General features: G+C 62.8%; 95 protein-coding genes, 1 tRNA gene and 3 pseudogenes. 55 read left to right on the top strand and 44 right to left on the bottom strand.

From position 1 onward, the window contains the following. Nucleotides 1-119: 119 nt before the first annotated feature. Nucleotides 120-767, top strand: a pseudogene (locus G3N59_RS28910) (PHB depolymerase family esterase); the annotation flags it as partial. Nucleotides 768-916: 149 nt separating this feature from the next. After that, nucleotides 917-1,096 (top strand): DUF3563 family protein, encoded by a 180-nt coding sequence (locus tag G3N59_RS28915; RefSeq protein ID WP_205986252.1) that lies wholly within the window; start codon nt 917-919, stop codon nt 1,094-1,096. A 77-nt stretch (nt 1,097-1,173) separates the two neighbouring features. Here the strand turns inward: G3N59_RS28915 and G3N59_RS28920 are convergent, their stop codons facing one another. The 3 genes from G3N59_RS28920 to G3N59_RS28930 form a co-directional block, all read right to left on the bottom strand. Then, nucleotides 1,174-1,977, bottom strand: coding sequence for a BPSS1780 family membrane protein (locus tag G3N59_RS28920; RefSeq protein WP_205986253.1), 804 nt, complete (start codon nt 1,975-1,977; stop codon nt 1,174-1,176). Then, a complete protein-coding gene (locus tag G3N59_RS28925) occupies nt 1,968-2,978 on the bottom strand; it encodes a homoserine kinase (RefSeq protein ID WP_205986254.1) in 1,011 nt (336 codons plus the stop codon). Before G3N59_RS28925 ends, G3N59_RS28920 begins: the two co-directional genes overlap by 10 nt. Before the next feature lie 124 nt (nt 2,979-3,102). Then, nucleotides 3,103-3,507: a hypothetical protein gene (locus G3N59_RS28930; RefSeq protein ID WP_205986255.1), complete on the bottom strand. Its 405-nt coding sequence runs from the start codon at nt 3,505-3,507 to the stop codon at nt 3,103-3,105. Between the two features lie 210 nt (nt 3,508-3,717). Between G3N59_RS28930 and G3N59_RS28935 the strand changes: the two genes are divergently transcribed. Continuing rightward, nucleotides 3,718-5,244, top strand: a complete 1,527-nt coding sequence (locus G3N59_RS28935) for an AMP nucleosidase (RefSeq protein WP_205986256.1) — start codon at nt 3,718-3,720, stop codon at nt 5,242-5,244. A 52-nt stretch (nt 5,245-5,296) separates the two neighbouring features. Here G3N59_RS28935 and G3N59_RS28940 read toward each other — a convergent pair whose 3' ends face one another. The 4 genes from G3N59_RS28940 to G3N59_RS28955 all read right to left on the bottom strand — a co-directional run bounded on the left by G3N59_RS28940 (nt 5,297) and on the right by G3N59_RS28955 (nt 7,524). Further along, nucleotides 5,297-5,611: a hypothetical protein gene (locus tag G3N59_RS28940; RefSeq protein WP_205986257.1), complete on the bottom strand. Its 315-nt coding sequence runs from the start codon at nt 5,609-5,611 to the stop codon at nt 5,297-5,299. After that, nucleotides 5,608-6,186, bottom strand: a complete 579-nt coding sequence (locus tag G3N59_RS28945) for a hypothetical protein (RefSeq protein ID WP_205986258.1) — start codon at nt 6,184-6,186, stop codon at nt 5,608-5,610. Before G3N59_RS28945 ends, G3N59_RS28940 begins: the two co-directional genes overlap by 4 nt. Nucleotides 6,187-6,385: 199 nt before the next feature. Beyond that, nucleotides 6,386-6,913, bottom strand: coding sequence for a chromate transporter (locus G3N59_RS28950; protein ID WP_205986259.1), 528 nt, complete (start codon nt 6,911-6,913; stop codon nt 6,386-6,388). Further along, complete coding sequence (locus G3N59_RS28955; RefSeq protein WP_205986260.1) at nt 6,910-7,524, bottom strand: chromate transporter; 615 nt, start codon at nt 7,522-7,524, stop codon at nt 6,910-6,912. Before G3N59_RS28955 ends, G3N59_RS28950 begins: the two co-directional genes overlap by 4 nt. Before the next feature lie 95 nt (nt 7,525-7,619). Between G3N59_RS28955 and G3N59_RS28960 the strand changes: the two genes are divergently transcribed. Further along, nucleotides 7,620-8,525: a transcriptional regulator GcvA gene (locus G3N59_RS28960; RefSeq protein WP_205986261.1), complete on the top strand. Its 906-nt coding sequence runs from the start codon at nt 7,620-7,622 to the stop codon at nt 8,523-8,525. A gap of 140 nt (nt 8,526-8,665) precedes the next feature. Here the strand turns inward: G3N59_RS28960 and G3N59_RS28965 are convergent, their stop codons facing one another. Continuing rightward, nucleotides 8,666-9,421, bottom strand: coding sequence for a TIGR00730 family Rossman fold protein (locus tag G3N59_RS28965; RefSeq protein ID WP_205986262.1), 756 nt, complete (start codon nt 9,419-9,421; stop codon nt 8,666-8,668). Between the two features lies 1 nt (nt 9,422). On the opposite strand from G3N59_RS28965, the gene polA reads away from it, so the two are divergent. The 3 genes from polA (at nt 9,423) to G3N59_RS28980 (ending at nt 14,771) form a co-directional block, all read left to right on the top strand. After that, on the top strand, nt 9,423-12,224 hold the full coding sequence (gene polA, locus G3N59_RS28970) for a DNA polymerase I (protein ID WP_205986338.1): 2,802 nt from the start codon (nt 9,423-9,425) through the stop codon (nt 12,222-12,224). A gap of 251 nt (nt 12,225-12,475) precedes the next feature. Continuing rightward, on the top strand, nt 12,476-13,819 hold the full coding sequence (locus tag G3N59_RS28975; protein WP_205986263.1) for an NAD(P)/FAD-dependent oxidoreductase: 1,344 nt from the start codon (nt 12,476-12,478) through the stop codon (nt 13,817-13,819). 79 nt (nt 13,820-13,898) lie between these two features. Then, nucleotides 13,899-14,771, top strand: coding sequence for a dienelactone hydrolase family protein (locus tag G3N59_RS28980; protein ID WP_205986264.1), 873 nt, complete (start codon nt 13,899-13,901; stop codon nt 14,769-14,771). 25 nt (nt 14,772-14,796) lie between these two features. Here the strand turns inward: G3N59_RS28980 and G3N59_RS28985 are convergent, their stop codons facing one another. Further along, nucleotides 14,797-15,666 carry a sulfurtransferase gene (locus tag G3N59_RS28985; RefSeq protein ID WP_205986265.1) on the bottom strand — a complete coding sequence of 290 codons (870 nt, stop codon included), beginning with the start codon at nt 15,664-15,666 and terminating at the stop codon, nt 14,797-14,799. A 156-nt stretch (nt 15,667-15,822) separates the two neighbouring features. Then, entirely contained in the window at nt 15,823-16,929 is a 1,107-nt protein-coding gene (locus G3N59_RS28990; RefSeq protein WP_205986266.1) for an aromatic ring-hydroxylating dioxygenase subunit alpha, read from the bottom strand. A gap of 352 nt (nt 16,930-17,281) precedes the next feature. Here G3N59_RS28990 and G3N59_RS28995 point away from each other — a divergent pair, with 352 nt between their 5' ends. The 5 genes from G3N59_RS28995 to G3N59_RS29015 all read left to right on the top strand — a co-directional run bounded on the left by G3N59_RS28995 (nt 17,282) and on the right by G3N59_RS29015 (nt 22,641). Then, nucleotides 17,282-17,593: an exodeoxyribonuclease VII small subunit gene (locus tag G3N59_RS28995; RefSeq protein ID WP_205986267.1), complete on the top strand. Its 312-nt coding sequence runs from the start codon at nt 17,282-17,284 to the stop codon at nt 17,591-17,593. Beyond that, nucleotides 17,590-18,471: a farnesyl diphosphate synthase gene (locus G3N59_RS29000; protein ID WP_205986268.1), complete on the top strand. Its 882-nt coding sequence runs from the start codon at nt 17,590-17,592 to the stop codon at nt 18,469-18,471. Before G3N59_RS28995 ends, G3N59_RS29000 begins: the two co-directional genes overlap by 4 nt. A gap of 85 nt (nt 18,472-18,556) precedes the next feature. Beyond that, on the top strand, nt 18,557-20,464 hold the full coding sequence (dxs, locus tag G3N59_RS29005; protein ID WP_205986269.1) for a 1-deoxy-D-xylulose-5-phosphate synthase: 1,908 nt from the start codon (nt 18,557-18,559) through the stop codon (nt 20,462-20,464). A 135-nt stretch (nt 20,465-20,599) separates the two neighbouring features. Continuing rightward, nucleotides 20,600-21,406, top strand: coding sequence for a GTP cyclohydrolase FolE2 (gene folE2, locus G3N59_RS29010; protein ID WP_205986270.1), 807 nt, complete (start codon nt 20,600-20,602; stop codon nt 21,404-21,406). A gap of 167 nt (nt 21,407-21,573) precedes the next feature. Next, nucleotides 21,574-22,641 carry a hypothetical protein gene (locus tag G3N59_RS29015; RefSeq protein ID WP_205986271.1) on the top strand — a complete coding sequence of 356 codons (1,068 nt, stop codon included), beginning with the start codon at nt 21,574-21,576 and terminating at the stop codon, nt 22,639-22,641. 24 nt (nt 22,642-22,665) lie between these two features. Here the strand turns inward: G3N59_RS29015 and tsaD are convergent, their stop codons facing one another. Continuing rightward, complete coding sequence (gene tsaD, locus G3N59_RS29020; protein ID WP_205986272.1) at nt 22,666-23,694, bottom strand: tRNA (adenosine(37)-N6)-threonylcarbamoyltransferase complex transferase subunit TsaD; 1,029 nt, start codon at nt 23,692-23,694, stop codon at nt 22,666-22,668. A gap of 231 nt (nt 23,695-23,925) precedes the next feature. On the opposite strand from tsaD, the gene G3N59_RS29025 reads away from it, so the two are divergent. The 13 genes from G3N59_RS29025 to G3N59_RS29085 all read left to right on the top strand — a co-directional run bounded on the left by G3N59_RS29025 (nt 23,926) and on the right by G3N59_RS29085 (nt 38,066). After that, nucleotides 23,926-25,149: an NAD(P)/FAD-dependent oxidoreductase gene (locus tag G3N59_RS29025; RefSeq protein WP_205986273.1), complete on the top strand. Its 1,224-nt coding sequence runs from the start codon at nt 23,926-23,928 to the stop codon at nt 25,147-25,149. Nucleotides 25,150-25,330: 181 nt separating this feature from the next. Then, a complete protein-coding gene (rpsU, locus tag G3N59_RS29030; protein WP_027819095.1) occupies nt 25,331-25,543 on the top strand; it encodes a 30S ribosomal protein S21 in 213 nt (70 codons plus the stop codon). Nucleotides 25,544-25,792: 249 nt separating this feature from the next. Next, entirely contained in the window at nt 25,793-26,239 is a 447-nt protein-coding gene (locus G3N59_RS29035) for a GatB/YqeY domain-containing protein (RefSeq protein ID WP_205986274.1), read from the top strand. A 144-nt stretch (nt 26,240-26,383) separates the two neighbouring features. Next, nucleotides 26,384-28,285, top strand: a complete 1,902-nt coding sequence (dnaG, locus tag G3N59_RS29040; RefSeq protein WP_205986275.1) for a DNA primase — start codon at nt 26,384-26,386, stop codon at nt 28,283-28,285. A gap of 163 nt (nt 28,286-28,448) precedes the next feature. After that, the gene (gene rpoD, locus G3N59_RS29045) at nt 28,449-30,860 is read left to right on the top strand and encodes an RNA polymerase sigma factor RpoD (protein ID WP_205986276.1); all 2,412 of its coding nucleotides are present in this window, start codon (nt 28,449-28,451) and stop codon (nt 30,858-30,860) included. 169 nt (nt 30,861-31,029) lie between these two features. Further along, nucleotides 31,030-31,117 (top strand) — tRNA-Ile (locus G3N59_RS29050). Nucleotides 31,118-31,425: 308 nt separating this feature from the next. Then, complete coding sequence (locus G3N59_RS29055) at nt 31,426-31,725, top strand: YXWGXW repeat-containing protein (RefSeq protein WP_205986277.1); 300 nt, start codon at nt 31,426-31,428, stop codon at nt 31,723-31,725. 258 nt (nt 31,726-31,983) lie between these two features. Further along, nucleotides 31,984-32,937, top strand: a complete 954-nt coding sequence (locus G3N59_RS29060) for a nucleoside-specific channel-forming protein Tsx (RefSeq protein WP_346777955.1) — start codon at nt 31,984-31,986, stop codon at nt 32,935-32,937. A gap of 38 nt (nt 32,938-32,975) precedes the next feature. Further along, nucleotides 32,976-34,250: a NupC/NupG family nucleoside CNT transporter gene (locus G3N59_RS29065; RefSeq protein WP_205986278.1), complete on the top strand. Its 1,275-nt coding sequence runs from the start codon at nt 32,976-32,978 to the stop codon at nt 34,248-34,250. A gap of 10 nt (nt 34,251-34,260) precedes the next feature. Continuing rightward, nucleotides 34,261-35,046, top strand: a complete 786-nt coding sequence (gene deoC, locus G3N59_RS29070) for a deoxyribose-phosphate aldolase (protein WP_205986279.1) — start codon at nt 34,261-34,263, stop codon at nt 35,044-35,046. Between the two features lie 32 nt (nt 35,047-35,078). Next, nucleotides 35,079-36,398, top strand: a complete 1,320-nt coding sequence (gene deoA / locus G3N59_RS29075; protein ID WP_205986280.1) for a thymidine phosphorylase — start codon at nt 35,079-35,081, stop codon at nt 36,396-36,398. A gap of 15 nt (nt 36,399-36,413) precedes the next feature. After that, a complete protein-coding gene (locus G3N59_RS29080) occupies nt 36,414-37,649 on the top strand; it encodes a phosphopentomutase (protein ID WP_205986281.1) in 1,236 nt (411 codons plus the stop codon). A 15-nt stretch (nt 37,650-37,664) separates the two neighbouring features. Beyond that, nucleotides 37,665-38,066, top strand: a complete 402-nt coding sequence (locus G3N59_RS29085; RefSeq protein ID WP_205986282.1) for a cytidine deaminase — start codon at nt 37,665-37,667, stop codon at nt 38,064-38,066. Between the two features lie 33 nt (nt 38,067-38,099). On the opposite strand, the gene G3N59_RS29090 is transcribed toward G3N59_RS29085, so the two are convergent. From G3N59_RS29090 to G3N59_RS29105, 4 genes are all read right to left on the bottom strand, one after another. Next, on the bottom strand, nt 38,100-38,828 hold the full coding sequence (locus G3N59_RS29090; protein WP_205986283.1) for a DeoR/GlpR family DNA-binding transcription regulator: 729 nt from the start codon (nt 38,826-38,828) through the stop codon (nt 38,100-38,102). 161 nt (nt 38,829-38,989) lie between these two features. Further along, the gene (locus G3N59_RS29095; protein WP_205986284.1) at nt 38,990-40,240 is read right to left on the bottom strand and encodes a Zn-dependent hydrolase; all 1,251 of its coding nucleotides are present in this window, start codon (nt 40,238-40,240) and stop codon (nt 38,990-38,992) included. Nucleotides 40,241-40,273: 33 nt separating this feature from the next. Further along, complete coding sequence (locus G3N59_RS29100) at nt 40,274-41,437, bottom strand: M20 aminoacylase family protein (RefSeq protein WP_205986285.1); 1,164 nt, start codon at nt 41,435-41,437, stop codon at nt 40,274-40,276. Between the two features lie 31 nt (nt 41,438-41,468). Continuing rightward, entirely contained in the window at nt 41,469-42,686 is a 1,218-nt protein-coding gene (locus tag G3N59_RS29105; RefSeq protein ID WP_205986286.1) for a diaminopropionate ammonia-lyase, read from the bottom strand. A 152-nt stretch (nt 42,687-42,838) separates the two neighbouring features. Between G3N59_RS29105 and G3N59_RS29110 the strand changes: the two genes are divergently transcribed. After that, nucleotides 42,839-43,318 carry an Lrp/AsnC family transcriptional regulator gene (locus tag G3N59_RS29110; RefSeq protein ID WP_205986287.1) on the top strand — a complete coding sequence of 160 codons (480 nt, stop codon included), beginning with the start codon at nt 42,839-42,841 and terminating at the stop codon, nt 43,316-43,318. Between the two features lie 17 nt (nt 43,319-43,335). Here G3N59_RS29110 and G3N59_RS29115 read toward each other — a convergent pair whose 3' ends face one another. The 5 genes from G3N59_RS29115 to G3N59_RS29135 all read right to left on the bottom strand — a co-directional run bounded on the left by G3N59_RS29115 (nt 43,336) and on the right by G3N59_RS29135 (nt 49,089). Further along, nucleotides 43,336-44,337, bottom strand: a complete 1,002-nt coding sequence (locus G3N59_RS29115; RefSeq protein ID WP_205986288.1) for a zinc-dependent alcohol dehydrogenase family protein — start codon at nt 44,335-44,337, stop codon at nt 43,336-43,338. Nucleotides 44,338-44,378: 41 nt separating this feature from the next. Then, nucleotides 44,379-45,281, bottom strand: a complete 903-nt coding sequence (locus G3N59_RS29120; RefSeq protein WP_205986289.1) for a LysR family transcriptional regulator — start codon at nt 45,279-45,281, stop codon at nt 44,379-44,381. 88 nt (nt 45,282-45,369) lie between these two features. After that, nucleotides 45,370-47,478, bottom strand: coding sequence for a pyridoxamine 5'-phosphate oxidase family protein (locus tag G3N59_RS29125; protein WP_205986290.1), 2,109 nt, complete (start codon nt 47,476-47,478; stop codon nt 45,370-45,372). A gap of 69 nt (nt 47,479-47,547) precedes the next feature. Further along, nucleotides 47,548-48,159, bottom strand: coding sequence for a glutathione S-transferase (locus tag G3N59_RS29130; protein WP_205986291.1), 612 nt, complete (start codon nt 48,157-48,159; stop codon nt 47,548-47,550). A 171-nt stretch (nt 48,160-48,330) separates the two neighbouring features. Next, nucleotides 48,331-49,089 carry a TetR/AcrR family transcriptional regulator gene (locus tag G3N59_RS29135; protein ID WP_205986292.1) on the bottom strand — a complete coding sequence of 253 codons (759 nt, stop codon included), beginning with the start codon at nt 49,087-49,089 and terminating at the stop codon, nt 48,331-48,333. 98 nt (nt 49,090-49,187) lie between these two features. On the opposite strand from G3N59_RS29135, the gene G3N59_RS29140 reads away from it, so the two are divergent. The 7 genes from G3N59_RS29140 to G3N59_RS29170 all read left to right on the top strand — a co-directional run bounded on the left by G3N59_RS29140 (nt 49,188) and on the right by G3N59_RS29170 (nt 55,784). Further along, nucleotides 49,188-50,765: a bifunctional 3-(3-hydroxy-phenyl)propionate/3-hydroxycinnamic acid hydroxylase gene (locus G3N59_RS29140; protein ID WP_205986293.1), complete on the top strand. Its 1,578-nt coding sequence runs from the start codon at nt 49,188-49,190 to the stop codon at nt 50,763-50,765. Between the two features lie 19 nt (nt 50,766-50,784). Next, nucleotides 50,785-51,726 carry a VOC family protein gene (locus G3N59_RS29145; protein WP_205986294.1) on the top strand — a complete coding sequence of 314 codons (942 nt, stop codon included), beginning with the start codon at nt 50,785-50,787 and terminating at the stop codon, nt 51,724-51,726. A gap of 67 nt (nt 51,727-51,793) precedes the next feature. Next, nucleotides 51,794-52,663, top strand: coding sequence for a fumarylacetoacetate hydrolase family protein (locus G3N59_RS29150; protein ID WP_205986295.1), 870 nt, complete (start codon nt 51,794-51,796; stop codon nt 52,661-52,663). Between the two features lie 19 nt (nt 52,664-52,682). After that, complete coding sequence (locus G3N59_RS29155; RefSeq protein WP_205986340.1) at nt 52,683-53,618, top strand: 3-keto-5-aminohexanoate cleavage protein; 936 nt, start codon at nt 52,683-52,685, stop codon at nt 53,616-53,618. A 59-nt stretch (nt 53,619-53,677) separates the two neighbouring features. Continuing rightward, nucleotides 53,678-54,052, top strand: coding sequence for a nuclear transport factor 2 family protein (locus G3N59_RS29160; protein WP_205986296.1), 375 nt, complete (start codon nt 53,678-53,680; stop codon nt 54,050-54,052). A gap of 132 nt (nt 54,053-54,184) precedes the next feature. Next, complete coding sequence (locus G3N59_RS29165; RefSeq protein WP_241024376.1) at nt 54,185-55,318, top strand: porin; 1,134 nt, start codon at nt 54,185-54,187, stop codon at nt 55,316-55,318. 109 nt (nt 55,319-55,427) lie between these two features. Then, nucleotides 55,428-55,784: a Rap1a/Tai family immunity protein gene (locus G3N59_RS29170; protein ID WP_205986297.1), complete on the top strand. Its 357-nt coding sequence runs from the start codon at nt 55,428-55,430 to the stop codon at nt 55,782-55,784. A gap of 14 nt (nt 55,785-55,798) precedes the next feature. On the opposite strand, the gene G3N59_RS29175 is transcribed toward G3N59_RS29170, so the two are convergent. Next, entirely contained in the window at nt 55,799-56,215 is a 417-nt protein-coding gene (locus G3N59_RS29175) for a hypothetical protein (protein WP_205986298.1), read from the bottom strand. Nucleotides 56,216-56,372: 157 nt separating this feature from the next. Next, the gene (locus G3N59_RS29180) at nt 56,373-56,768 is read right to left on the bottom strand and encodes a hypothetical protein (protein ID WP_205986299.1); all 396 of its coding nucleotides are present in this window, start codon (nt 56,766-56,768) and stop codon (nt 56,373-56,375) included. 349 nt (nt 56,769-57,117) lie between these two features. On the opposite strand from G3N59_RS29180, the gene G3N59_RS29185 reads away from it, so the two are divergent. Next, entirely contained in the window at nt 57,118-57,288 is a 171-nt protein-coding gene (locus G3N59_RS29185; protein ID WP_205986300.1) for a hypothetical protein, read from the top strand. Nucleotides 57,289-57,421: 133 nt separating this feature from the next. Here the strand turns inward: G3N59_RS29185 and G3N59_RS29190 are convergent, their stop codons facing one another. The 8 genes from G3N59_RS29190 to G3N59_RS29225 all read right to left on the bottom strand — a co-directional run bounded on the left by G3N59_RS29190 (nt 57,422) and on the right by G3N59_RS29225 (nt 63,658). Continuing rightward, nucleotides 57,422-57,622 (bottom strand): YXWGXW repeat-containing protein, encoded by a 201-nt coding sequence (locus tag G3N59_RS29190; protein ID WP_205986301.1) that lies wholly within the window; start codon nt 57,620-57,622, stop codon nt 57,422-57,424. Between the two features lie 49 nt (nt 57,623-57,671). Next, nucleotides 57,672-58,829 (bottom strand): DUF1501 domain-containing protein, encoded by a 1,158-nt coding sequence (locus G3N59_RS29195; protein WP_346777958.1) that lies wholly within the window; start codon nt 58,827-58,829, stop codon nt 57,672-57,674. Then, nucleotides 58,826-60,268, bottom strand: coding sequence for a DUF1800 domain-containing protein (locus tag G3N59_RS29200; RefSeq protein WP_205986303.1), 1,443 nt, complete (start codon nt 60,266-60,268; stop codon nt 58,826-58,828). The genes G3N59_RS29195 and G3N59_RS29200 overlap by 4 nt, the downstream gene beginning before the upstream one ends. 138 nt (nt 60,269-60,406) lie before the next feature. After that, nucleotides 60,407-60,940: a periplasmic heavy metal sensor gene (locus G3N59_RS29205; protein ID WP_205986304.1), complete on the bottom strand. Its 534-nt coding sequence runs from the start codon at nt 60,938-60,940 to the stop codon at nt 60,407-60,409. Then, on the bottom strand, nt 60,937-61,395 hold the full coding sequence (locus tag G3N59_RS29210; RefSeq protein WP_205986305.1) for a hypothetical protein: 459 nt from the start codon (nt 61,393-61,395) through the stop codon (nt 60,937-60,939). Before G3N59_RS29210 ends, G3N59_RS29205 begins: the two co-directional genes overlap by 4 nt. After that, nucleotides 61,392-62,054, bottom strand: a complete 663-nt coding sequence (locus tag G3N59_RS29215) for an RNA polymerase sigma factor (RefSeq protein WP_205986342.1) — start codon at nt 62,052-62,054, stop codon at nt 61,392-61,394. Before G3N59_RS29215 ends, G3N59_RS29210 begins: the two co-directional genes overlap by 4 nt. A 219-nt stretch (nt 62,055-62,273) precedes the next feature. Next, nucleotides 62,274-62,582, bottom strand: a complete 309-nt coding sequence (locus G3N59_RS29220) for a YXWGXW repeat-containing protein (RefSeq protein ID WP_205986306.1) — start codon at nt 62,580-62,582, stop codon at nt 62,274-62,276. 143 nt (nt 62,583-62,725) lie between these two features. Beyond that, nucleotides 62,726-63,658 carry a LysR substrate-binding domain-containing protein gene (locus tag G3N59_RS29225; protein WP_205986307.1) on the bottom strand — a complete coding sequence of 311 codons (933 nt, stop codon included), beginning with the start codon at nt 63,656-63,658 and terminating at the stop codon, nt 62,726-62,728. Nucleotides 63,659-63,762: 104 nt separating this feature from the next. Between G3N59_RS29225 and G3N59_RS29230 the strand changes: the two genes are divergently transcribed. From G3N59_RS29230 to G3N59_RS29240, 3 genes are all read left to right on the top strand, one after another. Next, nucleotides 63,763-64,689, top strand: coding sequence for a carbon-nitrogen hydrolase family protein (locus tag G3N59_RS29230; protein ID WP_205986308.1), 927 nt, complete (start codon nt 63,763-63,765; stop codon nt 64,687-64,689). Between the two features lie 184 nt (nt 64,690-64,873). Continuing rightward, entirely contained in the window at nt 64,874-66,427 is a 1,554-nt protein-coding gene (locus tag G3N59_RS29235) for a DHA2 family efflux MFS transporter permease subunit (RefSeq protein WP_205986309.1), read from the top strand. 572 nt (nt 66,428-66,999) lie between these two features. Next, a complete protein-coding gene (locus G3N59_RS29240; protein ID WP_205986310.1) occupies nt 67,000-68,163 on the top strand; it encodes a porin in 1,164 nt (387 codons plus the stop codon). A 174-nt stretch (nt 68,164-68,337) separates the two neighbouring features. Here G3N59_RS29240 and G3N59_RS29245 read toward each other — a convergent pair whose 3' ends face one another. Beyond that, a complete protein-coding gene (locus tag G3N59_RS29245; RefSeq protein WP_346777956.1) occupies nt 68,338-69,168 on the bottom strand; it encodes a polysaccharide pyruvyl transferase family protein in 831 nt (276 codons plus the stop codon). An 87-nt stretch (nt 69,169-69,255) separates the two neighbouring features. On the opposite strand from G3N59_RS29245, the gene G3N59_RS37475 reads away from it, so the two are divergent. Beyond that, the gene (locus G3N59_RS37475; protein ID WP_346777957.1) at nt 69,256-69,453 is read left to right on the top strand and encodes a hypothetical protein; all 198 of its coding nucleotides are present in this window, start codon (nt 69,256-69,258) and stop codon (nt 69,451-69,453) included. A gap of 186 nt (nt 69,454-69,639) precedes the next feature. Further along, nucleotides 69,640-70,044 carry a PPC domain-containing DNA-binding protein gene (locus G3N59_RS29250; protein WP_205986343.1) on the top strand — a complete coding sequence of 135 codons (405 nt, stop codon included), beginning with the start codon at nt 69,640-69,642 and terminating at the stop codon, nt 70,042-70,044. 84 nt (nt 70,045-70,128) lie between these two features. On the opposite strand, the gene G3N59_RS29255 is transcribed toward G3N59_RS29250, so the two are convergent. From G3N59_RS29255 to G3N59_RS29300, 10 genes are all read right to left on the bottom strand, one after another. Continuing rightward, complete coding sequence (locus G3N59_RS29255; RefSeq protein ID WP_205986312.1) at nt 70,129-71,301, bottom strand: porin; 1,173 nt, start codon at nt 71,299-71,301, stop codon at nt 70,129-70,131. Between the two features lie 314 nt (nt 71,302-71,615). After that, nucleotides 71,616-71,792 (bottom strand): DUF1328 domain-containing protein, encoded by a 177-nt coding sequence (locus G3N59_RS29260; RefSeq protein ID WP_205986313.1) that lies wholly within the window; start codon nt 71,790-71,792, stop codon nt 71,616-71,618. 129 nt (nt 71,793-71,921) lie between these two features. Next, on the bottom strand, nt 71,922-73,940 hold the full coding sequence (locus G3N59_RS29265; protein ID WP_205986314.1) for a glycosyl hydrolase family 28 protein: 2,019 nt from the start codon (nt 73,938-73,940) through the stop codon (nt 71,922-71,924). Between the two features lie 541 nt (nt 73,941-74,481). After that, the gene (locus tag G3N59_RS29270) at nt 74,482-74,778 is read right to left on the bottom strand and encodes a YciI family protein (protein WP_205986315.1); all 297 of its coding nucleotides are present in this window, start codon (nt 74,776-74,778) and stop codon (nt 74,482-74,484) included. Between the two features lie 23 nt (nt 74,779-74,801). Continuing rightward, nucleotides 74,802-75,086 carry a muconolactone Delta-isomerase gene (gene catC / locus G3N59_RS29275; RefSeq protein WP_027819040.1) on the bottom strand — a complete coding sequence of 95 codons (285 nt, stop codon included), beginning with the start codon at nt 75,084-75,086 and terminating at the stop codon, nt 74,802-74,804. 34 nt (nt 75,087-75,120) lie between these two features. Then, the gene (locus G3N59_RS29280; protein ID WP_205986316.1) at nt 75,121-76,446 is read right to left on the bottom strand and encodes a TIGR00366 family protein; all 1,326 of its coding nucleotides are present in this window, start codon (nt 76,444-76,446) and stop codon (nt 75,121-75,123) included. Nucleotides 76,447-76,533: 87 nt separating this feature from the next. Next, nucleotides 76,534-77,493, bottom strand: a complete 960-nt coding sequence (locus tag G3N59_RS29285) for a 3-hydroxyacyl-CoA dehydrogenase (protein WP_205986317.1) — start codon at nt 77,491-77,493, stop codon at nt 76,534-76,536. Nucleotides 77,494-77,495: 2 nt separating this feature from the next. Further along, nucleotides 77,496-78,197, bottom strand: coding sequence for an SDR family oxidoreductase (locus G3N59_RS29290; RefSeq protein WP_205986318.1), 702 nt, complete (start codon nt 78,195-78,197; stop codon nt 77,496-77,498). Between the two features lie 114 nt (nt 78,198-78,311). Next, on the bottom strand, nt 78,312-79,364 hold the full coding sequence (locus G3N59_RS29295; protein WP_205986319.1) for a cyclase family protein: 1,053 nt from the start codon (nt 79,362-79,364) through the stop codon (nt 78,312-78,314). Nucleotides 79,365-79,419: 55 nt separating this feature from the next. Further along, complete coding sequence (locus G3N59_RS29300) at nt 79,420-80,163, bottom strand: helix-turn-helix domain-containing protein (protein WP_205986320.1); 744 nt, start codon at nt 80,161-80,163, stop codon at nt 79,420-79,422. 324 nt (nt 80,164-80,487) lie between these two features. On the opposite strand from G3N59_RS29300, the gene G3N59_RS29305 reads away from it, so the two are divergent. Together G3N59_RS29305 and G3N59_RS29310 are read left to right on the top strand one after the other, a co-directional pair. Further along, on the top strand, nt 80,488-81,810 hold the full coding sequence (locus tag G3N59_RS29305; RefSeq protein ID WP_205986321.1) for an MFS transporter: 1,323 nt from the start codon (nt 80,488-80,490) through the stop codon (nt 81,808-81,810). Between the two features lie 134 nt (nt 81,811-81,944). Then, the gene (locus G3N59_RS29310; RefSeq protein WP_205986322.1) at nt 81,945-82,739 is read left to right on the top strand and encodes a DinB family protein; all 795 of its coding nucleotides are present in this window, start codon (nt 81,945-81,947) and stop codon (nt 82,737-82,739) included. Nucleotides 82,740-82,767: 28 nt separating this feature from the next. On the opposite strand, the gene G3N59_RS29315 is transcribed toward G3N59_RS29310, so the two are convergent. Then, entirely contained in the window at nt 82,768-83,733 is a 966-nt protein-coding gene (locus tag G3N59_RS29315; RefSeq protein WP_205986323.1) for a LysR substrate-binding domain-containing protein, read from the bottom strand. Between the two features lie 218 nt (nt 83,734-83,951). On the opposite strand from G3N59_RS29315, the gene G3N59_RS29320 reads away from it, so the two are divergent. From G3N59_RS29320 to G3N59_RS29345, 6 genes are all read left to right on the top strand, one after another. Further along, nucleotides 83,952-86,237 (top strand): NADP-dependent malic enzyme, encoded by a 2,286-nt coding sequence (locus G3N59_RS29320; protein ID WP_205986324.1) that lies wholly within the window; start codon nt 83,952-83,954, stop codon nt 86,235-86,237. Nucleotides 86,238-86,443: 206 nt separating this feature from the next. Continuing rightward, nucleotides 86,444-87,301: a fumarylacetoacetate hydrolase family protein gene (locus G3N59_RS29325; RefSeq protein WP_205986325.1), complete on the top strand. Its 858-nt coding sequence runs from the start codon at nt 86,444-86,446 to the stop codon at nt 87,299-87,301. A gap of 13 nt (nt 87,302-87,314) precedes the next feature. Continuing rightward, on the top strand, nt 87,315-88,067 hold the full coding sequence (locus tag G3N59_RS29330; RefSeq protein WP_205986326.1) for an SDR family NAD(P)-dependent oxidoreductase: 753 nt from the start codon (nt 87,315-87,317) through the stop codon (nt 88,065-88,067). A gap of 99 nt (nt 88,068-88,166) precedes the next feature. Further along, entirely contained in the window at nt 88,167-89,513 is a 1,347-nt protein-coding gene (locus G3N59_RS29335) for an MFS transporter (RefSeq protein ID WP_205986327.1), read from the top strand. Nucleotides 89,514-89,571: 58 nt separating this feature from the next. Next, entirely contained in the window at nt 89,572-90,750 is a 1,179-nt protein-coding gene (rhmD, locus tag G3N59_RS29340) for an L-rhamnonate dehydratase (protein WP_205986328.1), read from the top strand. Between the two features lie 26 nt (nt 90,751-90,776). Further along, nucleotides 90,777-91,559 carry an SDR family NAD(P)-dependent oxidoreductase gene (locus G3N59_RS29345; protein ID WP_205986329.1) on the top strand — a complete coding sequence of 261 codons (783 nt, stop codon included), beginning with the start codon at nt 90,777-90,779 and terminating at the stop codon, nt 91,557-91,559. Nucleotides 91,560-91,571: 12 nt separating this feature from the next. Here G3N59_RS29345 and G3N59_RS29350 read toward each other — a convergent pair whose 3' ends face one another. After that, a complete protein-coding gene (locus G3N59_RS29350; RefSeq protein ID WP_205986330.1) occupies nt 91,572-92,555 on the bottom strand; it encodes a LysR family transcriptional regulator in 984 nt (327 codons plus the stop codon). Between the two features lie 179 nt (nt 92,556-92,734). Here G3N59_RS29350 and rhaM point away from each other — a divergent pair, with 179 nt between their 5' ends. The 7 genes from rhaM to G3N59_RS29385 all read left to right on the top strand — a co-directional run bounded on the left by rhaM (nt 92,735) and on the right by G3N59_RS29385 (nt 100,588). Beyond that, complete coding sequence (rhaM, locus tag G3N59_RS29355; protein ID WP_205986331.1) at nt 92,735-93,049, top strand: L-rhamnose mutarotase; 315 nt, start codon at nt 92,735-92,737, stop codon at nt 93,047-93,049. Between the two features lie 20 nt (nt 93,050-93,069). Then, on the top strand, nt 93,070-93,957 hold the full coding sequence (locus tag G3N59_RS29360; protein WP_205986332.1) for an amidohydrolase family protein: 888 nt from the start codon (nt 93,070-93,072) through the stop codon (nt 93,955-93,957). 69 nt (nt 93,958-94,026) lie between these two features. Then, entirely contained in the window at nt 94,027-95,547 is a 1,521-nt protein-coding gene (locus G3N59_RS29365; protein WP_205986344.1) for a sugar ABC transporter ATP-binding protein, read from the top strand. After that, the gene (locus G3N59_RS29370) at nt 95,544-96,599 is read left to right on the top strand and encodes an ABC transporter permease (RefSeq protein WP_205986333.1); all 1,056 of its coding nucleotides are present in this window, start codon (nt 95,544-95,546) and stop codon (nt 96,597-96,599) included. Before G3N59_RS29365 ends, G3N59_RS29370 begins: the two co-directional genes overlap by 4 nt. Continuing rightward, a complete protein-coding gene (locus G3N59_RS29375) occupies nt 96,592-97,602 on the top strand; it encodes an ABC transporter permease (protein ID WP_205986334.1) in 1,011 nt (336 codons plus the stop codon). Before G3N59_RS29370 ends, G3N59_RS29375 begins: the two co-directional genes overlap by 8 nt. Nucleotides 97,603-97,726: 124 nt before the next feature. Continuing rightward, nucleotides 97,727-98,734: a rhamnose ABC transporter substrate-binding protein gene (gene rhaS, locus G3N59_RS29380; RefSeq protein WP_205986335.1), complete on the top strand. Its 1,008-nt coding sequence runs from the start codon at nt 97,727-97,729 to the stop codon at nt 98,732-98,734. Between the two features lie 321 nt (nt 98,735-99,055). Continuing rightward, nucleotides 99,056-100,588, top strand: coding sequence for a methyl-accepting chemotaxis protein (locus G3N59_RS29385; protein ID WP_205986336.1), 1,533 nt, complete (start codon nt 99,056-99,058; stop codon nt 100,586-100,588). 107 nt (nt 100,589-100,695) lie between these two features. On the opposite strand, the pseudogene G3N59_RS29390 reads toward G3N59_RS29385, so the two are convergent. Next, a pseudogene (locus tag G3N59_RS29390) lies at nt 100,696-100,905 on the bottom strand (hypothetical protein); the annotation flags it as partial. Between G3N59_RS29390 and G3N59_RS29395 the strand changes: the two are divergent. After that, nucleotides 100,882-101,030 (top strand): annotated as a pseudogene (locus G3N59_RS29395) (DUF2968 domain-containing protein); the annotation flags it as partial. The pseudogenes G3N59_RS29390 and G3N59_RS29395 sit on opposite strands and share 24 nt — an antisense overlap.

The following is a 101,030-nucleotide window of genomic DNA, read 5'->3' on the forward strand; positions in this document are numbered from 1 at the left end:
TTTTGGCCGCAAGCGTTTCGTGCTGGCGGCCGTGATCGTGTTCACGGTGGCGTCCGTGCTGTGCGGTCTGGCGACCGATATGCGTTTTCTGGCGGCGGCGCGCGCCTTGCAGGGCGTGGGCGGCGGCGATCGTTTCGCTTGTCGATACGCTCGCGCACGAGCATGGTTTCGACCGCTCGCGTGTTTATCTGGCTGGTTTGTCGGCTGGCGCGGGGCTCGCCTCGCTGCTGGCGATGCGCGCGCCGGGCCGCTTCGCGGCCGTTGCGCTCCATTCGGGGCCGGCTTTCGGCGAGGCGCGCTCGGGCGTGGCCGCGCTCGACGTCATGCGACGCGGTCTGCATCATGATCCGGTCTCGCTGGTCGAGCGCGAACTGGCGGGGCGCAAGCATCCCGGCATGCCGGCGCTGATCGTGCAGGGCGGCGGCGATGCCGTCGTCGCGCCCGTGAACGCCGGGCAGTTGACCACGCAGTTCCTCCACCTCAACGATCTCGCCGATGGTGAGGGCGTGCGCCAGGGCGTCGTTTCGCACGAGCACGACGGCGACGGTTTCACGATCCGCGATTACCTGCGCGATGGCGCCAGCATCGTGCGGCTGTGCGAGGTGGACGCGCTCGAGCACGCCTGGAGCGGCGGCGACGATGCCGTGCCGTTTCACTCGTCCGCAGGCCCCGACGCCAGCGCAATGATCTGGGACTTTTTCGAAGCGCAACGCCGCAGCCATGTGGACGACGCCTTCGACGACGAACTCGCGCACGGCGCGCGCTAAGCTGCGCGCCCGCTGTGGCGCGGGTTTGCGCCGATTTTCACGGCACTGCGACAATCCGTATCAATTCAAGGGTTTACCCTAATCAGGGTTTTCCCTATAATGGCTCTATTCCTTCCGAGGGCATGTGCCCGAAATTACGGAGCCAGACCATGTACCTGCTTAGCCGCCTTTTCCTGTTCCTCACGAAATCGACCGAAACCGCTCGCAAAGAGCGCGAAGACGCCTACCTGGCTGAATCGGCTGATATCTATGACCTGGAATTCCGCATGCGCAAGCTCGACCGCGAGAAGACCGGCCGTCATCCCTCGTGGATGAACCACTACGGCTAAGCCGTAGCAATAAAAACGGGGCGCACGCTGGCGCCCCGCAGAGGTGTGATTTGCAGCGCGATGCTGCAAACCCGGGCTCAACGCCCGGAATCGGGCAGATCCTCGGCCGGTTTTTCCTGCACGCCGTAGCAGCCGCGATAGGTCGCATAGAACGAGCAGTAGATCATCGTCGTGACGAGGATCAGCGCCGGCATCACGATCGCGAGCGCATACTCGCCCGCGCCAAGCGCGCGCAGCAGATTCGACAGCCCGATCGCCACGCCCGTCGACAGCGCAAACCACAGCGCGCCGTACACCACGAACGCGCCCTTGTTGCGCCAGCAGCTCACGATGCTGAAGAACATCGCCTTGATGGGCGGCACGTCATGCCAGGCCGTCAGCACCGGCGCAAACCAGAACAGCATCGATACCGGCAGGTAGACCGCCAGCGAAGCCAGCACGGCGAGCGGCACGTTACTGTTTTCGATCGCCTCGGTGTCCAGCGTCCCACCCAGCGTCATCAGACGCAGCAGCTCGCCGCCGTCGACCAGCGCGGATGCCGCGAGCACCAGTGTCATCGCCACCACATAAATCCCGCCCAACGCGAACAGATGCTTCGTGACGTTCGGTCCATACGAACGGAAACCGTCCACGAGGATCGTCGGAAACACCGGCTTGCCCGCGATCGTGTCGCGGCACGCGGCCATGAAACCCACCGCCACGCCCGGCACGAAGATGAGCGGCAGCACGCCGCCGATCAGCGGCACCGCCGAAATCAGCGTCATGGCGAGCAGATACGCGAAAAACAGCGTGAGAAACGCGAGCGGATTGCGACGGAACAGCCAGATACCCTGGCGGAACCAGACATAACCCTGCTTCGCGGGGACTTCGATCAGTTGCATGAGCGGGGCAGGCCAGAAAGTGCCTGGATGTCGCCAGGCGTGACAGCGCGGCGCTCGCGCAGGATGCGCTCGAAATGGCCGGGGTCGTGCGGCTTGAGCAGTTCCGCCGAGCGCGGCAGATAAAAATCATACAGGCGCGAGACCCAGAAGCGGTACGCACCGGCGCGCAGCATGTCGGTCCAGTGGGCGATTTCCGCGGGCGTGAACGGGCGCACCGTCTGGTACGCGCGCAGCAGCGCTTCGGCGCGCGCGCCGTCGAGCTTGCCGGTCGCGAGATCGACGCACCAGTCGTTGACCGTCACCGCCACATCGAACACCCATTTATCGCAGCCGGCGAAATAGAAGTCGAAGAAGCCGCCCAGGCGCACCGTATGGCCGGTTTCGGGCTGGGCGTGTGCGAACAGCGCGTTGTCGCGGAACAGATCGCAGTGGCACGGGCCGCCGGGCAGCGAGGCGTAATCGTCGCTGGCGAAGAAGGCCTGTTGATGGGCGAGTTCGCTCGTGAGCAGATCGCTTTGCGCCGCGTCGAGGAAAGGCAGCACCGTCGGCACGGTCTCTTCCCACCACGGCAGGCTGCGCAGATTCGGCTGGTCGCCCGCGTAATCGCGGCCGGCCAGGTGCATGCGCGCAAGCATCTGGCCGACTTCGGCGCAATGCTCGACCTGCGGCGCGAGTTCGGGCGCGCCGTCGAGCTTCGTGACGATGGCGGCGGGCTTGCCGTGCAGCATGCCGAACAGCGAACCGTCGGCGCGCGGCATCGGATCGGGCACCGGTACGCGATGCGCCGCGAGGTGGCGCATCAGGTCCAGATAGAACGGCAACTGCTGCGCCGTCAGCTTCTCGAAGATCGTCAGGACGTATTCGCCGCGCGTCGTCGTCAGGAAGAAGTTGCTGTTTTCAATGCCGGACTGGATGCCGCGAAAATCGACGACATCGCCAAGATCGTAGTCGCGCATCCATTGGGCGAGCTGGGTTTCGGTGACAGCGGTGAAGACGGCCATGCGGGAGGTCGTGTGGTTTTCGTAATGGAGCCCGGCTCGTGCACGAGTCCGGGAGCGGGCTTGCGGATGCCCGGGCGGGAGGCGGCGCGGACAGCGCACGCCGCCCGCGCACGAGGGCGACGTATCAGTAATGCAGGTTGATCGACGGCAGACGCGTGCTGGCCTGGCCGTTCGGACGGACTTGCGGCGACGTGTCGGGGTTCGCGCTCATCGTGTAGCGCGTGCCGAAATTCGAATGAACGTTAATTTCGACGGGCTTGCCCTTGTCGCGGTATTCGGTGATTTCCGTGCCGGTCGGGCTGACTTCGTGAAAGCTCGGCGTGCGCGGCACGTCGTTGATGTCGACCTTCGAGCTGACGCGCGCAGCAGGACGGTTGATCGCCGCGAGATCGGGCAGACCGGCCCGCTCGTTTTCGGACTGCGCGGACTGGGCCTCGACGGCCGTTTTGGCGTCGTCGGCCGGCGCGGCCATGGCGAGCCCGCTGAATGCGAGCGTCGCGGCGACGGCAGCAAGAAGATGCGACTTCATGGTGATTCTCCGATGGGATCTTCTAATTCTAGCAAATCCGCGCCGTGTCTCCCGTCTGCGCCTGCTGTTGCAGCACCGGCTGGCGCGCCCGCCACGCGGGGCATCGCGGGCGCTCGACCTGAGGCGCGGATTTCCGCGCTGCACGAAGGGCGTTGTCAGATTGTCCTGCTTCCGTGCTAATGTCGTTCAAACGAACAGAGGTGAACGACAATGAACAACGACACCAACCGGCGAACCTTCATGACGCCCCCGCACGACTTCCCGCTCGAAGCATTCGAAGATGCCGCCGATGCCGTCGCGCGGCTCTCCGCGATCTACGAAGCCAACACCTCGTTCCTGCGCGATGCTTTCGCGCGTTATCGCCGCGGCGAATCGTTCGAGCGCCGCGTGCGCGCCTGCTATCCGTTCGTGCGCATCCGTACCGATGTCAACACGCATATCGACTCGCGGCGCTCGTATGGGTTCGTGGCGGGTCCGGGCGTGTTCGAAACCACCATCACGCGTCCTGATCTGTTCGGCAATTACTATCGCGAGCAACTGCGCCTGCTCGCGAAGAACCATCACGTGCAGATCGAAGTGGGTGTGTCGGAGCAGCCGGTTCCGGTGCATTTCGCGTTTGCCGAAGGCATTCACCTCGAAGGCGACCTCGATCGCGAACGCCTCTTCGCGATGCGCGACGTGTTCGACGTGCCCGATCTCGCCGAACTCGACGACCGCATCGTCAACGGCACGTTCGAGCCGGCGCCCGGCGAGCCGTTTCCGCTGGCGCTGTTCACGGCGCCGCGCGTGGACTTTTCGCTGCATCGGCTCAAGCACTACACGGCGACTTCGCCCACGCACGTGCAGAATTACGTGCTGTACACGAACTACCAGTTCTATATCGACGAATTCGTGAAGCTTGGCCGCGCCATGATGGCGCGCACCGACGATGCCGATCTGCGCAACTATCGCAGCGAGTACACGTCGTTCGTGGAGCCGGGCGATGTGGTGACGTATAACGCGAATCTCGGCGAACAGGACGACGAGGGCTCGCCGCCCGCGCGTCTGCCGCAGATGCCCGCGTATCACCTCAAGCGCGCGGACGGCAGCGGCATCACGATGGTCAATATCGGCGTGGGGCCGTCGAACGCGAAGACGATCACCGATCACATCGCCGTGCTGCGTCCGCATGCGTGGATCATGCTGGGTCACTGCGCGGGGCTGCGCAATACGCAGCGTCTGGGCGACTATGTGCTCGCGCACGGCTATGTGCGCGAAGATCACGTGCTGGACGCCGATCTGCCGCTGTGGGTGCCGATTCCGGCGCTGGCGGAAGTGCAGCTTGCGCTCGAGCGCGCAGTGGCGGACGTGACGCGTCTCGAGGGCGTGGAGCTCAAGCGCGTGATGCGCACGGGCACGGTGGCGAGCGTGGACAACCGCAACTGGGAACTGCGCGATCATCGCGAGCCGGTGCAACGCTTGTCGCAGAGCCGCGCGATTGCGCTCGATATGGAAAGCGCGACGATCGCCGCGAACGGCTTCCGTTTCCGCGTGCCGTACGGCACCTTGCTGTGCGTTTCCGATAAGCCGCTGCACGGCGAACTGAAGCTGCCGGGCATGGCCGATTCGTTCTATCGCGCGCAGGTGGATCAGCACTTGCAGATCGGCGTGAAGGCGATGGAGATTCTGCGCACTAACGGCTTGCACAAGTTGCATAGCCGGAAATTGCGGAGTTTCGCTGAGGTGGCGTTCCAGTAAGGGCAACGGCGATGTGACGCGCTGCGCTACGCGATGTAGCGCAGCGTTGTTCCTAGCTCGCCGAGGCGTGCATGGCCGCATAGGCAGACGTGTATGGCGAGCATGCATACTGCCCGCCGTCGAGCCGGATCGATAGATTCGGTGCGTTCACCGTTGTGGCAATGCGCGTGAAGGCATCGACCGGAACAGCGGTGGGTTGAGCGTACACAACGCCGGTTTTTTTGCGCGCTTTCGCTTCCATTGCGTCGCGTGCATCGTCGAGCGCGATTGCGCGCCTCAGGCGGTAGATGAAATAAGACAGAATGTGGCCGACGATAATGCCGGCGACAGGGATGCCGAATAGCACGGAAGGAGGCCAGTCCGTCATTTTTGGTACCGTTCGAGTGAGGTTTGCGCAAGCGTGAGCGTGGTCGCGAGGGCGTAGGCAATGCAGCTTTCCTCTTGTGGCTTCCCCCACGTCACGCCGATGCTAGCACTGCCTTCCGGGTGTAGACGCAACAGCCAGATCGTAAAGATGCCGCAGGACAAGAAAAACGCAAAGATCGCGACGGTCGCGCTCGCATACCACAGGTAACGTTTCCGACGATTGTGATGGATTGCTAAGCGATTTGCGCGTAGCCATTGGCGGCGCGCGGCGCGCTTGAAAATCGATGGCGGATCCGGCAGCACTTTCAGTACAGGTAGTGAGCCCGGCATACTCAGGCACGGAAGCGCCATTGTGAGCGCGGCTGCCATCATGGTCGGTGCGAAGAAGTCGAGCGGATGGCAACTTTCCACAAGATGCAGCGCACAGAGTTCGTCGCGGAGTTTGTACTCGACAAGTATGAGCACGAGTGGCGCAATGGCCACGATGGCAATGACGAGCCAGTTCCATCCCTGTGTCCATGCGGGGGCTGGCAAGGTCTGGTGATCGATTGCAGTTTCGAGTGGCGTCTCGCTCAATTTGTCGACTCGTCGCGTATGCGCGCCTTGACCGGCGCCAGGTCGTTCGAGTCTAAGACGGGCGTGACACTGGAGATACATGTAGTGAGCGAATTGGGCCGCCCGGATCGAATGCCTCTGCGCTTGCGTAAATTTCCTCGAAATGCATGTGCAAATCGGATTCGAATAGCCGTTCAGCGTATTGCCTGAACGCGTGCCGCTACTGCCCGAACCCCGTCAACCCAATCAAACTCCCTGCCGCCAGCAGCCAGAGCGGATGAATCTTCGTGCGGAACGCCAGCACCGCGCAAACGCCCGTGATGCCCCACGCGATCCACGAAGGATCAGAAGCCTTCGCGATCAGCACCGCGCTCGCCGCCACAAGTCCAGCGGTCACTGGCACGAGCCCCCGTTGCGCGATGCTGCGCCACGGCCGGTCCTTGAAGCGATCCCACGCGTGCAGCGCCGCGATCGTCACGAGCGACGACGGCCCGAACTTCGCAATCGACGTGACGAGCATGCCTGCCCATCCGGCCACGTGCCAGCCCACCAGCGTCACGATCATCATGTTCGGTCCCGGCGCTGCCTGAGCCAGCGCGAAAAGCGCGCTGAATTCGCTGGCGGGCATCCAGTGATGGACCTCTACGACCTGGCGCTGCATCTCCGGCAGGATGGTGTTGCCGCCGCCGAACGCGAGCAGCGAAAGCTGGCTGAAAATCGTCGCGAGTGCGATCAGCGTGTCGTTCATCGCACACCTCCCGCACGACGGGCCGCACGCGCCGCAACGGCCACGCCGATCGGCGTGAGCACGAGCATGGTCGGCAGCAGCGGCGTGCGCAGCAGGGCAATGGCGATAAAGCCGAGCGCGGCGATCACGGCCGCGGCGGGATCGCGCCGTAGCGGCAGCAGGATCTTCACGGCCATCGAAATCAGCAGTCCGGCCGCCGCCGCAGCGAGACCGACGAACAGGTGACGCACATGCGGATCGTTCTGCGTGCGCTCGTAAAGCACGCCAAGGCCGATCACGACCAGCGACGGCCCCGCAATCAGCCCAAGCAGGCCCGCGAGCGCGCCGCGCCAGCCCTGAAAACGCATGCCGAGTGCAACCGAAAGGTTGATCACGTTGCCGCCAGGCAGGAATTGGCACAAGCCGAGCAGATCGGTGAATTCGGCGCCGGTGAGCCAGCGGCGTTGCTCGACGACCGTGCGCCGCGCGAGCGGCAGCGCTCCGCCGAAAGAAGTAAAACCGAGGCCGAGAAAGCCAAGGAACAGATCCTTGACGCTGGGCGTCACGAGCGCTTCGTGCGACGTGAAATCGGCGGGAATATCGGCCGGGGCTGGGGCGGAATTGTTTTTCATGCGGGGACCTCTGGAGCAAGCTGCGAGCGTAGCGCCGAATCGTCTCGCCGCAAAACGATTTTTAGGCCGGTCTCTTGTGATCTAGAATCACAAGCATGGCACGTTCTCTCCCTCCTTTTCCGGCGCTGCGCGCGTTCGAAGCCGCCGCTCGGCACAATAGTTTCACCGCCGCAGCGGCGGAACTCCATGTGACTCACGGTGCAATCAGTCGTCAGGTGGCCGCGCTGGAGGCGTGGGTGGGCGTGCAGGTGTTTCATCGGCATGGCAAGCGGGTTGCGCTGACCGATGATGGCCGGCGCTATCTGGGCGCCGTGCAGGCGGCATTCGACGACATCGCGCGCGCGACGGAACAGTTGCGCGATACGGGCGTCGTCCACGTGCTGCGTGTGAACGCCTTGCCGACTTTCGCCATGAAATGGCTGCTGCCGCGGCTCTCGCAGTTCCAGCGGCTCAATCCGAATGTGGAGCTACGCCTCGCGACCTCGAATGCGCCGGTGGAAACGCTTGATGCTTTCGACGTGGCCGTGCGGCGCGGCCCCGCGCATTGGCCCGATTGCGCGAGCGGTCACTTCCTCGACGAAATGGAGCTGCCCGTCTGCAGCCCGGCGCTGCTCAAGCGTACGCCGATTCACAACGCCAACGACCTCGCGCGTCACGTCCTGCTGCATTCCGATACGCGCCCCGATGCGTGGCGCACGTGGCTGGCGACGGCGGGCGTCACGGCAAAGTGCCGCAAGAAGCAGTCGTTCGATCATTTTTATCTGGCCTTGCAGGCGGCCGTCGATGGGCTGGGCGTGGCGCTCGGACCGTTGCCGCTGCTGGACGACGAACTGGCTTCCGGGCGGCTGGTCACGCCGCTCGATGGTCCGCATATCGATGCGCGCGGTTATTGGTGGGTGGCGCGGCGCGAAGTGGCGGATGTGCCTGTTGTCGCGCAGTTTTGCCGCTGGCTCGAAGAGCAGGCGAGCGCGGTGCAGGAAGATGCGGGAACGGCAGGTTGAGCGGAAGTGAGCGCGAGCAAATGCTGCGCCTGAAAGCGTGAGGTAAGACGCGCGGCGCGCGAGTGACGCGCGCCGGCCAGGCATGCCGATACGAACATGCCGATGCAAACGCGCGGGCGGGGCGCCCGCGCGCTCATGCATCAGAGATAGAACATGCGGTCTTCGTCCGAATCCGGGCGGACGGGATGTTCTTCCGCTGTCTCTTCGCCGCTGTCCTCGTAGAACTTCAGGACGGCTTCGAGCACCTGGTCGGGATCGTCGATCACCTGCATCAGATCCATGTCTTCCGCGTTGATCAGACCCATCGGCACAAGCGCCGTGCGGAACCATTCGAGCAGGCCCTTCCAGAACTCCGCGCCCACGAGAATGATGGGCACGTGACGCGACTTCTTCGTCTGGATCAGCGTGAGCACTTCGGCCAGTTCGTCGAGCGTGCCGAAGCCGCCCGGCATGACGATCACGGCGTCCGAGTTCTTCACGAAAGTCACTTTACGCGTGAAGAAATGGCGGAATCGCAGCGAGATGTCCTGCCACTGATTGCCCGACTGCTCGTGCGGCAATTCGATGTTCAGGCCCACGGACGGCGACTTGCCCGCGTGCGCGCCCTGATTCGCGGCTTCCATGATGCCAGGACCGCCGCCGGAGATCACGGCGAAGCCTGCATCCGAGACTTTTCGCGCGATGGTGGAGGCGAGCTGGTAGTACTTTGAGTCCGGTTTCAGGCGTGCAGAGCCATAGATGCTGACCGCTGGCCGGATCTCGGACAGGTATTCGGTCGCCTCGATAAACTCTGCCATAATCGTGAACATCTGCCACGATGCGCGCGCCTTTTTGGCCGTTGCGCGCTCTTGATCTGCGAGTGAACGCAGACTCGGAATCACTTTTCTCTTGTCCATAATGCCTGAAGAACTACGCGTGGAAACGAAGCTACACAATCAGCTGGAAGGTAAGACCCTGTTGCTGGTCGACGGTTCTAGCTATCTCTATCGGGCCTTCCATGCAATGCCTGATCTGCGTGGTCCCGACGGCGAACCCACAGGTGCACTGTACGGCATCATCAACATGCTGCGTCGTATGCGCAAGGACGTTACGGCAGAGTATAGCGCGTGCGTGTTCGATGCCAAGGGCAAGACGTTTCGTGATGACTGGTATCCCGACTATAAGGCCAACCGGCCTTCCATGCCGGAGCCGCTTGCTGCACAGATCGAGCCCATCCACGCCGCGGTGCGCGCGCTCGGCTGGCCGCTGCTGATGGTCGAAGGCGTCGAGGCCGACGATGTGATCGGCACGCTCGCCGCCCAGGCGGAAAAGCTCGGCATGAAGGTGGTCGTTTCCACGGGCGACAAAGACCTCGCGCAACTCGTGACCGACCACGTCACGCTCATCAACACGATGACCAACGAACTGCTCGATCGCGAAGGCGTGATCGCGAAGTTCGGCGTGCCGCCGGAGCGCATCGTCGACTATCTCTCGCTGATCGGCGATACGGTCGACAACGTGCCGGGCGTGAACAAGTGCGGCCCGAAGACGGCGGTGAAGTGGCTCACGCAATACGGTTCGCTCGACGGCATCGTCGAACACGCGGACGAAATCAAGGGCGCGGTGGGCGGTTATCTGCGCGACGCGCTCGACTTCCTGCCGATGGCGCGCAAGCTCGTCACGGTGGAAACGGCCTGCGATCTCGCACCGCATCTGGAATCGATCGAAGCCTCGCTCGGCACGCGTGCGGAAGCGCGCGAAGAAATGCGCGATATTTTCGCGCGTCACGGTTTCAAGACCTGGCTGCGCGAAATCAACGAGGCGAGTGCGCAAAGCGAAACCGTGCCGGCCGCCACCGCCGGCAACGCGGCTGAAAAAGACGCGAACGTGCAGCCAGCGCTGTTCGTCGATGCGCCGCGCAACTACGAAACGATCCAGACGTGGGAGCAGTTCGACGCGTGGCTCAAGAAGATCGAAGCGGCTGAGTTGACCGCGTTCGATACCGAAACCACGGCGCTCGATCCGATGGTGGCGAAGCTCGTCGGCATGTCGTTTTCGACCGAACCCGGCAGCGCCGCGTATCTGCCGCTCGCGCATCGCGGGCCCGATGCACCCGATCAATTGCCGCTCGACGAAGTGCTCGCGCGCCTGAAGCCCTGGCTCGAAAGCACGCAGCACAAGAAAGTCGGCCAGCACATGAAGTACGACGAGCAGGTGCTCGCGAATTACGGCATCGAGTTGAACGGTGTCGAATTCGACACGCTGCTCGAATCGTATGTGCTCGAATCGCATCGCACGCACGACATGGACAGCCTCGCGCTGCGCCATCTCGGCATCAAGACGATCAAGTACGAGGAAGTGGCGGGCAAGGGCGCGCAGCAGATCGGTTTCGATGAAGTGGCGCTGGAAACGGCCGCTGAATACGCGGCCGAAGATGCGGATGTCACGCTGCAACTGCATCTCGCGCTCTATCCGCAGATCCAGCCGGAAAAGGGTCTCGACTACGTCTATCGCAGCATCGAGCTGCCGACGGCACGCGTGCTGCGCAAGATGGAGCGCAACGGCGTGCTGATCGACACGGAGCGTCTGGAAAAGCAGAGCGCGCAGATTGCGGTGCGTCTCGTCGAACTCGAACAGGAAGCCTATGTGTTGGCGGGCGGCGAGTTCAACCTCGGCTCGCCCAAGCAGATCGGCCAGATCTTCTTCGAAAAGCTGCAATTGCCGATCGTGAAGAAAACGCCGAGCGGCGCGCCGTCCACCGACGAAGAAGTGCTGCAAAAGCTCGCCGAGGATTATCCGCTGCCCAAGCTGCTGCTCGAGCATCGTGGCCTTGCCAAGCTGAAATCGACCTACACGGACAAGCTGCCGCGTATGGTCAATGCGCAGACCGGCCGCGTGCACACGAACTACGCGCAGGCCGTCGCGGTCACCGGGCGTCTGGCGTCGAACGATCCGAATCTGCAGAACATCCCGGTGCGCACGGGCGAAGGCCGGCGCATTCGCGAGGCGTTTATCGCATCGCCGGGCTGCAAGCTCGTTTCCGCCGATTATTCGCAGATCGAGCTGCGCATCATGGCGCATATCTCGGGCGACGAATCGCTGCTCACGGCTTTTGCGCGCGGCGACGACATTCACCGCGCGACGGCCGCCGAAGTGTTCGGCGTGACGCCGCTCGAAGTGAGCAACGATCAGCGCCGCATCGCCAAGGTCATCAACTTCGGCCTGATTTATGGCATGAGCGCGTTTGGTCTCGCGTCGAATCTCGGCATTACGCGCGATGCGGCGAAGCTTTATATCGACCGCTATTTCGCGCGTTATCCGGGCGTTGCGCGCTATATGGACGAGACGCGTATGGACGCCAAATCGCGCGGCTATGTCGAGACCGTGTTCGGTCGCCGTCTGTGGCTGCCGGAAATCAACGGCGGCAATGGTCCGCGTCGTCAGGCGGCGGAACGCGCAGCCATCAATGCGCCGATGCAGGGCACGGCCGCCGATCTGATCAAGCTCTCGATGGTCGCCGTGCAGAATTGGCTCGACGAACGCAAGATCGGCACGAAGATGATCATGCAGGTACACGATGAACTGGTGCTCGAAGTGCCCGAAGCGGAACTCTCCGAAGTGCGTAAATGCCTGCCGGAACTGATGTGCTCGGTCGCGAAACTCAAGGTGCCGCTCGTCGCCGAAGTGGGCGTGGGCGCGAACTGGGAAGAAGCGCATTAATTTGCACATCGATACATTGAAAGCGATCGATGATCACATTGATCGCTGCATGAATCATGCTTTGAACGCGTAGTAAACGCGCGCGCGGCACAGCACAAGCGGGTGGCTCGCATGACCTTAATGTGAGCATGCCATCTTGCCGTCGCGCGCTCCGTCAGCCGACAATCAAACGAAGGCCGACGCCGCAGCGCCAGTTCATGCGCGCGCGAGTGTCGGACGTTCTAACGCCCATCGACATGCACGGAGAAACTATGCATCGCTTTATCGTTGTAGGTGGGGGCGCAGGCGGTCTGGAACTGGCTACCCGGCTGGGCGACCGTTATGGCAAGCCGGGCCGTGGCCGGCAGCCGCGCGCGACGGTCACGCTCGTCGACCGCAATCCGACTCATATCTGGAAACCGCTGCTGCATGAAGTCGCTGCAGGCAGTATGGACCCGTTCACGCAGGAACTCGAATATGCGGCGCAGGCGCGCTGGCATGGCTTCGAGTTTCAGCAGGGCGAACTCGTATCGCTCGACCGTGCGGCGAAGCGCATTACGCTCGGCGCAGTAGCCGATGAAGACGGCGCTGAAATGTTGCCGGTGCGCGTGGTCGAATACGACACGCTGGTATTGGCGATTGGCAGTACGACACACTTTTTCGGCGTGCCGGGCGCGGCGGAAAATTCCATTGCGCTCGATACCGTCGAGCAGGCCGAGCGCTTTCGCAAGCGCCTGATCGCCGCGTGCATGCGCGCCGAACATCAAACCGATCCCGTCATCACGCGCGACCACGAAGGCAAGGAAGAGCCGCGCGTGCAGGTGGCGATCGTCGGTGCCGGAGCCACGGGCGTGGAGTTGTCCGCCGAGTTGCGCAATACCGCGCAGGTGCTTTCGGCGTATGGTCTGCACAAGCTCGATCCGAGTCATGACGTGGGCATCGCGCTGATCGAATCGGGCCCGCGTATTTTGCCGGCATTGCCCGAGCGTGTTTCTTCGGCGACGGCCGAATTGTTGCTCAAGCTCGGCGTGCGTATTCTCACGGCCGAACGCGTGACCGAAGTCGCGCCGGGCGTCGTGCGTACGGCGAGCGGCAAGGCGATTCGCGCCGATCTCACCGTCTGGGCGGCAGGCATCAAGGCGCCCGCTGTGCTTTCGCAACTCGACGGCCTGACCGTCAACAAGCTCGGTCAACTGGTCGTGCGCCAGACGCTGCAAACCGAAATCGACGATAACATCTTCGCGCTCGGCGACTGCGCCGCCTGCGTGTGGCCGGGGACCGAACGCAATGTGCCGCCGCGCGCGCAGGCCGCGCATCAGCAGGCATCGTTCCTGTTCAAGTCGATGACTCATCTGCTCGATGGACGGCCGCTGCCCGAGTTCACCTATCGCGACTTCGGCTCGCTGGTGTCGCTCGGCCATTTCAGCGCGGTCGGCAATCTGATGGGCGGTTTGATCGGCGGCAGCATGCTGATCGAAGGGCTGTTCGCGCGCTTCATGTATATGTCGCTGTACCGTCTGCATATTGCGGCGCTGCACGGCTACGCGCGCATGATGCTCGACACCGTTGCGCACTGGCTGCGGCGCACGACGCTGCCGCGCGTCAAGCTGCACTGATTTCACAATGCGCCTGCGGGCGCATTTTTTCTTTGGATGGTCTTTCTGTCGCGCCGTTTTCTATCGCAAGGAGCGTTGCATGCTGAAGCCTGAAATCGATAGCCTGGTTCCTCACGTGCCGTTCGATCGGCGCACCTTCCTGAAGGCCGCGCTGGGCAGCGGCTTCGCTGCCGCCGTGCTGCCCGTTTCCGCGCAGACGATTCATACGGATTCCGAAGGACTCGATGCCGGCGAGATCGGCTTCCAGTCGGGCGGTACGCTCGTGCCGGCGTATCGTGCGCAGCCGCGTGGCAAGACGCACCTGCCGGTCATCATCGTGATTCACGAGATTTTCGGCGTGCACGAGCATATCGCCGATGTGTGCCGGCGTTTTGCGAAGCTTGGCTATCTGGCCATCGCGCCGGATTTTTTCGTGCGCGAAGGCGATGCTTCGGTGTATCCGACGATCCAGCAGATCAACGAAAACATCGCGAGCAAGGTGCCCGATGCCCAGGTGATGAGCGATATCGATGCGGCGCTCGAGTGGGCGGGCCAGCATGGCGGCGATCCGAAGCGCGTGGGCATCAACGGCTTTTGCTGGGGCGGGCGCTACACGTGGCTGTATGCGGAGCACAATCCGCGCGTGAAGGCCGCGGTGGCGTGGTACGGGCGCGTGACGGGCGATCACACGGCGAACGCGCCGCAGAATCCGGTCGATCTGGCGGGCACGTTGCAGGTGCCGGTGCTGGGGCTATACGGGCGTCAGGACACCAGCATCCCGCAGGACACGCTGGAGCAGATGAAAGCGGCGATTGCGCAGGGGCCGCAGGGCGGGCGCGGCTCGCAATTCGTCGTGTATGACGATGCGGGCCACGCGTTTTTCGCCGATTACCGGCCGAGCTATCGCAAGGCCGATGCGGAGGATGGCTGGAAGCGTGCGACGGCGTGGTTCAAGGGGCACGGCGTCGGTTGAGGGCGACGCTGTCCCGATCAGCCAATCAGGCATTCGCACCCGTCGCCACCGGCCGCGACGGGTCCGCGACCCACTCGCTCCACGAACCGCCGTAGAGCGCCGCGCCGTGCATACCGGCGATCTCCATCGCCAGCGCGTTGTGACATGCTGTCACACCCGAGCCACATTGCAGCACCACATGCTCGGGCGTGACGCCCGGCAGCAGCGCCGTGAATTCCTCACGCAGCGTATGCGCCGATTTGAACCGGCCGTCGGCGGTGAGGTTGTCCTTGAAGAAGCGATTCTTCGCGCCCGGAATATGGCCGCCGACCGGGTCGATCGTTTCGTTTTCGCCGCGATAGCGATCGCTCGCGCGCGCATCGACCACCGTGAGTTCGCGCGTGCCCAGATTGCGCACGACGGCCGCGACATCGACGGTCACCTGCAACGGTGCGCCGGCCTTGAACGTACCTTGCGTGGCCGTCGGCACATCCTTTTCGAGCGGATAACCCGCCGCTTCCCACGCCTGCAGACCGCCATCGAGCACCGCGACCGAATCGTGGCCAAGCCAGCGCAGCAGCCACCACAGACGCGCGGCGTACGAGCCGCCGTGCGCGTCGTAGGCCACCACTTGCTGACCGGCGTTCAAGCCCCAGCTGGCGAGCGTGGCGACCAGCGAAGCGCGATCGGGCAGCGGATGGCGGCCGTTCTTGCCGGTCTTCGGGCCGGACAGGTCGCGATCGAGGTGGAGATAGCGCGCGCCCGGCAGATGGCCGGCGGCGTAGGCGGTTTCGCCCGCCTTGGGATCGAGCAGATCGAAACGGCAGTCGAAAACCAGCACGCTGCCCGGCGCGGCGGTCATGCGCTCGTGCAGGTTCGCGGCCGAAATCAGGGTGGTGTAGTGCGTGTGGGGCATGACGGCTCCTTTGCCTGGATCGTGCGTGACCGGCTTGAAGAGCGTTCGTGTGCTGCGTGCGCTGTGCCGGCCCGATGCCGTCAGTCTAAACAAAAAGACGGGCCGAAGCCCGTCTTTCCTTGTCACGCTCTGGTCGGGCGGCAGGCGCCGCATCCATCAGATTTCGCCCAGCTCGCGGCGCAGAAACTCGTGGAAGTGCTGCATGCCGTCTTCCATCGGGCTCTGGTACGGGCCGACTTCCGACACGCCGCGCTCGTACAGGGCGCGACGGCCGGCGTCCATGCGCTCGGCGATCTCGTCGTCTTCCACGGCCGTTTCCATATAGGCGGCGCGCTCGGCCTCGACGAACTCGCGCTCGAACAGCACGATTTCCTCGGGGTAATAGAACTCGACGATATTGGTGGTCTTTTGCGTGCCGTTCGGAATCAGCCACGAACAGATCAGCACGTGCGGATACCACTCGATCATCAGACCGGGGTAATAGACCATCCAGATCGCGCCGAACTCGGGCGGCTGGCCGTTACGGAAGCGCAGGACTTCGTCGTGCCACTTGCGGTACGTCGGGCTGCCCGGCTTGCCGAGCTGGCTGTGTACGCCGACCGTCTGCACGCTGTACCACTCGCCGAACTCCCACTTCAGGTCGTCGCACGAGACGAACTGGCCGAGACCCGGATGGAACGGGACGACGTGGTAGTCCTCCAGATAGACCTCGATAAAGGTCTTCCAGTTGTAGTTGCACTCGTGGACCTCGACGTGATCGAACATATAGTCCGTGAAGTCGAGGTGTTTGGCCGGCCCAAGGCGTGCGAGATCGCGCGCGACATCGCGCCCGGCCGACTCGAACAGGAGACCGTTCCACTTCTGCAGCGGCGTGCTGCTCAGGTTCAGGCAGGGCTTGTCCGCGAAGTGCGGCGCGCCGAGCAGTTCGCCCTTGAGGTCGTACGTCCAGCGATGCAGAGGACATACAATGTTGTCTGCCGTGCCGCGACCGTTTAGCATGATGGCCTGGCGATGACGGCAAACGTTGGAAAGCAGCTCGATCTCGTTGCTTTTGTTGCGAACGAGTACGCGACCCTCTTTCTCGCCGGGCAGCGCAAAATAATTCCCCGCTTCAGGCACCATCAATTCGTGCCCGACGTAGCGAGGACCTTTCTGGAAAAGCGTGTCGATTTCGCGCTTCAGTAGCGCTTCGTCAAAGTAAGCCGTGACTGGCAGCTGGCTGTGAACGGACTTCAGCTGCAATGCATTGCTCAGATTGGACATTCCCACTCCCGATTAGACGTGAAAGCAGTGAACAACCCAACCATCGAAGATTCGATTTAGGGAGCCGGCTAGTATATCCGGTTTACCCTTAAAAGGGTAGCTAAGTGGCTGATTTTTGCCGGAATTGCGCCAGGATAGCGTTGAGAAGTCGACAGGAATGCATCGCGCGTAAGGTAGAAATCGCCCGGCAAATGAAGTCAAAGCGAAGTCAAAACGCCGTCAAAACAGCCTTCTGGAACTGATTTGCTGAACGCCCCGTAATGTGGCCGGGAAGGGACAGAAGCCGGCGAGCGGGGCGGCCTGGGGGCTTTTGCCGTAGAATGTCCGCCTTGTTTCATTTTGGCGACCCCAGATGGCGAAATCCGCATTGAAAGGCGGCGCAGCGGAAGGCGCAACGGCATCCCAGCCGGCCTCCGCCGAGCCCTTGCCGGAAAGCTACGAAGTCGCGCTGGCGGAACTCGACGCGCTGGTGGCGCGCATGGAAGGCGGTAGTCTGAGCCTCGAGGAATCGCTGGCCGCGTATCGTCGCGGCGCGGTGCTGGTGAAGTTCTGCCAGCAACAGCTCGAAAAGGTTGAACAACAGGTGCGCGTGCTCGACGGCGAGACGCTTCGGCCCGTGCCCCTCAATACGACATCCGCAACGGGCGGAGACGACGATCTATGAATTTTGACCAATGGACCCGGCACGTACTTGACCGGGTCGAGAGCGCGCTCGATCACTATTTGCCGGCTGCCGACGTGCAGCCCGCTCCGCTGCATGACGCCATGCGTTATGCGGTGATGGGTGGCGGCAAGCGTGTGCGCCCGCTCCTGTGCCATGCCGCAGGCGAACTGACGAACGCAACGCCGGAGGCGCTCGACGCCGCCGCTTGCGCGCTGGAAATGATCCACGTCTACTCGCTCGTGCATGACGACATGCCCTGCATGGACGACGACGATATGCGTCGTGGCAAACCGACGGTACACGTCAAATATGACGAACCGACGGCGCTGCTGGTCGGCGACGCGCTGCAATCGCAGGCCTTCGTCGCGCTGACGTCCGACGTGCTGGACGCGCCGCGTCAGGCTGCGCTCGTGCGCGAACTCGCGCTGGCGAGCGGCTCGATCGGCATGGCCGGCGGCCAGGCGATCGACCTCGCGAGCGTGGGCCATTCGCTCACGCGCGAGCAGCTCGAAACGATGCACCGCCTGAAGACCGGCGCGCTGCTGCGCGCCGCGGTCCGCATGGGCGCGGTGGCCGGCGAAACGCCGTCCGCAGACACGCTCGCCGCGCTGGACAAGTACTCGGCGGCCGTGGGCCTCGCTTTCCAGGTGGTGGACGATATTCTCGATGTGACCGCCGACTCGGCGACCCTGGGCAAGACCGCTGGCAAGGACGCGAAGGACGGCAAGCCGACCTACGTGTCGATCATCGGTCTGGATGCCTCGCGTGCCCTCGCGCAGCAGTTGCGCGCCGACGCACACGCGGCACTCGAACCGTTCGGCGCACGCGCACAGCGCCTCGCCGAACTCGCTGACCTGGTCGTGAACCGGGTTAGCTGATTGCGCCAACCCGCCCGCGCGCATGAACGGGAAGTAATGCGCGATAGAAGTGCGGGAGCGCCCGATTTCCTACAATGGAACGACGATGTACGACTTGCTGAAAACCATTGACGACCCGGCGGATTTGCGCCGCCTCGATCGCCGCCAGTTGCAACCGCTTGCCGACGAACTGCGTGCCTTCGTTCTCGACAGCGTGTCGCAAACGGGCGGCCACCTGTCGTCCAACCTCGGCACGGTCGAACTGACGATCGCGCTGCATTACGTGTTCGACACGCCGCGCGATCGCATCGTCTGGGACGTGGGCCATCAGACCTATCCCCACAAGATCCTGACCGGCCGCCGCGACCAGATGTCCACGCTGCGCCAGCTCGGCGGTATTTCCGGTTTCCCGAAGCGGGACGAATCGGAATACGACACCTTCGGCACCGCGCACTCGAGCACGTCGATTTCGGCGGCGCTCGGCATGGCCGTCGCGAGCAAGCTCAAGGGCGATAACGCCATGGGCATCGCCGTGATCGGCGACGGCGCGATGACCGCCGGCATGGCGTTCGAGGCGCTGAACAACGGTGGCGTCGAAGACGACGTGCCGCTGCTCGTGATTCTCAACGACAACGACATGTCGATCTCGCCGCCCGTCGGCGCACTGAATCGCCACCTCGCGCGCCTGATGTCGGGCCGCTTCTACGCGGCTGCCCGTGCAGGCGTGGAACGCGTGCTGCGTCATGCGCCGCCGGTGCTCGATCTGGCCCGCAAGCTCGAAGAGCACGCGAAGGGCATGATCGTGCCGGCCACGCTGTTCGAAGAATTCGGCTTCAACTACATCGGCCCGATCGACGGTCACGACCTCGATTCGCTGATCCCCACGCTGCAGAACATCAAGGAACTGCGCGGTCCGCAATTCCTGCACGTGGTGACGAAGAAAGGCCAGGGCTACAAGCTCGCCGAAGCCGACCCGGTCCTGTACCACGGTCCCGGCAAGTTCAACCCGGCCGAAGGCATCAAGCCGTCGACGACACCCGCCAAGAAGACTTACACGCAAGTGTTCGGCGAATGGCTGTGCGACGCGGCGGAACTCGACTCGCGCGTGGTCGGCATCACGCCGGCAATGCGCGAAGGCTCGGGCATGGTCGAATTCGAAAAGCGCTTCCCGGATCGCTACTTCGACGTGGGCATCGCCGAGCAGCACGCGGTGACGTTTGCGGGCGGTCTGGCTGCGGAAGGCATGAAGCCGGTGGTCGCGATCTACTCGACCTTCCTGCAACGCGCCTATGACCAGCTGATCCACGATGTCGCGCTGCAGAACCTGCCGGTCGTGTTCGCAATCGACCGTGCCGGCCTCGTCGGCGCGGACGGTGCAACGCACGCGGGCGCGTACGATCTCGCCTTCATGCGCTGCATCCCGAAGATGATGATCATGGCGGCGTCGGACGAAAACGAATGCCGTCAGATGCTCTACACGGCGCTCCAGCAGGATTGCCCGACGGCCGTGCGTTACGCGCGCGGTGCAGGCACGGGCGTGGCGACCGTCAAGCAGATGGCTGCGCTGCCGGTCGGCAAGGGCGAAGTGCGCCGCGAAAGCAGCGCGCCGGCAGGCAAGCGTGTGGCGATCCTCGCGTTCGGCACGATGGTTGCGCCGTCGCTGGCTGCTGCGGAAGAACTGGACGCCACCGTGGCGAACATGCGCTTCGTGAAGCCGGTCGACGCGGAACTCATCAAGCAGCTCGCCGAGACGCACGATTACCTCGTGACCGTCGAAGAAGGCTGCATCATGGGCGGCGCGGGTTCGGCCTGCGTCGAATCCCTGCTTGAAAGTGGGGTTATCAAGCCCGTACTACAATTGGGCCTTCCCGACACCTTCATCGATCACGGCGATCCGGCGAAGTTGCTGGCGGGCGTCGGCCTCGACGCGGCAGGTATCGCGAAGTCCATTCGCGAACGCTTCCTCGAAGGCGCGGCGAACGCGTCGGGCAAGTCGGTGATGCGCGTCGCTTAAGCGGCGGCATCGTCGCTCAAGCACCAACACCTTGAACCGTCGAGCGGGGTTTTCGCCCCGTTCGCCAGCGAGCGCCGGCACATGCCGGCGCTTGCCATTTGCGCGCCCCAATTGGTGCGACTTGAGGATAAGAACATGAATCAGATGAACCCGGCTTTCGTGATGCCGGACGTGCAAAGCTCCGTCGATACCCGTCAGATCGTGATCCAGCGTGTAGGCGTGAAGGGTGTGCGCCATCCGCTGACGGTGAAAACGGGCGCGGGTGACGTCCAGCCGAGCGTCGGCACGTGGAATCTCGACGTTCATCTGCCTGCGGACCAGAAGGGCACGCACATGTCGCGTTTCGTCGCGCTGCTCGAAGAGAACAAGGCGCCGCTCGAACCGGCTACGTTCCGCTCGATGCTGACCGCGATGCTCGCGAAGCTCGAATCGCAGGCAGGTCGTATCGAGGTGTCGTTCCCGTACTTCGTGAAGAAGGTCGCGCCGGTGTCTGGCGTGGAAAGTCTGCTGGACTACGAAGTGACGCTCACGGGCGACGCCCGCGACGGCGTCACGCGCCTGTTCCTCAAGGTGCTGGTGCCGGTGACGAGCCTGTGCCCGTGCTCGAAGAAGATCTCGCAGTACGGCGCGCACAACCAGCGCTCGCACGTGACGATCGATGTGGAATTCGACGGCGATCTGCCGGTGGAAGACCTCATCGTCATCGCCGAGCAGGAAGCGTCGTGCGAACTGTGGGGCCTGCTCAAGCGCCCGGACGAAAAGTTCGTGACCGAGCGTGCCTACGAAAATCCGAAGTTCGTGGAAGACCTCGTGCGTGACGTGGCCGTGCGCCTGAACGCCGACGCGCGCGTGATCGCCTATACGCTCGAAGCCGAAAACTTCGAGTCGATTCACAATCACAGCGCCTATGCAGTGATCGAGCACGACAAGCGTGCAGCGTAATGGTTGAGCGTGTTGTGTCGCTTTAAAAAACCGCCTTCGGGCGGTTTTTTATTGGGCGCGCAGCTGCGCCGGAAATTTGATTTGTCGCTGGCTGTGCATTTGATGCAAGCCTTGCGTGTTTCGAGACGGTGATAAAAAAGCGACCTCTTTCTCGACACACAATAGCAATGACGACCACAGCCACACCGGGGAAATCTGTCGATGCCGCATTGACGGACCGCTCGCGCGATCTTGTGATTTATCACTTCTACGAACGGGATGCGGTCTACATCCGCAATTTCGCGCACTTTCTTTTATTCGCTTATTCGACCGATTGCGATTTTGTGATCGTGGTGGCGGGCTCGCACACCATCGATCTGCCGCAGCGCCCGAATGTTCGATATATTTTTTCGGAAAACAAGAATAACGATTACGGCGGCTATTGCGCCGCCATGACGGAACTCGGCAGCGACATTTCGAATTACGACACGGTGTTCTTCGTCAATGCGTCCGTGCGCGGCCCGTTTCTGCCGCCGTTCGCGATGCAGGGTTGGAGACGAGTATTCGCGCGGAAGCTGACCGGCAACATCGGTCTGGTGGGGTCGACGATCAACATCCTGTCGGAGCGTTCGCCGCATTCCAGTCAATACAAGGCGAAATACGGCGGCTGCGTGCCATTTTCCCATGTGCAGACCATGGCCTACGCCTTGTCAAAAGACGCGTTGCATTTCTTGCGGGAAAGCGGCTTTTACACTGAGCGGGAGGCACTCAGTAAAGACGAGGTGATTCTGGATTACGAGATTCGCCTGTCGCAACTCTTGTTGAAGAACGGCTGGAATATCACCGCACTTTTGCCGGAGTACGATTCAATCGACTATCGCAAGCCGCACGCCGAGATCAATCGCGTTTCAGTCGGCGGCGATCCTAACTGGGCTTCGAGTTATTTCGGGCGGGCCGCGCATCCATTCGAAGTGCTATTCATCAAATCGAGTCGCGGCATATTCAGTGCCGCGCATTTCGACCGGCTTGCCTATAGCGCGCTTTGCCGGGAAAGGCCGAATGTCGAGTGGCGCAACGGCAAAATCATCGCCGACTACAAAGCGATGCTCGAATCGATTCCTTCGCTTTCCGATGTCGTGCCCGTTTCGGGCGAAGAGTATTCGATGGAACACATCCTGCGCATGACCGCAGCCATGCTCGAACAGATACCGCTCACGCGCGGTATCGTTGGCAACATGCTGAATCGGCTGGGCTGACGATGCGGTGCATCGCCAACCGCATTACTGCTGCGCGAGCGACGTCAGATCCCAGCGCGGCTTGACCGTGAACGCGTAGTCGTGCGTCGCCTGATCGGGCCAGCGTTGCAGGCGCAGCGCACCCGCCAGCGCGATCATCGCGCCGTTGTCGGTGCACAGCGAGAGATCGGGGTAATGCACTTCGAAGCCGCGTTTTTGCGCCGCCGCCGACAGTTTCTCGCGCAACTGTTTGTTCGCGCCCACGCCGCCCGCCACCACGAGCCGCTTCATCTTCGTCTGCTTGAGCGCGGCCAGCGACTTCGCAGCCAGCACGTCCACAGCCGCATCGACAAAACCGCGCGCAATATCGGCCTTGCCCTGTTCGCAGATATTCGGCCCGAGCTTCTTCACATGCGTGAGCACCGCGGTTTTCAGGCCGCTGAAGCTGAAGTCCAGATCGCCCGAATGCAGCATCGGGCGCGGCAATTCGATGGCGCCCGGCGTGCCGAATTCGGCAAGACGCGACACTTCCGGCCCGCCCGGATAACCGAGTCCCAGCAGCTTGGCGGTCTTGTCGAAGGCTTCGCCGGCGGCGTCGTCCAGCGTTTCGCCGAGCGTTTCGTACACGCCTACGTCGGTTACACGCATCAGCTGCGTGTGGCCGCCGGAAACCAGCAGCGCGACGAACGGGAAGGGCGGTGGCGCATCCACGAGCAGCGGCGAGAGCAGATGCCCTTCCAGATGGTGAATGCCGACCGTCGGCCGGTTCCACGCCATCGCGAGCGCGTTGGCGATGCTCGCGCCGACCAGCAGCGCGCCAGCGAGGCCCGGGCCTTGCGTGAAGGCGATGGCGTCGACGTCGCTGCGCGCGGCGCCGCTTTTCTCGAGCACCTCTTCGAGCAGCGGCAGGGCGCGGCGGATGTGGTCGCGCGAAGCCAGTTCGGGCACGACGCCGCCGTACTCGCGATGCATGGCGATCTGCGAATGCAGCGCGTGCGCGAGCAGGCCGCGCTCGCTGTCATAGAGCGCGAGGCCGGTTTCGTCGCAGGAGCTTTCGATGCCGAGAACGAGCATGGTGTGGCGTGCGACGGTGCGCGAAGCCGGTCCGAAGACCATAGCCGGAGCAAAAACCGTCGCTAAATCAAAGTGAAAGGGAACCCCAAAGTATAGCAGTGCGCGTGCGAGCCGGCTTGCGCTCTGGGTCGGTTGGACAATGGCGCAAAGTCAGGTGCCCGATGAGCGCGCGTGAGCCAGTCCGGGCCCGGCCAGGCCACCGCGCGCTGGCGCGCAGGTAGAATGCGCGCCATGGAATCATTTGACATCGCCGTAATCGGCGCAGGGGCGGCCGGCATGATGAGCGCGGCGGTGGCGGGCCAGCAGGGCCGCCGCGTGGCGCTGATCGACCACGCTCCGCGCCTCGCGGAAAAAATCCGCATCTCCGGCGGCGGCCGCTGCAATTTCACGAATCTGCACGCAAGCCCTGCCAATTACCTCTCGAACAACCCGCATTTCTGCCGTTCGGCACTGGCGCGTTACACGCCGCGCGACTTCATGGCGCTGCTGCGCCAGCATCGCGTGACCTGGCACGAGAAGCACAAGGGCCAGCTGTTTTGCGATCAGTCCAGCGAAGCGATCATCGACGTCCTGCGCGCGGAATGCGACGCCGGGAAGGTCGCATGGCGCCGCCCGCTGCCGGTCGAGGACGTCGCGCACGCCGACGGCACCGGCTTCACGCTCGGCACCCCGCAAGGCCCGATCCGCGCGAAGGCGCTGGTGATCGCCACGGGCGGTCTGTCGATTCCGAAGATCGGCGCGACCGATTTTGCGTATCGCGTGGCGAAGCAATTCGGCCACAAGCTCATCGATACGCGGCCCGCGCTGGTGCCGCTGACTTTCGCGCAGCAGGAATGGGCGCCGTATGTGCCGCTTTCGGGCGTTTCGCTCGATGTCCATGTGGCGACCGGCGAGCGCAAGACCGGCGGCGCGTTCGACGAAGACCTGCTGTTCACGCATCGCGGCCTGTCCGGCCCGGGCGTGCTGCAGATTTCGAGCTTCTGGCAGCCTGGTCAGCCGATCCGCGTGAACCTGCTGCCCGATCGCGACGCCACCGAGGCGCTGATCGAAGCGAAAGGGACGACGAAACGCCAGATCGGCAACCTGCTCGCCGAATGGGTGCCCGCGCGCCTCGCGCATGCCTGGCTCGAAACGCATGGCGTGCCGCTCGATGCGCGCCTTGCCGATCTGCCGGACAAAACGCTGCGCCGCATCGGCGAAGGGCTGTCGCAATGGACGCTAACGCCGACCGGCACCGAAGGCTACAAGAAGGCCGAAGTGACGCGCGGCGGCGTGGATACGCGTGAACTCTCGTCGGCGACGATGATGAGCCAGCGCGTGCCGGGCCTCTATTTCGTGGGCGAAGCGGTGGACGTGACGGGCTGGCTCGGCGGCTACAACTTCCAGTGGGCGTGGGCGTCGGGTGTGGCGGCGGGTGAAGCTGCCGCGGAATTTGCAGCGAACGGCAGCGTCTGACCGACCCCGGCCAGCCTCGTTATGGGGCCGTCGGGATTGTCTCCGGCAGACGCGCTAAATCCGCGCTGCGCCAGTCTGAGCGGGCCTCTGCGGCATTCGGGTTTTCCTTCCGGCGGCCTCACAATGGTCTGGCCCGGAACTGCTATACTGGCTTTCTTTACCCTTGATCCGTTATTGGAAAATGACGACCATCCGCGTAAAAGAAAACGAACCTTTTGAAGTGGCCATGCGCCGCTTCAAGCGCACGATCGAGAAGAACGGCCTGCTGACCGAACTTCGCGCGCGTGAGTTTTACGAAAAGCCCACGGCTGAACGTAAGCGCAAGAAGGCGGCGGCGGTGAAGCGCCATTTCAAGCGCATTCGCAGCCAGACGCTGCCGAAAAAGATGTACTGATTTCGACGCCGCCGTGGTTTTTCCTCAATCCGGAAATCTCACGGCGACGCAGACAGCGCGGCTGCGCAAGCGCGGCGCTGTTCCTCTGGTGTGGTCGCATCAGGCCGAACCCGCACCGACCCGCCTGGAAACGCTTCCAGGCGGGTTTTTGCATTCCTGCGATGCTTCGGTACGATGTTCAGCCTGAGCGGCTGCGCTGCCCGGTCAACGACCGGGATTGTGCAACCCCAACGCATTTTCAGGTGAGTGATGAGTCTCAAGGACCGGATCAACGACGACATGAAGGCCGCGATGCGCGCCCGCGAAAGCGAGCGCCTCGCCACGATTCGTCTGCTGCTCGCCGCCATCAAGCAACGTGAAGTCGACGAGCGCGTGACGCTCGACGACGCCGGCATCACGGCGGTCATCGACAAGATGATCAAGCAGCGCAAGGACTCGATCAGCCAGTTCGAAGCGGCTGCCCGTACCGACCTCGTCGAGAAAGAGCAGGCCGAACTGGCCGTGCTGGCGACGTATATGCCCGAACAGCTTTCGGATGCGGAAATCGCCGCCGAAGTGCAGGCAGCGGTTGCCGAGGTGGGCGCTGCGGGCCCGCAGGACATGGGCAAGGTCATGGGCGTGCTCAAGCCGAAGCTGGCTGGCCGCGCCGACATGACGGCCGTTTCCGGCCTCGTCAAAGCCGCTCTGACGAAGTAAGGGCAGCGCAAGGCCTCCTGAGCGTTGCCGGGTTCCGTATCCGGTGGCGCTGGAGGCTTGCGGCGGGCGCGCGCATGCGTGTCCGGCCTATTCCCAGCCTGATTGAACCGAACTGAACCGCACTGAAGCGAGCGACCGAGCCCGATGATTCCGCATTCGTTCCTGCAGGATCTGCTCAACCGCGTCGATATCGTCGACGTGGTGGGTCGTTTCGTGCAGCTCAAGAAGGGCGGCGCGAACTTCATGGGCCTGTGCCCGTTCCATAACGAGAAGAGCCCGTCGTTTACCGTTAGCCCAACGAAGCAGTTCTATCACTGCTTCGGCTGCGGCGCGCACGGCACGGCGATCGGCTTTCTCATGGAGCACGCGGGCCTGTCGTTCCCCGAAGCCGTCAATGAACTCGCGCAGTCGGTCGGCCTGAGCGTGCCGCAGGAGCCGTCGCCGGTGCGCGGCGGTGGAGGCGGCTACGGTGGTGGCCGTGGCGGCCAGCCTGGCGAAGGCGGCTATGCGCCCGGCGCCTCGAAAGCCGTTACCAACGCGCTGTCCGACGTGATGCAGACTGCCTGCGACTACTACCGCAAGCAGTTGCGCAGCGCGCCCAATGCGATCCAGTACCTCAAAAAACGCGGCCTGACCGGCGAAGTCGCGGCCCGTTTCGGGCTGGGTTATTCGCCCGATGGCTGGCAGAACCTCGAAACCGCATTCGAGGATTATCGCGACGATTCGCTCGTCGAATCGGGTCTTGTGATCGTCAGCGAAAAGCAGGACGCGCAAGGCCAGTCGCGCCGCTACGACCGCTTCCGCGACCGTGTCATGTTCCCCATCCGCAATGTGAAGGGGCAGGTGATCGGCTTCGGCGGGCGCGTGCTGGACGGCGGCGAACCCAAGTATTTGAATTCCCCGGAAACGCCGCTATTTAACAAGGGTAGCGAACTGTACGGGCTGTTCGAGGCGCGTCTGGCGATCCGCGAACAGCATTACGTGCTGGTGGTGGAAGGGTATATGGACGTGGTCGCGCTCGCGCAGCTCGGCTTCCAGAACGCCGTGGCGACGCTGGGCACCGCCTGTACGCCGATCCACGTGCAGAAGCTGATGCGCCAGACCGACACGGTCATCTTCAGCTTCGACGGCGATTCGGCCGGCCGCCGCGCCGCACGGCGCGCGCTGGACGCCTGTCTGCCGCACGCGGCGGACAATCGCACGATCCGCTTCCTGTTCCTGCCGGCGGAGCACGACCCGGACAGCTACGTGCGCGAATTCGGCACGGAAGCCTTCAAGGAGCAGGTCGAGCGCGCCATGCCGCTCTCGCAGTTCATGCTCAACGAAGTGCTCACGGGCAAGGAGCTGGATCAGCCCGAAGGCCGCGCCCGCGCGCTGTTCGACGCCAAGCCGCTGCTACAGGCCCTGCCGGCCAACGCCCTGCGTGCGCAGATCATGCACATGATCGCCGATCGCCTGGACGTGCCGTTCGAGGAAGTGGCAGGCCTGTGCGAAGTCGACGCCCGCATCGCCCAGGCGGCGCGCCAGGCGCCCGCCCGCAAGGACCGGCACCTCGTAACCGGGATCGAGCGCAAGGCGCTGCGCAACCTGGTGATGCATCCGCGCATCGCCACGCAGCTCGACGAAGAGGCCGAACAGGCGCTCATCACGCTCACGCGGCACGGCGAGCTGTTCGAGGAAGTGACCACGCACGCCCGCGCACTGGGCGACGCGGCCGAATTCCAGTTGTTGTCTGATCTATTGAGAAATGGGGCCAATGCCCCCACCTTCGAGGAGATTTTTCGCGAAATTCTGGACTATGATGAAAACGTTCGGGATTTGCTGATGAAAAATCCAGAAGATGGCGCCGTACTCGAGGAGCGCCGCGAGCAGGAGCGGCTCGTGAGCGAAGAGTTGACGGCAGCAATCCTGAAAATGCGTTTCGACGCCTGCAGCGAGCGGCTGGACGTGCTTTCGCGGCAGTCGCGCCATACGCCCGAGGAACTGGCCGAATACGTTAAATTGAATCAGGCGCGTGCTGACATGAAGCGTCAGCTCGGGCTGTAGGGGAGGATCGCGCGCGGGCGATTATTACCGTGCGTGCTAAAATTAAAGGTTTTCAGCGGTTTGTTTTTGTTTTTTCCGGGCGGGCAGGTCAAGTATCACTCGGAGGTCGTTTCGCCGGGTGGTGCCTGAAGGTGCCCAGTTTCCAGCAAGGGGCGGAATGGCAATGGCAAAGACTACAGGTGGAAAGAAGGCGGCAGGCGACAGCTCGACGGAGCAGACCGATACGGTCATAGAGGCCAGGCCCGCAACTTCCGCCCGTTCCCGCCGCAATGCGGCAACCGCCAGTCATGAAGTTCCCGCAGTCCGGAAGAAAACCCTGGCTGCTTCGGCCGCGCGAGCGGCGCCCACACGTGCGGCGAAGGCTGTCACGCAACCGGCAACGAAGCGGTCCGGTGGTCCGAGTAGTGCAAGGCAAGTGCCTGCCGTTGCGGACGATGCGGCAGAGCGCGAGGCTCCAGTATCCACGGTTCAAGAGGCTGTTGTCCAACAGCCGCGAGTCGAGACTACAGCCGGTACGGCGAACTCCATGACGAAAAAGCTGAATGAAGTGTCCGTCGATGACGACGCGAACCAGAGCGAAGAAAGCACGCCCACCGCGGGCAAGGGTGAAAAGACCACCCGTGCGCGCGACCGGCGAGCGAAGGAAAAGGCGCTGCTGAAGGACGCCTTCTCCTCCTCGCAGCCCGGTACCGTCGAGGAACTCGAAGAGCGCCGCAACAAGCTGCGCGCGCTCATCAAGCTTGGCAAGGAGCGCGGCTACCTCACCTACGCCGAAATCAACGATCACCTTCCGGATAACTTCACGGAAACCGAGGCGATCGAAGGCATCATCAGCACGTTCAACGACATGGGCGTCGCCGTCTACGAACAGGCGCCCGATGCTGAAACGCTGCTGCTCAACGACAACGCGCCCAACGCCTCGTCCGACGACGAAGTCGAAGAGGAAGCCGAAGTCGCCCTGTCCACCGTCGATTCCGAGTTCGGCCGCACGACCGACCCGGTGCGGATGTACATGCGCGAAATGGGCACCGTCGAGCTGCTCACGCGCGAAGGCGAGATCGAAATCGCCAAGCGTATCGAAGACGGCCTCATGCACATGGTCATGGCGATCTCCGCCTGCCCGACCACCATCGCCGATATTCTCGCCATGGCCGAACGCGTGGCGAACGACGAGATTCGCGTCGATGAACTCGTCGACGGCCTGATCGATCCCAACGCCGAAGACACCGATGGCTTCAACGCCAAGGAAGCGGAAGAGATCGAGAACGAGGACGAAAACGCCGAAGAGGAAGAAGAGGAAGAGGGCGAAGAAGAGGAGGACGACGGCACGGCGCAGGCGACGGCCAATGCGGCGCAGCTCGAAGCCCTCAAGCGCTCTGCGCTCGACAAGTTCGCGCTCATCAGCGAATGGTTCGACAAGATGCGCCGCGCGTTCGAGAAGGAAGGCTACAAGTCGAAGGCCTATCTGAAGGCGCAGGAAACGATCCAGACCGAGCTGATGTCGATCCGCTTCACGGCACGTACCGTCGAGCGTCTGTGCGACACGCTGCGTGCGCAAGTGGACGAAGTGCGCCAGGTCGAACGCCAGATCCTGCACACGGTCGTCGATAAATGCGGCATGCCGCGTTCGGAATTCATCACGCGCTTCCCCGGCAATGAAACCGATCTCGACTGGGCCGACAAGGTTGTCGCCGAAAGCCATTCGTACAGCGCGATTCTCTCGCGCAACGTGCCGGCGATCCGCGAACAGCAGCAGCGTCTGCTCGATCTGCAGGCGCGCGTGGTGCTGCCGCTCAAGGACCTCAAGGAAACCAACCGCCAGATGGCGGCGGGCGAACTGAAGGCGCGCCAGGCCAAGCGCGAGATGACCGAGGCCAACCTGCGTCTCGTGATCTCGATCGCGAAGAAGTACACCAACCGGGGTCTGCAGTTCCTCGATCTGATCCAGGAAGGCAACATCGGCCTGATGAAGGCGGTGGACAAGTTCGAATATCGCCGCGGCTACAAGTTCTCGACTTACGCGACGTGGTGGATCCGTCAGGCCATCACGCGCTCGATCGCAGACCAGGCGCGCACGATCCGCATTCCGGTTCACATGATCGAGACGATCAACAAGATGAACCGTATTTCGCGGCAGATTCTGCAGGAAACCGGTCTCGAGCCGGACCCGGCAACGCTGGCCGAGAAAATGGAAATGCCGGAGGACAAGATCCGCAAGATCATGAAGATCGCGAAGGAGCCGATCTCCATGGAAACGCCGATCGGCGACGACGACGATTCGCATCTGGGCGACTTCATCGAGGACAACAACACGGTGGCGCCGGCCGATGCCGCGCTGCATGCCTCGATGCGCGATGTGGTGAAGGATGTGCTCGATTCGCTTACGCCGCGCGAAGCCAAGGTGCTGCGCATGCGCTTCGGTATCGAGATGAGTACGGATCACACGCTCGAAGAAGTGGGCAAGCAGTTCGACGTGACGCGTGAGCGGATTCGCCAGATCGAGGCGAAGGCGCTGCGCAAGCTGCGTCACCCGAGCCGTTCGGACAAGCTCAAGTCGTTCCTCGAGGGCAATTGATGGTGCATGCGTTCAATGCTTTTCAAGGCAGAACGCATGTAACGCAAGGAAATACGTGTGATGGATGGCCAGGCCGGCCCGGTTTCGTGTAGTATGTCGGCCTGCCGTCGAAAAGCCCGGCTCTTTCAGACCGGGCTTTTTTGTTGACGCTCTCTTGCTTTAACTCCGTGGGCTGGACGCCGTGTTGGTTGCAGGCAGTGGACTCATAATCCACCGGAGAAATCCCATCGTGGGTTCGAACCCCACCCGGCCCACCAGTTTTCTGTTTTGTTGTCACCTGGATGCTGTTCGTCCAGTTTCTTTTTGGTGCTGAATTGCTTCGCATGACGAAGTAGTTTTATCGCCGCATCTCATACCGTCTCTTCATTTCCGCGTAGCGGCTTCAACGTAATTCAACGGGCTGGCGCGCTTCAATCGATCCTGTTAAATCTTGTGCGCAACGCGCGCGTCGGGCGCTCTCTGGGTAGCATTATTTTCCTGCTAATACCCAGAGTAATACGGAGTCCGATATGTTAATTAACGCATCGCCGGTTTCAGCCCAAACATTCGACAAGCGGAGGTCGCGATGAAGCCACGTATCCTGGTGACATTGCTGGCCAGTGCAGGCAGCACACTTGTGGCCGCGACGGTGTACGCCGCGGTGATCATCGCAACAATCGCGCCACCGCCTCCGCGCGCCGAAGTCATTCCCGCCGGGCGGCCGGGTTTCATCTGGGATTCTGGACACTGGAACTGGGTGGGCGGTCACTACGTCTGGGTCAGCGGCCACTGGCTCGCGGTGCGGCCGGGATTCCGCTGGGAGCCGGGCCGCTGGGTTCACGAAGGCGCACAGTGGCGCTGGATGGAGGGCCGCTGGATACGCTAGACGCCTGACCCGGACCCTCACGCACGCGCGACGCATGGCAAGCGGCGCGTGCGTCCATACAACGAAATCCCGCCTGGCCGCTCTTCACACCGTTCTCCACGCGCGCATCCTCTGCGCGACCGCAAGCACTCTGCTGACTTCTCTGGTTTTCCCTGAGCCTGTGGAACAAACATTTTTGATAATGTTATAAACATAACAAAATATGTTCCAGTTATCCCAAATGCATGGGATATTCAAGACAGATAAGGGAAGCAGACCGTGGACCCAAGGAGGAGTTACCGTTTCGGCGCGATGCTGGCCGTGGCGGCAAGTGTCGTTGCGCTCGCATCGAACGCACCACACGCACACGCCGATACGCTGGCCGAAACCGGCGGTACGCCGCCTGAACTGAATACCGCTGCCGTGTCCGCTACACAGGCGGCGCCGCGCTATCTATCGGACTGGCTGCACCAGAGCATCGGCGTGATTGGTTCGAAGGATATTCGCTTCGGCCCGTACCTCACGAACGACGTGTATCTGGAGTACGAATACTTCGGCCGCAAAGGGCCGTTCGACCTGTACGGCTATGTCGATGTGCCACGCGCTTTCGGCGTTGGCAATGGCTATGACACAGGCATCACGAATAAAGGCTCGCCGCTTTTCACGGAGCAGGAGCCGCGCGTCTCCATCGACGATCTCGTAGGCCGGCATCTGGGCTTCGGGCCGTTCAAGGAGTGGTACGCCGCGTTCGACTGGATCTACGACCAGGGGCATAACGTGTCGGGCCGCCAGAACACGCTCTATATGGGCCTGGGCACCGATATCGCCACGCCGCTGCCGGTCTATCTTTCCGCGAATCTCTACGTGCGGCGCCAGTGGGAAAACTATGGCGCGGCCAACGCGAACAGTTGGGACGGCTATCGCGCGCAGATGAAAGTCGTTTATCCGATCGGCACGTTCAGCGGCGGCAGCCTCACATTCGTGAGCTTTTTCAATTACGACTTCGGCTCGCGTCTTGCCGAAGAAACCGGCGGCAACACGCGCAGCGACACCGCATTCGTTTCGACCAACGTGTTGATCTACGAATTCCAACATTGGCGCTTCTGGACCGCGGCGCGCTATTTCCACAACGGCGGGCAATGGAATGGCACCACGCTGAATTTTGGCAGCGGACCCTTCCAGAATCGCTCGACGGGCTGGGGCTATTACGCCAGCGTCGGGTATCGGTTTTAAGCGGTTCCAGGGCACTTCCCATTCCTAAAGGATTCAATATGGATATCCTGCGCAGTCTATGCGGCATTCTGGTGCTGCTGGTGGTTGGCTACTGTCTGTCGATGAATCGCGGCGCGGTGCGTCCGCGCACGGTGATTGCCGCGCTCGCCACGCAGATCGTGATTGGCGCGCTGGTGCTGTTCGTGCCGATGGGACGCCATGTGCTGGCGCTCGTCGCCAATGCCGTGAACGGCGTGCTCGAAATGGGCCAGCACGGGCTCGCATTCCTGTTCGGCGGGCTGGTGGGCGACAAGATGTTCGCGCTGTTCGGCGCCGATGGTTTCGCATTCGGCCTGCGCGTCTTGCCGATGATCATCTTCGTGACTTCGCTGATCGCCGTGCTCTATTACCTCGGCGTGATGAAGTGGATCATCGCGATCATCGGCACGGGGCTGTCGAAACTGCTGGGCGTGAGCCGCGCCGAGGGCTGCTCGGCCGTGGCGACGATTTTCCTCGGCCAGAGCGAAATGCCGGCTTTCGTGAAGCCCTTCGTGCGCCGCCTTTCGGGGCCGGAGATTTTCGCGGTGATGTCGAGCGGCATGGCGTCGGTGGCCGGTTCGGTGCTGGCGGGTTATGCGGGGCTGGGCGTGAAGATGGAATATCTGCTCGCGGCTTCGTTCATGGCGATTCCGGGCGGTCTGCTGTTCGGCAAGATGCTGTGTCCTTCGGTCGAAGCCAGCCGCGTGGAACTCGGCACGCTCGAATTCGATGAAAAGCGCGCCACCAGCGTGATCGAAGCGGGCGCTTCGGGCGCGAGCGTGGGCCTGAAGATCGCGGTGAACGTCGGCACCATGCTGGTGGCGTTCATCGGCCTGATCGCGCTGCTCAATGCGGGCGTGGGCGTGGTGGCCGGCTGGCTCGGCTTTGCGCACGTCACGCTGCAATCGTTGCTGGGCGCGCTGTTTGCACCGCTCGCATGGTTGATCGGCGTACCGTGGCAGGATTCGGTGGTGGCCGGCAATTTTATCGGCCAGAAGCTGATTCTCAACGAGTTTGTCGCGTACAGCGGGCTGTCGCCGTATCTGCAGGACAGCGCGCATGTGATGGCAGCGGGGCTGCCGCTGCTCACGCCTAAAACGATCGCGATCGTCTCGTTCGCGCTGTGCGGTTTTGCCAATTTTTCGTCGATCGCGATTCTCACCGGCGGCTTCACTGCCGTCGCGCCGGAATTGCGTGGCGATGTCGCGCGCTTTGGATTGCGCGCACTCGCCGCCGCGACGCTCTCGAATCTCATGAGCGCGACGATCGCCGGATTGTTTTTCTCTCTTTCCTGATGGGCTTTTCATGGACCAGGCATTGACACGCAATCAGCTCGCGCAGCGCGCCTTGCAGGCGCTGCATCTCATCGACCTCACATCGCTTAACGACGACGACACCGACGCGTCGATCGAAGCGTTGGCCGCATCCGCCGATACGCCCGTGGGCACGCCGGCCGCGCTATGCGTGTATCCGCGTTTCGTGGGCGCGGCGCGCGCGGCGCTGGCGGCGCAAGGGCTCGCGCTGCCGATCGCGACCGTCACGAATTTCCCCGCAGGCGCCGCCGATCCCGAAGCGGCGGCGCGCGAAACGGCAGAAGCCGTGGCGTTGGGCGCCGATGAGATCGATGTGGTGTTTCCCTATCGTGCGCTGCTCGCGGGCGATGCAAAGGTGGGCCGCGAACTGGTCGCGCAAAGCCGGGTGGCGGCGGGCGACAAATGTCTCAAGGTGATTCTGGAAACGGGCGAGTTGCGCGATACCGCGCTGATCCGCCGCGCAAGTGAAATTGCCATCGAAGCCGGCGCAGATTTCATCAAGACCTCGACCGGCAAGGTGAGCGTCAACGCCACGCTCGACGCTGCGGCCGCCATGCTCGCGGCGATTCGCGAAGCAGGGCGCACGGTGGGTTTCAAGGCGGCCGGCGGCGTGCGTACGGCGCAGGAAGCCGCTGCGTATCTGGCGCTGGCGGAACGCGAACTGGGCGTGGGCTACACGGTGCCCGCGAAGTTCCGCTTTGGCGCATCGAGCCTGCTCGGCAATCTGCTGGCCACGCTCGGTCACGGCGCGAACGCTCAGCGTTCCAGCGCGTATTGAATCAATATCGAAGATCGTAGGGAGTGCAAATCATGTTTCTGCCTCAGGAATTCGTGCGCAAAGTGCGCGACCGCCAACCGCTCGACCAGCAGGAAATCGCGCAATTTGTCGAAGGGGTAACGAGCGGCCATGTCACCGAAGGCCAGATCGCTGCTTTCGCGATGGCCGTCTATTTCAACGAATTGCCCATCGACGCGCGCGTGGCGCTCACGCTCGCGCAACGCGACTCCGGCGATGTGCTCGACTGGCGCGCGCTCAACCTGAACGGCCCGGTCGTGGACAAGCATTCGACCGGCGGCGTGGGCGATCTGACCTCACTGCTGCTCGGGCCGATGGTGGCCGCCTGCGGCGGCTATGTGCCGATGATCTCCGGGCGCGGCCTCGGGCACACGGGCGGCACGCTCGACAAGTTCGAATCGATTCCCGGCTATAACGTCGCGCCGGATACGGACACATTCCGCCGCGTGGTCAAGGAAGTGGGCGTGGCGATCATCGGCCAGACCGCGCGTCTCGCGCCTGCCGACAAGCGCATCTATGCGGTGCGCGACGTGACGGCCACGGTCGAATCGGTGTCGATGATCACGGCGTCGATTCTCTCGAAGAAGCTCTCCGCAGGACTCGACGGTCTCGCGATGGACGTGAAAGTCGGCTCCGGCGCGTTCATGCCGACCTACGAAAAATCGGTGGAACTTGCGCGCAGTATTGTCGATGTCGGCAACGGCGCGGGCATGAAGACCACGGCCACGCTCACCGACATGAGTCAGTCGCTCGCGCCGTGCGCGGGCAACGCGCTGGAAGTTGCGTGCGCAATCGATTATCTGAGCGGCAAGTCGCGTCCCACGCGCCTTCACGAAGTGACGATGGCGCTGGCCGCGCAGATGCTCGTTATCGGCAAGCTGGCGAACGATGGAGCGGATGCGCATGCGCGTCTGCTGGCGGTGCTCGAATCGGGCGCGGCGGCCGAGCGCTTCGCACGCATGGTGAAGGCGCTGGGCGGTCCGGCGGATCTGCTGGAGCGCCCGCAAGCGCATCTCGCGCGCGCCAATGTGATCGTGCCGGTGCCCGCGCCGCGCGGCGGTTCGATTGCGCGCGTGGATGCGCGAGCGTTCGGTATTGCCGTGGTGGGACTGGGTGGCGGGCGCATGAAGACGACCGATACGCTCGATTATTCGGTGGGTTTGTCGGCGTTAATCGAATTGGGCGAGCGCGTGAGCGAAGGACAGCCGATCGGCGTCGTGCACGCGCAGAACGAGGACGCCGCAAAACGCGCCGTGAGCGAAGTGCAGCGCGCCTACACGATCGCCGATCAAGCGGCCGCACTGCCGCCGACGATTCACGCCTTGCTCGATTGAGCGCGGGAGATCTGCATGCGCGCGATCGTACTGGTAATGGATTCGCTGGGTATCGGCGCGGCGCCCGATGCCGCGCGTTTCAATGACATCGGCTCGAATACGTTCGGCCATATCGCCGAGCGCTGCGCACAAGGCGCATGCGATACGGCCGAACGCAGCGGGCCGCTCAAGGTGCCGCAACTCGAACGCCTGGGTCTCGCGCTCGCGAGCGAACTGGCGACTGGTGCGTTGCCCGCCGGCATGAGCGCGAAGCCCGAATTGATGGGCGCGTATGGCGCGGCCTGCGAGGTGTCGTCGGGCAAGGACACGCCTTCGGGACATTGGGAACTCGCGGGCGTGCCGGTGCGTTTCGACTGGGGCTATTTCTCGAAGCCTGTCGATACGTTCCCGCCGGAACTACTCGATACGCTGGTGCGCCGCGCGGAGTTGCCGGGCTATATCGGCAACTGTCACGCGTCGGGCACGGAAATCATCGCGGCGCTGGGCGAAGAGCACATCGCTACCGGCAAACCGATCTTCTATACCTCCGCCGATTCCGTGTTCCAGATCGCCTGTCATGAGGCGACCTTCGGGCTCGACCGCCTCTACGCGCTCTGCGACATCGCGCGCGAGGAAGTGGATCGCTACAACATCTGCCGTGTGATTGCCCGGCCTTTCTCGGGCAACGATCGTAGCGATTTCAAACGCACTGGCAACCGCCGCGATCTGGCCGTGCCGCCGCCCGCGCCGACCTTGCTGGAAAAGCTTGCGAAGGCGGGCGGCGAGGTGATCGCCATCGGCAAGATTTCGGATATTTACGCGGGCGTGGGCGTTACGCAAAAGATCAGGGCCGACGGGCTCGATGCCTTGTGGCGCGCGACACTCGAAGCCGTGCGCGAGGCGCCTGAATTCAGTCTCGTGATGACGAATCTTGTCGACTTCGACCAGCTTTACGGGCATCGCCGCAATGTGGCGGGCTATGCGAACGAACTGGAGCGTTTCGATTCGTTGCTTGCGCAACTTTATCCACTGCTGCGCGAAGACGATGTGCTGATACTCACGGCCGATCATGGCTGCGACCCCACCTGGCCCGGCTCCGATCACACACGCGAACATGTACCGCTGCTGGCTTACGGAAAGCGCGTCGCGCCGGGCTCTCTGGGCGTGCGCGGCTCGTTCGCCGATCTCGGCCAGAGTCTGGCCCAGTGGTTCGGTCTCGACTCATTTGCGGACGGCGTCGCGTTCCTGGGCGCGCCGTCCATGACACGATAAAAGGAGCATGACTCAATGGATCAACAGACCCTGATCGAAGCGGCCAAAGCCGCGCGCGAGAAAGCCTATGCACCGTATTCGCGCTTCAAGGTGGGCGCGGCGCTGCATACAAAGGACGGCAAGGTTTTCCACGGCTGCAACGTGGAAAACGCTTCATATGGCTTGTGTAATTGTGCGGAACGCACGGCGCTGTTTTCGGCGATTGCGGCCGGTTATCGTCCCGGCGACTTCGCGACGATGGCCGTGGTCGCCGAAACGGACGGTCCGGTGGCGCCGTGCGGCGCGTGCCGCCAGGTGATGATCGAACTGGGTTCGCCAGCGCTGGAAGTGGTGCTGGTCAATCTCAAGGGCGACGTGCGCGTCACGAGCGCAGACGCCTTGCTGCCCGAAGCGTTTTATCTGAAGCCGGCGCAGTAAGTCATCGAACGGCGGCGCGAGCGTGCCGCCGCTTCAACCCGTGCGCTTGCGCAGCGTTTGCCCTTGTTCGGTGATGATCGAATCGAATTCGCCGATCTGCGAGAAGCGCGCGGCCTTCACCACGCCAAACTTGCTGCTGTCGACGATCAGATGGCGTTCGACGGCGCTGTGCATCGCGGCCTGTTTGATCGCTACTTCGTGAAAATTCCAGCAGGTCACGCCGCGCGTTTCGTCCACGCCGCCTGCGGAAATAAAGGCCTTGTTGATGCCCATGCGCCGCAGGATTTCGAGCGTTTCATCGGCGGAAAACGAATCGGAGGCGGGCACGTAAAGGCCGCCTAGCAGGATCATGCGCACATTGGGCTTGCGGCGCAGAATCTCCGCCACATTCAGCGAATAGCACACCACGGTGACCTGCAGATCGGCGGGAATCAGCCGCGCGAGCGTGGCGAGTGTCGTGCCGCAATCGACGAACAGGGTGTCGTTATCGGCGATCAGTTTCGCGGCGATGGCCGATGCTTCGGCTTTTGCCTGGGCGAAATGATCCTTTTCCTGTTCGAGAGAATAACCCGTGCCGTTCTGCACGTCGGTTGCGCTGACGATATAGCCGCGCAGATACGTGAATTGATCGGGGCGGGCGGCAATGTCGCGGCGTACCGTCATTTCCGACACGCCCATCAGCGTGGCCGCATCGCGCAGATGCACGACCTTGTGTTGAGCGATAGCGTCGGCGAGTGCGGAAAGACGTTCAGATTTCAGCATGGAAGTCCTGAGGGACTGGATGCGGCAGAGGGCGCGTTCAGGGCATGGCGATGCGAGGATTATAACAAGAGGGCGGGCGCGATCTGGCCTGGTTTGTGCAATAGCGCACATTTGCAGGGCAGATCGCTGCTACGTTAGATTGATTCGATCAGGATGCCGAATCAGATGAGCCTGCGCAGCACGACATCGAGCAGCACGCGCGCGCCGTCGATCAATTGCGATTCGTCGGTATGTTCGCGCGGGTTGTGACTGATGCCGCCACGGCTGGGCACAAAAATCATCGCAGCGGGCGCCATGCGCGCAATCATCTGCGCATCATGTCCCGCGCCCGATGTCATACGCCGATGCGAGAATCCCAGGCTCTGCGCCGAAGCTTCGATGGTGTGGGCAATGCCAGCGTCAAAGATCACCGGCTCGAAGCGCACGAGCCGCTCCGTGCCGATACTCACGCCTTCTTGCTCCGCGATCTGCGCGAGAAACTCGACGAGTTTGCGCTCTGCGTCCTGAAGGCGCTGCTCATCGGGATCACGCAAATCCACGGTGAAAACTGCTTTGCGCGGAATTACGTTAATGACGTTCGGCTCGATATTGAGCATGCCGATGGTCGCGAGCGTCGTGCCGGACGTGACCGCGAGCTCGCGCAGAAACGCCACCGTCGCTGCCGCTACATAACCCGCGTCATGGCGTAGCCGCGTAGGCGTGGTGCCCGCGTGATTGGCGTTGCCTTGCACGGTCACGCGTTGCCACGAAATACCCTGAAGATTTTCGACCACGCCAATCTGAATCTGCTCCGCTTCGAGAATCGGCCCTTGTTCGATGTGCAACTCGACATATTCGTGCGGCACGATAGCGCCCGGTTCCATCTCGCCCGCGTAGCCGATGCGTGCAAGTTCGTCGCCCAGACGCGTACCGTCGATGCCGATCGTTGCAAGCGCAACGTCTGTGTCGAGACCGCCTGCATAGACCAGCGAACCCATCATATCGGGTTGATACCGCACGCCTTCCTCGTTGGTAAAGGCACCGATGGTGATCGAACGACGCGGCTTGACGCCCGCCTCGCGAAACGCGCGCACCACGGCCAGTCCGGCCAGCACGCCATAGCAGCCATCGAGCGCACCGGCATTCTTCACGGTGTCGATATGCGAGCCCATCATCAGCGGGCGATGCGTACCGTCGCCGTTATCCGCATCCGCCCGCAACGTGCCGAAGAGATTGCCGATGCGGTCTACACGAACGTCCAGATCGAGTTCGCGCATCCAGGCGACCACACGGTCGCGGCCATCGCGTTCGGCATCCGTGAGCGCAATGCGGGTGCGCCCGCCGACTTCTGGATCGATGCCGATATCGCCCAGTTCCTTCAATTGCTGGATCAGGCGTGGGCCGTCGATGCGCAAGGTCGTATCGGTATTCATCTGCTGTCTGTCGTTCGAAGGGATAAGGGTGGCTCAACTGCGCGGCAGCGCGAGGCGCGCAACTTCCGCGAAATAGCGCGCGCCGGTTTCCAGAATGTCGTCGTTGAAGTCGTAGGTGGCGTTATGCAGCGGCACGCCGCCTTGCGCATTGGTTTCGCCATTGCCGATGAATATGAAATTGCCGGGCACGGCTTGCAGGAATGCGCCGAAGTCTTCGGAGATCATCATGGGCTGAACGTTCGCATCGACGGCGTTTTCTCCGGCGATATTGCGCGCCGCTGTAACGGCAAGATCGACGTATTCCGGCGAATTCACGGTAGGCGCGAATTCGTGCGTGTATTCGAATTCGCATTCGGCGCCGTGAGTGCGGCAAATGCCTTCGCTGATTTCGCGCATACGCGTTTCCAGCAGCGCCTGCACGTCCTTCGAATAGCTGCGCGTGTCACCTTTAATGGTGACGTTCGACGGGATCACGTTGCGAATGCCGTCGGTGATGAATTCCGTGCAGGAGATCACGGCTTGCAGGCCCGGATCGAGATTGCGCGAGACGATTGTTTGCAGCGCGAGTACGATCTGCGAAGCGATCACGATAGGATCGATGCCCATATGCGGACGCGCCGCATGCGTGCCGCGCGCCTTGATATGGATAACGAAGTTATCTTCACTGGCCATGATGCCGCCAGGGCGCGTCGAAAAACTGCCTGCGCGCATGCCGGGCATATTGTGAGCGCCGAAGATCGCGTCGACAGGAAAACGCTCGAACAGGCCATCGGCCATCATCGCCTTGGCGCCGCGGCCGTGTTCTTCGGCGGGCTGAAAAATAAAGCGTACCGTGCCGTCGAAATCGCGCCGTTCGGCCAGCAGACGCGCAGCGCCCAGGATCATCGACATATGGCCGTCGTGTCCGCATGCGTGCATCTTGCCGGCGTTGAGCGACGCATGGGCGCGACCCGGCGCGTGCTCGGCGATATTGAGCGCGTCCATGTCGGCACGCAGGCCGATGGCGCGCGTGCCGCTGCCCACGCGCAGATTCGCCACCAGCCCAGTGCCGCCGATGCCGCGTTCGACTTCGAGCCCCAGCGTCTTCAGAATGCGCGCGACGTAGTCGGAGGTATCGACTTCTTCGAAGCCCGTTTCGGGACGCTGATGCAGATGATGGCGCCAGCTTTTGAGTTGCCCTTGCAGCGTGCTTTCCATGAGCGTGTCCATATCAGGGTTGGGCGTGGTCTTATTGTGCGAGCGCGGCGAGGCGTTCGTCGCGGCGCTTTGCAACCGCTTGTGCCGATTCGCCGACGAGTTCGGCATAAACACCGGGCGCCGTCGCGCCTTCGGTGCTGATCAGCAGCACGCGCGATTGTGCGTTCAGACCCGCCGCGCGCGCGAGTTCGGCGTCGTTCATCAGCACGGCCAGTCCGGCGAGTCCCGCCGCGCCCGATTCGCCGGAAACCAGCGGCAGGTCGTCATCTTCACCGGCTGCCAGCGTGCGCATTGCAGTCACGGCATCGTCGTCTTCGATCAGCATGAAGTGGTCCACGCAGGCTTCGAGAATCTGCCACGCGAGCGGCGACGTTTCTCCGCACGCCAGCCCGGCCATCACCGAATCGACCGAACCGCTCGCTTTCGCGGCACGGCCCGCGAGCGCGCTTTGATAGAGGCAATCGGCCTGACCCGGTTCGACCACGATAAAGCGCGGACGTTTTTCGCCGTGAATTTCCCAGAGATAGCTGGCGATACCCGCCGCGAGACCGCCCACGCCGCCTTGCAGAAACACATGCGTATAAGCGAATTCGCCGGCCTGTTCGATAATTTCGGCCGCAATCGCGCCATAGCCCTGCATCACGTCGCGCGGAATGGTTTCGTAGCCCTCGTACGACGTATCGGAAACGACATGCCAGCCATTGTCGCGCGCCAGTTGCGCGGCGTGTTCGACCGATTCGTCGTAATTGCCGGCAATACGCACGATGCGCGCGCCATAGGCCGCAATGGCTTCTTCGCGTTCGACGCTCACGTTGGCGTGCAGCACGATCACGCAGGCACAGCCAATCGACTGCGCGGCGGCGGCGAGTGCCTTGCCGTGGTTGCCGTCGGTTGCGCTGATCACGGTGAAATGCGTCAGCAAGTTGCGGTGACGGCCTTGAATCAGCGCTTGCGGATCGATTGCGTGGTCGGGCCACAGACGCAAGATCAGGCGCATCAGCGCGATGGGCGCGCCGAGCGCCTTGAAGCTGCCTAGCGGCGAGCGGAACGATTCGTCCTTGACGCTGACACTCGCCACGCCCAGACGCGCGGCCGCGCCGGGCAGCTCGACCAGCGGCGTGGGTTGCGCGCTGATTGCGTCCCAGTGCGAAAGCCAGGCGCGGCTTTCGTCGCCGGAAGCGACGTTGAGAATGCGCTTGAGCGCGTCAGGATAGAGAGCGCGCAGCGCGCGCGAATTGGCAGTCAGCATGGAACGAAACTCCTGGGCCGTGACGCCCAATGTCGATTGGCGGCGCTTGAAACGCCTTCAGTGCTGAAATGATATTGCGCAAGGCCCGTAAAAAAATCGCATAATTGCGTAGCTTGGCGCAAAAAAATATCGTTTCCACAAAGGCCCGATTCATGGCGACTTCACTTGACACCTTCGATTGCAAACTTTTAATGGAGGTGCAACGCGACGCGCAGACGCCGCAGAGCGAACTGGGCGCGCGCGTGAATCTCTCGACAGCGGCCGTGAACCGGCGCTTGCGGCGTCTTGCGGAAGAGGGCGTGATCGATCATTACGCCGCCATCGTTTCGCCCGAGAAAACCGATTACCCGATTACGGTGATCGCGAATGTGGAAGTAGAGAGCGAGCAGATCGATCTGCTCGATGCGATGAAACGCACGTTTGCGCGCTGCCCGCACGTACAGCAATGCTATTACGTGGCGGGAGAATGGGATTTCGTGCTGATTCTTGCCGTGCGCGATATGGACCAGTACACGGAACTCACGCGCCAGTTGTTCTTTTCGAATAACAATGTGAAGCGCTTCAAGACCTTGGTGAGCATGAGTCGCGTCAAGGTCGGGCTGGAAGTGCCGCTTCTTTCTTCGGACGAATAAGACGTAGCGCCGATGCGCTAACTCGCGATATCGACAATTACCTTGCCTTCCGCCTCACGTCCTTCCACCAGCGCGTGCGCGTCGTCGACATTCGCGAGTGTGAAGCGGCGCGGATCGAGCGTAACGTCGATCTTGCCCTGTTCGGCGAGCTTGCCGATCTCGCGCAGAATGTCGCCGTGCGCGGCGCGGCCTTCGCCGCTGAGCAACGGCAGCAGCGTAAAAACCCCGGAATAACTCGCGGCGCGGAAGGACAAGGGCGCGAGCGCATGCGTGCCCCAGCCAAGCGCGCTGACGACATGACCGAAGCGCGCCACGGCATGGAATGCGCGATCGAGGCTTTCGCCGCCAGCGGTGTCGTAGACCACATCGAATCCGCGCCCATTGGTGTAGCGCTGCACCACTTCGACCATATCGGCCCTTGGTGTGCTTTCGATGATAGGGACACCGAATCGTTCTACAAGCGCCCGACGCGACGCGCTTGCGGTGGCAAAAACCTTTGCGCCCAGCGCTTTCGCCAACTGAATCGCCGCCTGGCCAACTGCGCCCGTGCCACCCAGTACGAGCACGGTTTGCTCAGGCCGCACGCGTGCGCGATCGACGAGTCCTTCCCATGCGGTGATAAACGCGAGCGGCAGCGTTGCGGCTTCGCGCAGGCTGAGCGTGGAGGGCACAGGGGCGAGCAGCCGTGCATCGACAGCCGCGAATTCCGCGAGCGAACCCTGCACACCGCCAACGCCGCCGGTCATGCCAAACACCTTGTCGCCGGGCTTGAACGCGCTGACGCCTTCGCCCACTTCCAAGACTTCACCGGCCGTGTCGATGCCGAGAATTGCCGGCAACGGATGCCGTGCATGCCCGGCCGCGCCGCGACGGATCTTGGTGTCGAGCGGATTCACCGCGCTGGCGTGGATGCGTACGAGTACTTCGCCTGCACCGGCGCGTGGGCGCGGTACATCGGTAAGCGTGAAGGGGGCGTTTGCTTCGGCGAGCAGTGCGGCTTTCATGGTGTCGGACGACATGATGTCTCCAGATTAACGCGGGACGTTTGGACTATCGCTGATTAGCGGTTTAACGAAGCATTGGCGCGCAGACGTTCGATCGCCAGATCGAGAAACGCACGCACCTTGCGCGTGGCATGACGGCCCTCGCGATGCAGGACGTGAATGGGCAGCGGCGGTGGCTCGTATTCGGCCATGACGATCTGCAACTTGCCCGCGTCGAGTTGCTGCGCGACCTGATACGAAAGCGCCTGCGTAATGCCGAAGCCATCGACGGCGGCGGCAATCGCGGAATCGTTGGTCGTGGTGGACAGCCGCGCGCGCTTTTGCGCGGTAATGCGTGGCGCGCCTGCGCCGAAGCGCCATTCCGGCAACGATGATGCGCCGCTGACCGTGATCAGCACGTGGCCGTCGAGTTGATCGGGACGTTGCGGTACGCCGTGCCTTGCCAGATAGTCGGGCGAGGCGCAGACCACGCGCCGCACGCTGCCAACGCGCACCGCCTGCATGGTCGAATCGGCCAGTTCGCCGATGCGCACGCCCACGTCGATGCCTTCGTCGATCAGATTCACCACGCGGTCGAGAAACCAGCAGCGCACATCGGCATCATCGTAGTCGCGCAGATATTCGAGCACGACGGGCATCACGAAAATCCGCCCGAACAGGACCGAAGCGGTAATGCTAAGCAGTCCTCGTGGAACTTGAAGGCTACCGGCGACGGCATGGTCTGCTTCCTCGATATCGCCGAGAATGCGCCGGCAGCTTTCTGCATAGCCTGCGCCCGCTTCGGTCACGCGCACGATGCGCGTGGTGCGTGTGAGCAGACGCACGCCAAGCGTATCTTCGAGTTCGCTGACGATACGCGTGACCACGGACGGCGACACCTGCAGCTTGCGCGCTGCGGCGGCGAAACCGCCGTTGTCCACCACCGAGAGAAAAGCGGTCATCGCCTGCAGACGGTCCATAGCGGGTCGGGGTCCGCGCAGTCGCGGAACGAGGGTCACGGATGCCCGCAGTATACAGTGGGGTGCCATTCGCGCGTTTGCCGTTCGCTCACAGATCGAGTACCAGCGGCGGCGCGGTGCCGTCATCGCCAGCCGCAGGCACGGCGCAGCAGATCAGCGCCTCGTTTTCGCCGACCGTAGCGGCGGGCGGCTGATCAGGGTACGCCACCGCGCCTTCGATAATGCGCGTGCGGCAAGTGCCGCAACTGCCGCCTCGGCAACTGAATTCCGGCGTGAGTCCGTTCGCTTCGGCGAGATCGAGCAGTGTGCCGCTGGTCTGAGGATTCCACTGCACCTCCTTTGTCGCGCGCGCAAAACGCACCGGCACGGCGACGCCGGCACTCGCACGCGGCGGCGTGGCGGGCGGCGCGCTGGCGTCGGCTTTTCGTTTGAGCGCGGCGGGACCAAACGCTTCAGCGTGAATGCGCGCATCGGCGATATTCAGTCCGCGCAAACCATCGTAGATCGACTGCATGAATCCGCCGGGACCGCACAGATAGAAGTCGTAGTCGTTGAACGGTAGCACTTCGCCGAGCATGGCCATGTCGATGCGGCCCAGCGCCTGATAGTCGCTGCCGGATGTCGCGCCTGTCGAATCGCTGAGCACATTGACGAGCGTCACCGCGCCGCCTGCAGCACGCACGAGTGCCTGCAGTTCTTCGTCGAAGGCGCGATCGGCTTGGGTGCGGGCGGCGTAGAGCAACCAGCTCGGGCGGATATGGCGCGTGCGCAGCCCTTCGTAGACGAGATGGCGCAACATCGCGAGCATCGGCGTGATGCCGATGCCAGCGGCAAGCAGCACAGCCGGTCTGGTTGCGCGCGCATCGATCGTGAAATTGCCGGCGGGCGCGCGAGCTTCGATGCGATCGCCGCGCTTTATTACGTCGTGCAGATAGCGCGATACGCGGCCCTCGCGCTTCACGCTGATGCGGTAAAGGCCATCCGATGGCGCAACCGAAAGCGTATAAGTGCGCAGCGTCGGCTTCGTATCGCCCGGCAGCGTCACGCGAATCGGCAGATGCTGGCCCGCTTCGTGGCGCACGAGCCCCGCGCCATCGGCAGGTTGCAGATAGAACGAGCGGATCGTGCGGCTTTCGTCGGCGATACGCGCTACGGTGAACGGCCGCCACGTATTCTCAAGCGCTTGCGCTTTCATGCGCTCATCGGCTTCGGACCAGTCTCCGGTCAGTGCCGAATTAGGCGAAGCGCCATTGGCGCGGGCGGTCCAGCGTAACGGCAGTGCGCCTGCGCGAAAGATCACGCGTTGCGGCGTGAAGCGCCACAGACGCTCCGCGCCCTGAAACGCGGCAATTTCGGGCGAATCGAGCAGCACTTCGGCGGCGCCGGTCAGTTGCAGCAGATCGCCCGTGGCGTAATCGACGAACACAAGCCCAGCGCGCGGATTCGCGACGATATTGCCCAACGTGTTGAAAAACAGATTCCCCGCGAAATCGGGCACCGTGAAGACGCCGCGTTCATCCACACGCACGAAGCCCGCCTTACCGCCGCGATGCGACACGTCCACCTGACGATGGCCATCATCGCGATCCACATAAGTCGCGACATAAAACGAATCGGCCCGCGCGACGATGGCGCGCGCACGTTCGTCCATTTGATCGCTGATAACCGGCGCGATCTCGCTGCGTTGCGCGGGATCGCGCACGAAGGCCGCATCGCGCTGGAAGATATATTGCGGGCAATTGCCGTAACTATGCTCGACCAGCAGATCAAAACCTGCGTTTGCATATGGCGCGTTGCGTTGCACGGTGCCGTTGAGGCGATTGCGGCGGCGTGTCGGCAATTCGATGCCGAGCAGCGCGAGCGCCGCGCCGTCCTGCATACCGGCATCGGCGGGATCGTCGGCATCGCGTTCGAGCGCAACATGCAGGCGGTGTGCATCGGGTGCATGCAGAAAGCCTGGTCGTTGCGCGCGCAACGTTGCCCACACATCGCCAGCGGGATCGACGGCGCCCAGCACCACAAACGGCAATTGCGGATAGAACAGTCGATGCTGCTCGATCAGATGATCGCGCAGATTGCGCCGCCCGACCGCGTCCATGCGTTCCTCGACACCGGCCGCGCGCTGCATCGCCAGTTCGCCCGCATGCCACGGCGATGGTTTGGGCGAGGTATCGGCGAGAGCGGCGGCGGTGTTCATGATCGAATGTCCTTGGACGAACGCGGCGCTATCGAGTCGCCGCATCGACTTATTCAGGTTTGCGAACGATTACGCGCGCAAACCGACGCGGCTTTGCGGAAACGCCACAAAACCCGGCAGCGCTTCGACGCGCTTGAGCCAGGCATCGACATGCCGGTACGCGCTGATATCGACATTGCCTTCGGGCGCATTGGCGATGTAGCTGTACAGCGCGACATCGGCGATGGTGGGGTGCGAGGCCGCAATCCATTCGCGCTGCGCCAGTTCCGCGTCGATCACGGCGAGGCTCGCGTGGCCGCGGGCAATCACTTCATCGGCGTTGAATGAGGCGTTGAACAGCGTATTGAGGCGCGCAGCACACACGCCATAAGCGATCTGGCCTGCCGCGACGGAAAGCCAGCGCTGCACTTGCGCCGCGCCCAGCGGCGTTTCGGGCAGCCAGTCGGTGCGTTGGTACTTCTTCGCGAGATAGACGAGGATCGCATTCGAATCGGCGATGATGATTTCGCCGTCCTCGAGCACCGGCACCTGGCCGAAGCGGTTCATGGCGAGAAACGCGGGCGTCTTGTGCGCACCGGCGGCGAGATCGACCGGCACGAGTTCGTGTTCGACGCCGAGCAGCGCAAGGAACAATTGGGCGCGGTGTGCGTGACCGGAAAGGGGCGTGTAATGCAGCTTCATGAGGCGGCTTCCTCGACTGGTTGAAAGTACGGAATGGACCGTAGTGCAGCCAGTCTAGGCAAGCGCGCGTGGGAACAGAATCAGCCGCTGCGCGATTTCACTATTGCGCAAACGCGAATGATGCGGCGCGGGCGCGTGAGTTGCGCGCCGCAATTCGCGCGCAACTGGCGGCTAGCGCTGCGGCGTTTCGGCCGCCGCTTCGAGCGATTTCAAACCATCGGGCAACTCCAGCTCCGGCAAGGGCTGCTTTTCGAGCGTCGCGAGGAGCGCGGGCGTCACACCCAGCGCGCCGAGCGCAAGCTTCATCACCGCACGCGGATGCTCGCTGGGCGCGCCACCGGTCAGTACGGTTTCGATGCTCTGATAAATCGCGCCCATCACCAGATCCTTCGCCGCACGCGTGTTTTCGAAATGCGCGATGCCGCGTGCGCGCGCCGCTTCCAGATCGCGCGGCAGATAGATATCGGTCAGTCGCCCGCTGGCGTCGCCGCGAATGCCGGTGCGCGTGATGAACGCACCCCACGCAGGATGCATGAGCGCGACTTGCACGTAAGTCTGGCAACCGATCCAGATCCGCTCGACCGGATTGTCGATGGTGGCCACGCAGACCTCGATGCCGGCGATCACCTCGTCGCTCAATTCCGACGTCACGGCATCCAGCAGCTCCGCCGTGGTCTTGAAGTAGTTGTAGAAGGTGCCGCGCGCGACGCCCGCCGCGGCGATGAAATCGTCGATCGAGGCCGCGTCCGGTCCTTTCTGCGCGAACACGCCGACCGCCGCGCTCAGCATCTTGCGGCGCGTGGCTTCGCGGCGCACCGCGCCCGTGCGTATCCGGTGGTCTTCCTTGTCCAGCGCGGGTTCCGGCGTGGCCGCGGGTTTGTTCGACTTCGCGCGCGTGGCCGTCACGACTGCACCTCGGGTTTCCCCCATTGAATTGATACTCTTATCAAGTTGACAATACAGTCCGAATTGTACAGAAATGTCATTTTTAAAAAAGAGCCGCCGAACGGCTCGAATCCGGAGAACACATGGAGGCAGACCAGACCGTCGATGTTGCGATCGTCGGCTACGGGCCGACTGGCCAGTTGCTCGCGCTGATGCTTGGTCGCGCGGGGCATCGCGTGGCCGTGGTCGAGCGTTGGCCCAATCCTTACCCGCTGCCGCGCGCGGTTCATTTCGATCACGAAATCGCCAGGCTGTTTCAGGCTTGCGGGGTCATCCATGATATCAACAGCATCGCCGAGATCACGGACCGCTATCAGTGGCGCAACGCGAACGACGAATTGCTGATGGACTTCAACTGGGGCGGCAATGGGCCGAGCGGCTGGCCGGTCTCGACGATGTTCGCGCAGCCGGAGCTGGAGCGCGTGCTCGATCGCCACGTCAAGCAATTGCCGAATGTGAGCGTGCGCCAGGGCTGGTCGGCGACGACGCTGCGCGAGCATGCCGATGGCGTGTTTATCGACATCGAAACAGGGCGCCTCGTGGAAGGCCGCTGGGTGAGCGGTGGCGAGCGCGAAACGATCCGCGCGCGCTATGTCGTGGGCGCCGATGGGGCGAATTCGATGGTGCGTCAGGCGTTGGGCATCGGCTGCGAGGATCTGGGCTTTGCGTTCGACTGGCTGGTGGTCGACGTCAAGCCGCAAACGCCGCGCGAATGGGTGCCGAAGACCTGGCAACTGTGCGACCCCGCGCGCCCGACCACGATCGTGCCGGGCGGCCCGGGACGCCGACGCTGGGAATTCATGCTGCTGCCGGGCGAAACGGCGCAGCAGATGAATCAGGATTCGGTGGCGTGGGATCTGCTGGTGCGCTGGGATGTGACGCCCGAAAACGCGGTGCTGGAACGTCACGCCGTCTACACCTTCCGCGGACGCTGGGCGAAGGAGTGGCGCGCGGGCCGCGTGCTGCTGGCGGGCGACGCCGCGCATCTGATGCCGCCGTTCGCGGGCCAGGGCATGTGCAGCGGCTTGCGCGACGCGGCAGCGCTGGGCTGGCGACTCGACGCGATCCTGCGCGGCAAGGCGGGCGATGCGTTGCTCGATAGTTACGGCCCGGAGCGCTGCAACCATGTGCGCGACATCATCGATTTTTCGATCTCGCTCGGCAGGGTGATCTGTATCACCGACCCGGCTGCGGCCGCCGCACGCGACCGCGAAATGCGCGCCGCGCAGGCTACGCCCGGATTCGAAGCGCCGCAAGCGCCGCAGCCGCGCCTGGGCGCAGGCTGCTTTGATGTGGATGCGCCGGGCAGTGGCGGGTTGACGCCACAAGGTATCGTCGAATTCGAGGGCCGGCGTGGCTTGTTCGACGATATTTTTGGCGTGCGCTTCGCATTGATTGCCCGCGATAAAGCCGTGCTCGATACGCTTAGTCATGCTAATCGTCATGCATTGCAGGAGCAGGGCGTGATCGTCACGCATTTTGGCGCAGGCGGTTTTATCGATGTGCAGGGCATCTACGCTCAGTACCTTGCGAAGCATGACGCAGTGGCCGTGCTGGCGCGGCCTGATTTTTACAGCTTTGGTGCGGCGCAAAGCGCGCACGCGCTCAATGCGCTTGTCGATGCATGGCGCGAGGCGATGCAGCCCACGGTGAGCGCCTGAACATAACCAGGAGATGAACATGACCCAGAGCCGCCGGCACGACCGCCTCGGCATTCATTCGATCGGCGAATTCGGCATGACGGTGCCTTCGCTCGACGACGCGCAGCGTTTTTACACTGCTTTCGGACTCGACGTAGAGCCCGATGGCGCAGGTGGCCTGTTGATTCGCACCGCAGGTTCGCCGCATGTGTGGGGACGCTTGCGCGAAGGCGCGCGCAAGAAGTTCGATTCGCTCACGCTGCATTGTTTCGAGGACGAACTGGACGCGCTGAAGTCGCGTGCGAAAGAGGCGGGCGTGGAATTTATCGCGCCGCCGCCGGGCGCCGACGATGCAGGCTTCTGGATTCGCAATCCCGATGGCATCGCATTGCAGATTCGTGCGGGCGTCAAGACGACGCTCGATGAGGCGAATCATCAGCTTCCCGATCTGCCGGAAAACGGCGTGCGTTGCGCGCCTTATCGGCGCCATACCGCGCAAGTGCAGCCTGCGCGAATGTCCCATATCGCTTTTGCGACGCCGAACGTGCCGGCGCAGATCGCGTTCTGCGAGCGCGTGCTGGGCTTGCGCCTGTCCGATCGTTCGGGCGATGGCGTGGCATTTCTGCATGCGCCGCACGGCGGCGATCATCACCTGTTTGCGTTTGCAATGAGTTCGGGACCGGCGATGCATCACCTGAGCTGGGATGTGCCGACTGTCGAAGATGTCGGCCTTGGCTATATGCAGATGGCTTCCGCGGGTTATCGCAACGGCTGGGGCGTGGGGCGCCACGTGCTCGGCTCGAACTACTTCTATTACGTGCAGGACCCGTGGGGCAGTTTCTCCGAATACAGCGCCACGATGGATTTCATTCCCGCTTCGGTGGATTGGGTGGCCGAGGATCATGCCCCGGAGGACGGCGTTTATCTCTGGGGCCCGGACTTGCCCGCTGTATTTCTCGAGAACTCCGAACAGGGCGCTTAAACCTGGACGCCTGAACGCCTGAACGTGCCCGACGGCTGATCAATCAATTCGATTTATAAGGAATGCTATGAAACTCGTCACTTTTCAATCTCGCGGATATATCTCCATTGGCAAGGTCGAAGGCCAGCAGATTATCGACCTGCCCGCGAGCGATCCGGCGCTGCCCCGCACGATGCTCGAACTGCTGCAGGGCGGCCCCGCGATGATGCAACGTGCGCGCGATGTGCGTATCGAACAGGCCGTGACCTGGCCGCTCGCCGATGTGCGGCTCGACGCGCCGGTGCCCAATCCGTCGAAGTTTCTCGCCATCGGCATGAATTATCGGCGTCATGTGGAAGAGGCGCGCGCGGCGGGCATTCAGGTGCCGGACAGCCAGGTCTGGTTCAACAAACAGGTCTCGTGTGTGAACGGACCGTTCGATCCGGTGCATATGCCCAAGGTATCGGACAAGCTCGACTATGAAGCGGAACTGGGTGTGGTGATTGGCCGCCGGTGCCGTCATGTGAGCGAGGCAGAGGCGGCTTCGGTCATCGCCGGTTATGTGGTTTGCAACGACGTTTCGGTGCGCGACTGGCAGATGCGTTCGCCGACGATGATGCTCGGCAAGTCCTTCAACACGCATGGCCCGTTCGGTCCGTGGATCGTGACGCCCGACGAGATTGCCGATCCGCACGCGCTGCAGATGCGCATGCTCGTGAATGGCGAATGCCGGCAGGAAGTGCGCACGGGCGAGATGATCTACAACGTCTGGCAGCAGATTGCGTATCTCTCGACGGTGATGACGCTCGAACCCGGCGATGTCATCGCGACGGGCACGCCTTCGGGTGTGGGCGCGGCGCACAAGCCGCCGCGATTCCTGAGCGTGGGGGATGTGCTGCGCGTGGAGATCGACGGCGTGGGCCACATCGAAAACGTCGTGGTTGCCGAGCCCGTTTGAAAAACTGATCGCGGAGAACATTAGCATGGCACGCAAAGTCATTATTACCTGCGCGATTACCGGCTCGATTCACACGCCGAGCATGTCGCCGTATCTGCCCGTCACGCCCGATGAAATCGCGGAGCAGGCGATCGCCGCCGCGAAAGCCGGCGCGGCGATCCTGCATCTGCACGCGCGCAATCCCGAAGATGGCCGCCCGGCATTCGACCCGGCCGCGTATCGCCGCTTTCTGCCGCGCATTCATGCGGCTACCGACGCGGTCATCAATATCACCACGGGCGGCGCAGTGAGCATGACGCTCGACGAGCGTCTCGCGGCGGCCATCGACGTATCGGCGGAAATGGCCTCGTGCAATATGGGCTCGCTGAATTTCGCGGTGTTTCCGATTCTCGACAAGCTCAAGACCTTCAAGCATGAGTGGGAGCGCGAATATATCGAAGGCACGCGCCGCGCGATCTTCCGCAATACCTTCGCCGATATCGAGGAAGTATTTGCGCGTCTGGGGCAGGCGCACGGCACGCGATTCGAGTTCGAATACTATGACGTCGGGCATCTGTACAACCTCAAGCATTTCGTCGATCGCGGCCTTGTCAAAGGGCCGATCTTCCTGCAGTTCGTGCTGGGCATTCTGGGCGGTATCGGCGCGGACCCCGAGAACCTCGTGCATATGAAGCGCATCGCGGACAAGCTGTTTGGCGAGACCTATCAGTGGTCGGTGCTGGGCGCGGGACGCAATCAGATGCCGCTCATTACGCAGGCCGCGCTGATGGGCGGCAATGTGCGGGTGGGGCTGGAGGATTCGCTGTCGATCGGGCCGGGAAAACTTGCCACCTCGAACGCTGAGCAGGTCGAGATGATTCGCGATTTGTTGCTGCGTCTGGGCTACGAGATCGCCACGCCCGCCGAGGCACGTGCGATGTTGGGCCTCAAAGGCCGCGACAATACGCGGCTTTAAGGAAGCTTTCGCGCCACGCGTTTGCCGCGTGGCGCACTCAATGAAAAGGACGCGAGCTGATGACCGGGCAACCTGATGTGACTGCCATTCGCGCGCTGGAGGAGCAGCGCCGCCTTGCCATGCTGGCGGCCGATACGGAAGCGCTGGAAGCGATCTTCGACGAAAGCCTCATTTATATCCATTCGACTGGCGCGCGTGATACGCGTGCCAGTTATCTGGCCAAGCTGACAGGTGGCGCGATGCGTTACGAAAGCGTATCGCTCGATGTGAGCGACATTCTTGTGCGAGAGCGCTTTGCGCTGCTGAGCGGTGCGATGGCGGCAAGCGTGCAGACAGCCAATGGGACGCTCTCCATCTTGAGCCGCTATGAAGCCTCGTGGATCAGATCGGCCGATGGCTGGCGTATCGCCGCGATGCAGAGTTTCATTGCCTAGCCGGATTGAAGATATCTTGCGAGGCGGGTTTATCGATTAAATATAGGATTACATATCAAATAGAAAATTCGCAGAGAATTCGATTCAGGTCCGCAGAGACGCATAACGAACGAATACACGGTTGGAGAGATCATGGAAGAGACGAACAAGACACGATACAAGCGGCGTGTCGCGACGGTAATCGGCGCGGCGGTTGCTGCCTTGATGATGCCGGGCGCGCATGCGCAAGGCAGCGTTACGCTTTACGGCATTCTCGACGTCGGCCTTACGTATGCATCGAATGAAAACGGTCATGGCGCATTTCTCGCCCAGGATTCCGAATACACGCCGAGCATCTGGGGATTGCACGGCGTAGAGGATCTGGGCGACGGTTACAAGGCGGTTTTCGATCTTCAGTCGCAATTCTTTATCAATACTGGCGCGGGCATTCCGGGTCCGGGCGCGGACTTCAATCGCGGTGCGTATGTCGGCATCGAAAAAGAGGGCATCGGTAAGCTCACCTTTGGCCAGCAGTACAACCTGCTGTTCGATTTCCTGTTCTTTCCGCCAGTGCGCCTCGACGGCACGTTCATGTACGGCGGCCTGTTCAACATGCGGCAGGGACCGTTTTCCGCGCTGGGCATTCCGGGCAATATGACCGGCTCACTCGACTTCGATGAAACGGCGGGCATGACGCGCGTGTCGAATTCGGTGAAATTCACGTCGGCGGTATTGGGCGGTTTGCGTTTTGGCGCGCTCTACGGCTTTGGCAATACAGCGGGCAGCCTTTCGGCCAACAATACTGTTGGTTTGGGTGCGAATTACAGTTACGGCACGTTTGGCGCGGGCGCGGCGTATAACGAGACCCGCTATACGTCGATGAACGACGGCCACGATGGTATTCGCAACTTCGGAATTGGCGTGGGGAATACTTTCGGCAATCTCTATGCGAACGCGCTCTATACCTATACGAAGAACACCTTGACGGGCGCGGTGGCGCAGGTAGGCCAGATTGGCGGGCTCTATTCGTTCAATCCATTCTGGCGTCTGGGCGCGAATTACCAGTACATCAAAGGCAATGCACAACTCGATCACAACCGCGCGCAGCAGGTGACGACGACCGTGCAGTATTCATTGTCGAAGCGCACGATGCTTTATGCGGAGGCGGCGTATCAGTGCACTGGCGGCGATGTGGCAGGCACCCATAATGCGTGGATCGGCGGCCTGATGCCGTCTAGCAACAATCATCAGTTCGCCGCGCATTTGGGTATGCAGACGTTTTTCTGAAGCGATCGCCGATTGTGTGTTTTGCGATGGTCTGAGGTTGACGGACGGCAAAGCCTGCGCGCTGCCCTGCGGCTATGCTTGCGCCGGTTCAATTCCAACCATCGCAATCATGAAAAAACGCATTTACGCCTCTGCCGCGCTTGCCATTGCGCTCGCAGCCGGCTCGACCCAAGCCCAGACTCAACCCGCTCCGTCGATCGATCAGGGCGATGGCTTCTACGCTATCTGCCAGCGGGCAGAGAATCTCGAAGCCTGTGCAATGTATCTGGCCGGCTATTCGAACGGTGTACTCGTTCAGACCTTGATCGACCGGCAAAAACCGCGTTACTGCCTGCCGCAAAACCTCACGCGCGGGGATCAGTTGCGCGTGGTGCTCGGCTATATGAAGGGCCATCTCGACCAGATTCTGGAGCCCACCGGCGCCATCGTCTACAAGGCGCTGCTCGCCAATTTTCCCTGCCGGTAAGCAGCGCACGGGCACTAGATGACCAGGTGCCTGGTGATTAGCTCGATGCCTTTGCGCATGCGGCTGATGGCTTCGGCCGCATTGATCACCTTGCTATAGGTCGGGCTGTATTCGGGGCCACGCGAGGGATGGCTGTCGAAATTCTTGATCGCATCGCTGTCGAGCGACGGCGTGATATGCGCGCCGCTGTTAAAAAGATGCCGCGGCAAATGCGGTTCCAGCATCTTGAACAACATGGTGAAGTCTTCGTTGGCCAGACGCACGCTTTCGTGCAGCAGTTCGAAAGCGTCGTTGAGTTTGGGGACCGTGGCGATTGGCACCGGGCTGGCCAATGTGTCGGTCTGGAGGCCCGCCTGTTGCAGGCGCTCCATTGCTATCGCGGCGGTGACCGTTGGAGCCGCCTGGCGGCCATCGCTTTGGGTGGTGTCCATGAAATTAGTTCCTGTTGCAGGGATTCAAGATGTTGCAGTGCGAAGCCGGCCGATGGTTGACGGCGCCTGGCGCGCGTTGCGCGCGGGATTCTAATAGGCGCCGTTCGAGGCTCATCCTGAAAAAGGGGCTGCATGCAGTGGAACGTGTGCAGCGGCCTCATGAACGCCGCACGAGCATGCAGAGATTGCGGAACTGGCGATGCTCTTCGTCGTAGCCCGTCAATGCGCCCTGACACCACCAGTTACGCTGTTGAAGCCGTGCTTCGAGCGCGAGTTGTTCTGCTGTGGGTATCCAGTAGCGGTTATCGGCCGATCGCCCGGCTTCACGGATTGCGCCTGTTTGCAGCGCCTGCATAAGCACCGTATTCAAGGCCGGTGCACGAATACCCACCAGTTTCGCGAGTTCGCGTGTGTTGTAGCGCACGCCGGGTTGCATCGCCGAGATGATTTCCTGCACATCAGGCGAGAGGCGAATGACGTCGGCGTCTGTTTCGCTATTCGCCCTGACAACGGATTGTTTTGCCGCCACGACTTCGGTCTGCTTGATCGACATGGATTGCTCCTGCAGTAATGGGGTGACTATCGGTTTGCGCTGGTTTCCTCGTTGTGGTCGTGAACGTTCGCAAATGACCGCCCTTGACCGCTCTTGACTATAGGCGCACCGTTTCCCCGCGAAATGATGCCGGTCAACACTCGGGCGCGCGCTGCAGGGTCAATTGAAGGGGAAATGACCCAGTCATCGCAATGGCGCGTCCGGCAAGGTTAAAAAGCGTTAGACTCGCTATCACGGTCCGGTCGGACTTGGGGTAAGATTCGCGGCTTGTAATGGATGGGCGGCACTGCCGCAGGGTGCACGAATGGATCAGAGGAAAGCAGAAACCCTTCTCGTCGATGCAGACAGAATGGCCGAATTCGTTCTCGAATGTTTCGAACTGACGCTGGCCGCACCAGCGGGCCGCGAGTTGTACGAACGCGCGTTCGGGACCTATATCCGCAGCCAGGTGGGCGATATGCCGATGGACGAAATCTACGATTCGATCAAGACCGATCCGGTTTTCGATCTGGATAGCTAATTAAAAAAATACGGCGGTGCGTCAATTTCAACGCAACGCCGTATTCAATTCTGCAGACGACGATGCTCAGTAAAAGCGCGTCGTCTGTACGACCTTAATCATCGCCTGTGGATCACAATCGGCTTTGCGCCGTTCAGGCCCAGTGTCCCGGTATCCATTGCCAATGATTGCCTTCCCAGCGGTAGTGGCCTTTGACCCAGTGATAGCCGGGTTGAGGCGCGGGCGGCACGACTTCTACGCGCGGTGCGGGCTCGGGCGGGCGCGCAGGTTCGACTACGCACGCAGAGAGCAGCGCGGCACACATCAGTAGACCGAAATAGATTCGGGGTTTCATAAGAGTTCCTCCTTGAAGATGGTTTTATCGTTGCTTACGGGTTGGAGAATCAGGCGCGTATAAGTCCTGTGATGGGTTTTGTCGCGCCTGCTTGCGCGAACAGCGCGGCAGCCGTGCGCTGCGGATCGAGTTGCAAGCTTTCGGCGGCGGCGCCTGCGATCAACGCATCCAGTGCAGCGGTGGGCTTGAGATCGCGCGATTCGTAAAGATCGCCCGGGCGCAAACCGGGCCAATCGGCGATCACGCGGCCGCCTGCAACCGCGCCGCCCATCAGCATCGCGACCGAACCCTGACCGTGATCGGTGCCGCCGGTGCCGTTGGCCGCCGCGGTGCGGCCGAACTCGGTTGCCACCAGCACGGTTGTGTTGTCCCACGCGGGGCCGAGGTTGTCGCGCAGCGCCGCAATCATCGTGTCGAGCGCCTTCAACTGATTCGCGAGCCGCGCGTTCTGCGCGCTATGCGTGTCCCAGCCGCCGGTTTCGATCATCGCAATGCGCGGGCCGTCCGCGCGCGCAAGAAAACCGGCCGCGAGTTTGCCTACGCTCGCCGGGTCCTGCTTCGCGCTCGCATCGCCTGCGAGCCCGCGCGCCGTCATCGCCGAATTCCAGAGACCGTGCAGTTGCGCGTCGCCTTCGTAAAGCGCGGAAACGCGCGTGAGCAGATCGTCGGTTGCGGCAGGCAATGCGGAGGGCGCATACGAAGTCGCACGCGCCGCGCCGCGCAAGGCGAGCGGCACGGTAGGCGCGAACGCAATGGCGTTTTCGCGCGTGCCGCCCACCTGCGCGACCAGCCGGTTGAGCCAGCCGTCCTTGACCTGATACGGCGAACGCCCGCCGGTTTCCAGCACATTCTGGCCGTCGAAATGCGAGCGGTCGCGATAAGGCGAGGCCACCGCATGCACGAACAGCGCCTGCCCCGCTCGATACATCTGCGCTGTCTGCGCGAGCGCGGGATGCAGCGCGAAGGTGCCATCGAGTTTGGTGGCGTTGGCCGTATCGATGGCGAGTGCACCACGCAGCCCCGCGTATGCAGGCTCAGCATAAGGGACGACGATGTTCAGACCGTCGGCGGCGCCGCGCTGGATCACGAACACGAAGCGACGATCGGTGGCGGCATGCGCGAACACGATCTGCGGGGCGACGAGCATCGCGCCCGCACCGGCAGCGGCAACGCGCAGAAAATGGCGGCGGGAGAGCATGGCGGTTATCTCCTCAAAAAATCGGGCGAAACGAGCAGCAGGGCAAGCGCAGTCGGTGCGCTTTCCGCATGCGCGACGGCCGTGGCGGTGGGCGGCGTGAGCGTGCCGGGCAGGACCGTCGGCGCGAGCGCGCGCGGATCTAGGCGGTCGCCCACGCGCGCGGCGAAACGCTGGGCGACTTCGACGCGCCTCACCAGCGCATCGGGCGCGGCCCAACTGGCAGCGATATCGTCGTAGCCCGCGGGCGAACCGGGCCGCCAGACCGGCTGACCGAGTTGCGTGAGCAAGGGCGCCGCGTTCAGATCGCCGCGATCGCGCCAGCCGAGCGCGCGCATCGACGAAACAGTCCATTCCCACGGCGTCTTGAACTTGGTGTCGGGCGCGGACCACGCTTGCGGCGCTGCAATCAGCGCGCGATAAACCGTCGGCAGATCGCCGCCGCTTTGTTCGAAGGCGAGGGCGAGGCGATCGGTGAGCGCGGGCGGCGGGTTATCGGCGACGAAATGGCGGCCAAGCTGAAAGGCAATATGGCGGCTCGTAGCAGGCGCGTGCGCAAGATCGTGCAATATCGCCAGAGCCTGTAGTTCGTCATCCTGATCATATTGGCGGCCCATCACCGTGCGTGTGCCGGGTTCGTGCAGGGCGGGGCGAAACACAAACGCGCCAGGCTGCGCATTTCCCGGTTGCGTGCCGCGTGCCGCGGCCACGCTCCAGCCGGTGAGCGCACGCGCGAATTCGGTTACGTCGTCCTGCGTGTAGCCGGTGCGCACGCCCAGCGTGTGCAGTTCCATGATCTCGCGCGCCAGGTTTTCGTTGAGGCCGCGTTTGTGCGCGGGATCACGTTGATCGGCGCGCTGTGCGGCACGGCTGTCCGGTCCGACCGAGCGCGTCTGGTCGAGAAAAAGCTGCATCGCCGGATGTTGTTCGACGGCCACCAGCATCTGCTCGAAATTGCCGAGCACGTGCGGGCGGATCGCTTCCATTTCGAACGCGCCAGCCAGACCCGCGATGGCCGGTTTATCGACGGAAACGGCGAAGTGATTCGACCAGAAATGCACGAGACGCTCGACAAAAGGCGTATCGGTTTGCAAGGCGCTGGCGAGGCGCGCGTTCACCGCACTGCGATAGATATCGACGCTTTCACGCCGGATCGCACGATTGACCGCCTGGCGAGCGGCTTGCGGCGATGACGCTGGCGTCGGAGCCGATGCCGGTGCGCTTGCCTCGGCCTGATTCGCCATGCCTTGCTGGCGCTCTTCGCCGAAACGCGTCGCCAGCGCGACCGCGCCGGGTTCTTCACGCCACGCCGCGGGCAACGGTTCGTAGTGCGCGAACTGATCGAGCAGCCAGCGCTGCGGATCGGCGGGCGGCGCTTCGTCGGCGCGTGCACCCAGACCAAAGCGATTCATGGCGATCGCGGCGGCGCGGGCGGAGGGCTGGCTGTCCATGCGCGGTCCTTGTCAGGTCGATTGAGGGGCGTTCAAGGTGTTGCGTACAGTCCTTAAACGCCGCTCGTGCATGAATCCGTCGCGGTTCCGCCGATATTTTTTCGCCTCGTGCGAATGTCAGGTTGATTACCGCGCCGATTACGGAGCGGAACTCGCCTGCGAAACCGCTTTGCGCTGCTGCTGCGGCGGCAGACGCCACTGACCACTGCGCTCCAGACCTTCGACGAACTTCACGCGCTCTTCGGGCGTGAGCGTGGCCGCGTAATCGGCGACACCGCTTTCCACCTTCGCGCGCAAAGCGCTATCGGCTGCGCGCGTGCGCGCCAGCGCAGCGTCGAGCGCGGCGCGGTCGAGTTGCGGCGCAGCCAACAGATCCAGCACTTCACGCCGATCCTCGCGCGCCGCGCGGGCGTCTTCGCGGCCTTCGCGACGCGCGGCCTTGAGCGCGTCGATGAATTGCTGGCGCCGCTCGGGCGGGAGATTGTCGGTGGCAAAGCGCAGCGCGGCGCGTTGGGCGGGCAGCGCCTGCGTTTGTGCCTGTGTTTGCGCCTGCGCCTCGCGTTCATCGCGCGCGGCGAACCAGCGCCACGCACCGCCCGCGATCCCGCCGAGCAGAAACACATTGAGCAGCACCGATCCCACAATCAGCACCTTCCACGAGCGTGCGTTCATTCATCACCCCAATCGGCGCTCGAACCGCCGAAACTCGAATCCATATAGCTGCTTTCGTGCAGCGCTTCCTGTTGCGCGTGAAAACTATTGAGCGTGCTCGCGGGCAGCAACATCGACATCGCCATCGCCCCGGCCAGCGCCCCTGCGATCCCCACGCCCGCGAATGCCGCGCCCGACCACCAGAAGCGCTTGCGCTTCGCGCGATCCGGCTTCGCCTGCACCGGTACGGCCACGGGCGCGCTCGCCACGATCTGCTCGACCAAAGCGCGCGAGGGCGGCGCAACGAGATCGCGCGCGAGCCACGCGTCGAGCGCGAGCGCTTCCTCCAGCACGGCATCGGCCTGCGTGCGATGCGCGCGGGCCCACGCGAGCGCGTCGGCGCGTTCGTCCTGTGGCCAGCGGCGCGGATCGGCGCCATAGGCTTCGACGAGTGTGTGGAATCGTTCGGGTGTCATGCTCGATCCTTGCCGGCGCCTTCGCCAGCCAGTTGTGCGCGCAAGCTGCGCCGGGCGCGCGCCAGCAGGCTTTCGAGCGCGTCGACCGTGATGTCCATCAGGCCGGCGGCTTCGGCGTTCGAAAGTTCTTGATAGTAAGTGAGCACCAGCGCTTCGCGTTGGCGCACGGGCAATGCGGCCAGCGCATCGCGCACACGCGCGTCGCGCACGCGCGATTCCAGTTGTTCGTCGGGCCGCGCGGCGGGATCGGCTTCATCGGGCAAGGCGTCGGCCGTGGCAGCGGGCGCTTCGCGATGGCCGCGCAGGCGGTCGTAGCACAGATTGAGCGCGACGCGGTGCAGCCAGGTATCGAATTTCGCCTCGCCGCTGCGCCAGTGCGGCGCCTGTTTCCAGATACGCATGAACGCCTCCTGGGCGACGTCTTCGGCTTCCATGCGGTCGCCCAGCATGCGGGTGGCGAGCGCGAGCAGGCGCGGCAGCTTGTTCGCGACGAGCGTGCGCACCGCGCCCGCATCGCGCGCGCCAACGCGGGCGATGAGTGGCGCATCGGGGTCCGCCTGGCGGCTTGCCGATGCCGGATGGCGCGCGGATTCGTGTTCCTGATCGTCGTTCAAGACACCGTACCGTGGCGTATCGTCAGCGGCCTGCGCCGGGCGCATCCCGGCGCCGGTGGCAGCGCGAAAGTCATCGTCGTGGCCTCCCGGGGCCTGCGCGGGTTCGGGCCGCGCCGCCGTGGCGGCGGCGTCGGCCGGTTCGCGAGCGTTCAATATACGACGACCGCGGGCCGGTAATACGCGGGGCGCGCGGGCACGACCACGCAGCCCGCGAGGACCGCCGCGGCAATGGCGATGAGGAGCAGCGTTTTCATGCTCGCCGCCTCAGGCCCAATGGCCCGGCACCCAGCGCCAGTTGGGGCCGCGCGCGATCCAGTGGCCCGGCACCCAGCGGTAGCCCACGCGTACCGGCTGCCAGTGGCCGGGCGCCCAGACATAGGCGCCATGATTCCAGCGCCAGTGGCCCGGGTCCCAGGCGTAGCCCGCACGCGGCGGCGGCACGTGTTCCACGCGCGGCGGCGGCGGCGCGTTAGGGGCGATGATGACGGTCTGCGCGAACGCGCCGGTGCCCGCGAGCGCGAGCGTAGCGGCGACGACGATCGATCGGAATGACAAAAGCGGCTTGCGAGGCATGGATTTCCTCCCGTTGTTCGTGATGGAGCACACGGCCTTCGTGCGTCCTTGTTTCACTTGAACGGGGCAGCGGGAGAAATCCGTCGCTGGCAGGAAAATTTTTTTGCGGCGCGGGCCTTTCGCCCGCTCTCGCCCGCAATACGTCAGGTGCCCAGCCAATGCGCACATGCGCCGATGGCATCGCGCACGCGCGCCACGGCCACATCGCGCAGCGCATTCGCGCGCCAGCCGAGTTCGATCGGATAACCGGGCAAGGCGAGCGGACATTCGACCAGACGCAGCCCCGTAAGCGCGGCGATGGCGCTGGCGGCATGGCGCGGAATGGTGGCGACCGCCTGCGTGCCCTTGAGCAGATACGGCAGGCCGGCGAAATGCGTGGTGGACGCGATCACCGTGCGTTTCAGACCTTGCGCGGCGAGCGCTTCATCGACGATACCGACCACGCCGCCCGACGAAACCAGAATATGCCCGCGCGCAACGAAGGCCTCGAGCGTGAGCGCGGCGTGATCGTCCTTGCCCGCTGGCGCGAGCGAGGCCGCATCGACGAGACACGCATAGTCGCCCTGACCGAGTGATTGATGGCTCAACCCGCGCGCGCCGAAACCGCCCGCCGCGATGGCCAGATCGATCTCCTGATTCGCAAGACTGTCGCTCACGATCTGGCTGTAAGTCTGCCGAAAGATCACGCGCAAGCCGGGCGCGTGCCGCGCCACCTGCGCGATGATGGGCTGGCCCAGCGCCAGTTCGAAATCGTCGGACAGACCGATGGCGACGGCGCGGCCATGAAAGCTGGCGGGTTTCGGCGACGCGATCGCCAGACTCTGGCGCACGCGATCGAGCGCTTCGCTCACGACCGGCTTGAGTTCGCGCGCGCGCGAAGTGGGCGCGAGGCCGCGTCCGGTCGGCGTGAAGAGGCGGTCGTCGTAGAGCACGCGCAGGCGTTTGAGCGCGGCGCTCACGGCGGATTGCGTCATGTCCAGCCGGATCGCCGCACGGCTCGCGCCGCCTTCCTCGAACAGGGCTTCGAAAATCTTCAGCAGATTCAGATCGACGCCGGAGATATCACTGGCATGCATAGCAGAAAGTGGCGGCGCGCGTGGGCGCGAGGTTTTGACCCCTCCATCATACGGATTCGACTCGCCGAACCTGAATCCGAACCTGAATCACGGAGAAAAACATCATGCCGAAATCGACTCTCGCCGCCTTGCAGATCGGCTCGCTGCCGCAGGGCAAAGCGGCCACGCTGGAGCACATTCTGTCGTTCGAAGAAGCGATCCGCGCCGCGGGCGCGTCGCTCGTCGTGATGCCCGAGGCGCTGCTGGGCGGTTATCCGAAGGGCGAAATCTTCGGCACGCGGCTGGGCTATCGTCTGCCCGAAGGGCGTGAGGCGTTTGCGCGCTATTACGACAACGCCATCGACGTGCCGGGCGCGGAAACCGATGCGCTCGCGGCGCTGTCCGCGCGCTGCGAAGCGTCGATTGTGATCGGCGTGATCGAGCGCTCGGGCAACACGCTGTATTGCACGGCGCTGTTCTTCGATCCGCGCGAAGGCCTGGTGGCGAAGCACCGCAAGCTCATGCCCACGGGCACCGAGCGGCTGATCTGGGGGCAGGGCGACGGCTCGACGCTGCCGGTGGTGCAGACCGCTGCGGGCGTGGCGGGCACGGCCATCTGCTGGGAAAACCATATGCCGCTGCTGCGCACGGCGATGTACGCGAAAGGCGTGCAGATCTGGTGCGCGCCGACCGTCGACGAACGCGAGATCTGGCAGTGCTCGATGCGCCATATCGCGCACGAAGGGCGCTGCTTCGTGGTGAGCGCGTGTCAGGTGCAGCCTTCGCCGGCGGCGCTTGGCATCGACGTGCCGCACTGGGACCCGGCCCGTCCGCTCATCAACGGCGGCAGCGTGATCGTCGGGCCGCTCGGCGATATTCTCGCGGGCCCGCTGCACGGCGAGACCGGCCTCGTGACGGCGCAGATCGATACCGACGAACTCGTGCGCGCACGCTACGACTTCGATGTGGTGGGCCACTACGCACGCCCCGACGTGTTTTCGCTCAACGTGGACGAACGCGCGAAGCGCACGGTGAATTTCCAGAGCGAGTGAGCGCTGCGGTGTGGATAGTACGGATACCTGATTAATCGAAGTAAGCGCATGTGAGGCAGGCATTATTGCTTCCAGCGTCAGAATCTAGTGCGCGTCCAGACATTGATCGGCGCGCGGGGCTCTGCCAGGCTCCCGGGTGGCCTGCGCCTCGCCGCCGGTCCCTGGCCCATCACATCCGTATTCCATGTCTGCACCGCACTCTCCCGCGCCGCTCAGCGGCGGCAAGCTCGCGCTCGGCACCGTTGCCGTGTCGCTGGCGATGTTCATGAACGTGCTCGATTCGTCGATCGCCAATGTGGCGATCCCGACGATTTCGGGCGACCTCGGCGTATCCGTCGACGAAGGCACGTGGGTCATCACCATCTTCGCGGCGGCCAATGCCGTTTCCATTCCGCTCACGGGCTGGCTCACGCAGCGCTTCGGCACCGTGAAGCTGTTCGTCAGTTCGATCCTGCTGTTCGTGCTGGCCTCGTGGCTGTGCGGCATCGCGCCGAATCTGCCCACGCTGCTCGGCGCGCGGATTGTGCAAGGTGTCGTGGCCGGGCCGCTCGCGCCGCTTTCGCAGGCGCTGCTGCTGGGCTCGTGGCCGAAACAGAAGTCGTCGACGGCGCTCGCGCTCTGGTCGATGACCGCGCTGGTCGGCCCGATCGCCGGTCCTTCGCTGGGCGGCTGGATCACCTACGACTACAACTGGTCGTGGATCTTCTACATCAATATTCCTGTGGGCCTGTTTGCAGCGGCGGTCACATGGGCGATCTATCGCGAACGCGAATCGCCCACGCGGCGTCTGCCGATCGATGGCGTGGGTCTGGGCCTGCTGGTCGTCTGGGTCGCGTCGTTGCAGATCATGCTCGACAAGGGCAAGGATCTCGCGTGGTTCGATTCGCCGCTGATCGTCGCGCTCGGCTTGATCGCGCTGGTGGGCTTCGCGTTCTTCATCGTCTGGGAACTGACGGCAGAGAGCCCCGTGGTCGATATCCGCCTGTTTACGCAGCGCAATTTCGCGGGCGGCACGATTTCGATTTCAGTGGCCTATGGCATGTTCTTCGGCACGCTGGTGCTGCTGCCGCAATGGATGCAGGGCTATCTGGGTTATCGCGCGGTGGATTCGGGCCTTGCTACCGCGCCGCTCGGCGTGTTCGCGGTGCTGCTCACGCCGATCATCGGCCGCCTGCTGCCGCGCAGCGATCCGCGCTATATCGCGACCGTGGCGTTCGTGGGCTTTGCCGTGGTGTTCATGATGCGCACGCAGTTCTATACCGATGTCTCGCATTGGGACATCGTGTTGCCCACGCTGCTGCAAGGCATTCCGATGGCGATGTTCTTCGTGCCGCTCACGTCGATCATTCTTTCGGGCCTGCCGCCCGAGAAGATTCCGGCTGCTGCAGGCCTGTCCAATTTCGCGCGTACGTTCTGCGGGGCCGTGGGCACATCGCTGATCGGCAACGCCTTCAACGACCGCACGATCCTGCATCACGTGCGGCTCTCGGAGCAGGCGAGCCCGACCAATCCGGTGTTCACGCAGCAGATGGACAACGTGCAACAGTCGCTGCACCTGAGCGGCAACTCGGCCTACGCGCTGTTCAACAGTTCGGTGGATGCGCAGGCGGCCGTCATGGGACTGAACGATATTTTCTATATCTCGGCGATCATCTTTATCGCCATCATTCCGCTGATCTGGATTACGCGGCCTTCGCGTAGTGCTGCGGATGCATCGAGTGCCGCAGTTGCGCATTAATAAGTTCCATTAATTCGCGGTATTGTGCGTAACCAGATGTAAATAACGTAGCGGATTTTCTCAAGCCGGCGCGACCGATTATCGGTTGTGCCGGCTTTCGTATGCCTGACGCTAATTCAACGCAATTGGACGTAATGAAAGGCGATGCGCGACAAATCACCGCACAAATGAAAAAGGGGTGGCCGCAGACTCGGTCACCCCTTTTATCTTCGGTAACTGTTCCGGAGTTACCTCAGACGGCGAAATATTACCATGCGGGTCAGGCTCTAATTGGGCTGAATTTGACAATAATCAAATTCGATAACTTGACAACAGCGTCGCGTGATTGCCACAGGTGTGTGACAGACAGATGACGGTGCAGATCGCGATTTTCCCTTTTGAGACAAGGTTTTAAGCGCCGAAAACTCGATATTTCCATATTTAGCAAATATCTGTTCCACCGCGTAAATCATCCGATTACATGGCTGTGGCACTTAAACTTCGCCGGAGATTGCGGAATGCGTCCAATACCCGGATGCCTTTCTGCGCGATCTGCAAGTCAAGCAAGTCAAGCAAGTTACTTTAGGAAAGTCATGAAGAACACTCTGATCATCGCGGGCGTCCTGAGCGCGTTCGCAGTTTCGGCTCACGCACAAAGCAGCGTCACGCTGTACGGTTCGCTGGATGCGGGTATCGTCTACGCGAACAACGCAGGCGGCCACTCGACGTGGAATCAAGGCAGCGGCGCGCTGTCGGACACGTACTTCGGCCTGAAGGGCAGCGAAGACCTGGGCGGCGGTCTGCATGCCATCTTCACGTTGGAAAACGGTTTCAACCTGAACAACGGCAAGGACACGGAAGCCAGCACGATGTTCAACCGTCAGGCGTTCGTCGGTCTGCAAAGCGACCGCTTCGGTACGCTGACGCTGGGTCGCCAGTACGACTCGATGGTTGACTTCCTGTCGCCGCTGTCGGAAACGGGCGCAGGCTACGGCAACAACCTGACGGCTCACCCGTTCGACAACGACAACCTCGACCACTCGTTCTCGGTCAAGAACGCTGTCAAGTACACGAGCGTCAACTACGCTGGCTTCAAGTTCGGCGGCATGTACGGCTTCAGCAACGACGCTGGCCAGTTCTCGAACAACCGCGCATGGAGCGTGGGTGCTTCGTACAACAACGGCCCGCTGAACGCATCGGCCGCGTACATGCAGATCAACAACTCGACGAGCCTGTCGAACTCGGCTAGCGGCGCAGTCGGTGCTGGCAACGGCAACAACTACAACCTGACGGCGCAAACGCAGCGCACGATGGGCGCAGGCGTGAACTACACGTACGGCCCGGCAACGGTCGGCTTCGTGTGGACCCACACGCAGTACGAAAACCTGCTGGCCGGTTCGGACAACGCAGGTTCGACGTTCAACATCCAGTCGGGCGCAAACCTGCACCTCGACAACTTCGAACTGAACGGCCGCTACGCGCTGACCCCGGCTCTGAGCCTGGAAGCAGCGTACACGTTCACGGACGGCAAGCTGAAGAACTCGGCTGGTTCGACCGATCCGAAGTGGCAGACGGCTTCGCTGCAAGCTGACTACTCGCTGTCGAAGCGCACCGACGTGTACGTCGAAGGCGTCTACCAGCACGCATCGGGCTCGTTCGGCGCTGGCCAGGCTAACGTCGCCATGATCAACACGCTGTCGCCGTCGACCACGCAAAACCAGGTCGCTGCTACGGTTGGTCTGCGTCACCGCTTCTAAGTCAACGCTTCGAGTCGAAGCCTGACTGTCTGAAAACGTAAGCTGAACAGCGCGCGCGGCGGATCGGCCGGTTCGCCCGCGCGTTGAAAGGCAAGCGTCACAGCTGGCCCGTCGTGCGAAATGTGCTCACAAGGCACACTTCGCCGGCGGGCCAGCTGCGTTTCAGGCCTTGTTTTACGGGGCCGATGTTGCAAAGGCCGCACGATAGCGGCGCACCAGATCGCTGGCGGTGTCGTGCAGCAAGCCGGGATCTGCACGCAGCGCGGCGTGAACGGCATCCGCGAGTTGGTCTACATACGTCGTCGCGGCGACTTCTTCCGGCTCCCACGTTGCTGCAAAAGTGGCTTGTTTGGGCGGTTGCAATGGCTGTTCTCCGTATTCTCTGTGCACGATGTTGATGCGTGGCCGTGCGAACGCCATTGCCACGATACGGCCGTGCAGGCTGCTGCCTGCGTAGATGCGGCTCGATGCGATCAACGCGCAGATGTCCCATATGTCGAGTGAATCGAACAGCACGGCTTTTATCGGCAGGCGTTGTTTCAGTCGCTCGTAGAGTGCGCGATCGTCGTGCCAGGGCGCAATGCCCGCACAAAACAGCACGATGCCGATGTTCTCCTCCTGTGCCATGCGCGAAAGCTCACGCGCGAGCACGTCGAGCGTGGCGTCGTCGCCGTAGGTGGCGTCGAACTGGATTGCAGAAAAGCCCTGTGGAAAGGCGTTTTTTATTGCGTCGAGCGGTGCTTGTGTGGCGCGTTTTGCGATGTGCTGGCCGAACAGGTCAGCCACCATGACGGCCGGATCGGGAATAACGGGCGCATCAATACCGCGTGTTTGCAGATGCATTTGCGTTTTTGCGTCCCGCACCGTGATTGCATCGGCTTGCTGGAGTTTGTCGATGACTTCCTGCTGAAAAAGATTGTCGCGTTGATCCAGCGCTGCGCCGCCTATTGCATGAAAGGCGATGCGTGCGATTCGCAATCTGGGCAATAAGGATTTCGAAAGCACATAAGGCGAGCGCGTTGCAATTCCCAACTGCTGCCGCGACCAGGCAAGCGGATTCGCGCACCACGCGCTTTCTTCTTCGATCATCGATTGCACGCGTTCTGGCGGCGCCAGCATGACGGCGGCTTCCCACGCATTGCAGGTGAGCAGCTCACCGCCTGCGTGAATAAGATCGACCGGCGTTTGGCCCGCAGCGATTTCACCGATCGCATGCACCGCATGTCCGCCGAACGCCCGCAGATCGCGCGTGACCAGGCCCGCAAAAACCGGCTCGCGCGGCGCGAGTAGACGAGCGAGCACATGCGCAAACAGCAGATCGCCGAAATTATGGCGATCGAATGCGCCGAACAACACCGTGCGTGCAGCCTGGGACATGAGCGGGCCTCGAATCGGTTCGCACCAAATCGATACTACGCTGCGCCGCGCGGCAACGTGATTTAATCTGACATGCCCCAACCGCACGTGGAGCCGTTCATGCAGGCGCTACCCATCAGGCTTTCTCCCGGCGACGATCTGCGCCAGGCGCTCGGTCTTGCGCTGGCGCTGCATCGCACCGAAGCCGCTTATGTCGTGCAGGGAATCGGCAGTCTGAGCGCGGTGGAATTGCGCTTCGCGGGCGTCGATCAGCCCGCCTCGCTGCGTGGCGATTACGAAATTCTCACGCTGGCGGGCTCGTTAGCCGTAAATGGCGCGCATCTGCATATGAGCGTTTCGGATGCGCAGGGCCGGGTGCTGGGCGGTCATGTCGCGCCTGGCTGCATCGTGCGCACGACAGCAGAAGTGCTGTTGACGCTGCTGCCCGGTTACCGCTTCACGCGTGAGCACGACGCGCAAACCGGCTTTCAGGAACTCGTGATTCGCAACGATCCTGAAGCGTAAAAAGCAACGCGGCGGCGCGAGGGTCGTCAAGACCGCTCACGCCGCCGCGTCTATTTCGCTCTGTTCAGGCTTGCGCCTGGATCATCAGAACTTCAGGCGCATGCCTGCTGCCACGACAGCCTGCGTGTTGCTCGACGAAGCTGCGAGGCTGTAGATCGACGCATTGCCCAGCACGGCGATACCGTTCGCACCCGACACGCGCTGATACACGCCTTCGAGGTACAGGTCGGTGCGCTTGGACAGCGCGTAATCGGCCTGCAGCATGAACTGGTTCCAGTGCGGCGATGCGTTGCCCGCAGCGCGGCTGAGCGAACCGTCGGTGTAGACGTACGAACCGCCCAGGCTGAATTGCGGCGTCAGCTGATAGCGGCCGTTCAGTTCGTAGTTGTTGAACGTGAGGTAGTCCGCGTCGAAGGTGTTGAGCGAGCCGCCTTGTGCGATTTCCGTCGGCGAAGCGATCATCGTGCGCGTGAACACGGCGCCAACCTTGGCCGCGCCGATCGTGTAGCTCGCGCCTGCGCCCAGCGTGCGCGTGCGCGCGGCAACGAACATCGGATCGTTGTCGGTGCTGGTGCCGGCCGACAGCGCGCCGCCCGTGGTCGAGCCCGGCTGGTTGCCCTGGAAGTACGCGACCGCCACGTTCAGCGGGCCGCCGTTCCACGACGCGCCGAAGGTGTAGGCGTCGTTCTGCGAGAAGCCGCCGCCCTGGTTGCTGAACGCGAAGGCGGCTTCGGCCTGGAAGCCAGCGTAGGTCGCGCTGCGGAACTTGATCGCATTGTTCATGCGAACGTCGTTGTTCAGGTTGTCGTTGTCGAACGGGTGATCGGCGATATTGCCGCCGAAGCCCGAACCGGTTGCCGACATCGGCGCGATCATGTCGACCAGCGCGTCATACTGGCGACCCAGCGTGACCGTGCCGTACTGGCTGCTGGACAGACCGACCCATGCTTGACGACCGAACATGTAGCCGCCGTTCGAGCCCTTGCCGGTGACGGTCGAGAAACCGTTTTCGAGGTCGAAGATCGCACGGAGGCCGTTGCCGAGGTCTTCGGAGCCACGCAGGCCCCAACGGCTCGTGCTGACGTTACCCGATTGCATCCCATACGTAGCGCCGTGGCCCGCCGACGATTTCTGGTTGCTGATGTAGTCGAGCCCCGCATCGACGGTGCCGTACAGGGTGACGCTGCTTTGCGCATGCGCCATCGACGACGCAGCCAGGGTGGCGAGCGCGAGAGTATTCAACAACGCTTTTTTCATGTCGATTCCGTAGTAGAAAGATAAGTCACCATGCGTATGGACGAGCGTGTGGTTAGGAGTCCAATTCACATGGCCGCAGCGATACAGCAGGAACCGAGAATTTAAGGAAATGCAATTACAGGTACGTGTCGAAAATGGCCTTCAAAATGAAACTTGGTTTAAGTTTCTGACATGAAAAATTTAAGAGCGCGTCAAACGAAGGCGGGAAAGGCGGGCGGCGAGGCGGGAATCGTGCGCGGGCGAACGCCGCGCGGCGGGCAATAACAGGGCTTGCGAGGCCGGCGCTACCGCAATGGCGGCGCCGGCCCGCACCGCTAATCGACGATCTTCTTCGCGACGAATACCCCGAGCAGCAGAAACGCAACGCACAGGATCAGGAAGATGAAGAACAGGATCTTGGCGATGGCGGCCGCACCGGCGGCAATACCGGTGAAACCAAGCAGAGCCGCGATAACGGCCACGATAGCAAAGAACAGAGCCATTTTCAGCATGGTCGATTTTCTCCTCGCGTGTGGGCGGCGCAAGCTCGCTCTGGCTCGCGCCGCGACTGGGCTGATTTGACGCGGTAAGGTGTCAGCAAGCGGTGTGCCCGAGCCGGCGAATCCCGCGAGGAGCGCCTTTTAACGCACCGCCCGCGCACCCAGACTTCCCGGAAACGGCACGAACGCCAGGCTGCAATCGACCGGCGGATTCGCCGCGCCGCTCGCTGTCTGGGTGAGCGCGACGCCATTGCCCAGCCCTTGCAGCGGCAGATTCGTGCCGCCCGCGCCCACGCCGATCTGTGCATCCGCGGCCGTCATCGAAAGCGGCGCGACATCGGCCACGACGTTATTGAGCGTAATCTGCAGCGGATTTACCACGGGCGGATTCGGCAGCCCAGCCGTTCCGGCCGACCAGCCTTTGCCCGCGAGGATCGGATTCGTCGTATTGAAGCCCTGGAACGTATAGCCCGAAGCATTGACGATACGAATACCGTCGAGGCTGATATTGCGGAAGTTCGGATAAAGCCCCGCATTGGTTGTCGGGCTGTAGTAAGGCGAAAAGATCAGCGCTTGGGGTTTCAGCGCAGCCGTGGGGTCGGCCGTGCGGATGCAGACATTCTGGTAATGAATATTGGCGATCAGGCCGCTGCGGCTCCAGTCGGATTTGATGCGCAGGCCGTTGTCCGCGCCATCCATCACGAGGTCGTAGACATTCACGTTGCTCACACTCGGATAGACGCCGTCCAGCGCGGCGACATCGGCATTGGCCATACCGTTATCCGATCCCGCGGATTCGCTGCCGATCGACATGCCGTGGCCTTCGTAGAAGTGGCTGTGCGCGATCGTGACGTTATAGGTGCGGCCGTTGACCGTGCCTGTGCCGCCCTTGATGGCGATGTTGTCGTCGCCGGTGCGAATCGACGTATAGGCGATCAGGATATTGCTGGCGTCGCCGGTGAGTTTGCCGGGGTTGCCTGGGTTACTCGTGATCGGCCCGGAACTGGCGGGGTCGATGCCATCGGTGTTCTTTGCGTTGAGCGTGCTGTAAGGCGCGCCCAGGTAATTCGTCATCGCCTCGTAAGCGGTGGTTGGCGTGAAGATTTTCACGCCCCAGGCCGTGAAGCCGTCGATGCCGCTCGGTACGACGTGGAATTTGGGCGCGTTCTGCAGCGTGATGCGATAGAGCGTGAAATTGCGGCCGTTGTTGATCTGGATAAGACGCGGATTGTTCTGCGAAGCGTTCTGCACGACGTTGGCCTGCCAGCCGATGTCCCACCAGCTCATGGCCGTGCCGTCCGGCCTTTTGAGCAGCGCCGGGTCGCCGGGAATGCTGCTGAGGAGCGGGCTGCCGCCGCGTCCGTCGATGGTGCCGTCGCCCATCACGGCGCTGTTGCTCGTTTTGGCGGCGGTGATGAGGGCGTTGCAGCCGTTGTCGCTCGACGTGATCACGCCGCAGCTTGCCGTGCCTTTGGCTTTGTCGAACTGGCGCGGATCGCGCGAGGCATAGAGCGTGACGCCGCCGTCGATCCAGAGTGTGACGCCGCTGGGCAGCGTGAGCGGGCCGGAGAGGAAGGCGTTCGCGCCGCCGGGGCCAGCCATGAGGTGCACGACTTTGTTGGTGGCGAGGCCGGTGCTGGCGGCGTTCGTGCAACTCGTGAGAGCGTTCTGGATGCGCGTGGTGTCGGGTGCGGTGTTGCTGGCGTCCGCGCTATCGGGCAGCAGGCCGTTGGGCAGCGCGGTGAGATCCGCGTTGAGCGTCGCACACAACTGGCTCGTTGCAGGCAGCGTGGGTTCGGGCGGTAGCGCGCTATCGCTCGTGGTCGTGCCGACCTGGAAGCCTGGTGTGGTGGGTGAGGTGGGTGGGGTGTTATCGGATGCGTCGCTGGCCGGGGTGAGCGGCGTGACGGGCGGGGTATCGCTGCTGGTATCGCCCGCAACGTTCGGGCTGTCCGCGTTCTGGCTCGCCGATGCGACCACGGGCGCAGTGGTGTTTTCGACAGTACCGTTGCCCGTTGGCGAAATCGAACCGCCGCAAGCGGAGAGTGTCAGCGCGATGCTCATCGTGCCGATCAGACCAGGGCGAATGAAAGCGCTTTGCGTGCGCGGCGAGCGCGCGCCATCGAGGAAGGACGAAGCCTTGTCGGAGCTGAATGCCATGTGTGATCCCATCGGATTGCATTGAAGTGCGCGGAGATCGGCAAGCTGCTCATCTGACAACGCGCTCGCCGTCGCTGTGTTGTCTTACAACGCTGCGTAGTGTAGTGATCCGATGAAGCGGCATCACACCTGGTAGATGCCCTGACATTTTTTCAGGATGACTGAATGAAATTTTGGGAAAAGGCGAGAGGATGCGCGTGAGCAGGCGGCATGAGGAAATCGATAGATCGCCGTAGTTTGCGGCATATCAATCGGTGTGCTGCGTCGCTTGCGCGGAATCTCCGCGCGCGTTTGACCGCGCTCAATGCAGACGCAATCGGAGGAAGAGGCGGCGACGACGTAGGCCGTCGCATCTACCGATATCCGCGATCGCCTATTCGCACGCGCAAATCAGAAGCCGCGCGCAGCGGTTTTTTGACGCTGCGCAAGCCGCTGAAAAGCGGCCCGTCGTGCTGGAGGGGCGCACGACGGGCCAAACCGGCGCCGTACAGGGACGGCGCCGTCCGAGGGAGCGATGAGGCGAACCTAAGAGAGAAACGGCTTAGAGATAGCAGGCGCCGTCCACATAAGCCTTGCGCCAGCGCACGATGCTCACGCGCTCGAACAGGCCGACGTGCGAAAACGGGTCCTGCGCGATAAAGGCTTCGGCTTCTTCGCGCGTTTCGACATCGACGATATAGATGCCGCCGCCCGCGCTCGAACCGTCATCGTTGAGCTTGGCGCCGCAGGCCAGCAGCAGGCGCTTGTGCTGCGCGAGAAAATCCAGGTGCACGTCGCGTTCGCGCGCGCGCACGTGGCCGTGGTCAGGCTTGTCGAATGTCTCGATCAGAAACGGCATGGCTTACTCCGTGCTGGTCAGATTCAATTCGGCGCGATGGCGGACGGATGCTGCGCCAGCGGCGTCACGCTGATCTTCATGAACGGGAAGAGCGGCAGCGCCGAAAGCAGCGTGTGCAGTTCGTCGTTCGACTCCACGTCGAATACGCTGTAATTCGCGTATTCGCCCGCGACGCGCCACAGATGACGCCATTTGCCTTCGTGCTGAAGCCGTTGCGAAAAGGCCTTTTCTTCGGCCTTGAGTTTGTCGGCGTAAGCGGCGTCGGTGCCGTGCGGAATCTGCACCTGCATGTGCACGAGATACAGCATGATTAATCTCCGTTAAAAGTCAGGATGCGCGGCATCAGCCCCAAACCAGAATCGCCACCGAATACACGATGCCGATCCAGAACATCATGATGACCGTGTAGCCCATGATGTCCTTGAGCTTGAGGCGCGAGAGCGCCAGCGCGGGCAGAATCCAGAACGGCTGCACCAGATCGTTCCACGCATTGCCGAGCATCACGGCCGTGGACGTATGGCCCACCGATGCGCCGATGGTCTTCGCTGCTTCGATCATGAACGGACCCTGGATGACCCAGTGGCCGCCACCCGAAGGCGCGAAAAAGTTGATGACGAACGAACTGATCAAACCCCAGAAGGGCAGCGTGGCAGGCGTGGCCACTTTGACGAACGCCTCGGAAAGCGTATTGACGAGCCCCGACGACGCCATGATCGCCATGATGCCCGCATAGAACGGATACTGAAGAATGATGCCGCTAATGGTGCGAATGCCTTCGTTGAGCTTCTCCACATAGCGGATCGGCGTGCCGAGCAGCAGAATCCCCAGAAACAGAATAAAGAAGTTAATCAGGTTCAGGTCGATCGAGCCGCCCTGCACGAAATGCAGCGCCACATAACCCATGCCGATCGCGCCGATCACATAGCTCAGCAGGCGGCTGTTATTCAGGCGATTGGCGAGCGTCTTGCCTTCGTCGATATCGATTGCAGGCGCGGCCTTGGGCGCTTCCTCCAGCGCGCGATCGATTTCCTTCACCGGCTGACCGGGCTTCGGATGCAACCATGCATTGAGCAGCGGCAGCGTGATGATGGTCACGAGACTCGTGATCAGCATCGTCGGCGAGAAAATCGTTTCGGATAACGGAATAATGCCCATCTGGGCTTCGAGCGGATGTCCCTTGGTGGAGATCAGCACGGGAATGCTGGCGGAAAGTCCCAGACCGTAAAGCGTGAAGCCGCTATAAGCCGAAGCGATGATCAGCGGGTAATGCACGCCCTTGACGCGCAGCGCAAGCTTGCGCGCGACAATGCCGCCCACCACGAGACCGAAACCCCAGTTCAGATAGCTGCCGATACCGCCCACCAGCGTCGCGACGATGATCGCCATACGCGGCGAATCGACATGCGAAACCAGCCGATTCAGAAAGCGGTCCGTGAGCGGCGCGGTGGCCAGCACATAGCCCATGGCGAGAATCACGGCCATCTGCGTCGTGAACGCGAGCAGCGCCCAGAAGCCTTTGCCCCAGCTCGTCGTGAGCGCGGTGACGGTCTGGCCTTGCACGATGACGGCCAGCGCCATCGTGAGCAAAGTGAGGCCGATCGCAAAGACGAAGGGATCGGGCAGATACCGGCGCATCAGCTCGGTAAAGAAGGCTGTGACTCGCTGCATGGTTGTGTCTCTTTCAGGTCGTAGTAATTCTTGGGTCTCTCTCGCGTTGCTGCGAGTGTTTTGATCGGGATGGTACGAGGTAGGGAATCAGTCCTCGGCGCGCCCTGTGTGTTTTCGATGCCGCGCAAGCTGCATTAATTGACGATCGCGCCAGGCCACGCGCGCGTCCCATTGATCGAGCGGCAAGGCCGTGCGCCGCGCGGCTTCCACCTGCGCGACCAGCTCGGGCGTCCACGGATCGTGCTGACCGCGCTCGGCGCCCATGCGTTCGTACGACGGCCCCATCTTCTGCGCATGCGAGGCAATGCCGCCGCGCGTATTCAGATCGACGGTCTCGAACGGGCCGATCACCGACCAGCGCGGCGCGAGGCCTTCGCGCATGACCGTATCGATATCGTCGACGGAAGCCACGCCGTCGCGCACGAGGCAATACGCTTCGCGCAGCACCGCACCTTGCAGGCGGTTGAAAATGAAACCGGCCACTTCTTTCTTCACGCGCACGGGCATGAGGCCCGCTTCGCCATAAAGCGCGATCGCACGCGTGGTGGCCGCGGCCGAGGTGAACGGCGCCGGCACGATCTCGACGATGGGCACGAGATAGGGCGGGTTGCCAGGATGCGCCACGAGACAGCGTGCGTGTCCGGGCAGGCTTTCGTCGATGAACTTCGACGCCGCGAGAAACGACGATGCGCTCGCGAGGATCGCCTGAGGCGGTGCGAATTTATCCAGTTGTACGAATAGATCGCGCTTGAGTTCCGCACGCTCGGGCGCGCATTCCTGCACGAGATCGGCATTGGCCACGGCGGCTTCGAGTGTATCGACGATGTCGATGCGCTCTGCGATCTGAACGCTGCCTTCGTCGATCAGCGCGAAACGCGTGAGATCGGCGAGGCGCAGCGCGATTTCCGCGGGCGCTGCCGCACGACGCTGCGCATCGGGATCGAACAGGCGCACGCGCCAGCCTGCGCGCGCGAACACGATCGCGAAGGCCACGCCGATGCTCCCCGCACCGACGATGCCCGCGCGACGCAGTGCGATCGTTTCCATCGTCACACTCCCGCGACGCCGACCGTCATGCCGCCGCACACGTAGAGCACCTGGCCCGTGACGAAGCCGCTGCGCGCGTCGAGCAGATACGAGGCGGCGTGGGCGACATCGTCGGGCGTGCCTACGCGTTTGACCGGCACGGCATCGATGATCGCCTGCGTGCGCGGCGCGCCCGGCGGGTTGGCGCGATCGAATAGTTCGGTGCGGATGGGGCCGGGGCCGATGGCGTTCGCGGTCACGCCGAAAGCACCGAGTTCAAGCGCCCACACGCGCGTCATGCCGATCAACGCGGCCTTGGTGGCCGAATACGCGGTGCGCAATTCCTTGCCGAGCGCCGCGCGCGACGACATATTGACGATGCGCCCGAAGCCCGCGGCCTTCATGCCCGGCAGCAGCGCCTGCATGCACTGCTGCGCGCAACGCACATTGAGCGCCCACGCGAGTTCGAGTTCCTCGAGTGTTTGATGCTCGGCATCGTTAGGCACGACCACGCCGACGTTATTGATAAGACGCGTGATCGGGCCGCCTTCGAGCGCGCGCGCGAGTGCGGCGGCGGTGGCCTGCGTATCGGTGAGGTCGGCGAGAATGCCGTCGCCTGCGCGGTCGATCACGACCGCTTCGTAGCCATCCGCTTCGCAGCGCGCGGCGCACGCGGCGCCAATGCCGGCCGCGCCGCCGGTGATCAAAACTCGTTCTTTAGCCATGATATGAATGCGATGTGTCTCGTGTATGGACAGATAAGAAGGATTGCTTATCGAATTCGTGCCGGATTGAGATCGATTGATGTGCAAGCTCAGACGGGTGCGATCAGACCAACGTCAAACGGTCGCCACCGGCGTCACGGGCGAACCCATTGCACCCGGCAGCCGCAGCGGCGGCGCTGTGAGCATGAAGCGCGTGCGGCCATGTTCGCGCAGCCAGTTGGCGAGATCGCGCAGATACCAAAGCTCGCCCAGCGGCAGGCCCAGCTTGAACAGACAGTGGTGGTGCAGCGGCATCAGCGGATGCTCGCCCGGCGTGGCGGGCTGGCGCGCGGGATAGCGTTCGACCGCGTAGTTATCGGCGGCCAGCGCGGCAATGCCCGAATCGCTGATCCATTGCAGCAGCCGTTCGTCACGGCCGTCGAGTGCGCTGCAATGGCTCGCGAGCACGGCTTCGTCGGGCTGTTTGTTCATCTCCAGCACCATCTCGGCGAACCCGGTGCGCAGCACCAGCATGTCGCCGCGTTCGACTTCGACCTTGTCCGCTGCCATCACGTGCATGAGATCGTCGTAGCCGACCGTGCGGCACTCGCGCCCGAAATGCGCGGCCAGATCGATCAGCACGCCGCGGCCCTGCATGCCTTTGACGGCGAGATTTTCGATGCCGAGCACGTCCGCATGGCTGTGCTCGCCGCCGCAGGCGTGCGGCGCGAAGCCGTCCTCTGCGGGATAAGTCATGGGGCCGACGATGTCGCGGTTCGCGCGATAGCCGTTGTAATAGACGCTTTCGGCCACGCCGTCGCCATCGGCGTCGAAACGCGCGCCTACGTGGGCAAGCGCATCCCATTGCGTCGAATATTGCAGCGAGAGCAGCACCTGATCGTCGCTGACGATGTCGGTGGCCGACGGCTCGTTGCGCGCGAACGGGAAGTTCACATACGGCAGGCCGTCGCGAAACGTCGGGCGCAGCACGGGCGGGTGACGGCGCACGTTGAGCTTGCTTTCGCCGGGGAAATCGAGCGGCAGCGACAGCGTGAAACTCAGTCCCGCCTGGATTTCGCGTGCGCCCTTGAGCACCTGCTCCGCGCCGATGAGGTTGGGGCGGCCCAACTGATCGTCGGGTCCGAAGTCGCCCCAGTTCGAGCCTTCCGGCCGGTTCTTCCAACGCATGCTGTCTTCCTCCACATCTCTTTTGCGGCGCTGTTTTCGCGCACGTCCGGCCGTATCAGGCTGCGAGCAGCGACGGCGGAATCTGCGCGTACACATCGAGCAGCGCCTGTACGGCTTGCGGCTCGTTTCTCAACAGACGCGCCTTGGGCGCGCCGATGACGAGCGCAAACGCCTCGCCATGAATCAGGAACCCGCGCGCGAGCCCGGCCACGTCTTCGACGCTTTCGCCGGTCGAGCGATGCCAGCCATCGACCACGCCTTGCTCGATCTCGCGTTCGAGCTTCGCGCGGTCGAGCATCGAACCGTCCGCGGCGGGCAGCAGCGGCTCGCTGTTGTCGAGCAGCTTGCGGCGCGCTTCGGTGCCTAGCGCGCCGAGCAGGGCCTTGCCCGCCGCGCTCGCGATCGACATGAAGCCGCCGGGTTCGTCGCTGTAGCGAATCTTCTGGCGCGACTGGACCACGTCGAGATAGACGACGCGATTGCCCGCGAGCGAGGCCAGCCCGGCCGTTTCTCCGGTGGCGTCGCGCAGCGCGGTGAGCAGCGGCTGGAACATCAGCGTGAGCGGGTCCTCGCTGCAAATGTCGCGCGCGACGTGCAGCAGACGCTGCGTGGGGTAATAGCCCGCCTTCACGCCCGGCGCGTAGAGGTAGCCTTTGGCCACCATCGTCTGCAAAAGGGCATGACAGCTCGAAAGCGGGATCTCGGTTCGACGCGCAATTTCGCTGTAGATCATCGGTTGCCGGACTTCGGCAAAGAGGTTGATCACATCGAAGACGCGGACAGCAGTTTTCACATCCATGAGAGCATTATCGGCATATCGATAACGCTCTGACAATATGCTTACGGGTAAACACCTGGCGAGCGCGCATCGCCGTCCAGCCTGAGCGCGAGGCAATCGCGGGTTATCCCTTGGTTGACGCTATGAAACGGGCGCTCCATAGTCCGCACCTTCTGACTTTCGTTCGATAAATGAAAGGTTGTTCTTGATGCGAACATTGCGAATGGCTTTCGGTTGAGGCCGCGTTTCGTATCGGGGCTCGATGTTTCTTATCGGAAAGGCAGTCGGATTCCACGTGTTTCGTATGAGAAACGCGGCGGTCGAAAACGATATTGGAGACGTACCTTGGCAGCTTCTTCTCTCGACACCCAGCATCGCCAGGCCCGCAAGGCCGGCATCGCCTCCTTCGTCGGCACGACGATCGAGTGGTACGACTTTTACGCGTACAGCACGGCGGCGGCACTCGTGCTCGGCAAACTGTTTTTCCCGTCCAGCAATGCGGTCGTGGGCACGCTCGCGGCGTTCGCCTCGTTCTGGGTGGGCTTTCTCGCGCGGCCGATCGGCGGCATCGTGTTCGGCCATCTCGGCGACAAGGTGGGCCGCAAGAAAACGCTGATCATCACGCTCATGCTGATGGGCTTTTGCACCACGGCCATGGGCCTGTTGCCGACTTACGCCGAAGTGGGCGTGCTGGCGCCGGTGCTGCTGATTTTCCTGCGCCTGCTGCAGGGCATTGCGATGGGCGGCGAGTGGGGCGGCGCGGTGGTGCTGTCGTCGGAGCACGCGCCCAAGGGTAAGGAAATTCTGTTCTCTGCGTTCGCGCAGCAAGGCTCGCCCGCGGGCAATCTGCTGGCGACGGTGGCGTTTCTCGTGATTTCGATGCTGCCCGATCATCAGTTCATGACGTGGGGCTGGCGTGTGCCGTTCCTGATGTCGGCGCTGCTGGTGATCGTCGGCATGTTTATCCGCATGAGCGTCGATGAATCGCCGGCCATGAAGGAGTTGCACGAGAAGAAGCAGGTCGTGAAGCTGCCGATCGCCGAAGTGCTGCGCAATCACAAGTCGCTGGTGGCGATGGGCGTGGGCGCATGCGTGATCGGTTTGTCGGCGACTTACTTCAAGACGACGTTTGCGCTTTCCTGGGCGGTGACGACGATCGGCTTCGATCGCACGCAGTTTCTGAGCGTGATTACGTTCGCGATTGTCGTGCAGTTGATCGTGCAGCCGTTTGGCGCGGTGCTGGCGACGAAGCTCGATCTGCGCAAAGCCATTATTTACATGCTGGTGCCAGAGATTGTGGCGCTGCCGATCATGTTCTCGCTGATCGCCACGGGCTCGACGAAGCTGGCGATGTTCGGCATGGCGCTGGCTTCGATTCCGCATTCGCTCTACTACGCGGCGATGGCGGGGATGCTGGCGAAGGCGTTTCCGGCGCAGGTGCGCTATACGGGGATTTCGCTCGCGTACCAGATCTGCGGCATGGTGTTCGCAGGCACGACGCCGATTCTCGGCCAGTTCCTGCTGGGCGCGACGGGCAGCATTCTGTCGGTGGTGGCGCTGGGCATCGTGCACGTGATCATCACGCTGGTGTGCGCGCTGATGCTGGTAGCGCGCATGCAGGGCGAGGCGATGGCGAATGCGAAGGGCGTGGTGACGGCGCGGGTTTGAGGGCGCGTATTTAAAGCAGTCACGCGGGGCGCGGAAATTTTCCGCGCCCCGCGGTCGTTTACGGCGCTTGCGCGGTCTTTGGTTTGTAACGTATCATTTTGATACGTTACAAAAACGACCATAAAGGACGCGCCATGCATTCCCGCTTCGACCGTTTCAGAACGACCGCGTTGGCCAGCCAGCTGGAGGCGCTGATCGATGCGCCGCAGCGCTACGTCGAATACGCGGTACTTTCGCGCGTAGGCGTGGCCGCGGTCTCCGCCGTGACGGACGAGATCGCGTTGAAGTTTCCCGAAGTGGAGCAGGACGCCACCGCGCGGCAATTCTGCGGCGCGATGGTGGCGGAGGTGATGCGGCGTCACGGCCACGAAGTCGTGCAGGCGCGCGGCCGCGTGAGCGGGGCGATCTTCAGCTATGGCGCGGTGTTCAGCGCGCAGCCGGTGATCTTGCCGTTCGCCGATGTGATCGATGGTCTCGCCGCGATGCCCGGGCACTTCGCCGCGCTCGTCGCCCGCGTGCCGCAAGCGCACTGGTCGCGCCGCCCGCACGGCACGGGCTTTTCGCTGCTCGAACACGCCTGCCATCTGCGCGATCTGGACGCGGTATTCGCCGCGCGTTTCAGCGCCGTGCGCAAAGCGGATCTACCGCTGATCGAATCGGTGAATGGCACCACGATCGCCGAAGAACGCAACTATATGGCGCAGGATCTCGCGGCCGCGCGTGATGAATTCACGGCCGGCCGGCAACGCCTGTGCGCGTCGCTCAAGCGGCTGACGCCCGCGCAACTCGCACGTTGCGGCCTGCGTGACGGTGTGCGTCGCATGACGCTGGAGGAACTGGTGCGCGAGTTGCTCGATCACGACAAAACCCACGCGCTCGAACTGGAAGAACTCGAACACGAATTGCAGGAACTCAGCGCACAAGCATAAAAACCCTTGAAAACAAGGGCGAAAACGATCAGCGCCGCGCGGCTTCCGCTTCCAGGTACAGCTCGCGCAGCGCCTGACCGAACACGCTATCCACTTCGCGCAGCACGCCCGCGCGCGTGAACAGCGCAATCGGCGGCAGCGTCCAGTCGAAGGTGTACGGCACGATCGCCACGCCCGCAATATGCACGAGTTCTTCGGCGATATCGGCGGGCACGATCGACACGGCATTCTCGTTCGCCGCAATCATTTCGCCGATCAAACGCGACGTATAGCTTTCCATGATCGGCACCGGCGGTGCCACGCCGGCATGCAGAAAGAGGTCGGAAATCTGCTCGCGGATGGGCGTATTGGGCGCGCCCAGAATCCAGTCGAGTTCCGCAAGCTTCTGCCAGTTCGCCTTGTTGCGCCCGAGTCGCGCGGCCAGACGGCGGCTGGCGATAAGGCGCGGCGTTTGCTGATACAGCACCTCGAAGCGCAATTGCGTGACATCGACGGTCGCGGACGCCCGCCCGATCACCAGATCGAGCGAGTGGTCGCGCAGTTGCGGCAGCAGCGCGTCGCTGGTGCCTTCGTGGATTGTCATGGTCACGCGCTGCGGCAGGCGCGATTGCGCGAGGCGGATGGCCGAAGCCAGCGTGCGCCCCGAAATGAACGGAATCACGCCCACGTGCAGACGGGTGGCATGACCGGCCACCACGGCTTCGATATCGCGCGCGAGGTGATCGAGGTCGTGCAGCATCGCCTGGGCGCGTGTGAGCACGACATTGCCCAGCGGCGTGGGCGTCATGCCGCGCGGCGAGCGCTCGAACAGCGGCGCGCCGAACATGCTTTCCATTTCGGCGAGCGCGTTGGTCACGGCGGGCTGGCTGGTCGCCATATGCTCGGCGACGCGCGTGAGGGAGCCGTGCTGGCGGATCTGCAGCAGCAGCACGAGGTGACGCATTTTGAGGCGCGTATTCAGGCGCCGGGTGACTTCTTCGATACTGAACGACACGATCCGCTTTTGTTCCGCTGGTTCCGCTGATGCGGGCAAAAGCCCGCCGGAGAAGCCTCCGCCGCCCGCCGGGGCGGGTTTTGGGGGAGGTATCACAAAAAAATAATGGCCCCATACTAAATCAAAATGGGGAGCTTATGCCGGCTCTCTAGAATCGCCTCATTCGAATATGACCGCCGCGCCGTCCGTGCGCGGGGCCCATCAGCAGAGTGAGGAACATGAACAAGACCGATCGTCAGGCCGCCCTCGAATATCACGAATTCCCCACCCCGGGCAAGATTTCGGTGACGGCGAGCAAGCCGCTCGTCACCCAGCGCGACCTCGCGCTTGCCTACACGCCGGGTGTGGCCGTGGCCTGCGAAGAGATCGTCACCGATCCGCAGAACTCGTTCCGTTACACGGCGCGCGGCAATCTGGTCGGCGTGATCACGAACGGTACGGCGGTGCTCGGTCTGGGCAATATCGGCGCGCTGGCGTCGAAGCCGGTCATGGAAGGTAAGGCGGTGCTGTTCAAGAAGTTCGCCGGCATCGACGTGTTCGACATCGAAATCACCGAAAGCGACCCGGACAAGCTCGTCGATATCATCGCGAGCCTGGAAGCCACCTTCGGCGGTATCAATCTGGAAGACATCAAGGCGCCGGACTGCTTCACGGTCGAGCGCAAGCTGCGCGAGCGCATGAAGATTCCGGTCTTCCACGACGATCAGCACGGCACGGCCATCACCGTTTCGGCGGCGTTCCTCAATGGTCTGAAGGTTATCGGCAAGGACATCACCAAGGTCAAGGTCGTGACCTCGGGCGCGGGCGCCGCGGCGCTGGCCTGTCTGGACCTGATGGTCGATCTGGGCCTGCCGCTCAGGAACATCTGGGTGACGGACATCGACGGCGTGGTCTATCAAGGCCGCACGACGCTGATGGACCCGGACAAGGAGCGCTTCGCGCAGGATACGTCGGCGCGCTCGCTGTCCGAAGTGATCGAAGGCGCGGACGTGTTCCTCGGTCTTTCCGCTGGCGGCGTGCTGAAGGCGGAAATGGTCAAGAAGATGGCCGAAAATCCGCTGATTCTGGCGCTCGCCAACCCCACGCCGGAAATCTTCCCGGAAGTCGCGCTCGAAGCGCGCCCGGACGCGGTGCTGGCCACGGGCCGTTCGGACTTCCCGAACCAGGTCAACAACGTCCTGTGCTTCCCATACATTTTCCGCGGCGCACTCGATGTGGGCGCAACGACCATCACGCGTCGCATGGAAATCGCCGCTGTGCACGCGATCGCCGGTCTCGCGGAAGAAGAACTCAATGATTCGGTTGCCGCCGCTTATGGCGCGTACGATCTGCGCTTTGGCCCGAAGTACCTGATTCCGAAGCCGTTCGATTCGCGCCTGATCGTGCGTATCGCGCCGGCCGTGGCGAAGGCCGCGATGGAAGATGGCGTGGCCACGCGTCCGATCGACGACTTCGCCGCCTACACGAACGAGCTGCAACAGTTCGTGTACCACTCGGGCGCGTTCATGAAGCCGATCTTCGCGGCTGCCAAGCAGTTCGTGCGCGATGGCGCGAAGTCGCGCATCGTCTTCGCGGAAGGCGAGGAAGAGCGCGTGCTGCGTGCCGTGCAGGTGATCGTCGACGAAAAGCTGGCGCGTCCGATCCTGATCGGCCGCCCGGAAGTGCTGCTCGCACGTATCGAGAAGTTCGGCCTGCGTCTGAAGCTGGGCGAAGACGTCGAAGTGACGAATCCTGAGTACGACGAACGATTCCATCAATACTGGACCACGTATTGGGAACTGCGTTGCCGCGACGGCATTTCGAAGGAAATGGCGCGCGTGGAAATGCGCCGCCGTCTCACGCTGATCGGCGCGATGATGGTGCGCCTGGGCGACGCCGACGGCATGGTGTGCGGCACGGTCGGTGCGTACCACGACCATCTGCGTTTCGTCGACGAAGCGATCGGCATGCAGCGCAATGCCAAGACCTACGCAGCGATGAACATCCTGCTGCTGGACAAGCGCACGGTGGCGATCGTCGATACGCACATCAACGACAACCCGAACGCCGAGCAGATCGCCGAATTCACGCTGGCCGCTGCACGCCAGATGGAATGGCTGAACCTGCAACCGAAGGTGGCGCTGCTGTCGCGCTCGAACTTCGGCTCGGGCAGCTCGGCATCGGGCACGAAGATGCGCGAAGTGCTCAAGCTCGTGAACGAACAGGCGCCGGATCTGGAAATCGACGGCGAAATGCACGGCGACTGCGCACTCGACGAAGCGCTGCGCCAGCGCATCCTGCCGCATTCGCGTCTGCAAGGCTCGGCCAACCTGCTGGTTTGCCCGAACGTGGACTCGGGCAACATCGCCTATAACCTGCTCAAGACGGGCGCGGGCAGCAACGTCGCTGTCGGCCCGTTCCTGCTGGGTGTGAATGCGCCGGTGAACATCCTCACGTCGAGCTCGACGGTGCGACGCATCATCAATATGGCGGCGTTGACGGTGATCCAGGCAAATCGCGATTAAGTTTTTCCAGGCCACGACTGGCCAGGATAAACCCGTAGTCAAAGGCGGCGACCCGAAAGGGCGCCGCCTTTTTCTTTGGCGTTCAGGATTCAGGGCGCATTGCGATTCACTTTTGTTATCGCCTCATTCTTCATTCGGATTGTTCGGCTATCGACGCCTGCCTATATTGGTGACCAATGCTCAAGTCCAATATCAGGAGACACCGCATGAAGCTGGTCCGCTGGGGCAATAAGGGTGCTGAAAAACCGGGCGTGCTCGATCGCGACGGCCACGTTCGCGACCTCTCGGGCGTGCTGCCCGATCTGGCTGGCGACGCGCTCGGCGCCGCGTCGCTCGACCGCCTTGGCGCGCTCGATCTCGCGCAATTGCCGCTCGTTCCGGCCGGTACGCGGCTGGGCGCCTGCGTGGGGCAAGTGGGCAAGATCGTTTGCGTCGGCCTCAATTATTCGGATCACGCCGCCGAATCTAATATGCCGGTGCCGTCCGAGCCCGTGCTGTTCTTCAAGGCCACCAGTTCCCTTACCGGCCCGCATGACGATGTGGTGATTCCGCCCGGCGCGCAAAAAGTCGATTGGGAAGTGGAGCTGGGCGTGGTGATCGGCAAGGAAGCGCGTTATGTGTCGCGCGAACGGGCGCTCGATTATGTGGCCGGTTACTGCATCGTCAACGATGTGTCGGAACGCGCGTGGCAGATCGAGCGCGGCGGTCAGTGGGACAAGGGCAAGAGCGCCGATACCTTCGCGCCGCTCGGGCCGTGGCTCGTGACCCGCGACGAAATCGCCGATCCGCAGGCGCTCGATATGTGGCTCGACGTCGACGGCAAGCGCTATCAGCAGGGCAATACGCGCACGATGATCTTCGACGTGGCCACGGTCGTTTCCTATATCAGCCAGTTCATGAGCCTGCAGCCCGGCGATGTGATCTCCACGGGCACGCCGCCTGGCGTGGGCATGGGGCAGAAGCCGCAGCCGGTTTATCTGCGTGCTGGTCAGACCATGCGTCTGGGCATCGCGGGACTCGGCGAACAACAGCAGCGCGCCGTCGCCTCGACGGTCAACATGTGAGGGAGCGGCAGCCATGAATCAGCTTGATCTCAAGAATCGTGTGATGGTGGTGACGGGCGGCGCGCGCGGCCTCGGTTATGCGGTGGCGCAGCGCGCGTTGCGCTCGGGCGCGGCGGTATCGCTGTGGGATATCGACGCCGAACGGCTCGAACGCGCACGTGGCGAGTTGTCCGAACTCGGCAGCGTGTCGGCGGTTAAGGTCGAATTGACCGATGAAGCATCGGTGGAAGCGGCCGCGCAACGCACGGTGGACACGCACGGCGGCATTCACGCGCTGGTGAATAGCGCAGGTATTACGGGCGGCAATGGTCTCACGTGGGAATTGCCGGTGGACGTATGGCGCCGCGTGATCGAAGTGAATCTGATCGGCAGCTATCTGACTTGCCGCGCCGTGGTGCCGCGCATGCTCGAGCAGGGCTATGGGCGCATCGTCAATATCGCTTCGGTGGCGGGCAAGGAAGGCAATCCAAATGCTTCGCACTACAGTGCATCGAAGGCGGGTTTGATCGGTCTGACGAAGTCGCTCGGCAAGGAACTGGCCACGAAGAACGTGCTGGTGAATGCCGTCACGCCCGCCGCCGCCAAAACCGAGATTTTCGATTCGATGTCGCAACAGCACATCGATTACATGCTTGCGAAGATCCCGATGAACCGTTTCCTGATGCCCGATGAAGCGGCTTCGATGATCGTCTGGCTCTGTTCCGAAGATGTGGCGTTTAGCACCGGCGCGGTGTTCGATCTTTCGGGCGGCCGGGCGACGTACTAAAGCATCGCGTTGCGATTCGATGCGTCTTACGGGGCGCATCGAGATAAAAAAGCGGCCGCAAAAGCGGACCGCTGTGCAGTGGGATCGAAGGAGACATCGATGCCGAACGAAGCGTCACCGCCGCCGCAGGCACTGCAGCGCGCGGGCAGCAAAGCCATGCGGCGATTGTTGCCGTTCCTGCTCTTGATGTATGTGCTCGCGTTTCTCGACCGCGCGAATATCGGCTTTGCACAAAAGGCGCTGCAACACGATACCGGTCTTTCGGATGCGGCTTTTGCATTCGGCGCTGGGGTGTTCTTCGTGGGCTATGCGCTATTCGAAGTGCCGAGCAATCTGCTGCTGCATCGCATGGGCGCACGCATCTGGATGTGCCGCATCATGGTGACGTGGGGCCTGATTTCCGCAGCGATGGCATGGGTGCAGTCGCCTGCATCGTTCTATACGTTGCGCTTCTTGCTGGGCGTGGCGGAAGCCGGATTCTTCCCCGGCATCATCTATTACCTCACGCAATGGTTTCCGCAATCGGCGCGGGCGCGCGCGATCGGGCTGTTTTATTTCGGTGCGCCGCTGGCGTTTATCTTCGGTGCACCATTGTCTGGACTGCTGATCGATATGCACGGCATCGCCGGGATGGCGGGCTGGAAGTGGCTGTTTCTTGTTGAAGGCACGTTGGCTTCGCTGGTGGGCATCTGGGCCTTCTGGTATCTGACCGATCGTCCCGAAGAGGCTCGCTGGCTCGATGCCGATGAACAACGCGCGCTGGCCACGGCGCTGCGCATCGATGCGGGCGCGGCGGCCGAACATGGTCCACGCGGCGTGCTGGCCGCATTGGTCGACCGGCGCGTGCTGGCTTATGCCGCAATTTACGCGCTGATCCAGATGAGCGTGTATGGCGTGGTGTTTTTCCTGCCGCAGCAGGTCGCGTCGCTGGCGGGCGCGGCGGTGGGATTGAAGGTCGGTTTGCTGGCGGCCGTGCCGTGGGTCTGCGCGCTTGTGCTGACATGGTTTGTGCCGCGCCGCGCCGATCGCAAGAACAGTCATCGTGGCTGGGCCGTTGGGCTGCTGGTGCTTTCGGGGTTCGGTATCGCGGTATCGGGCATGGCAGCGGAACTCGCGGTCCCGGTGGTTGCGATGATCGGCCTTTGCTGCGCGGCCAGCGGATTTATCGCCGCGCAACCGTTGTTCTGGACGTTTCCAGCGCGCGATCTCACGGGCGTGGCGTCTGCAAGCGGCATCGCGTTGATCAACTCGCTCGGCGGTCTGGGTGGCTTTGTTGCACCGCTGTTGCGCGCCGCCGCAGATCGGCATTTTGCTTCGCATGCCGCCGGGCTGGAATTGCTTGGCCTTGCGAGTCTCATTGCAGCGGCCCTTGTTTTTATCGTAGTGCCGCGTGGTGGCGCGCGTCGAACCGCGGCATTCGAGCATCCTACCGGCAGTGCACACTGATTAGCGTACCTAAAGAATATCTCGCGTCGAGCACACTCACATTCAGGAGCAAGCATTCATGGCCATGCCAACCATCAAACACGTGCGCGCTTTCACGGTGCGCGGCGGCGGCGCGGACTATCACGATCAGGCCGACGGCCATTGGATCGACGATCATATTTCCACGCCGATGGCGCGTTATCCCGAGTATCGCCAGAGCCGCCGCTCGTTCGGCATCGACGTGCTAGGCACGCTGGTGGTGGAAGTCGAGGCGAGCGACGGCACGGTGGGTTTTGCCGTCACCACGGGCGGCGAGATTGGCGCGTTCATCGTCGAAAAGCATCTCGCGCGCTTTCTCGAAGGCCAGCGCGTGACCGATCTGGAAAAGATCTGGGATCAGATGTATTACTCGACGCTCTATTACGGCCGCAAGGGCGTGGTGCTCAATACGATTTCGGGCGTCGATCTCGCGCTTTGGGATTTGCTGGGCAAGTTGCGCCAGGAGCCGGTCTATCAACTGCTGGGTGGCCCGGTGCGCGACGAACTCGTGTTCTATGCGACCGGCGCGCGCCCCGATCTGGCGAAGGAAATGGGCTTTATCGGCGGGAAACTGCCTTTGCTGCACGGCCCGGCGGAAGGTGAGGAAGGGCTCAGAAAGAATATCGAATTGCTCGCCACCATGCGCGAGCGAACGGGCGACGACTTCTGGCTCATGTACGACTGCTGGATGAGTCTGGACGTGCGCTATGCCACGCGTCTGGCCGAGGCCGCCAGCGAATACGGCCTCAAGTGGATCGAGGAATGCCTGCCGCCCGACGATTACTGGGGCTATGCCGAACTGCGCCGCAACGTGCCGCGCGGCATGATGGTCTCCACCGGCGAGCACGAAGCGACGCGCTGGGGCTTTCGCATGCTGCTGGAAATGGGCTGCTGCGATCTGATCCAGCCCGATGTGAACTGGTGCGGCGGCATGACCGAACTCATCAAGATTTCCGCGCTGGCGGATGCGCACAACACGCTGGTCGTGCCGCATGGTTCGTCGGTGTACAGCTATCACTTCGTCGTGACGCGCCATAACTCGCCGTTCGCCGAGTTCCTGATGATGGCGCCCAAGGCCGATGAAGTCGTGCCGATGTTCACGCCGCTCTTGCTCGACGAACCGGTGCCCGTGAAGGGCCGCATGAAAGTGCCGGATACGCCGGGCTTTGGCGTGCGCCTGAATCCGGACTGCAAGCTTTCGCGTCCTTACCAACACTAAGTCAAAACCACGCAGGAGAAAGCATCGTGCTGCTCAAGGACAAGGTGGTGGTCGTCACCGGCGGTTCGCGCGGCATCGGGCGCGCGATTGCCATCGCAAGCGCGCGAGAAGGTGCGGACGTTGCGATCAACTACTGGGGCGATAACGACGCCTCGTATGGCCGGCGTTCGGCAATCGGCGAAGTGCTCGACGAGATCGAACGGCTCGGGCGTCGCGCCATTGCCGTGGAAGGCAATGTGGCCGCGCCGCAAACCGGCGTCGATCTGGTGCGCCAGACCGTCGAGCATTTCGGGCATGTGGACGTGCTCGCCAGCAACGCCGGCATCTGCCCGTTCCATTCGTTTCTGGATATGCCGCCCGCGGTGCTCGAACGCACCATCGGCGTGAATCTGAATGGCGCGTTCTATGTCACGCAGGCGGTGGCGCGGCAAATGAAGGAGCAGGGCACGGGCGGCGCGATTGTCGCGACCAGTTCGATCAGCGCGCTGGTCGGCGGCGGCATGCAGACGCACTACACGCCCACCAAGGCCGGCGTGCATTCGCTGATGCAGTCGTGCGCGATTGCACTCGGGCCTTACGGTATCCGCTGCAATTCGGTGCTGCCCGGCACCATCGCCACGGATCTGAATGCCGAAGATCTCGCCGATGAAGAAAAGCGCGCGTACTTCGAAAAGCGCATTCCGCTAGGCCGGCTGGGCGCGCCGGAAGACGTGGCGGAATGCGTGGTGTTTCTCGCGTCGGACCGTGCGCGCTATGTGACGGGCGCGGCACTGCTGGTGGACGGCGGTCTGTTCGTCAACCTGCAGTGATTTGATAAGGACTCAGGAATGTGTTGCGAGGCGCATGTCACGCACGATTTCGTCGGGCTTGAAGGGCTGCGAAAAGCGGCGCAACAGGCTGACGAAATGCTCGGCGGGTTCGGCGAGCGCTTCGCCCTTGCGCGTGAGCACGCCGAAGCCCGGCAGGCTCTTGCCGATTTCGAGCGGCAACACGGTGAGCAGCTTGCCGCGCACATGATCGCGCACGACCGATTCGGGCAGCATGGCCACGGCGTCGAAGCTTTCGAGCAGTTGCAGCGTGGCGAAGATGGACGCGGATTCCGTGAGGTTGATCGGCGTGGCCAGACCTGCACGCGCGAGTTCGCCTTCGAAGAGTTCGCGCGCGGGGCTCGTGATGGGCTGCGCGACCCAGGGCCAGTCCATCAGTTCGGCGAGCGTGACCTGTTCGCGGCGCGCCAGCGGATGACGCGCGCGCACCACCAGCACGAGCGTTTCGCGCGCAAGCGGCTCGAAACCGAAATCGTTGTGCTGCAAAGGCGTGGTCAGACGGCCGAGCGCGAGATCGACATCGCGGCGATGCAGCAGTTGCACGACCTGATCGCTGGTTTCGCCGAGGATGCGCACGTGCAGCAGCGGCCGCTCGGTCTTGAGCGTGGCGACGGCCTGCGCGAGCAGATCGGGCGCGGCGCCCATGATCGCGCCCACGGTGAGCTGGCCGTGGCCGCCGCGGCGCTTGACGTCGAGATCGTCGGCGAAACGCGTGAGGTCGGACAGCGCGCGGCGCGCATAAGCCAGCGTGACCACACCGAGCGCCGTGGGCTGCATGCCGCGCGCGTTGCGCTCGAACAGACGAAAGCCGAAGGCCTCTTCGATATCGCTGAGCATGCGGCTGGCGCTGGGCTGCGCAACGTTGATGGCATCGGCGGCCTGATGAACGTTGCGGGCGTCGTCGAGCGCGACGAGCAGGGCGAGATGCTTGAACTTGAGACGATTGACGAGCGAAACGACGGCGGTCTGATGGTTCATGAGTCCTGCGATCCGGTTTATGTATCGCCCGATCCCAACTACGGATTGGTTGGCTATCGATGCCGGAATTATAGTCGTTCGAATCGCTGCAAAACCGTGTGAATACGCGCGCCGGACTTAGGGCAAACGCCAGGACCGGACCGAAAAGAACGCAGCAAAGGCTGGACGGAGACACGAACATGGAAACAATTGCGTTTCGCATGCAGCTCGATCCCGGCAAACGGGGCGAATACGAGCGCCGTCATCGCGAAATCTGGCCCGAACTCGCCGCGGCATTGCGCGATGCGGGTGTGAATGATTACTGGATCTTTCTCGACGAAAGCACTCATGCGCTTTTTGCGGTGCTCAAGCGTCGCGACGATCACAGCATGGACCGCTTGCCCGAAACCGCCATCATGCGCAAATGGTGGGATCACATGGCCGACATCATGGCGACAGGCGAGGGCAATGTGCCCATCACGCAGCCGCTCGTTCCGGTCTTTCATTTGCCATGATCCGTTTTGAGGAGAGCGCCATGCAGGTGGTCGATCCGCATGTTCACTTCTGGGACATCGATACGCATCATTACCCATGGCTTGCGAATCCGGGCACATCGTTCGTAGGCGATGCGCAGGATCTCAAGCATAACTATCTACCTGACGATCTGCTGCGCGAGGCTGGAGATATCGAAGTGCTGAAGGTCGTGCATGTGGAAGCGAATCATGATCCCGCCGATCCGGTGGAAGAAACGCGCTGGCTCGAATCGATCGCCGATGCCGGTAAGGGCTTGCCGGATGCGATTGTCGCCGCCGCCGATTTAAGTGCGTCGAATGCGCCGGAGATTCTGGCCGCGCACGCCGCCTTCGGCCGCACGCGCGGTATTCGCCAGATTCTCAATGTTCATTCGAATCCGCTTTACGACTATGTCGGCCGCCACTTCATGCGCGAGCCGCAATGGCGCAAACATTTTGCTTTGCTCGAACAGCACGGGCTGTCGTTCGATCTACAACTCTATCCCGCGCAGATGGAAGAGGCCGCTGCGCTCGCGCGTGCCCATCCTGGCGTGCCGCTGATCGTGAATCACGCCGGCATGTTCGCCGATCGCAACAGTGTGCAGGGCTGGCGTGCATGGCGCGATGGTTTGCGCGTGCTGGCGGCGTGTCCGAATGTGTCGGTGAAGATCAGCGGTCTTGCGATGTTCGATCACGAATGGACCGTGGAAAGCCTGCGCCCTTATGTGCTCGAAACCATCGATGCGTTCGGCGTGTCGCGCGCCATGTTCGCTTCGAACTTTCCGGTGGACCGGCAATTCGGCAGTTATGCCGATTTGTGGCACGCGTATGCCGCCATCGTCAGCGATGCGAGCGAAAGCGAGCGCACGGCGCTCTTTCGCAGCAACGCCGAACGCATTTACCGAATCTAGCGATCCAGCGCTCGCGCGGAAAGATTGCGGGCGCAACCAATATGGGAGACACGCGTGGAATCGAAAGCAATGACCGGTAGCGTGCCGCGTCTGGAGCTAAGGCAGGCCAGCAAGTCGTTCGGGCGCGTGCGCGCGCTGGTGGACGGCTCGCTCGTGCTGAAGCCCGGCGAGGTGCATGCGCTGCTCGGTGAAAACGGCGCCGGTAAATCGACGCTCGTGAAGATACTCGCGGGCGTGCATCGCCCGGATGGCGGCGACATGCTGGTCGACGGTACGCCGCATCAGTTTGGCTCGCCTGCACAGGCGCGCGATGCGGGCATCGCCGTGATCTATCAGGAACCCACGTTGTTCTTCGATCTGTCGATCGCCGAGAACATTTTCATGGGGCGTCAGCCGCTGGATCGCCTCGGCCGTATCGACTACAACACGATGCATCGCGAAGTGGCGGAACTGCTCGCTTCGCTGGGCGTCGATATGAAGCCCGAGCGTCTAGTGCGCGGTCTGTCGATCGCCGATCAACAGGTGATCGAGATTGCCAAGGCGCTGTCGCTGAACGCCAATGTGCTGATCATGGACGAACCGACGGCCGCGCTCTCGCTGCCCGAAGTCGAACGGCTCTTTACGATTTCGCGCACCTTGCGCGATCGCGGCGTGGCGATTCTCTTCATCACGCACCGGCTCGAAGAAGTGTTCGCGCTCACGCAGCACGTGACCATCATGCGTGACGGCGCCAAGGTATTCGACGCGCCCACGTCCACGCTCACCACGCAGGAGATCGTCGCGCGCATGGTGGGGCGAGATCTCGCCACCTTCTATCCGAAAGCCGATGTGAAACCCGGCGACGTGATGCTGCGCGTGCGCGGCCTCACGCGACGCGGTGTGTTCAAGGACATCGCCTTCGATGTGCGCGCGGGCGAGATCGTTGCGCTCTCGGGTCTCGTTGGCGCGGGCCGCAGCGAAGTGGCGCGCGCGATCTTCGGCATCGACCCGAGCGATGCGGGCAACGTGCAGGTCGCGGGCAAGGCGCTGGCGATGGGAAATCCCGCGCGTGCCGTGAAAGCGGGCCTCGCGCTGGTGCCGGAAGATCGACGCCAGCAAGGGCTCGCGCTCGACCTGAGCATTGCGCGCAATGCGTCGCTCACGGTGCTGGGTCGTCTGGTGCGCTTCGGCCTGATTTCGGCCGGGCGCGAAGTGCAGCTTGCCGGGCAGTGGGGCACGCGCCTGCGCCTGAAAGCCAGCGATCTGAACGCGCCGGTCGGCACGCTTTCGGGCGGCAACCAGCAGAAAGTGGTGCTGGGCAAATGGCTGGCAACCGGGCCGAAGGTGCTCATCATCGATGAACCCACGCGCGGTATCGACGTGGGTGCGAAAGCGGAAGTCTATGGCGCGCTCGCGGAGCTTGTTAGCGAAGGCATGGCGGTGCTGATGATTTCGAGCGAATTGCCCGAAGTGCTGGGCATGGCCGACCGCGTGCTGGTGATGCACGAAGGCCGCATTACCGCGGATATCGCCCGTGCCGACGCCAACGAAGAGCGCATCATGAGTGCCGCGCTCGGTCAGGCCAACATTCATCTGGGGCATGCAGCATGATGGGTCATTCCACTTCACCTCATCCCTTGCACGGCGGCGAACCGCATGCGCAACGGCGCGGCGCGGGCGCATTCGCCCAGGCGCTCGCAAAGAGTCGAGAAACCACGCTGTTTATCGTGCTACTGCTGATTATCGGCGGCACGGCGCTGGCGCGGCCGCAGTTTCTCAATCTGCAGAATCTGCGCGACGTGCTGCTCAATGTATCGATTGTCAGCTTGCTCACGGCGGGCATGACGATCGTGATCCTGATGCGGCATATCGATCTGTCGATTGGCTCGACGGTTGGCATCAGCGCTTATGCGGTCGGCAGTCTGTATGTAGCGTTTCCGCAGATGCCGGTGATCGTGGCGCTGTTGGCGGGCCTGGCGATCGGCATGGTGGCCGGGTCGATCAATGCGCTGCTGGTGGCGGTGGGGCGCGTGCCGTCGCTGGTCGCGACGCTATCGACACTCTATATATTTCGGGGTGCAGATTATGCGTGGGTGCATGGCGGTCAGATCAACGCCACGAGCCTGCCCGACGCGTTCTCGCATCTCGCGACCGGATCACTGCTTGGCGTGCCCGTGCTCGCGCTGATCGCCATCGTGCTGCTCGCGGCGCTGTCGATCTATCTGAAGCAGTTCCGGCCGGGCCGCGAATACTACGCGATCGGCTCGAACCCGGAAGCCGCGCGTCTGGCCGGTATCAACGTCGAACGCCGCGTGGCGATGGGCTTTGTCATCAGCGGTGCGATTGCGGGGCTGGCCGGCGCGTTGTGGCTGGCGCGCTTCGGCACGGTCGATGCCAGCACCGCGAAGGGCATCGAGCTTCAGGTCGTGGCCGCCGCCGTGGTGGGCAGCGTGGCCATCACGGGCGGCGTGGGCACGATACTCGGCGCGACGCTTGGCGCGCTGGTGCTTGGCGTCATCAGCATCGCGCTGGTGGTGCTGCACGTTTCGCCGTTCTGGGAGCAGGCCATTCAAGGTGCGTTGATCGTCGCGGCCATTACCGCCGATACGCTGCTGGCCCGCTCCGTCGCCAAACGCATGATGAGGAAACGCGATCATGGCTAAACCCGATTCCGCTTTGCTCACGCGCCGCGCCGGTCTGCCTCTGGGCTGGGAGTCGCTGCTCGTGGTGATACTCGTGTTGTCGCTCGTGGTGGGACGCGTGCTGTCCAGCGTGTTTCTCACCGGCGCGAACATGAGCAACATACTCGCCGATCTCACCGAGGTCGCGCTGATGGCGCTGCCGATGACACTCATCATCGTCGCTGCCGAAATCGATCTGTCCGTGGCGTCGGTGCTGGGCGCGTCGAGCGCGCTGCTTGGCGTGCTCTGGCATATGGGTGTGCCGATGCCGCTGGCAATGGCGCTCGTGCTGGTGGCGGGCGGCCTCGCGGGGCTTTTCAACGGGCTTGTGATCGTGAAGCTGAATCTGCCTTCGCTGGCCGTGACGATCGGCACGCTCGCCTTGTTTCGCGGTCTTGCCTATGTGTTGCTGGGCGATCAGGCGATTGCCGATTTTCCGCCTGCCTACACGCTGTTTGGCATGAGCAATCTGGGCAGCACCTTTATTCCGCTGCCGTTTCTGATCGTGGCCGCGTGCGCGGTGGTGTTCACGCTGCTTTTGCAGGCAACCGCGTTTGGCCGCAGCCTCTACGCGATTGGCGCGAACAGCACGGCCGCGTCGTTTTCGGGCATCGATGTCGCCAAGGTCAAGCTGCGTCTTTTCGTGCTGTCGGGCGTGATGAGCGCGCTTGCGGGCATCGTTTATACGCTGCGTTTTACGAGCGCACGCGGCGATAACGGCGAGGGTTTCGAGTTGTCGGTGATCGCGGCGGTGCTGTTCGGCGGCGTGAGCATTTTCGGCGGACGTGGCTCGATGTATGGCGTGTTGCTGTCGTTGCTGATCGTGGGCGTGTTGAAGAATGCGCTCACGCTCGCGGACGTATCGAGCGAAACGCTCACCATCGTGACGGGCGCGTTGCTGCTCGCATCGGTGCTGATTCCCAATCTCGCGGCGCGCTGGCGCACGCTGCGCGACCGGCGTGCGCTCGCACGCACGGCAAGTTGAAACGCAGTCGAGAAAAGTAACAGCCAGAAAGAGAAGGAAATAAGCGGAAAGAAGCTGGAAAAAAGGCAGTAAGCCGTCAATCGGCCCGGCAACCGAGCCGGGCCATTATCGAGGAGACACGTTCATGATGAAGCCAGTCCGTCACGCGTGCACGGCGCTGATGTGCGCCATGCTGTTGGGCGCGGGCCTGTCCGCACACGCCGCGGGCATCAAGGAAGGCCTGAAAATCGCCTTCGTGCCCAAGCAGATCAATAACCCCTATGAAGTGATCGCCGATAACGGCGGCATGGACGCCATCAAGGAATTCAAGGGCGACGGCAAGGTGGTCGGACCTTCGGATGCGGGCGCGTCCTCGCAGGTCTCCTATATCAATACGCTGACGACGCAGCATCAGGACGCTATCGTGATCGCGGCCAACGATGCGAATGCGCTCGTGCCGTATCTGAAACGCGCCATGGCGCAGGGCATCAAGGTCGTCACTTTCGATTCGGATACGGCGCCCGACGGCCGCCAGATCTTCGTGAATCAGGCCAACGCCGAAAGCATCGGGCGCGGCCAGGTTCAACTCGTGGCCAAACTGATGAATAACGAAGGCGAATTCGCGATTCTTTCCGCCACGCCCAACGCGACGAATCAGAACACCTGGATCAAATGGATGCAGGAAGAACTGAAAAAGCCCGAGTATTCGAAGATGAAACTCGTGAAGATCGCTTACGGCAATGACGACGACCAGAAGTCTTTCGTCGAAACGCAAGGTCTGCTGCAGGCGTATCCGAATCTGAAGGCGATCGTAGCGCCGACTTCGGTGGGGATTGCGGCAGCGGCGCGCTATATCTCGACGTCGTCGAGCAAGGGCAAGGTCGCGGTCACCGGTCTGGGCACGCCTAACCAGATGCGCGCGTTCGTGAAGAACGGCACGGTGAAGGCGTTCCAGTTGTGGGACCCGGGTGCATTGGGTTATCTGGCCGCTTACGCTGCCGCGAATCTCGCTTCGGGCACCATCACCGGCAAGGAAGGCGATTCGTTCGACGCGGGCAAACTCGGCAAGCGCACGGTGGGCAAGAGCGGCGAAGTGATTCTCGGACCGCCCACGACCTTCGACGCATCGAATATCGACAACTTCAACTTCTAGTCCATCTGGACGATGCCGAAATCGTTTTCATTCGGCATGCTGATTAGTTGGCAAGTTTCAAAAGGCCCGGACATTCCGGGCCTTTTATATTGTGCGTACGAAAAAAGCGTGGCTGCTCTTTATTGCGCTTTCTAACAGATACTTTTGTCTGATTAAATCTTTGCCCACAACAGTCTTTTTCTGCCCTTCAGTTTCGCGCGCATCTGCCGATAGCTAGGCGGGGCAGTGGCCTTTGCCGCATCGCTCCCACCGCTTATTCCGCGTATAACCCCCCGCACTTCGCGCCGACGCGTCGCGCAAGCCAACCGCAAGGAAATGACGATGAAGTTGACCCTGAAGATTCCGCTCGCTTTCGCGGCGGCGCTTCTGCTGATGTTCGCAGGCGCGTTTTACGGAATCTATTCGCTGAACCAGTCACTGAACGTGTACGGCACGACGGTGCAGAACAGCGTGGCCAACGAGCGCGCGGTGATGGCGACGCTGCTTGCCTTCAAGGTGCAGGTGCAGGAGTGGAAGGACACGCTGCTGCGCGGCAAGGACCCGGCGATGCTCGACAAGCATTGGTCGGCGTTCGAAGCCCGCGAGCGCGAGGTCGACACGCTCGCGCAGCAACTCAAATCGAGCCTGCCCGAAGGCGAAAACCGCGATCTGATCGATCGCTTCGCCAGCGCGCACACGACCATGGGTCAGGGTTATCGCACGGGTCTCGCGGCGTTCAAGGCGGCGGGTTTCGACCCTTCGGCAGGCGACCACGCGGTTGCGGGCGTCGATCGCGCGCCGGCCGCGCTGCTCGACGAAGCCGCGCACAAGATCGCCGCGCAAAGCGCGGAGGTCTCGGCTGAAGCCGCTGAACAGGCGCATCGCGCGACGCTGCTGAGCGCGTTGTTGATGGTGGCCGCGCTGGGCGTCTCCATGACGGGCGCGTGGTTCTTCAGCCGCACCGTGACGAAGCCGCTCGCGCGTGCGCTCGAATGCACGCAGGCGGTGGCGCAGGGCGATCTCGCTTACAAGGTGAGCGCGCAGGAAGGCGGCCGCGACGAAACGGCCATGCTGCTCGATGCGCTCAAAAGCATGCAGTCGAGTCTTTCCGGCGTGGTGAGCCAGGTGCGTACGCACGCGCAAGGCGTGGCTTCGGCGAGCGGCGAAATCGCGGCGGGCAATCTGGGTTTGTCGGCGCGTACGGAAGATCAGGCCGCATCGCTCGAAGAAACCGCGGCGAGCATGGAAGAACTCACGGCCACCGTGCGTCAGAACGCGCAGAACGCCAAACAGGCCGCGCAACTGGCCGGCGATGCGGCGGGCACGGCTGCGCGCGGCAAGGATCTGATGGCCGAAGTCGTCGATACGATGCGCGGCATTGCGTCGAGTTCGGGCGAGATCGTCGACATCATCGCCGTGATCGACAGCATCGCGTTTCAGACCAATATTCTTGCGCTGAACGCGGCGGTCGAAGCGGCGCGTGCGGGTGAAGAGGGCCGCGGCTTCGCCGTGGTGGCCTCGGAAGTGCGCACGCTCGCGCAGCGCAGCGGCGCGGCGGCGAAGGAGATCAAGGCGCTGATCGAGGCCTCGGCGCAGCGTATCGATGCGGGATCGGCGCTCGTGAACGATGCGGGCAACGTGATCGGCGAAATGGTGGATGCGGTGCAGCGCGTGACGGTGATCGTCGATGAGATTTCGACGGCTTCGCAGGAGCAAAGCACGGGTATCGAGCAGGTGAACGTCGCTGTCACGCAGATGGACGAGGTCACGCAGCACAATGCGGCGCTGGTGGAGCAGGCGTCGGCGGCGGCGCATGCGCTCGCCGAGCAGGCCGAGGAACTGCGCGAAGCGGTCGGCGTGTTCCGGCTGGCCTGACGCGTGAGGTTTCGGCGCGTATAAAAAAACGGCACGGTATTGAAACCGTGCCGTTCTTGTTTGAGGGCCGATACGGCGCGCTTTTATCGCGCCGCGTCGTCAGCCGCTCAATCCCAATGGCGATGCTTGTTGTGGTGGCGCTTGCCGTGATAGCCGCGCGAGTAGTCGTCGGCGTAGGAGTTCGAGCGCGAGATGTTGCCGCCGAGCGCCGAACCTGCGCCGCCGCCCAGTGCTGCGCCGACCAGACCGCCGGTGCGGCCGCCCATCGCGTTACCCGCTGCTGCGCCGGCACCGCCGCCCAGCGCGCCGCCGACGATGTGGCGGAGCTGCAGCAGATGATCCGCGGCTCGGAGCTCAATGAGCTGCGCACGACTTACAACGGCACGTATGGCGCGAGCCTGCTGTTCTACGGCAAGGAAATGACGTACTACGTGGCGCTGTT

It is taken from the genome of Paraburkholderia sp. Ac-20340 (assembly GCF_017104965.1).
GTDB lineage: Bacteria > Pseudomonadota > Gammaproteobacteria > Burkholderiales > Burkholderiaceae > Paraburkholderia.

Excerpts from the sequence above, each read along its gene's own strand:
- G3N59_RS28915 (WP_205986252.1), top strand. The coding sequence starts at position 917 with ATGTACCTGCTTAGCCGCCTTTTCCTGTTCCTCACGAAATCGACCGAA.
- G3N59_RS28920 (WP_205986253.1), bottom strand. The coding sequence starts at position 1,977 with ATGCAACTGATCGAAGTCCCCGCGAAGCAGGGTTATGTCTGGTTCCGC.
- G3N59_RS28925 (WP_205986254.1), bottom strand. The coding sequence starts at position 2,978 with ATGGCCGTCTTCACCGCTGTCACCGAAACCCAGCTCGCCCAATGGATG.
- G3N59_RS28930 (WP_205986255.1), bottom strand. The coding sequence starts at position 3,507 with ATGAAGTCGCATCTTCTTGCTGCCGTCGCCGCGACGCTCGCATTCAGC.
- G3N59_RS28935 (WP_205986256.1), top strand. The coding sequence starts at position 3,718 with ATGAACAACGACACCAACCGGCGAACCTTCATGACGCCCCCGCACGAC.
- G3N59_RS28940 (WP_205986257.1), bottom strand. The coding sequence starts at position 5,611 with ATGACGGACTGGCCTCCTTCCGTGCTATTCGGCATCCCTGTCGCCGGC.
- G3N59_RS28950 (WP_205986259.1), bottom strand. The coding sequence starts at position 6,913 with ATGAACGACACGCTGATCGCACTCGCGACGATTTTCAGCCAGCTTTCG.
- G3N59_RS28955 (WP_205986260.1), bottom strand. The coding sequence starts at position 7,524 with ATGAAAAACAATTCCGCCCCAGCCCCGGCCGATATTCCCGCCGATTTC.
- G3N59_RS28960 (WP_205986261.1), top strand. The coding sequence starts at position 7,620 with ATGGCACGTTCTCTCCCTCCTTTTCCGGCGCTGCGCGCGTTCGAAGCC.
- G3N59_RS28965 (WP_205986262.1), bottom strand. The coding sequence starts at position 9,421 with ATGGACAAGAGAAAAGTGATTCCGAGTCTGCGTTCACTCGCAGATCAA.
- polA (WP_205986338.1), top strand. The coding sequence starts at position 9,423 with ATGCCTGAAGAACTACGCGTGGAAACGAAGCTACACAATCAGCTGGAA.
- G3N59_RS28975 (WP_205986263.1), top strand. The coding sequence starts at position 12,476 with ATGCATCGCTTTATCGTTGTAGGTGGGGGCGCAGGCGGTCTGGAACTG.
- G3N59_RS28980 (WP_205986264.1), top strand. The coding sequence starts at position 13,899 with ATGCTGAAGCCTGAAATCGATAGCCTGGTTCCTCACGTGCCGTTCGAT.
- G3N59_RS28985 (WP_205986265.1), bottom strand. The coding sequence starts at position 15,666 with ATGCCCCACACGCACTACACCACCCTGATTTCGGCCGCGAACCTGCAC.
- G3N59_RS28990 (WP_205986266.1), bottom strand. The coding sequence starts at position 16,929 with ATGTCCAATCTGAGCAATGCATTGCAGCTGAAGTCCGTTCACAGCCAG.
- G3N59_RS28995 (WP_205986267.1), top strand. The coding sequence starts at position 17,282 with ATGGCGAAATCCGCATTGAAAGGCGGCGCAGCGGAAGGCGCAACGGCA.
- G3N59_RS29000 (WP_205986268.1), top strand. The coding sequence starts at position 17,590 with ATGAATTTTGACCAATGGACCCGGCACGTACTTGACCGGGTCGAGAGC.
- dxs (WP_205986269.1), top strand. The coding sequence starts at position 18,557 with ATGTACGACTTGCTGAAAACCATTGACGACCCGGCGGATTTGCGCCGC.
- folE2 (WP_205986270.1), top strand. The coding sequence starts at position 20,600 with ATGAATCAGATGAACCCGGCTTTCGTGATGCCGGACGTGCAAAGCTCC.
- G3N59_RS29015 (WP_205986271.1), top strand. The coding sequence starts at position 21,574 with ATGACGACCACAGCCACACCGGGGAAATCTGTCGATGCCGCATTGACG.
- tsaD (WP_205986272.1), bottom strand. The coding sequence starts at position 23,694 with ATGCTCGTTCTCGGCATCGAAAGCTCCTGCGACGAAACCGGCCTCGCG.
- G3N59_RS29025 (WP_205986273.1), top strand. The coding sequence starts at position 23,926 with ATGGAATCATTTGACATCGCCGTAATCGGCGCAGGGGCGGCCGGCATG.
- rpsU (WP_027819095.1), top strand. The coding sequence starts at position 25,331 with ATGACGACCATCCGCGTAAAAGAAAACGAACCTTTTGAAGTGGCCATG.
- G3N59_RS29035 (WP_205986274.1), top strand. The coding sequence starts at position 25,793 with ATGAGTCTCAAGGACCGGATCAACGACGACATGAAGGCCGCGATGCGC.
- dnaG (WP_205986275.1), top strand. The coding sequence starts at position 26,384 with ATGATTCCGCATTCGTTCCTGCAGGATCTGCTCAACCGCGTCGATATC.
- rpoD (WP_205986276.1), top strand. The coding sequence starts at position 28,449 with ATGGCAAAGACTACAGGTGGAAAGAAGGCGGCAGGCGACAGCTCGACG.
- G3N59_RS29055 (WP_205986277.1), top strand. The coding sequence starts at position 31,426 with ATGAAGCCACGTATCCTGGTGACATTGCTGGCCAGTGCAGGCAGCACA.
- G3N59_RS29065 (WP_205986278.1), top strand. The coding sequence starts at position 32,976 with ATGGATATCCTGCGCAGTCTATGCGGCATTCTGGTGCTGCTGGTGGTT.
- deoC (WP_205986279.1), top strand. The coding sequence starts at position 34,261 with ATGGACCAGGCATTGACACGCAATCAGCTCGCGCAGCGCGCCTTGCAG.
- deoA (WP_205986280.1), top strand. The coding sequence starts at position 35,079 with ATGTTTCTGCCTCAGGAATTCGTGCGCAAAGTGCGCGACCGCCAACCG.
- G3N59_RS29080 (WP_205986281.1), top strand. The coding sequence starts at position 36,414 with ATGCGCGCGATCGTACTGGTAATGGATTCGCTGGGTATCGGCGCGGCG.
- G3N59_RS29085 (WP_205986282.1), top strand. The coding sequence starts at position 37,665 with ATGGATCAACAGACCCTGATCGAAGCGGCCAAAGCCGCGCGCGAGAAA.
- G3N59_RS29090 (WP_205986283.1), bottom strand. The coding sequence starts at position 38,828 with ATGCTGAAATCTGAACGTCTTTCCGCACTCGCCGACGCTATCGCTCAA.
- G3N59_RS29095 (WP_205986284.1), bottom strand. The coding sequence starts at position 40,240 with ATGAATACCGATACGACCTTGCGCATCGACGGCCCACGCCTGATCCAG.
- G3N59_RS29100 (WP_205986285.1), bottom strand. The coding sequence starts at position 41,437 with ATGGAAAGCACGCTGCAAGGGCAACTCAAAAGCTGGCGCCATCATCTG.
- G3N59_RS29105 (WP_205986286.1), bottom strand. The coding sequence starts at position 42,686 with ATGCTGACTGCCAATTCGCGCGCGCTGCGCGCTCTCTATCCTGACGCG.
- G3N59_RS29110 (WP_205986287.1), top strand. The coding sequence starts at position 42,839 with ATGGCGACTTCACTTGACACCTTCGATTGCAAACTTTTAATGGAGGTG.
- G3N59_RS29115 (WP_205986288.1), bottom strand. The coding sequence starts at position 44,337 with ATGTCGTCCGACACCATGAAAGCCGCACTGCTCGCCGAAGCAAACGCC.
- G3N59_RS29120 (WP_205986289.1), bottom strand. The coding sequence starts at position 45,281 with ATGGACCGTCTGCAGGCGATGACCGCTTTTCTCTCGGTGGTGGACAAC.
- G3N59_RS29125 (WP_205986290.1), bottom strand. The coding sequence starts at position 47,478 with ATGAACACCGCCGCCGCTCTCGCCGATACCTCGCCCAAACCATCGCCG.
- G3N59_RS29130 (WP_205986291.1), bottom strand. The coding sequence starts at position 48,159 with ATGAAGCTGCATTACACGCCCCTTTCCGGTCACGCACACCGCGCCCAA.
- G3N59_RS29135 (WP_205986292.1), bottom strand. The coding sequence starts at position 49,089 with ATGGGGGAAACCCGAGGTGCAGTCGTGACGGCCACGCGCGCGAAGTCG.
- G3N59_RS29140 (WP_205986293.1), top strand. The coding sequence starts at position 49,188 with ATGGAGGCAGACCAGACCGTCGATGTTGCGATCGTCGGCTACGGGCCG.
- G3N59_RS29145 (WP_205986294.1), top strand. The coding sequence starts at position 50,785 with ATGACCCAGAGCCGCCGGCACGACCGCCTCGGCATTCATTCGATCGGC.
- G3N59_RS29150 (WP_205986295.1), top strand. The coding sequence starts at position 51,794 with ATGAAACTCGTCACTTTTCAATCTCGCGGATATATCTCCATTGGCAAG.
- G3N59_RS29160 (WP_205986296.1), top strand. The coding sequence starts at position 53,678 with ATGACCGGGCAACCTGATGTGACTGCCATTCGCGCGCTGGAGGAGCAG.
- G3N59_RS29165 (WP_241024376.1), top strand. The coding sequence starts at position 54,185 with ATGGAAGAGACGAACAAGACACGATACAAGCGGCGTGTCGCGACGGTA.
- G3N59_RS29170 (WP_205986297.1), top strand. The coding sequence starts at position 55,428 with ATGAAAAAACGCATTTACGCCTCTGCCGCGCTTGCCATTGCGCTCGCA.
- G3N59_RS29175 (WP_205986298.1), bottom strand. The coding sequence starts at position 56,215 with ATGGACACCACCCAAAGCGATGGCCGCCAGGCGGCTCCAACGGTCACC.
- G3N59_RS29180 (WP_205986299.1), bottom strand. The coding sequence starts at position 56,768 with ATGTCGATCAAGCAGACCGAAGTCGTGGCGGCAAAACAATCCGTTGTC.
- G3N59_RS29185 (WP_205986300.1), top strand. The coding sequence starts at position 57,118 with ATGGCCGAATTCGTTCTCGAATGTTTCGAACTGACGCTGGCCGCACCA.
- G3N59_RS29190 (WP_205986301.1), bottom strand. The coding sequence starts at position 57,622 with ATGAAACCCCGAATCTATTTCGGTCTACTGATGTGTGCCGCGCTGCTC.
- G3N59_RS29200 (WP_205986303.1), bottom strand. The coding sequence starts at position 60,268 with ATGGACAGCCAGCCCTCCGCCCGCGCCGCCGCGATCGCCATGAATCGC.
- G3N59_RS29205 (WP_205986304.1), bottom strand. The coding sequence starts at position 60,940 with ATGAACGCACGCTCGTGGAAGGTGCTGATTGTGGGATCGGTGCTGCTC.
- G3N59_RS29210 (WP_205986305.1), bottom strand. The coding sequence starts at position 61,395 with ATGACACCCGAACGATTCCACACACTCGTCGAAGCCTATGGCGCCGAT.
- G3N59_RS29215 (WP_205986342.1), bottom strand. The coding sequence starts at position 62,054 with ATGCGCCCGGCGCAGGCCGCTGACGATACGCCACGGTACGGTGTCTTG.
- G3N59_RS29220 (WP_205986306.1), bottom strand. The coding sequence starts at position 62,582 with ATGCCTCGCAAGCCGCTTTTGTCATTCCGATCGATCGTCGTCGCCGCT.
- G3N59_RS29225 (WP_205986307.1), bottom strand. The coding sequence starts at position 63,658 with ATGCATGCCAGTGATATCTCCGGCGTCGATCTGAATCTGCTGAAGATT.
- G3N59_RS29230 (WP_205986308.1), top strand. The coding sequence starts at position 63,763 with ATGCCGAAATCGACTCTCGCCGCCTTGCAGATCGGCTCGCTGCCGCAG.
- G3N59_RS29235 (WP_205986309.1), top strand. The coding sequence starts at position 64,874 with ATGTCTGCACCGCACTCTCCCGCGCCGCTCAGCGGCGGCAAGCTCGCG.
- G3N59_RS29240 (WP_205986310.1), top strand. The coding sequence starts at position 67,000 with ATGAAGAACACTCTGATCATCGCGGGCGTCCTGAGCGCGTTCGCAGTT.
- G3N59_RS29250 (WP_205986343.1), top strand. The coding sequence starts at position 69,640 with ATGCAGGCGCTACCCATCAGGCTTTCTCCCGGCGACGATCTGCGCCAG.
- G3N59_RS29255 (WP_205986312.1), bottom strand. The coding sequence starts at position 71,301 with ATGAAAAAAGCGTTGTTGAATACTCTCGCGCTCGCCACCCTGGCTGCG.
- G3N59_RS29260 (WP_205986313.1), bottom strand. The coding sequence starts at position 71,792 with ATGCTGAAAATGGCTCTGTTCTTTGCTATCGTGGCCGTTATCGCGGCT.
- G3N59_RS29265 (WP_205986314.1), bottom strand. The coding sequence starts at position 73,940 with ATGGCATTCAGCTCCGACAAGGCTTCGTCCTTCCTCGATGGCGCGCGC.
- G3N59_RS29270 (WP_205986315.1), bottom strand. The coding sequence starts at position 74,778 with ATGCCGTTTCTGATCGAGACATTCGACAAGCCTGACCACGGCCACGTG.
- catC (WP_027819040.1), bottom strand. The coding sequence starts at position 75,086 with ATGCTGTATCTCGTGCACATGCAGGTGCAGATTCCGCACGGCACCGAC.
- G3N59_RS29280 (WP_205986316.1), bottom strand. The coding sequence starts at position 76,446 with ATGCAGCGAGTCACAGCCTTCTTTACCGAGCTGATGCGCCGGTATCTG.
- G3N59_RS29285 (WP_205986317.1), bottom strand. The coding sequence starts at position 77,493 with ATGGAAACGATCGCACTGCGTCGCGCGGGCATCGTCGGTGCGGGGAGC.
- G3N59_RS29290 (WP_205986318.1), bottom strand. The coding sequence starts at position 78,197 with ATGGCTAAAGAACGAGTTTTGATCACCGGCGGCGCGGCCGGCATTGGC.
- G3N59_RS29295 (WP_205986319.1), bottom strand. The coding sequence starts at position 79,364 with ATGCGTTGGAAGAACCGGCCGGAAGGCTCGAACTGGGGCGACTTCGGA.
- G3N59_RS29300 (WP_205986320.1), bottom strand. The coding sequence starts at position 80,163 with ATGGATGTGAAAACTGCTGTCCGCGTCTTCGATGTGATCAACCTCTTT.
- G3N59_RS29310 (WP_205986322.1), top strand. The coding sequence starts at position 81,945 with ATGCATTCCCGCTTCGACCGTTTCAGAACGACCGCGTTGGCCAGCCAG.
- G3N59_RS29320 (WP_205986324.1), top strand. The coding sequence starts at position 83,952 with ATGAACAAGACCGATCGTCAGGCCGCCCTCGAATATCACGAATTCCCC.
- G3N59_RS29325 (WP_205986325.1), top strand. The coding sequence starts at position 86,444 with ATGAAGCTGGTCCGCTGGGGCAATAAGGGTGCTGAAAAACCGGGCGTG.
- G3N59_RS29330 (WP_205986326.1), top strand. The coding sequence starts at position 87,315 with ATGAATCAGCTTGATCTCAAGAATCGTGTGATGGTGGTGACGGGCGGC.
- G3N59_RS29335 (WP_205986327.1), top strand. The coding sequence starts at position 88,167 with ATGCCGAACGAAGCGTCACCGCCGCCGCAGGCACTGCAGCGCGCGGGC.
- rhmD (WP_205986328.1), top strand. The coding sequence starts at position 89,572 with ATGGCCATGCCAACCATCAAACACGTGCGCGCTTTCACGGTGCGCGGC.
- G3N59_RS29350 (WP_205986330.1), bottom strand. The coding sequence starts at position 92,555 with ATGAACCATCAGACCGCCGTCGTTTCGCTCGTCAATCGTCTCAAGTTC.
- rhaM (WP_205986331.1), top strand. The coding sequence starts at position 92,735 with ATGGAAACAATTGCGTTTCGCATGCAGCTCGATCCCGGCAAACGGGGC.
- G3N59_RS29360 (WP_205986332.1), top strand. The coding sequence starts at position 93,070 with ATGCAGGTGGTCGATCCGCATGTTCACTTCTGGGACATCGATACGCAT.
- G3N59_RS29365 (WP_205986344.1), top strand. The coding sequence starts at position 94,027 with ATGACCGGTAGCGTGCCGCGTCTGGAGCTAAGGCAGGCCAGCAAGTCG.
- G3N59_RS29370 (WP_205986333.1), top strand. The coding sequence starts at position 95,544 with ATGATGGGTCATTCCACTTCACCTCATCCCTTGCACGGCGGCGAACCG.
- G3N59_RS29375 (WP_205986334.1), top strand. The coding sequence starts at position 96,592 with ATGGCTAAACCCGATTCCGCTTTGCTCACGCGCCGCGCCGGTCTGCCT.
- rhaS (WP_205986335.1), top strand. The coding sequence starts at position 97,727 with ATGATGAAGCCAGTCCGTCACGCGTGCACGGCGCTGATGTGCGCCATG.
- G3N59_RS29385 (WP_205986336.1), top strand. The coding sequence starts at position 99,056 with ATGAAGTTGACCCTGAAGATTCCGCTCGCTTTCGCGGCGGCGCTTCTG.